The organism is Bifidobacterium asteroides (genome assembly GCF_003202755.1).
GTDB lineage: Bacteria > Actinomycetota > Actinomycetes > Actinomycetales > Bifidobacteriaceae > Bombiscardovia > Bombiscardovia asteroides_F.
The window spans coordinates 173,015-288,357 of the sequence record NZ_QGLK01000001.1 but is presented as its reverse complement, the minus strand read 5'-3'; the positions used below and the strand labels follow the sequence as shown (position 1 = coordinate 288,357).

Annotated in this window: 79 protein-coding genes, 2 tRNA genes, 2 rRNA genes and 3 pseudogenes (2 of these 86 running past the window's edge); 36 read left to right on the top strand and 50 right to left on the bottom strand. The window is 57.8% G+C overall.

Annotated features, from left to right (window positions below):
* Positions 1-82, bottom strand: the 5' portion of a protein-coding gene (locus DKK74_RS01050) for a glycosyltransferase family 2 protein (protein ID WP_258334398.1). Its footprint begins 821 nt before the window's first position; only the first 82 of its 903 coding nucleotides appear in the window; its start codon is at positions 80-82; the stop codon falls past the left edge of the window.
* A 423-nt stretch (positions 83-505) separates the two neighbouring features.
* Here DKK74_RS01050 and DKK74_RS08790 point away from each other — a divergent pair, with 423 nt between their 5' ends.
* A complete protein-coding gene (locus DKK74_RS08790; protein WP_181414849.1) occupies positions 506-1,651 on the top strand; it encodes an acyltransferase in 1,146 nt (381 codons plus the stop codon).
* A 153-nt stretch (positions 1,652-1,804) separates the two neighbouring features.
* On the opposite strand, the pseudogene DKK74_RS08750 reads toward DKK74_RS08790, so the two are convergent.
* Positions 1,805-3,193 (bottom strand): annotated as a pseudogene (locus DKK74_RS08750) (DUF6020 family protein); the annotation flags it as partial.
* Positions 3,194-3,569: 376 nt separating this feature from the next.
* Here DKK74_RS08750 and DKK74_RS01040 point away from each other — a divergent pair.
* A complete protein-coding gene (locus DKK74_RS01040; RefSeq protein WP_110412798.1) occupies positions 3,570-4,631 on the top strand; it encodes a glycosyltransferase family 2 protein in 1,062 nt (353 codons plus the stop codon).
* Here DKK74_RS01040 and DKK74_RS01035 read toward each other — a convergent pair.
* The 4 genes from DKK74_RS01035 to DKK74_RS01020 form a co-directional block, all read right to left on the bottom strand.
* Entirely contained in the window at positions 4,516-6,153 is a 1,638-nt protein-coding gene (locus DKK74_RS01035; RefSeq protein ID WP_146210520.1) for a glucosyltransferase domain-containing protein, read from the bottom strand. The genes DKK74_RS01040 and DKK74_RS01035 overlap by 116 nt on opposite strands.
* A 66-nt stretch (positions 6,154-6,219) precedes the next feature.
* Complete coding sequence (locus DKK74_RS01030; protein WP_258334396.1) at positions 6,220-7,290, bottom strand: glycosyltransferase family 2 protein; 1,071 nt, start codon at positions 7,288-7,290, stop codon at positions 6,220-6,222.
* Positions 7,291-7,346: 56 nt separating this feature from the next.
* Positions 7,347-9,785: an RICIN domain-containing protein gene (locus DKK74_RS08715; RefSeq protein WP_181414848.1), complete on the bottom strand. Its 2,439-nt coding sequence runs from the start codon at positions 9,783-9,785 to the stop codon at positions 7,347-7,349.
* Between the two features lie 405 nt (positions 9,786-10,190).
* Positions 10,191-10,919 carry a metal-dependent transcriptional regulator gene (locus DKK74_RS01020; RefSeq protein WP_110412380.1) on the bottom strand — a complete coding sequence of 243 codons (729 nt, stop codon included), beginning with the start codon at positions 10,917-10,919 and terminating at the stop codon, positions 10,191-10,193.
* Between the two features lie 194 nt (positions 10,920-11,113).
* On the opposite strand from DKK74_RS01020, the gene DKK74_RS01015 reads away from it, so the two are divergent.
* The 3 genes from DKK74_RS01015 (at position 11,114) to DKK74_RS01005 (ending at position 14,534) form a co-directional block, all read left to right on the top strand.
* Positions 11,114-12,556 carry an Nramp family divalent metal transporter gene (locus tag DKK74_RS01015; RefSeq protein ID WP_219997334.1) on the top strand — a complete coding sequence of 481 codons (1,443 nt, stop codon included), beginning with the start codon at positions 11,114-11,116 and terminating at the stop codon, positions 12,554-12,556.
* A gap of 321 nt (positions 12,557-12,877) precedes the next feature.
* The gene (locus tag DKK74_RS01010) at positions 12,878-14,320 is read left to right on the top strand and encodes a catalase (protein WP_110412379.1); all 1,443 of its coding nucleotides are present in this window, start codon (positions 12,878-12,880) and stop codon (positions 14,318-14,320) included.
* Between the two features lie 126 nt (positions 14,321-14,446).
* Positions 14,447-14,534: transfer RNA gene (locus tag DKK74_RS01005), tRNA-Ser, on the top strand.
* A gap of 1,044 nt (positions 14,535-15,578) precedes the next feature.
* Here DKK74_RS01005 and DKK74_RS01000 read toward each other — a convergent pair.
* Together DKK74_RS01000 and DKK74_RS00995 are read right to left on the bottom strand one after the other, a co-directional pair.
* On the bottom strand, positions 15,579-17,012 hold the full coding sequence (locus DKK74_RS01000; RefSeq protein ID WP_110412378.1) for an MDR family MFS transporter: 1,434 nt from the start codon (positions 17,010-17,012) through the stop codon (positions 15,579-15,581).
* A gap of 63 nt (positions 17,013-17,075) precedes the next feature.
* Positions 17,076-17,525, bottom strand: a complete 450-nt coding sequence (locus DKK74_RS00995; protein WP_110412377.1) for a MarR family winged helix-turn-helix transcriptional regulator — start codon at positions 17,523-17,525, stop codon at positions 17,076-17,078.
* A gap of 524 nt (positions 17,526-18,049) precedes the next feature.
* Here DKK74_RS00995 and DKK74_RS00990 point away from each other — a divergent pair.
* Together DKK74_RS00990 and DKK74_RS00985 are read left to right on the top strand one after the other, a co-directional pair.
* A complete protein-coding gene (locus tag DKK74_RS00990; RefSeq protein ID WP_110412376.1) occupies positions 18,050-18,487 on the top strand; it encodes a MarR family winged helix-turn-helix transcriptional regulator in 438 nt (145 codons plus the stop codon).
* The gene (locus DKK74_RS00985; protein ID WP_110412375.1) at positions 18,484-20,757 is read left to right on the top strand and encodes an ATP-binding cassette domain-containing protein; all 2,274 of its coding nucleotides are present in this window, start codon (positions 18,484-18,486) and stop codon (positions 20,755-20,757) included. Before DKK74_RS00990 ends, DKK74_RS00985 begins: the two co-directional genes overlap by 4 nt.
* Before the next feature lie 26 nt (positions 20,758-20,783).
* Here the strand turns inward: DKK74_RS00985 and DKK74_RS00980 are convergent, their stop codons facing one another.
* Positions 20,784-21,554: a GNAT family N-acetyltransferase gene (locus DKK74_RS00980; RefSeq protein ID WP_219997333.1), complete on the bottom strand. Its 771-nt coding sequence runs from the start codon at positions 21,552-21,554 to the stop codon at positions 20,784-20,786.
* 318 nt (positions 21,555-21,872) lie between these two features.
* Here DKK74_RS00980 and DKK74_RS00975 point away from each other — a divergent pair, with 318 nt between their 5' ends.
* Positions 21,873-22,493 carry an isochorismatase family protein gene (locus DKK74_RS00975; protein ID WP_110412374.1) on the top strand — a complete coding sequence of 207 codons (621 nt, stop codon included), beginning with the start codon at positions 21,873-21,875 and terminating at the stop codon, positions 22,491-22,493.
* 18 nt (positions 22,494-22,511) lie between these two features.
* Here the strand turns inward: DKK74_RS00975 and DKK74_RS00970 are convergent, their stop codons facing one another.
* Positions 22,512-23,258 (bottom strand): SDR family oxidoreductase, encoded by a 747-nt coding sequence (locus DKK74_RS00970; protein ID WP_110412373.1) that lies wholly within the window; start codon positions 23,256-23,258, stop codon positions 22,512-22,514.
* A gap of 442 nt (positions 23,259-23,700) precedes the next feature.
* On the opposite strand from DKK74_RS00970, the gene DKK74_RS00965 reads away from it, so the two are divergent.
* The 3 genes from DKK74_RS00965 to DKK74_RS00955 all read left to right on the top strand — a co-directional run bounded on the left by DKK74_RS00965 (position 23,701) and on the right by DKK74_RS00955 (position 26,639).
* Positions 23,701-25,026, top strand: a complete 1,326-nt coding sequence (locus DKK74_RS00965; protein WP_110412372.1) for an MFS transporter — start codon at positions 23,701-23,703, stop codon at positions 25,024-25,026.
* A gap of 422 nt (positions 25,027-25,448) precedes the next feature.
* On the top strand, positions 25,449-26,189 hold the full coding sequence (locus tag DKK74_RS00960; protein WP_015021283.1) for an SDR family oxidoreductase: 741 nt from the start codon (positions 25,449-25,451) through the stop codon (positions 26,187-26,189).
* Positions 26,190-26,273: 84 nt separating this feature from the next.
* Positions 26,274-26,639, top strand: a complete 366-nt coding sequence (locus DKK74_RS00955) for a TIGR02328 family protein (protein WP_110412371.1) — start codon at positions 26,274-26,276, stop codon at positions 26,637-26,639.
* A 168-nt stretch (positions 26,640-26,807) separates the two neighbouring features.
* On the opposite strand, the gene DKK74_RS00950 is transcribed toward DKK74_RS00955, so the two are convergent.
* The gene (locus tag DKK74_RS00950) at positions 26,808-28,058 is read right to left on the bottom strand and encodes an MFS transporter (RefSeq protein ID WP_110412370.1); all 1,251 of its coding nucleotides are present in this window, start codon (positions 28,056-28,058) and stop codon (positions 26,808-26,810) included.
* A 185-nt stretch (positions 28,059-28,243) separates the two neighbouring features.
* Between DKK74_RS00950 and DKK74_RS00945 the strand changes: the two genes are divergently transcribed.
* Both DKK74_RS00945 and DKK74_RS00940 read left to right on the top strand, forming a co-directional pair.
* Complete coding sequence (locus DKK74_RS00945; protein WP_181414847.1) at positions 28,244-33,520, top strand: Spy0128 family protein; 5,277 nt, start codon at positions 28,244-28,246, stop codon at positions 33,518-33,520.
* Positions 33,521-33,756: 236 nt separating this feature from the next.
* On the top strand, positions 33,757-34,173 hold the full coding sequence (locus DKK74_RS00940; protein ID WP_045934962.1) for a hypothetical protein: 417 nt from the start codon (positions 33,757-33,759) through the stop codon (positions 34,171-34,173).
* A gap of 96 nt (positions 34,174-34,269) precedes the next feature.
* Here DKK74_RS00940 and DKK74_RS00935 read toward each other — a convergent pair whose 3' ends face one another.
* Positions 34,270-35,037: a helix-turn-helix transcriptional regulator gene (locus DKK74_RS00935; RefSeq protein WP_110412368.1), complete on the bottom strand. Its 768-nt coding sequence runs from the start codon at positions 35,035-35,037 to the stop codon at positions 34,270-34,272.
* Positions 35,038-35,451: 414 nt separating this feature from the next.
* Here DKK74_RS00935 and DKK74_RS08785 point away from each other — a divergent pair.
* Positions 35,452-35,622, top strand: a pseudogene (locus DKK74_RS08785) (glycerophosphodiester phosphodiesterase); the annotation flags it as partial.
* 82 nt (positions 35,623-35,704) lie between these two features.
* Here the strand turns inward: DKK74_RS08785 and DKK74_RS00925 are convergent.
* Together DKK74_RS00925 and DKK74_RS00920 are read right to left on the bottom strand one after the other, a co-directional pair.
* Positions 35,705-36,475 (bottom strand): MIP/aquaporin family protein, encoded by a 771-nt coding sequence (locus DKK74_RS00925; RefSeq protein WP_110412366.1) that lies wholly within the window; start codon positions 36,473-36,475, stop codon positions 35,705-35,707.
* Positions 36,476-36,727: 252 nt separating this feature from the next.
* The gene (locus DKK74_RS00920) at positions 36,728-40,222 is read right to left on the bottom strand and encodes an SNF2-related protein (RefSeq protein ID WP_110412365.1); all 3,495 of its coding nucleotides are present in this window, start codon (positions 40,220-40,222) and stop codon (positions 36,728-36,730) included.
* A gap of 160 nt (positions 40,223-40,382) precedes the next feature.
* Here DKK74_RS00920 and DKK74_RS00915 point away from each other — a divergent pair, with 160 nt between their 5' ends.
* The 4 genes from DKK74_RS00915 (at position 40,383) to DKK74_RS00900 (ending at position 45,148) form a co-directional block, all read left to right on the top strand.
* Positions 40,383-41,855 (top strand): DHA2 family efflux MFS transporter permease subunit, encoded by a 1,473-nt coding sequence (locus DKK74_RS00915; RefSeq protein ID WP_110412364.1) that lies wholly within the window; start codon positions 40,383-40,385, stop codon positions 41,853-41,855.
* 101 nt (positions 41,856-41,956) lie between these two features.
* Positions 41,957-43,192, top strand: coding sequence for an FtsX-like permease family protein (locus DKK74_RS00910; protein WP_110412363.1), 1,236 nt, complete (start codon positions 41,957-41,959; stop codon positions 43,190-43,192).
* Complete coding sequence (locus tag DKK74_RS00905) at positions 43,189-44,184, top strand: ATP-binding cassette domain-containing protein (protein WP_110412362.1); 996 nt, start codon at positions 43,189-43,191, stop codon at positions 44,182-44,184. Before DKK74_RS00910 ends, DKK74_RS00905 begins: the two co-directional genes overlap by 4 nt.
* 82 nt (positions 44,185-44,266) lie before the next feature.
* Positions 44,267-45,148, top strand: a complete 882-nt coding sequence (locus DKK74_RS00900; protein ID WP_110412361.1) for a hypothetical protein — start codon at positions 44,267-44,269, stop codon at positions 45,146-45,148.
* On the opposite strand, the gene DKK74_RS00895 is transcribed toward DKK74_RS00900, so the two are convergent.
* On the bottom strand, positions 45,127-45,792 hold the full coding sequence (locus DKK74_RS00895; protein ID WP_110412360.1) for an HD domain-containing protein: 666 nt from the start codon (positions 45,790-45,792) through the stop codon (positions 45,127-45,129). The genes DKK74_RS00900 and DKK74_RS00895 overlap by 22 nt on opposite strands.
* 233 nt (positions 45,793-46,025) lie before the next feature.
* On the opposite strand from DKK74_RS00895, the gene zwf reads away from it, so the two are divergent.
* From zwf to pgl, 3 genes are all read left to right on the top strand, one after another.
* Positions 46,026-47,507 carry a glucose-6-phosphate dehydrogenase gene (zwf, locus tag DKK74_RS00890; RefSeq protein WP_258334434.1) on the top strand — a complete coding sequence of 494 codons (1,482 nt, stop codon included), beginning with the start codon at positions 46,026-46,028 and terminating at the stop codon, positions 47,505-47,507.
* The gene (locus DKK74_RS00885; protein ID WP_110412359.1) at positions 47,504-48,511 is read left to right on the top strand and encodes a glucose-6-phosphate dehydrogenase assembly protein OpcA; all 1,008 of its coding nucleotides are present in this window, start codon (positions 47,504-47,506) and stop codon (positions 48,509-48,511) included. The genes zwf and DKK74_RS00885 overlap by 4 nt, the downstream gene beginning before the upstream one ends.
* Before the next feature lie 80 nt (positions 48,512-48,591).
* Complete coding sequence (gene pgl / locus DKK74_RS00880; protein WP_110412358.1) at positions 48,592-49,383, top strand: 6-phosphogluconolactonase; 792 nt, start codon at positions 48,592-48,594, stop codon at positions 49,381-49,383.
* A gap of 29 nt (positions 49,384-49,412) precedes the next feature.
* Here the strand turns inward: pgl and DKK74_RS00875 are convergent, their stop codons facing one another.
* A complete protein-coding gene (locus tag DKK74_RS00875; RefSeq protein ID WP_219997332.1) occupies positions 49,413-50,195 on the bottom strand; it encodes a FadR/GntR family transcriptional regulator in 783 nt (260 codons plus the stop codon).
* 231 nt (positions 50,196-50,426) lie between these two features.
* Between DKK74_RS00875 and DKK74_RS00870 the strand changes: the two genes are divergently transcribed.
* The 3 genes from DKK74_RS00870 (at position 50,427) to gnd (ending at position 52,535) form a co-directional block, all read left to right on the top strand.
* Positions 50,427-50,780 carry a GntT/GntP/DsdX family permease gene (locus DKK74_RS00870; protein ID WP_110412357.1) on the top strand — a complete coding sequence of 118 codons (354 nt, stop codon included), beginning with the start codon at positions 50,427-50,429 and terminating at the stop codon, positions 50,778-50,780.
* A gap of 111 nt (positions 50,781-50,891) precedes the next feature.
* On the top strand, positions 50,892-51,569 hold the full coding sequence (locus tag DKK74_RS00865; RefSeq protein WP_110412356.1) for a gluconokinase: 678 nt from the start codon (positions 50,892-50,894) through the stop codon (positions 51,567-51,569).
* A gap of 87 nt (positions 51,570-51,656) precedes the next feature.
* The gene (gnd, locus tag DKK74_RS00860; protein WP_110412355.1) at positions 51,657-52,535 is read left to right on the top strand and encodes a phosphogluconate dehydrogenase (NAD(+)-dependent, decarboxylating); all 879 of its coding nucleotides are present in this window, start codon (positions 51,657-51,659) and stop codon (positions 52,533-52,535) included.
* On the opposite strand, the gene DKK74_RS00855 is transcribed toward gnd, so the two are convergent.
* The 4 genes from DKK74_RS00855 to DKK74_RS00840 all read right to left on the bottom strand — a co-directional run bounded on the left by DKK74_RS00855 (position 52,525) and on the right by DKK74_RS00840 (position 56,585).
* Positions 52,525-53,415, bottom strand: a complete 891-nt coding sequence (locus DKK74_RS00855; protein WP_258334395.1) for a family 43 glycosylhydrolase — start codon at positions 53,413-53,415, stop codon at positions 52,525-52,527. The genes gnd and DKK74_RS00855 overlap by 11 nt on opposite strands.
* Before the next feature lie 122 nt (positions 53,416-53,537).
* Entirely contained in the window at positions 53,538-54,395 is an 858-nt protein-coding gene (locus DKK74_RS00850) for a carbohydrate ABC transporter permease (RefSeq protein ID WP_110412354.1), read from the bottom strand.
* Positions 54,392-55,321 (bottom strand): carbohydrate ABC transporter permease, encoded by a 930-nt coding sequence (locus DKK74_RS00845; RefSeq protein WP_181414846.1) that lies wholly within the window; start codon positions 55,319-55,321, stop codon positions 54,392-54,394. Before DKK74_RS00845 ends, DKK74_RS00850 begins: the two co-directional genes overlap by 4 nt.
* A gap of 13 nt (positions 55,322-55,334) precedes the next feature.
* Positions 55,335-56,585, bottom strand: a complete 1,251-nt coding sequence (locus tag DKK74_RS00840) for an ABC transporter substrate-binding protein (RefSeq protein WP_110412353.1) — start codon at positions 56,583-56,585, stop codon at positions 55,335-55,337.
* A gap of 185 nt (positions 56,586-56,770) precedes the next feature.
* Here DKK74_RS00840 and DKK74_RS00835 point away from each other — a divergent pair, with 185 nt between their 5' ends.
* The gene (locus DKK74_RS00835; protein WP_181414845.1) at positions 56,771-57,805 is read left to right on the top strand and encodes a LacI family DNA-binding transcriptional regulator; all 1,035 of its coding nucleotides are present in this window, start codon (positions 56,771-56,773) and stop codon (positions 57,803-57,805) included.
* Positions 57,806-57,874: 69 nt separating this feature from the next.
* Here the strand turns inward: DKK74_RS00835 and gndA are convergent, their stop codons facing one another.
* The 3 genes from gndA to DKK74_RS00820 all read right to left on the bottom strand — a co-directional run bounded on the left by gndA (position 57,875) and on the right by DKK74_RS00820 (position 62,907).
* Complete coding sequence (gene gndA / locus DKK74_RS00830) at positions 57,875-59,341, bottom strand: NADP-dependent phosphogluconate dehydrogenase (protein ID WP_110412351.1); 1,467 nt, start codon at positions 59,339-59,341, stop codon at positions 57,875-57,877.
* 112 nt (positions 59,342-59,453) lie between these two features.
* A complete protein-coding gene (locus tag DKK74_RS00825; protein ID WP_110412791.1) occupies positions 59,454-61,775 on the bottom strand; it encodes a KUP/HAK/KT family potassium transporter in 2,322 nt (773 codons plus the stop codon).
* A gap of 175 nt (positions 61,776-61,950) precedes the next feature.
* Positions 61,951-62,907: a TatD family hydrolase gene (locus DKK74_RS00820; RefSeq protein ID WP_110412350.1), complete on the bottom strand. Its 957-nt coding sequence runs from the start codon at positions 62,905-62,907 to the stop codon at positions 61,951-61,953.
* 176 nt (positions 62,908-63,083) lie between these two features.
* Between DKK74_RS00820 and DKK74_RS00815 the strand changes: the two genes are divergently transcribed.
* Entirely contained in the window at positions 63,084-64,148 is a 1,065-nt protein-coding gene (locus DKK74_RS00815) for a glycoside hydrolase family 43 protein (RefSeq protein ID WP_110412349.1), read from the top strand.
* 89 nt (positions 64,149-64,237) lie between these two features.
* On the opposite strand, the gene DKK74_RS00810 is transcribed toward DKK74_RS00815, so the two are convergent.
* The 7 genes from DKK74_RS00810 to metG form a co-directional block, all read right to left on the bottom strand.
* Positions 64,238-65,602 carry an ABC transporter substrate-binding protein gene (locus tag DKK74_RS00810; protein ID WP_181414897.1) on the bottom strand — a complete coding sequence of 455 codons (1,365 nt, stop codon included), beginning with the start codon at positions 65,600-65,602 and terminating at the stop codon, positions 64,238-64,240.
* Between the two features lie 83 nt (positions 65,603-65,685).
* The gene (locus tag DKK74_RS00805; protein ID WP_110412348.1) at positions 65,686-66,525 is read right to left on the bottom strand and encodes a carbohydrate ABC transporter permease; all 840 of its coding nucleotides are present in this window, start codon (positions 66,523-66,525) and stop codon (positions 65,686-65,688) included.
* Positions 66,522-67,376 carry a carbohydrate ABC transporter permease gene (locus DKK74_RS00800; protein ID WP_110412347.1) on the bottom strand — a complete coding sequence of 285 codons (855 nt, stop codon included), beginning with the start codon at positions 67,374-67,376 and terminating at the stop codon, positions 66,522-66,524. The genes DKK74_RS00805 and DKK74_RS00800 overlap by 4 nt, the downstream gene beginning before the upstream one ends.
* 88 nt (positions 67,377-67,464) lie before the next feature.
* Positions 67,465-69,537, bottom strand: coding sequence for a glycoside hydrolase family 31 protein (locus tag DKK74_RS00795; protein WP_110412346.1), 2,073 nt, complete (start codon positions 69,535-69,537; stop codon positions 67,465-67,467).
* A gap of 234 nt (positions 69,538-69,771) precedes the next feature.
* Positions 69,772-70,773, bottom strand: a complete 1,002-nt coding sequence (locus DKK74_RS00790; protein WP_110412345.1) for a LacI family DNA-binding transcriptional regulator — start codon at positions 70,771-70,773, stop codon at positions 69,772-69,774.
* A 512-nt stretch (positions 70,774-71,285) separates the two neighbouring features.
* Entirely contained in the window at positions 71,286-74,306 is a 3,021-nt protein-coding gene (locus DKK74_RS00785) for an HAD-IA family hydrolase (protein ID WP_110412344.1), read from the bottom strand.
* A 240-nt stretch (positions 74,307-74,546) separates the two neighbouring features.
* The gene (gene metG / locus DKK74_RS00780) at positions 74,547-76,418 is read right to left on the bottom strand and encodes a methionine--tRNA ligase (RefSeq protein WP_110412343.1); all 1,872 of its coding nucleotides are present in this window, start codon (positions 76,416-76,418) and stop codon (positions 74,547-74,549) included.
* A gap of 138 nt (positions 76,419-76,556) precedes the next feature.
* Here metG and DKK74_RS00775 point away from each other — a divergent pair, with 138 nt between their 5' ends.
* Positions 76,557-77,324: a hypothetical protein gene (locus DKK74_RS00775; RefSeq protein WP_146210519.1), complete on the top strand. Its 768-nt coding sequence runs from the start codon at positions 76,557-76,559 to the stop codon at positions 77,322-77,324.
* On the top strand, positions 77,321-77,782 hold the full coding sequence (locus DKK74_RS08780) for a variant leucine-rich repeat-containing protein (protein WP_258334394.1): 462 nt from the start codon (positions 77,321-77,323) through the stop codon (positions 77,780-77,782). Before DKK74_RS00775 ends, DKK74_RS08780 begins: the two co-directional genes overlap by 4 nt.
* Here DKK74_RS08780 and rsmI read toward each other — a convergent pair.
* Complete coding sequence (rsmI, locus tag DKK74_RS00765) at positions 77,746-78,675, bottom strand: 16S rRNA (cytidine(1402)-2'-O)-methyltransferase (protein ID WP_258334433.1); 930 nt, start codon at positions 78,673-78,675, stop codon at positions 77,746-77,748. The two genes, DKK74_RS08780 and rsmI, sit on opposite strands and share 37 nt — an antisense overlap.
* A 250-nt stretch (positions 78,676-78,925) precedes the next feature.
* Here rsmI and DKK74_RS00760 point away from each other — a divergent pair, with 250 nt between their 5' ends.
* Positions 78,926-80,482, top strand: coding sequence for a dolichyl-phosphate-mannose--protein mannosyltransferase (locus DKK74_RS00760; RefSeq protein WP_110412788.1), 1,557 nt, complete (start codon positions 78,926-78,928; stop codon positions 80,480-80,482).
* 74 nt (positions 80,483-80,556) lie between these two features.
* Here the strand turns inward: DKK74_RS00760 and DKK74_RS00755 are convergent, their stop codons facing one another.
* Positions 80,557-81,951: a GH1 family beta-glucosidase gene (locus DKK74_RS00755; protein ID WP_110412340.1), complete on the bottom strand. Its 1,395-nt coding sequence runs from the start codon at positions 81,949-81,951 to the stop codon at positions 80,557-80,559.
* 212 nt (positions 81,952-82,163) lie between these two features.
* Here DKK74_RS00755 and DKK74_RS00750 point away from each other — a divergent pair, with 212 nt between their 5' ends.
* The gene (locus DKK74_RS00750) at positions 82,164-82,835 is read left to right on the top strand and encodes a VTT domain-containing protein (RefSeq protein WP_045923865.1); all 672 of its coding nucleotides are present in this window, start codon (positions 82,164-82,166) and stop codon (positions 82,833-82,835) included.
* Positions 82,836-82,913: 78 nt separating this feature from the next.
* On the opposite strand, the gene DKK74_RS00745 is transcribed toward DKK74_RS00750, so the two are convergent.
* From DKK74_RS00745 to DKK74_RS00725, 5 genes are all read right to left on the bottom strand, one after another.
* Positions 82,914-85,997, bottom strand: coding sequence for a glycoside hydrolase family 3 N-terminal domain-containing protein (locus tag DKK74_RS00745; protein WP_110412339.1), 3,084 nt, complete (start codon positions 85,995-85,997; stop codon positions 82,914-82,916).
* An 87-nt stretch (positions 85,998-86,084) separates the two neighbouring features.
* Positions 86,085-88,124 carry an alpha-xylosidase gene (gene yicI / locus DKK74_RS00740; protein WP_110412338.1) on the bottom strand — a complete coding sequence of 680 codons (2,040 nt, stop codon included), beginning with the start codon at positions 88,122-88,124 and terminating at the stop codon, positions 86,085-86,087.
* Positions 88,125-88,210: 86 nt separating this feature from the next.
* Positions 88,211-89,488 carry a glycoside hydrolase family 1 protein gene (locus DKK74_RS00735; RefSeq protein ID WP_110412337.1) on the bottom strand — a complete coding sequence of 426 codons (1,278 nt, stop codon included), beginning with the start codon at positions 89,486-89,488 and terminating at the stop codon, positions 88,211-88,213.
* Positions 89,485-92,364, bottom strand: coding sequence for an alpha-L-rhamnosidase (locus DKK74_RS00730; protein WP_110412336.1), 2,880 nt, complete (start codon positions 92,362-92,364; stop codon positions 89,485-89,487). The genes DKK74_RS00735 and DKK74_RS00730 overlap by 4 nt, the downstream gene beginning before the upstream one ends.
* 36 nt (positions 92,365-92,400) lie before the next feature.
* Positions 92,401-93,786, bottom strand: coding sequence for an MFS transporter (locus DKK74_RS00725; RefSeq protein ID WP_110412335.1), 1,386 nt, complete (start codon positions 93,784-93,786; stop codon positions 92,401-92,403).
* Positions 93,787-94,109: 323 nt separating this feature from the next.
* On the opposite strand from DKK74_RS00725, the gene DKK74_RS00720 reads away from it, so the two are divergent.
* Together DKK74_RS00720 and DKK74_RS00715 are read left to right on the top strand one after the other, a co-directional pair.
* Positions 94,110-94,922 carry an IclR family transcriptional regulator gene (locus DKK74_RS00720; RefSeq protein WP_181414843.1) on the top strand — a complete coding sequence of 271 codons (813 nt, stop codon included), beginning with the start codon at positions 94,110-94,112 and terminating at the stop codon, positions 94,920-94,922.
* 300 nt (positions 94,923-95,222) lie between these two features.
* Positions 95,223-95,295: transfer RNA gene (locus DKK74_RS00715), tRNA-Ala, on the top strand.
* A 613-nt stretch (positions 95,296-95,908) separates the two neighbouring features.
* On the opposite strand, the pseudogene DKK74_RS00710 reads toward DKK74_RS00715, so the two are convergent.
* From DKK74_RS00710 to dnaK, 5 genes and pseudogenes are all read right to left on the bottom strand, one after another.
* A pseudogene (locus DKK74_RS00710) lies at positions 95,909-97,276 on the bottom strand (DEAD/DEAH box helicase); the annotation flags it as partial.
* Between the two features lie 202 nt (positions 97,277-97,478).
* On the bottom strand, positions 97,479-98,009 hold the full coding sequence (locus DKK74_RS00705; protein WP_110412787.1) for a heat shock protein transcriptional repressor HspR: 531 nt from the start codon (positions 98,007-98,009) through the stop codon (positions 97,479-97,481).
* Between the two features lie 52 nt (positions 98,010-98,061).
* Positions 98,062-99,066 (bottom strand): DnaJ C-terminal domain-containing protein, encoded by a 1,005-nt coding sequence (locus DKK74_RS00700; protein ID WP_110412332.1) that lies wholly within the window; start codon positions 99,064-99,066, stop codon positions 98,062-98,064.
* 147 nt (positions 99,067-99,213) lie between these two features.
* A complete protein-coding gene (grpE, locus tag DKK74_RS00695) occupies positions 99,214-99,942 on the bottom strand; it encodes a nucleotide exchange factor GrpE (RefSeq protein WP_110412331.1) in 729 nt (242 codons plus the stop codon).
* Between the two features lies 1 nt (position 99,943).
* Positions 99,944-101,842, bottom strand: coding sequence for a molecular chaperone DnaK (gene dnaK, locus DKK74_RS00690; protein WP_110412330.1), 1,899 nt, complete (start codon positions 101,840-101,842; stop codon positions 99,944-99,946).
* Positions 101,843-102,219: 377 nt separating this feature from the next.
* On the opposite strand from dnaK, the gene DKK74_RS00685 reads away from it, so the two are divergent.
* Positions 102,220-103,992, top strand: a complete 1,773-nt coding sequence (locus DKK74_RS00685; RefSeq protein ID WP_110412786.1) for a glycoside hydrolase family 13 protein — start codon at positions 102,220-102,222, stop codon at positions 103,990-103,992.
* A 183-nt stretch (positions 103,993-104,175) separates the two neighbouring features.
* On the opposite strand, the gene DKK74_RS00680 is transcribed toward DKK74_RS00685, so the two are convergent.
* A complete protein-coding gene (locus DKK74_RS00680) occupies positions 104,176-104,802 on the bottom strand; it encodes a DUF624 domain-containing protein (RefSeq protein WP_110412785.1) in 627 nt (208 codons plus the stop codon).
* A 322-nt stretch (positions 104,803-105,124) separates the two neighbouring features.
* Between DKK74_RS00680 and DKK74_RS00675 the strand changes: the two genes are divergently transcribed.
* The gene (locus DKK74_RS00675) at positions 105,125-106,129 is read left to right on the top strand and encodes a LacI family DNA-binding transcriptional regulator (RefSeq protein ID WP_110412329.1); all 1,005 of its coding nucleotides are present in this window, start codon (positions 105,125-105,127) and stop codon (positions 106,127-106,129) included.
* Positions 106,130-106,374: 245 nt separating this feature from the next.
* Here the strand turns inward: DKK74_RS00675 and DKK74_RS00670 are convergent, their stop codons facing one another.
* Positions 106,375-107,076 carry a histidine phosphatase family protein gene (locus DKK74_RS00670; RefSeq protein ID WP_110412328.1) on the bottom strand — a complete coding sequence of 234 codons (702 nt, stop codon included), beginning with the start codon at positions 107,074-107,076 and terminating at the stop codon, positions 106,375-106,377.
* 266 nt (positions 107,077-107,342) lie between these two features.
* Between DKK74_RS00670 and DKK74_RS00665 the strand changes: the two genes are divergently transcribed.
* Both DKK74_RS00665 and DKK74_RS00660 read left to right on the top strand, forming a co-directional pair.
* Positions 107,343-107,708, top strand: a complete 366-nt coding sequence (locus tag DKK74_RS00665; protein ID WP_110412327.1) for a DUF4235 domain-containing protein — start codon at positions 107,343-107,345, stop codon at positions 107,706-107,708.
* A gap of 106 nt (positions 107,709-107,814) precedes the next feature.
* Positions 107,815-108,633: a nitroreductase family protein gene (locus tag DKK74_RS00660; RefSeq protein WP_110412784.1), complete on the top strand. Its 819-nt coding sequence runs from the start codon at positions 107,815-107,817 to the stop codon at positions 108,631-108,633.
* Between the two features lie 211 nt (positions 108,634-108,844).
* Here DKK74_RS00660 and DKK74_RS00655 read toward each other — a convergent pair whose 3' ends face one another.
* From DKK74_RS00655 to DKK74_RS00630, 6 genes are all read right to left on the bottom strand, one after another.
* Positions 108,845-109,096 carry a hypothetical protein gene (locus DKK74_RS00655; RefSeq protein ID WP_110412326.1) on the bottom strand — a complete coding sequence of 84 codons (252 nt, stop codon included), beginning with the start codon at positions 109,094-109,096 and terminating at the stop codon, positions 108,845-108,847.
* Positions 109,097-109,293: 197 nt separating this feature from the next.
* Positions 109,294-110,232, bottom strand: a complete 939-nt coding sequence (locus tag DKK74_RS00650) for an aldo/keto reductase (RefSeq protein WP_110412325.1) — start codon at positions 110,230-110,232, stop codon at positions 109,294-109,296.
* Positions 110,233-110,300: 68 nt separating this feature from the next.
* A complete protein-coding gene (locus tag DKK74_RS00645; protein ID WP_181414842.1) occupies positions 110,301-111,053 on the bottom strand; it encodes a tyrosine-protein phosphatase in 753 nt (250 codons plus the stop codon).
* Positions 111,054-111,241: 188 nt separating this feature from the next.
* Positions 111,242-111,907, bottom strand: coding sequence for an NAD(P)H-binding protein (locus DKK74_RS00640; RefSeq protein WP_110412323.1), 666 nt, complete (start codon positions 111,905-111,907; stop codon positions 111,242-111,244).
* Positions 111,908-112,209: 302 nt separating this feature from the next.
* Positions 112,210-112,326, bottom strand: a 5S ribosomal RNA gene (gene rrf, locus DKK74_RS00635).
* 169 nt (positions 112,327-112,495) lie between these two features.
* A 23S ribosomal RNA gene (locus tag DKK74_RS00630) occupies positions 112,496-115,343 on the bottom strand; it runs 223 nt beyond the window's last position.

The following is a 115,343-nucleotide window of genomic DNA, read 5'->3' as shown; positions in this document are numbered from 1 at the left end:
CAGGCATCAGAGCCCGGCCGCATCGGGTACCCAGACGCCTCAGTCTGTTGCGCTTCTCCCTCAAAGACAGGCCCGCAGACATAAACTCCACCTCACCTTCGGTAACTATAAAGATAAACGCTCCTGGACCGCCAAGAACTTGAATTCCTTGCAGTCAGCATGCCACAAAGTCTAGTTTTACCAGGCTGGACTCGAATTCCTTACCGGTAGGCAACAACTCTCATCAGTTCTCCAACAGCTCGATAGCAGAGCCCCGGAGGAACGCACTGGAAATCGTACCGATTGTTTTAAGCTTAGACAGACCATGACGGGAATAGGCAAACATCACCCAATAACCATGTGGGCCACAGTTTCAAGGGGAGTAAAATCGGTACGACTGGTTGAGGTGATTGGTTGTAGCTTCTGCTGACATTTCAGAATCGACTGTGGAATAGAGGTTGGAGCCAGTTCTCGCCGGCGGATGCGCATGATTAAATATGGGGGTTTCACACGAAAGAGGCTGCAGATGAACGACCAGCGAAGAGCTGCTCCTCCTGAACATGCAGCGAGACACAGAGTCCATAAGGATCGGATCGCTGGCCTGGATCTGGCGAAATCACTGGCAATATTTCTTGTTATTTTTATACATTACATTTTTTACACCGGTTTTGTCGACGACACCGCACTGAACAACCTTGCCTCAACTTTCTCAGTCGTCGGAGTGCCCTTGTTCTTTGCTGTCAATGGATATCTTCTGATGAACTCGCGATTTTCGGCGGACAAGCATCTTCATAAAATCCTTAGGATGGTATTCATCCTGCTGGCATGGAAGATCATCAGCTTGCCAATACTCAGTGCCCTAATGCACAAAAGCATAGATTGGAAATCGGTTCCCCAGTATCTTCTGGGCGGCTCTTACGACGTGGTTCCTCTGGGATACTTCTGGTTCATCAATGCGCTGCTGGCCATTTACATTGTTTTCCCCATACTGAAGACTGTCTACGATGACCCGGATGGGAAACGATATCTGGGCTACGTCACAATTGTGCTCGGCGCTCTGATATTCGCTGTAACGCTCGGAGACAATGCCAAAGACATACTGGCAAGCTACTGCGGGCATCAGGTTCCACAAGTGCTCGCCTCGCTCAGCCAATACAACATACTGGGAGGCTATGGTTACGCCCTGGTGTATTTCATTGCCGGAGGCTACGGGCACGACATGGCAGCCTGGCTGTCTCGTCACCTCTCAAGCACGAGAACGAAGAACATCTGCCTTTCTCTCATGGCCCTACTGGCCTGGGGCTTGCTTTTCACTTTGCAACGGTTCCAGGCTCGGGCAAAGGGCATATCTTTCTATGTAGACTCTGGTTACCAGAACGTTTTAACCTTGATCTTGACTATTGCCCTATTCCAATTATTCATACAGGTCAGGAAAGTCCCGTCAGGCCTGAATACAATCGTCACGGCTATTGGGTCCAATACGCTTGGCATCTATTATCTGCATCTGATGCTGATATTGGTAACCCGTGATCTGGTCCTGCATTTCCATCTATTCTACAAGGCGCCCATGCTCATCAATCTTGTGCTGGTGGCCGCTATTGTTTTGATTGCTACCTTTATAAGCTGGGTCGGCGGCAAAATCCCCTTCTTCAGACATCTTTTTATTGGCTGAATACAGAGCCCCCAGGGCCAGGGGAGCCGTCAGCACTGCATGGAACACATACCTTGTGGGATCCATCCGTCCTGGGACGGAAAACGAGATGGGATATGCGAACAGGCTCAGCACTGAAACGAAATAGGGCGCCAGCCGCATGACCAATACCACCAAGCGCTCCCTTGCACGCCTTCTCCAAGCGGCATACAGAATGAAGAAGGGTACGACCGATGACCAGATAGCCACATAGAAGCAGACATTCAACACCGGGATGGTTGTCAGCGTCTGGTATGTTTCGTCGGCCAGCCGTTGACGCCCATTGGGGTGCGGATCTTTTTGCAGCCGACCGTAAGTATCAGGATTCGTCATGGTCCATGTATACACGCGCATCACCATGGAATCTTGCCTATATGGGGGTTTCTGGGCCTTGGTGGATTGCGGTCCGACAAAACTCGTCCAGCCACCCTCTAAGCAGAAGAAGCCATTCAAATACGACAAGGGATGATGAAGTCCTAAGTTCACCCACAAACGCGCGAAACCGAGCAGGGACCCTTTAGGACCATTCGCCCCATAGCCGGTGACCGGATCGGATATATAAGGTATGTACTTTGCAGCCATTCCCTCCCAGCCAAAAGGCATCATCTCATCTACTGCTTTTTTCTGGGAATCGGCGATTGCTGTTGGATGATCATGAGCCGTCCTGGACAGCACCTGTACAGGCATGACAATTGCTGCGACCTTCTCCCCCGGCACCACATGCAGCGCAGGAAAAAGACAGGCAGGTATTAGCATGTTGACAACCAGCCAAGTCGATGCTGCCAAGCAAGCGGCCAGAACCTTCATTTTCCTTCGGAAATGACCGAAAACCAGCAGGAGCAGACTCACCACAATGATGTAAAGGCCCATCTTCTTTGTCAACGAGCTTAGAAGGGTCAGAACAATGAAAGCGCTGAGGAAACGGGGGTTCTTCAAGGGTTCCAGCCGGCCATCGACCAGCTTTACAAACAGGATGGCCCAGGGCAGGAAAAACAAGGCATGAGTCGTATCCTTGCAAATCATCATGGCCATCATGGGAACTAGAGGGAAAAGGCAGAAGAAGGCTGTGCAAAGGGCAATGATTCTTTTCCCCATCGCCCTTGTGGACATATAGGCCAGCAGCCAGGCGATGCAGAGCGCAAAAAGGATGAACTGAATTATGACATACAAGGAAAAGCCGAAATTCGGACTGCCCGTCAGGAACCGGCCAAGATCGGAAAACCAACCGTAAAGAAAAGTATCAAAAAAGGGATGGCGGTCAGATATGACGCCAGGGGCTTGGCTGAAAGCCGCAATCCCATAGTATTGGGCCAGCTGATCACCAGTGTCCCAAAAAAGCGAACCCGGGTATAGAAGTATCAGGTAAGGAAGCCAGCAGATGAGAATTCGTATGCCATCGCAGAGCACGCCTCTAGGCGATTCAATATGATTGAAGTACAGCCGTCGTATCAGGCTGTTTTTTTGCTTTCCGGTTTGGTCATCCGAAAAAGAACCGATCCCATCGAGAAAGCAGAATCGGAACATCGTAGCGAATAAGACCCAGAAGAGTAGCCCATAGAGCACAATATTCAGATACAGATGCGCCTGACCCCATTGAATGGCACCATAGGTTCCTGCATCTGAAGACAGAGAGAAAAGCACTCCCAGCAGCAAAGGAAAGAAGCACCCTTCCATTGCTCTGCCTTGCAGCAACACGTCACGGTTCTTGCCATGTGCGATGGGCCTGATTCGATTCGAATCAGTCCTGCGAAGTCCGACCATGATTCCCTTTGCATACTTTTGGATACGTCAACAAACCAAGCTTATCCTTCCGCCTACCTTGTAACACCATCAGGAAGCAGCAGAATACGACCCTGATTCATTGTTGCGCTGATTGGTAAGCTTGTGCCTTGTGGAAGCAATAAGGAAGAACGAGGAAGCACGCGTGGCCGTGCTTATTCCCTGTTACAACGAGGAGATGACTATAGGCAAGGTAATCGACGATTTCCGTGAGGCTTTGCCTACGGCCGACCTGTATGTCTTCGACAATAATTCCACGGATGCAACGGCTTCCATAGCAAGGCAACGAAACGCCATCGTCTGCCAGGAACCTCGACAGGGCAAAGGCAATGTCATCAGAGCCATGTTCGAGGAGGTTGATGCGGATGTCTATGTGCTGGTAGACGGGGACGACACCTACCCGGCCGACGCGGCGCCAGAGCTTGTCTCCAAAATCCTTCAAGGCTATGACATGGCCTCCGGTGATCGACTCAGCTCCACCTATTTCCAAGAGAACAAACGGCCCTTGCATGGTCTTGGCAATCGACTGGTCAGATCTTCAATCAACTTGCTTTTCGGAGCCCATCTGACGGATGTCATGACCGGTTTCAGAGCCGTATCCTTTGCCTTTGCTAAAACCTGCCCCGTAACCTCCTCGGGCTTCGAGGTAGAAACCGAAATGACCATTCATAGCCTGGATAACAACCTGCGCATCTGCGAAATCCCCATCCAGTACCGCGACCGCCCAAATGGATCGGTGAGCAAACTGGATACCCTCGGTGACGGGATTAAGGTCATGTCAACTATTTTTCGCATGATACGCGAGTACAGACCTCTGCCATTCTTCGGCCTTTCCGGACTGTTGATATCCATGATTGGGCTGGGGTTGACTCTGAGCGTCATGATCGACTATTGGAAAACCGGCGTGGTCCTACGCTTCCCTACGCTTATCGGATCCGTAATGCTCGTCATTGCGGGTCTGTTGCTCATCGTGGCCGGCATCATCCTGGACATCATGGCAGCCGAGGAACGCAAACGCATCATCCTGGCCCGAAACCAGTTCGCGTATCTGAGCAGACAGCGAGCCGCTAGTACAAGGCCAGATAGGCCTTGTCGCCAGAGAATACCAGCTGCTGATCCAAATCGAGCTGGTTCCAGTCCCGACCAGCAAAGTATCGGCGATAGTCCGACTGAGGCATCTTGATTTTGTTGAGGTTCGAATGACTCAGATAATTGATCATCTGATAATTTGAATAAGGAGTATTCATGATACGCCGATTCAGTTCATACCTCTGATAACGCACATTGTCGTATTTGACATGCACGCTTGCATCAGGAACTATGGCGATAGCTGTTACACGTTGGCCGGTGGAAGCCTCATGCTCTTTGATCTTCTGAGCGACACTCAGGGCATAGGCCTGATCCTGGGTATTACTGACATAGGCATCATAAGCTATATCCGCCATGCATAGGCTTGAAAAGAGGAGGAAGACACCAGAGACGGCGATAAGCACTGCAACATGCTGGGCACCGTTGCAAGAGCCAGGGAAGGCCTCAGTCCCCTCCACCGTGACTCCGACCTTTCGCTCCGGTTCCGGCACGGGCTCGATCGAGGCCCTGACCATGAACGGCTGATGCCTGGGTACAAGCAGAGAAACTGCAAAAACCGTGGTCATTGACGCAACCCAAGCCCAAAAAGCCATATTGCTGCGCGGGGTCAAGAGAATATTTTTCTCGATATAGTGAGGAGCAAAGACTGCCAGATAGGCAACCAGGGCGGCGCAAGCCAATTGCCCATAGGGCAGATTGTGCCTGGTGCGGAAGGACAGCACCAGCAGAGCAATCAGAAAGAGCATTATCAGGGTAACGCTGAATTTGGGCATGAGTCCATCGGCATTATTGAGCAGAGACAGCTGGTATTTCAATACCTGTTTGAGGTTGGAGACAATATTTGGCAAAGAAAGCCCGGCTCCACGCCCAGGATCAACTATGTACTTAATATGTATCAAATATTTTACGCAGATAACATTAAAAACAGAGCCGAATGCGGCCATGCCCAGCACCTTGGCCCAACGAAGCATCACTCGTGTAAAAGGCTCGTGTCCTTCCCTTAAAGAAGTCAGGCAACCTCCTAGCAAGGCGAGCGCTAAATACACCCCTACCAAGCTTTGGTAGCACCCCAGGGCAATCAGAAGACAAATCAACGATGCAGCCGACAGCCAAGCATTCCGTCTGCCAAGGATGAGGCTAACGGCGAAGCTGACGAATATGGAACCGACGGCCGCAGACACAGCGCTTTCGGGGAACAAGAGGAATTCAAGTACAAACACGTTGATCCATACCACCGATAAGGTCAGACACAGACAGCACTGCCCTCCAAAGGATGATATGCCGCCCAGCCTGGCGAAAGAGGCTGTAAGAACAACCAAAGAGATGGAGAATCCGACAATGCAGATTGCTATGAACAGTCGTTGCCGCAAGACCAGGTTCAGGCCGAGCCTGTCAGCCATCAGCGTCAAACGCCACCATGTGTATCGGCCATTCTCCAAATACCAGGGGGCATTCTGGTCGTCGATCAGATGATAGGAATCCACCGAGTAATGACGGCGGGCAATCAGAGGAGCAAAGGCAACAGCGTTAAGGATGAAGGCCAATAGAGCAATGCCAGCGTGACGCTTCAGCGATTCGATGGGCATCAGTGCATGCCGAGAGAGGGCAGATTTCACGTTGAATACCTCTTTTGAATTATCGCGTCGAGACCTTCCCGGTCGAAATGCGCTTTGACGTACATATCAGATTCGTTCTTCGACGATATAGCGGGGTCGATGCTTCACTTCCAAATAGATTCGGCCAACATACTCGCCCACCACTCCAATGCCTGACAGGATAAGCCCTCCAAGGATCCAGATTGAACACATCACAGACCCCCAGCCGGCCACTGTACGACCACAGAAGAAGGAGACCAGCACATAAATAAGCATCACTATGCCTACCGCAACCGAAATGAGACCGATACCGGTGATGGCTCTGAGCGGGGTGATTGAAAAAGACGTAATGCCTTCCACTGCGAATGACATCATCTTTTTCAAAGGATACTTGGACTCGCCTGCCGCTCTTGAACCGCGCTTGTAGTACACCTTGCTGTGGGGGAAACCAAGAGAAGGAACGATACCTCGCAAAAACAAATTGACTTCAGTGTAGTGCGACAGAGCCTTCAAGGTCGTACGGCTCATAAGTCGGTAATCAGCATGGTTCGGTATTGTGTCAGTTCCCAGCCATGACATCATCTTATAAAACAGATCCGCTGTTGATCGCTTAAAAACGGTGTCGGTATCCCTGTTGTCCCTGACACCGTAGACGATGTCGCTTCCTTTGGCATACTCCTTTACCATTGCATCAATGGCATCGGGATCATCCTGCAAATCCGCATCCATTGAAATGGCCGCGTCGCATCCACGATTCAGAGCCTCCATAAGCCCTGCATACAGGGCGTTCTGGTGTCCTCTATTATGAGAAAACTTAAGGCCATGTACCCTCGTAGGGTACTGGGAATGACTCGACTGGATAATTGACCATGTGGAATCATCAGATCCGTCGTCCACGAGCAGAATGTAACTGTTCTCTGTGATGAACCCACGCTTTTCCAAGTCTGAGAGCTTGGCATACAGGGCAGGCAAAGTGATAGGCAGAACATCCTGCTCGTTGTAGCAAGGAATCACCAAGGCAAGTTGCGGAGCGTCCCTATCGAAACCCTGATCGTCGGCATTCCCGCCGTGGCCGGAGGCAGATTCGGCTGCCTCGCTTTTAGGCAGATCCGATTTCAACTGCCCAGCAGTGTTCATGGTTTCTAACTTTAAACCCATGCTCCACCAAGCTTTCAGAATACCCGCAAAAGATTGTTAGAAAGACAAACTTTAAATCAATTGAGGACCGCTCCGGTCGTCTCATCAAAGTGGCGCATGGAGCCTTCGACCTGCTGCCAGCCCTTTAGCATCCACCCCATAACCGGATCGTAGTAGACCCACTTGCCACCGTTGGATCCCAAGTACTTCCAGCCATAAGTAGTGGCGCCGCTCCAATCGTTAAAGTAGTACCAATTCCCATTGATGCGGGCCTCTCCATGGAGCATTTGGCCGTTGGACGGATCGTAGTAGACCCATTTGCCGCCGTTGGACGACACATGCTTCCACCCCCGAGCCATAGCGCCGGTCACGGGATCAAAGAAATACCATTTACCGGCCTTGCTGCTTTCGCCCTTGACCATTTTTCCATCGGCAGCGTAACGTACCCATTTGCCGCCGCTTGAAATGAGATAGAGATCCCGGCTCCGGACCATATTGCCGTCATAGGCAAAGTAATACCAGGCCCCATCAATGAGCCTCTCGCCATGCGCCATTCCTAATGTTCGGGGATCGTAATACACCCTTCGCCCATCAGGCAGCGTCTTCCAGCCCTGGGCCAGCTGACCATCGTCACCTGCCCAGTACCAGAGTCCGGCGGAAGAATCATATACCTCCTTGGAACGGACTTTTGCTCCGTTCTCATACCAGTACTTTCCACCATCAGCGCTCACCAACTGACCTGATGCTGATGAGTTACCGTTGCCGTTTCCATTAACGCTGACCAGCTTGAATCTTTGATTCTGGCCTTGATTAGCCGCCCACAGTTCCAGCCTGGATCCCGGGGCATCATTTGAGGCAGTGATGTCCCAAACCTTGTTCCGGCTTCCGGCATATACCGAAGCAAAGTAGTACGAACCATCAATGCCCCGATACAGGGTCCACTGCTGATTGCGACCGCCATTTGCCGAAAACTGAATCAATGGGGTCCCGTTATCAGCCGAAGGTCCTGACGCATCCACCACTTTGCCATAACTGGTCGCAATAGTGTAATTACCGCCACCGGCCGGTTTGATATAGAACTGCTGGTTGTCCTGCCCGTTGTATGGCCAGATATCCAGAGGCACACCATTGTCAGGACTGGCTCCTGTTACGTCGACATAACGATTGTCGAAAAGACTGGCGATATAGTAACGCCCCTCAGGCACGTCCGTGACTTTGGCGGCAAATGAATTGGGGTCGGTTCCACTGAAATCAGGCTGATTGCGTATGTTGCTAAAGGCGTTCAAATCCACGTGTCCGTTGATTCCGCTGACTGAACCGCTGCTGCTGTATTGCCAACCCTTATCAGCACTCCTGAAATGAAAACCAGTACGCGGACCATAGCTAGCCACCCAATGCGTCTTGGAATGAAGGTTATCAGAATTCAAGGCTGAATAGAGATAGTTGGTGTATGAGTACAGGGACAGGCTGTTGTATCCGGCAGATGTCAACTTGCCCCACCAGGTATTGACTATTTGATCATAGGTTCCAGGATTGGTGGGATGACTATGACCTGCCCAGGTCCAATTTTCCAAGTCATAATAAACGGGATAGCTGAGATCGTAAGGGCTGACCCCGGCCTGCCTCAACAGATCGACCGCATTGTTGCCCTCGGCGGCGGCCGTATTGGAATCATAGGCGTACGAGTAGATATAGACCCCGAAGGGTATTCCCAAACGCTTGCATTCACTGATGTTTCTCTTGGCCTGCTTATCGAGGCCATTGCCCCAACCGTAGCCTAGGCGAATGATGGCGCCGTCAACTCCGGCGTTCTTTACAGCATCCCAATTTATAGTATTCTGCCACACAGAAACATCGATGACCCCCTTGGCCTGTTGCGCGAAGAGAGTTCCATCAGCCTCAAAAAATGCCTGTGAACCTTGATAAAAGCCCCAGTGAGCACCGTATGTGTTATTTTGCAAAGAAGCAAAGGACGTACGCGACCGTACGGAGGAATCAGCTGTTGCCGGTCTTGCCTCTTCACCTTGGTTGCCCTTGGTCTGTTGATCGGAATCCGTCTTGGAATCTTTTATGGCTTTTCTGACTTTATCCACATGAACGGGGATGAATGATTCTCCATCGGTCTTAGCCAAAGGATCTGCCTGACGGGTTGACGTCCCGACGATTTTCGGATCGGTAACTTTCTTGCCTGAGTCCAATTGCTTAAGCTGCTGGTCTGGCGTCAAAGCCAAATCACTCGCGACTACGGTCGCATCCTTAGGTATGGCGTTGCTGATTTTCTCTGGCAGGGGTTGATTGGGGTTGTCCGGCATGGATGCACTCTGTGACTGGTCCTGATCACCTATTGTCGAGGGGCTCGCATGCTCTTCCTCGGTCACCTTTTCCTGCGTTGCTGACTGTGGTGTATTCCATTCAGCAGCCGTGGATCCAAGAGCACTAGGCTGAAATCCCATAGGGCCGGCCATGGCAACAGTGGCAGCAATAACCAGAATATTTTTAATCACAGACCAAAGCACAGCTACGGCTCCCCTTCAATCGTCATGCAACAATGTACCCTACCAACCACACTGGTACCAGCTTAGGAGGTAAAGCCGAGTTCGTCCAATGATCGCAGAATTGGTTTCGAAACATACCAGACTAAGACTACCGAGCGATCACCTCAGCCTAAGAAAAGGCGTATCCACAAGCCTTGCTTGAAGACGATAAGCGAGAAGTCCATTCATGCGTATACCAGGCAGAGTCTGGACGTTTTGGAGGAATTTAGCTGGATCTTCCCGCAGCTGCGGGGAGCACCATGACTCCCAACAAAAAAGCGATACATAGTGAAATAATCCATGGACTCATAGCTGCTGCTGATGGACATGTTCCCTGATATACAGCGCAACCGTCACTACTGCCAGGACATCTACTTTATACAAAAGCTATTGAATTACTACCTGGATTCCTGAAGCCTGTGCATCATCCAATTCCAAAGGCTCAGCAATCCCCTTCGATTCATCCTCATCCCTATTGGGACTACTTTGCCCGGCCGATATCTTCTGAACGCGGATTTGCGCCCCCTTTGATGCGTCCACAGGCGAAACTAATTTCAGCAAGGTCCCTGGGCGCACCCTGTGCCTGCTCAAATACCTGAGCAATGCTGGATCCTGATCGCTTACTCGCCATACGCGTACGGTTTGCCCATCTTCCACCTGAGACAAAGGCTTCGTTAGAGGGACAACGGGCATGCTGCCGGATTCAGTCGGTATGGCATCCCCATGCGGATCCTGGGCTGGATGGCCCAGATAGCGATCAATCCTGTCAACCAACTTTTCAGAGACGGCGTGCTCAAGGGCATCAGCTTCCTCATGCACTTCATCCCAGGTATAGCCCAGAACTTCCACCAGAAACGTCTCCAGAAGGCGGTGGCGACGGACCATGGTAACGGCCGAGCGCCTACCTGCCGAAGTGAGACCAACCCGTCCATAAGGCTTATGTTCCACCAAGCCGGCATTGACCATACGCGAGAGCGCGCCCGAAATGGTCGATTGCTTCATGCCGGTCCGTTCAGCGATATCCGTCGGGTGGACTGGGCCATCGTCCCACTCCTCCAGATCCCAAATGACTTTGAGGTAGTCCTGGACATTGGTGGAAAGCTGAATGACGTCCATGTGCACAGTCTATAGCACAATTCCTCAGCCCCTTCCCCGATTTTTTCAGTCAAACATCAGCAGAATCCGGCATGTAGGCAATGTCACAGACATGTCATTGTCAAGGTCTCGCAATTTTCATGTGGCACCATTAGACTTCGAAGGGTCGAAGTTTTCTCCCAGACCTTTGAGCAACCAAAATCAAGGAAGGTGTCATGCCGAACAGTCAGACCAGACCCTCCTCAGGGTCCGCCAGTCCAGCCGGATCCGAAGTCAGGACTCCGCCGTCCAGTCGGCAGCGCCAATCCCATCCCATCATCGAGACGGCCAATGGGCGATCCCTGGAGGAGATCAACGCCACAGTCTCCGTGCCCAACTCGACATCCTCCTTCTGGAAGAACCTGGCTGCCTTCTCAGGCCCAGGCGCCCTGGTTGCAGTCGGTTACATGGATCCTGGCAACTGGATCACCTCCATCGGCGGCGGCGCCCAGTACGGCTATCTGCTCATGAGCGTCATCCTCATCTCCAGCCTGATCGCCATGATGCTGCAGTACATGTCGGCCAAGCTGGGGATCGTGACCGGTCTGGACCTTGCCCAGGCCACACGCCAGCACACCAGCCGCCGGCTCAGCTTCGCCCTCTGGATCTGCACGGAGCTGGCTGTGATGGCCACCGACATCGCCGAGGTGATCGGCGGAGCGATCGCCCTGAAGCTGCTCTTCGGCATTCCACTGATCCTGGGCGTGACGCTGACCGTGCTGGACGTGCTCATCCTCCTGCTGCTGACCAAGATCGGCTTCCGCCGCATCGAGGCCATCGTGGCCACCCTGATTCTGGTCATCATGGCGGTATTCCTCTACGAGGTCTTCCTGGCCAAGCCTGACATGCCCGCGGTCTTCCGTGGCTTCATCCCCGACAAGGCCATCCTGGGCAACGGCCAGCTGACCATGGCTCTGGGCATCGTGGGCGCCACGGTCATGCCTCATAACCTCTATCTGCACTCATCCATCGTCCAGACCCGCGACTTCGACCGAAGCGACGACCATCAGGTTGCCAACGCTGTCCGCTTCGCCACCTGGGATTCCAACATCCAGCTGTCCACCGCCTTCGTGGTCAACTGCCTGCTGCTGATGCTGGGTGCGGCCATGTTCTTCGGACACGGCGAAGGGCTGGATACCTTCACCGCCCTCTACAACGCCCTTGGCGACAAGACCATCGCCGGTCCGGTCGCCTCCGGTCTGCTCTCCACCCTCTTCGCCGTAGCCCTGCTGGCCTCGGGCCAGAACTCGACTATCACCGGCACCCTGACCGGGCAGATCGTCATGGAGGGCTTCATCCGCATGAGGATCCCTCTCTGGCTGCGCAGGCTGGTCACCCGTGTGATCTCCATCATTCCCGTGCTGATCTGCACCATCGCCTTCGGCGGCAAGGAGTCCGCCCTGGATAGTCTGCTGGTCTACTCCCAGGTCTTCCTGTGCGTGGCCCTGCCCATATCCATGATCCCCCTGGTCTGGTTCACCTCCTCCAAGAAGATCATGGGCAAGTATGCCAATCCCCGATGGATGGCCTTCCTGGCCTGGATTGTCGTGGCTGTCCTGACCGGGCTTAACCTCCAGCTGGTCATCCAGGATGTGGGCGAACTGATACAGATGCTCTGAGCACAGGTGCTCTGATGAGAGCCGTCGCCGTTTGCCGATTGAATGAGGCATCGTCGGCGGCTCTCTTGAAATTCCGCCCGCAACAGACACATCACTCTTCGTCGTCATGAGCATCTTGCTCGATTAGTGAGATATCTGACTCTCGCTCAGCGCGCATATCCACCAACTCCATCCCCTGTCAGATACGGTGGAGAATAGCAGGATTTTGTCAAGAGTCCTGCCATCAGCGATCGAGTGGTCAACCAGGAGCTGGGTCGCAGACCCGGCTCGCATGGGACCGTCAATCGCGAAAAACATAGAGGTCAGAGGAATCGAGCAGACATGAACGACAAACTTACTACCAACGAAGGGCAGCCCTGGGCAGACAACAACCATAGCCAGACGGCGGGCACCCGGGGGCCCATCCTCATGCAGGACTACCAGCTCCTCGAAAAGCTGGCCCACTTCAACCGCGAGCGCATACCAGAGCGCGTAGTCCACGCCAAGGGAGCCGGAGCCAAGGGAACCTTCACCTTGACCAAGGACATGAGCGCCTACACCAAGGCCGACGTATTCAACGGAGCAGGCAAGACCACGCCCATCCTGCTGCGCTTCTCCCAGGTGGCCGGCGAATCCGGCTATCCCGACACCCTGCGCGACGTCCGCGGCTTCGCCCTGCGCTTCTACACGCAGGAAGGCAACTACGACGTGGTGGGCAACAACACCCCCGTATTCTTCGTCAACGACCCCCTGAAGTTCCCCGACTTCATCCACTCGCAGAAGCGCGACCCGGCCACCCACCTGCGCAGCCAGGAGATGCAGTGGGACTTCTGGTCCCACTCCCCCGAGTCTGTGCACCAGGTCACCTACTTGATGGGCGACAGGGGCAACCCTGCAAGCTACCGGAACATGAACGGCTACGGAAGCCACACCTTCAAGTGGGTCAATGCCAAGGGCGAGCAGTTCTGGGTCAAGTACCACTTCCTGAGCGAGCAGGGCGTAAAGAACATGACTGATGAGACCGCCGCCAAGGTCGCTTCCGAGGACACGGACTTCCTCCTGCACGATCTCTATGATGCCATCGACCGGGGCGACTACCCCAAGTGGAAGGTCTGCGTGCAGATCCTGCCCTACCAGGAGGGTCTGGACTACAAAGACGATATCTTCGACGTGACCAAGGTGGTCTCCAAGAAGGACTATCCGCGCATTGAGATAGGCGAGTTCGTGCTGGACACCAACCCGACCAACTATTTCGATGATGTTGAGGAAGCGGCCTTCTCTCCCGCCAACTTCGTCCCCGGCATCGAGCCATCGCCCGACAAGCTGCTGCAGGGCCGCCTGTTCGGCTACAAGGACGCTGAGCGTTACCGTCTGGGAGCCAACTACGAACAGCTGCCCATCAACCGGCCGGTCAATGAGGTTCACAACTACGAGCGGGACGGGTTCATGTCCCAAGGGCAGGACGGATCGGTCAACTATGAGCCCAACAGCAAGGGCGGCCCCGTGGAAGACAACGATGCCCGTATGCACGGCGATGCCGTCCAAGGGCAAACCGAGTACTCCCGCCCCTATGACAAGGACTACTATTCCGCAGCCGGCCGTCTCTATAGGCTGATGAGCCCGGAAGAGAAGGACCGTCTGATCCAGACCATCAAGAACAACCTGGGATCCGTTGATGACCAGGAGATCCAGGTTCTCGAGACCAGGCAGTTCTACCAGGCCGACCCCGACTACGGCCAGCGCGTGGCTGAGGCCCTTGGCCTTTCCATGGATCAAATCAAGTGATACAAGAACAGGGCGGGAACAGTCGGCGACACGTCTGGACTGGCCTGCAATCCCCGCCCTGTGTTACTATTTCCTAGTTGCCTTGATCAGGGTCACGTAGGCTATGGCCCCGTTCATTGCAGCCTTGGAGGATTCGCCTAGTGGTCTATGGCGCACGCTTGGAAAGCGTGTTGGGTTCACGCCCTCACGAGTTCGAATCTCGTATCCTCCGCCAGCAGAGTCTTGGACAGTGGTTCAAGACTCTTTTTGTACGCACAATATCGACATTGCCATTCTTTGCACTGTCGATCCTCTTGCTTTCCCCTTTGTTTGGTCTTAGCAGGTCATTTAATATAGCGAGCTAGGCGGTCTTGTTACGATAAGGTGCCTCATCATCTAAGCACCTCGCAAGTCAGAAATGTCCGGAGGCGACAAGAGGCTGCGAGCAGAGCGGGACAGAGAAAGTTCAGAGCCATGCCTTTGCAGACTTACGACAAATGCAGGCGAAGATGTGCTCAGGCCCGTCATCAGCTACAAGTTAGCACCCATATGCTGTGCGACGGGTGATCGTACTTAAGCGAATCACCGGTCGCTTCCTCGCAGGTTCGAGACCGGGGTGGAAAAGTCACTGGCAATTCTGGTCGCCAGGCTGATAGGCGCCTCTTCTGGTCTAAGCGCCGAGTACATCCACAGTAGATTGCAGGTTATGCGATGAGAAAACGTGCTTCAAATCAGTTTGTATTTCGTACATCTATATCAGCGTCATACCTTTGCTGCAATCGGGCATTAGCACAAGGGTATGGTCGCCGGTGCATGCAATTATTCTGCTATTTTTAGGATGCATCGCCGGCAAGAGCATAACTGATTCGATTACCGAGGGCTTCCTTCGCCCCGTATTGGATAACGCTTTTCTCTTCCTTGTCGAATTCCTGGCCTTGCCCTGCACAATAGTTGTTTTCTACCTCCTCGGTGTTCCCTGCTTGACTGATTCTGGTATCTCTTCGGGCTTGAGTTATTCCGGATGGTATTGGTCTGCGCCCGAGAAGCAGTCTGGATCCGAAATGGGCTGCAGGGCACTGCAAAAGACGATGGATAAGTTGATTCTTCTATCTTCATCGTCTCTTATGCATGCGTGTCTGGGGCCTGTAATGAATCTCTTAATTCTTGTATCCACTGGCAGCAAAGGTTCACTTCGCCAATCCAGAATCCTGCTCGTTAACATTATGAGTCAATCGATGTCAGCAACGATCCCTGCTTTGAAAGCGAAAAGATACCTTTCTTACTCATTCTCAGTTTTATACCGTTTAAGGAAAAGCGAAGCGCACAGGCCTATTAGAGCTACGAATGCGAGGAAGATGAAGGCCCACTGGTAGCCCTGGTCGAGAGCCTGGGCTGTCGCGGCTCCACTGAGACTGCCGCGCAGAGCGCCGATGGTGACGATCATCATGGCTGCGGCCGTACCCAACGAACCGCCCACCTGGCGGACAGTCGAGGCAGCCGCGTTGCCATGGGCCGTGAGTTCTGCGGGCAGTGCGTTGATGCCCTCGGTGAAGGTGGTCATCATGACCAGCGCCACTCCTGCCAAGCGCAGAGCATAGCAGGAGGCGATCACGATAAGACTGGTAGTAGTGCCGAACCATATCATCGGCAAGGTTCCGGCAAGCAGCACCGTGTACCCCAAAAGGGAAATCTTCCTCGCTCCGATTCTTTGATAGATCAGACCAGAGAGGGGGTTGAATATGCCCATGACAATGGCTCCTGGCAGCATGACCAGACCAGAGGTGAGTGCGCTTGACCCGCGCGTATTCTGGAGGTATAGGGGAAGTACCAGCTCTACCCCGACCATGGCAATGTTGCTCAGGGTGCTCAGCAGACTGGTCAGGTTGAAAGTAGCGTTCGTGAAGACACGCAAATTCACCAGCGGAGACTCCAGACGCAGCTGGCGTCGGCAGAACAGGATTACGACCAGCACGCCAGCAAGCAGCAATCCCAGGTCAAGCACTGACGCACCACCCGCGTCTCCAATGGCGGACAGGGCGTACAGAATGAGCCCGAAACCCAGGCAGGAATAAACCACGGAAGGCACGTCCAGCCGGGTTCTCACCCGATGGTTGACCGTATAGACCAGGAAAAACGACGCCACCAGGATCGCGGCGCTCAAGGCAGCAAGCAGCACAAACAAGGCCCTCCAGGACCAGTGCTCCAAAACAAACCCCGAGAGCGTGGGGCCAACCGTGGGACCCAAGGCCACCACCAGGCCCACCACGCCCAGGGCCACACCGCGCCTATCCGGCGGGAAAAGCAGCAGTACCACATTCTGAATGAAAGGCATCAACGATCCAGCGGCCACGGCCTGGATGATTCTGCCCACCAATAGCAGCGGGAAATGCCCCTCGGAGAAGATACAGACCAGGGAACCAGTCAGGAAAATAGCCATCATGGCCATGAAGGTGTGCTTGGACCGGAAGTTGGAAAATACCCAAGCCGATACAGGTATCATCAGCCCCACCACCAGCAGATAGGAGGTGCTCAGCCATTGTGCGGTGGATTGGGACACATGGAATTCCGCCATAATGGTTGGCAGAGCATTGTTAAGGAAAGTCTCCGCCATCAGGGCCAGGAAGGCCCCTGCCAAAAGCGTGCCCATCATCGCAGTACGACTTCCCCTAGCCCCGCCTTTGCTGCCTTTCCCCTTGCCGCCATCCTTATTCATACCGCATCCTCCCCGTCCTTCACCGGCTCGGTCCAAAGCCTGCATGCTCTGACTAAAAACAGATCAGGATTCCATATTTCTAATGATCCGTTCCAGGTAGCCGACCAGCTGTCTGCCCTCCTGCTCATCGAACCCTTTCAAGGCAAGCTTGCCCGTGGCCTCCAATGCATGCCGGATCTCGACCTGGTGGGCGTTCAGCTCCTTGCGCGCATGTCCGGTAAGCTCAAGAACCATCTGACGTCGGTCATCAGTCTGTGGCTTTGCCGTCAGCCATCCTGCCTTGACCAGCCGTTTGACAACTCCCCGAACCGTGGGATGGCTCAAACGGAACCTGTCGCCCACCGTCTTCTGCGTAACCTCCAGGCCCTCATGCTCATACAGGTAATAGACCATGACGAATTGGGGACCAGTCAGATTGGGAAAGATGTTCCGCACACACTCATTCATGTGCTTTTCCAGCAGGGTGTTGGCTATTTTGACCAGCCCCTCTGGCCGCTTCTCCGAGAGCTCCAAAAGATACCGCCTCTCTAAAATGTAGCATGCTACATTCTTAACAAAGAAAGCCTAGCTGTCAAATCAAGGAAATACAAGAACCTATTCATCAACGTTCTTAATACAGGAGGCTCGAGCAAAAGAAGAGCCTTAGCTCAGCCTTTCCGACCGGTGGGCATGCTGGTTTACCTAGCATTTAGGCCTCAATATCGTCGTTCTGCATAGCCGATTGGCTAAGCAGTACTGATAGGATGATAAGTTGACACTCCATCCCACCGCCGCTGTCAACAAATCACGAGCCTTTAGTCCAATAGACCTCCTTTACCTTGGAGCGACCAACAGAGAAAATTGCTAAACCGCATCAAGGGATCCACCAGGCAGACACACGCCTACTCTCATGCAAGAAGCTCTTTCAACAACACAAGGCCAATATTGAACCTCCTGAGACGTGGCTTCATCAGTCAATACAGTCAGACAAGAACGAATTCAGAGAAAAGCAAGCTATCCGGGTAATAGATAGTTTCCGATATGATATAGTTTCTATAATGAAATCAAATAATCCGTCCTCCCTCTACGATGCTCTCATGTATCTGCAGTGCGAATTCGTAGCAGAGCGCAACAGGGTCAACCCGGGGAACATCACCTGGCAACAGTTCGACATCCTCACCGTTCTGCGCACAGGAGCGTCCACGCCCTCACAGATTGGTCAGCGACTCGGCATAACCCGATCCAAGGTCTCCAAGAACCTCAGCACTCTGCACGATCTCGGATACATCAGGCAGGTGCCTGACGCCCACGACCGGCGAGAGCTGGAGACCAATCTGACCCAGGATGGCCGGGACATGCTTGACATCATCGATCAACAGCATAAAACCCTTGAGGAAGACGCCAGACAGGTCTGGTCCAAAGACGAACAGGAAGAGTTCGCTACTCTTGCCAACAGGCTTATCAACAAGCTACGCCAGGAGCGAGTCGCCCAATGAGGACCGAGTGCATTCTTATTGATCGGGCCTCCACGCACAACCTCAAACAAGTCTCACTGGCCATACCCAAGAGGGCCATCACCGTGGTCACCGGCCTGTCGGGTTCAGGAAAGTCGTCTCTTGTGTTTTCCACGCTGGCAGCCGAATCACAGCGCATGATCAATCGCAGTTACAGCTCCTACATTCAGCAGCTCCTGCCCAAGTATGAGCCTGCGGAAGTCGCCCGCATCGACAACCTGCCCTTCTCCATTGTCGTAGCCCAGAAGCAGCTCTCGGGCAACGCCCGCTCAACCGTGGGCACCTACACCGATATCTACACCGCCCTGCGCCTGCTCTTCTCCCGTATGGCCCAGCCCTTCATCGGGTACTCCATGACGTATTCCTTCAACAATCCTGCGGGGATGTGCCCGATCTGCCAGGGACTCGGAACTGTGCGCACTCTGGTGCTTGATCGCCTGCTCAACATGGATCTCTCGCTGAACCAGGGAGCCATCTACTTTCCCACCTTGCAGCCAGGCGGCTGGAGGCTGACCAGGTATACGGATTCAGGTTATTTTGACAACGACCTGCCTCTACAGGAGTGGGACAGAGATGACCTCGACTTCCTGCTCTACGGCAAGAGGCAAAAACCGGCACACCCTGGCCCCAACTGGCACAAGACAGCCATGTATGAGGGATTGGTGCCCAGGATCACCAAGACCTTCATCAACCAGAGCAACGACAAGTACCAGCATGAGCTGGAGGAGGTTACGCGAATCACCCAGTGCCCCGACTGCCAGGGGGCCAGAGTCAACGCCAAGGTGCGCTCAGCCAGGATCCGCGGACTGAACATAGCTGACTGCTCCGCCATGAGCGTGGCAGACCTGCAGGACTGGCTGGGGAAGATTCATAACGATCAGGCTGAGTCCATTTTGCAGGACCTAGAGTGCAAGACAGCCAACCTGATAACAGTGGGTCTGGGCTACCTGAGTCTGGAGCGTGGCACCTCCACGCTTTCCGGAGGAGAGGGACAGCGTCTGAAAATCGCCAACTGCCTGAACAGCCCCTTGAATGATGTCCTCTACATCTTTGACGAGCCAAGCGTTGGACTACACCCCCATGACCTGACCGGGATCAAGAAAATCTTCAAAGGGCTGCGAGATAAGGGCAATACTGTGGTGGTCGTTGACCATGACCCCGAGCTCATCGCCATTGCAGACCATATCGTCGACATGGGACCAGGAGCAGGCAGGGAAGGCGGACAGATCGTTTTTGAAGGGAGCTATCAGTCTCTCCTGGAAAGTGGCACAGCCACGGGCAGAGCTCTGTCAGATCCAGGCACCGTGAACGAACCGGCAGCGCCATCGCATGGCTTCTATGCAATAGACAAGGTCACCGCCCACAATGTCAAAGAAGCCCGCGCCAAAATACCCCGGCATAAGCTGACTGTGGTGACCGGTGTGGCCGGATCAGGCAAAAGCACCCTGATCAAGGCAGGCTTCATGGCTCAGCACGATGCCATACTTCTGGATCAGAAGCCGATCAAGGCCAGCGGACGCTCCAACCTACTGACCTACTTGGACGTCTTCGACCCGCTGCGTAAGGCCTTCGCCAAGGCCACAGGCCAGTCCCCCTCACTCTTCTCATTCAACGCTGCCGGAGCCTGCCCTGTTTGCAAGGGCAAAGGAATTATCACTCTTGATATTGCCTACATGGGCGATGCCAGCACTGTCTGCGAAAGCTGCCATGGAACCAGATATTCAGCACAGGCCCTTTCTGCCAGATATCGTGGTCTCAGCATCGCCGAGGTGCTGAAACTGACCGCAAGCGAGGCCATGCACCAATATCGTGAGGTGCTTGGCCCAGCCATGAGGGCCTTGGAGGATGTCGGTCTGTCTTACCTATCCGTTGGGCAGGCTCTCGATACGCTCTCGGGCGGTGAGTTGCAACGCCTCAAACTGGCTAAGCTGCTCAAAGACGGAATTCGCGAGACCCTAATTTTGGATGAGCCTACCAGTGGCCTGCACGAATCCAATATCCTGCAGCAGATCGCGCTCTTGTGCAAACTCATCGCAGGCAAAGGACTCACTATCGTCGCCATAGAACATAACCTGCGCTTCATCGGTCAGGCAGACTGGGTGATCGATATGGGCCCCGGAGCCGGGAGCGCGGGCGGCAAGGTGTTGTTTGAAGGAGCTCCGCTTGCACTGATGCGCCGCAACGACACTCCCACAGCCCGAGCCATGAATGCCTATTTCGGCTTTAACAAGGACGCAGCAATGCAACCATAATCGGCTGCATTCAGATCAGCAATAGGTCAGCAGTCTTGCAGGCGGCGCTTCTGTCTGCCATCCTGATCAAAATTGTCATCATCCAGCCAAGTCTCCAACCGCTCTTTCACTGCCGGCCATTCACTGTCCAATATGGAAAACCAATCCGTATCCCGAGTTCGGCCCTTGTAGACCATATCGTTTCTGAACCGGCCTTCAGCCTTGAATCCTAGTCTCAATGCCGCCGCCCGGGAGGGCGCGTTGAGGCTGTCGCACTTCCACTCGTATCGGCGATAGCCCAAATTCTCGAAGACATGCCGAGCCATCAGATATTGGGCCTCGGTAGCCTGTCTGCTTCTCTGCAGATCCTTGGTATAGATAACGTGGCCCATCTCGACGCTTCCCACGTCGGACCTTATCCGCTGCAAGGCATACATGCCCAACAGATCCGACGAATCAAGAAGCTTCACATGCTCTTGTATATCCGCATCCTTCCCGCTTGCAGAATGACCGGCATCAAGTTCAGGTTCAGACTGCTTGCGGAGAATAGCAAAGAAGAAGGGATCCCGGCTTTCAATCATGGACGCGAATCCTGAGTCGAATGCTGGTCTATCAGGGTAGAGATCGTGAGTGCTGTAGGTCATGATGGATTTGTCGCATTCTGGACCGAAAATCCGCTCATAAAAGGCATCATCTTGGCTTTCACCCAAGGGCACTACCAGAACGGTCCTGCCAGTCAACTTGACAGGCTCCGGCACCCTGGCGCCCGCAAACGAAATCGCATCCCCAATAGGTTGCCCAAACTCATTGATCCTCATACCCGCATCTCCTCCCTTGGAACAATGCTCGCTGCGTCATCGGACGGAGGAGGCAGGCCCAGAAGCACCAACCATAACTCCGTACAATCCTGGCACTTATGATACCAAGCAAACGCCCCAAAAGACCGTATGGATCCGACTCACACAGCCACGGCCGATCACCCTTGCTACCTCCTTTATCATCTTGTCCACATGCACTAAAGCAGAAGGACCGACGCATCTGCGAGAATTAAACTGATACATAAGAGGAAATGACCGAGGATCTTCAACCAGTATTCCCTCTGCCTACCGTCAGCATCGACCAAGGGAGTGATCACTATGTCCAAGGCTTTGATCGTCGTGGATGTTCAACCGACCTTCTGCGAAGGAGGTGAGCTGGGAGTCGAGGGAGGCAACGCCACGGCCGACAAAATCGCCGACTATGTCCACGACCATGCCGGGGACTATACCTACATGGCCACCACCCAGGATTGGCACATCGAACCCGGGTCCCATTGGTCCGATCACCCGGACTTTGTAGACACATGGCCCCAGCACGGCGTGGCCGGCTCACCCGGGGCGGATCTTCATCCCAGTATTCGGAAGCTGGGCATCACCCATCACTTCAAAAAGGGGCAGTATTCAGCCGCCTACTCCGGATTCGAAGGCATCGAAGACAACACCGATCGAATCCAGAGCAGGGAGGAATTCGCTGCCGCCAAGTCATCTGGAGTCACCTTGGCCGACGCACTGGCGCAAGCAGGAGTCGACCAGGTGGATGTAGTCGGCATCGCCGAATCCCACTGCGTCAAGGAGACGGCCTTGGATGCCGCAAAGCTGGGTTACCAGGTCACGGTCTTCGAGGATCTGACTGTCCCGGTCAGCGAGAATCAGGGGGTTGAGGCTCGAAAGGCCATGGCCCAAGCCGGCATTCGTCTTCTTTCCTCCAGTGGCGACTAAGGGCAGCGGCGGAGGAATTCACCAGGGCTGAATGGTGGGACCCACGGTGAATTCCGATACATTGGTATCCTCAGGCTGATCAATGGCAAAGGCCACCACCTGAGCCACCCGTTCAGGATCGATCTGATAGCTGTCGTAGGTCTTGTTCATATCAGCCAGGGTCTGCTGGTCTGTGATGGTATCCAACAACTCAGTCCGAATAGCCGCCGGGTAAATGGTAGATGTGCGGATATGGGTCCCCTCCTGGGCAGACTCCATCCTGAGCACCTCCATCAGGTCACGCAGGCCCCATTTGGTTGCCCCGTAAACCGCTCCACCCGGATAGGCTTTGAGACCAGCCACCGAAGAGGTGGCGATGAACTGTCCATGTCGCTGCCCGGTGAACTCCGGCAGGGCCGCTGCAATGCCGTACAGTGCGCCTTTGAGGTTAACGTCAATGGTCCGATCCCACTCGTCCACGTGCAGAGCCGACAAGGGCGAGTTAGGCATGAGCCCGGCGTTGAGGAATACCACGTCCACTCCGCCGAACTGCTTCTTGGCGAAAGCCACGAAGTCCCCATTGGCCTGACGATCGGTCACATCCAGAGCCATGGAGGCAGCCTGGCCACCCTCCTGAACGATGTCGTCGACGATCTTATCCAGCCGATCCTTGCGGCGAGCGCCCAGCACCACCTTGGCCCCCCGCTGCGCCAACAGTCGCGCCGTGGCCTCCCCAATGCCGGACGAAGCTCCGGTGATCAGCACTGTCTTATCTGCAACAGTCATAACAGTCCCACCTTTCATTAATCCTTGGTCGGCCTGATGGTACAACCTCAAGTCGCTGGAGGTGCAAGTCTTTACTACAACCAGGTCCACATCGACAACCATGACCAAATGCGCGTGGAACAGGGCTGAATCTTCTGAGAATGACAGATCAGTCAGGACAGCACCAGCATGGGCTATGGAGAATCGACGCGGTAATCTACGGAGAAAGGCGGCCGCCAGCCAAAAGCGGGCTCGATCATCCCATCGCAAGAAGTAAAAACGACAGTGCCGCAAACCGCCTAATCTGCATTCTAACGATAGATGAGGGTCAAATATTGAACTACAATTAGTTCTTAAATTTCCCATAGTGGACATTCAGAGCAGACAAACCGCAAATCAATGGGAGCATACAAACCAAGCAGCAGTTGGCTAGCCACGATCCCATAAGAGGAAGGTCGCAGTCATGTCGACCACACCGACACAGCCGTCATCACGAAAACAGGCTGTTTATCCGTACCTGATCGTGCTGTCGGGCATTGTCTTCACGGCCATCCCCGTATCGCTGGTATGCAGTTGCGCCGGTATCTTCTTCACTCCTGTCAGCAACTACTTCCATGTTCCCAAGGCTGCATTCACCGCGTATTTCAGCATATTCAGCATCACCATGGTCATCTTCCTGCCGGTGGCCGGATGGCTGATGCACCGCTACGATCTGCGCATCGTCCTGACGGCGAGCACCATCCTTGCCGGACTCGGTTGCCTTGGCATGTCCCGATCATCCGCCATGTGGCAGTTCTATCTATGCGGAGTGGTTCTGGGAATCGGCATGCCACCCATCCTCTATTTGTCAGTCCCCACGCTCATCAACGCCTGGTTCCGCAAACGAGTCGGGTTCTTCATCGGCCTATGCATGGCCTTCACCGGCATAGGCGGCGTGATCTTCAACCAGATAGGCACCATGATCATCAGATCCGCCCCTGATGGATGGCGGCGAGGATACCTGGTCTTTGCCATTCTCATTCTGGTGGTCACTCTGCCTTTCACCATTTTCGTCATTCGCGGCACGCCCGAGCAAATGGGTCTGCATCCCTACGGCGCCGCCGACCAGGAGCCTGCTGCAGCTGAGGCTACCTCCAACAGCACAGACACCGGGAGTAAAGACAAAAAGAGCCCAGAGCCTATCGCGTCGACTGTGGGCATGACTGCTTCCCAGGCCTTGCGTTCCCCTGCCTTCTGGGCGCTGGCGCTCTTCTGCGGCCTGATCACCATGAATCAGACCATCTACCAGTTCCTGCCCTCCTATGCGGCATCCCTGCCATCCATGGCGGCCTACACAGGCCTGATCGCCTCATCCTGCATGGCCGGCCAGGCTATCGGCAAGGTCATCCTGGGCATGGTCAACGACGGCAGCATCGTGGGCGGGCTCTGCCTGGGCATCGGCGGCGGCATTCTCGGCGTCTGCCTCATGGTCGCCTTCCCCGGATTGCCCGCGCTCCTCCTGCTGGGAGCCTTCGCCTTCGGTCTGGTCTACGCATGCACTACGGTGCAGACACCCATTCTGGTTACAGCGGTCTTTGGCTCGCATGACTACACCAACATCTACGCCCGCATTCAGATGGTGGGCTCCCTGGCTTCGGCCTTCGCCGCTCTCTTCTGGGGCGCCATAGCTGACCAGCCCCACGGTTACATCATCATGTTCGGTCTGAGCATCCTGATCATGGTTGCGGCCTTGTTCCTGGGCATTATCCCACTGAAGGGTACGCGCAATTCAGCTACTCAAACCAACTGACCGAATCTTGCAACTAGCAGCCTCCGCAAAATTCCACCTTGCGTCATGGGCTGACAGGATACAGCAGACCGCAGCTACTACTACCTGTGCCACGTCACCGCTATAGGGCCATCGTATGCCGGGGAGAAAGCAGGGCCGGACGGCAATGACCGGATGCCCGTCACCATCACGAACCTCGATCTTGACCGACCTATGGATCACGAGCTCTACCGCCATCTGCTCAACATCCGAACATATCCAGTCAGCAGAACAGGCTTACTGTTTCAGCGGGGAATTTACCGTAACCCCTGCAGAACTTTTGGCCCCTCATGGACAACTTCAAAGAAATAACGGCACCAAGATAATCGGTACGTCGGTTACCACCGTGGGCATGCCATCCCATAGGATGGAATATGACAGCACATCTCTATAAAGGAGTGGATATGACTGATCGACTACAAGGTAAGGTAGCCATCATCACCGGAGGAACCGGTGGCATGGGCGTAGGCATCGCCGAATGCTTCGTCCGCGAGGGAGCCAAGGTGGCCCTTACTGACATCAAGGAGAGCGATGCTTCCCGCAGCTTCATGCAGGAGCACCCCGGGCAGGTCGTCTTCCACACCCTGGACGTGACAGATGAGGACCAGTGGGTCTCCACCATCGACACCGTTGAAAAGGAGTTGGGTCAGCTGACCACCGTGGTCAACAATGCCGGCATAGGCGGCAGCGGGGCCACTATGGACCAGGAGAGCTACGAGGACTGGAAAAAGGTCATCGCCATCAATCTGAACGGAACCTTCCTTGGCACCAAGCACGGCATGCGGGTCATGAAGGGCCGCGGCGGATCCGTTATTAACATCTCCTCCATCGAGGGCTTCGTGGGCCTGAGCGGAGCCGGAGCCTACAACGCCAGCAAGGGCGGCACCAGGTTGCTGACCAAGTCCGCGGCCCTGGATTCCGCCAACAACAACTACGGTGTTCGCATCAACTCGGTTCATCCCGGATTCATCAAGACCCCTCTGATCAGCCAGAGCCTTGAGGACAGGATGAGCAAGCTGACCCCCCTGGGCCACATCGGCGAGCCCCAGGACATCGGCGAGATCTGCGTCTATCTGGCCAGTGACGAATCCAAGTTCGCCTTGGGTGCCGAGTTCGTTGTGGACGGTGGATTCATCGCCCAGTAAGCAGTTCCAGTAAGGAATTACCGGGACCCCTTCTTCTGCCAGGCTGAAGGAGGGGTTCACTTATGGGCTGAAGGAGGGGGCGTCATGCGACTGTGGCATCAGGATCTGATTCGACTGCTCCCCAGACAGCAGCTGTTGGGTCAGCATCGGGAGATCACCGCGCTGCGGGGCCTGGGCTGGGGTAGACGGCACGCCACTGTTGACTATGTCTTCCACTACTCCCCATACAAGCTCTTTCAATTTCATCTGCTGGTCATGGCAACAATGCGCGAGCGCGGCTACCATCCTGATCCTGCCTGGTACGATCCGCTCTATCGCGGCAGACATTGCCCGCCCTACGAGGACCTGTCTGCAGTGCCATTGACGGACCCCATCTATCCTGAGCATGATGCAGCCTACCTGCAGGAGTGCTTGGAGAACCTGGCGGGGAAGGGCATCCATCTGTCCTAAGGCCGATCCTCAGGGCCGGTGCCGACTGACTGCTGTGGCCATAAAATTCGCTGAGGTGTACGGCAATATTTACGGCAATATTGAGGAAGGGCTGTTTGAATCCGAGTATCTTCCAAAGACTGTACTTCGCCCAACAACCGGTTAACGGGGTTTGCCAATCGAAAAGCATCATTCCCGAGTGAGTCTGGACACCCTGGGCACTAGGAGGGTGACCGCCGCCAGCAAGAGTGCCAAGGGGAGCAACGCCGGCCTGACGCCTGTATGGTCGGCCAAAAATCCGATAGCCGGAGGAATGATCCAAGAGACCCCGTAGTAAGCAGTGGAGATGACCGAAGCCCGCTGAGCCGCCATGGCTGGATCCTTGGTTGCCAGAGTAGTGACGATGGGTACGCCCAGAGCTGCTCCGACACCCCAAATTCCAGTACCCACGAGGCTGAGCACGAAAGAGGGGGAAAGAGCATAGACCAGGATACCCAGAGCCGAAACCAGCAGGGTAAGGACCAGCGAGCGCATATTCCCCAGCCACTCAATCAGATGCGTACCCAGCAGCCTTGAGACGATCATGGCTGCAGCGAAGATCGTGGGAGCGAGACCGGCTTGAGACTCGGGGACACCGAAGGAATCGACCAGACCGATCCCGCTCCAGTCGTTGACAGCACCCTCGCTGGCCTCCAGAGCCACGTTGATCAGGGCCAGGATGAGCACCAAGGCATCACCCCAAGCCGCTAACTGCCTGCTGAAGGCGGATGATCGTCCTGAATCAGCATGACGATCCGAACGTTTGCCGTCAGCACTGCCCTTGTAGTCCCCTAGAGGCTGAGCCGGGCAGAGCAGAACACAGGCGGCCACCAGGACCAGGCTGGTCAGTGCATTGACCGCCAAATGCGCGCCTATGGGCACGCCCAGATGAGACAGAAGCGAGCCCAGCCCCAGCGCAAGAAACATGCCCAGACTATATGAGGCATGGAAGCGCGGCATTATGGACCGGGAGGAGAATCGCTCCACTGCGCCGGCCTCAACGGTGTTGACCGTTCCCCAGAGGCTGATCCCCGCCGAATTGAAGAGCAGCCCCAAGATCACCCCCGGCACTGATCGCAAAGTGACGGCCCGGGCCGCGATTACCATGCCCAGGCACCAGGTCGAGGCTGCAAGCAGCATGGCCCGGCGCACGCCCAGCTGATCAGTCAACACTCCCGAGACCAGCATACCGACCAGAGCGCCGCATCCGCCCAGGATGGTCATCAGAGCCAAGCCCGAAGGTTGCAGACCGAGACTGGCCTTGACCGTGGGCAGTCGAGAAATCCAGGCCGATGTACCAATACCCATGATGATGAAGAACCCGTAAACGGCCAAGCGCTCGCGCATTCCGTGACCTGGAGGACAGGCCGCTGAGGGTTCACTATGATTCCGTTCAATCATGTGACCCTCCTCCTTGTTCTGTCCACGGTCGACCCTTTTCTCCGGAGGCTCACATTAGTAGGGAATCTTAACCAATAGCTCTGTATACTGGCTTATCAACGGACCTAAGAACATCGTACATAGTCGACCGGATGACCTGGACGGGGACGCCCCCCAGATGGCTGTCGGTACACAAAAGGAGAAATGTGGCAAAGGGTAATTTGAGCGGTAGATTCCTCGCCGGCCTGATGGCCATGGCCATGCTGGTGCCCACTATGGCTATAGCAGATGGCGGGCAGACAGCGGATACCCAGGCCACTACCTCCACATCGACATCGGCTACAACGCACGAACAGCATGTCAGAAATAACAGAAAGACTTCAGACCAGAGCAATCGAGTCCAGTCTACGGCAGCCATTCAAACTCCGGCACCACAGTCAGACACAACCAAATCCAACACAGCCCGATCCACTTCTCCTAACCAGGTTGCACCCATACAACCAGGCACAACGAGCGGCAGATCGACCCTCAACAACATGTTGGATACCGACAATGCCAGAGTCACCTCAATAAAACAGACCTCCCGCAGTACCGGCACCGCCCCTTTTGACAAAGACAACGACCCCGGCGATGACCGCGATGCGGACAATGGCATCGTGCGCTCTTTCGATACGGTGATATATGACTTTACCTTCTCTGTGAACTCACTGGACGACACGACCTCCCGACAGGCTCGGGTAGGCTTTCAATTCACGCTGAACCAACCTAAGGACCTGATCGCTTTTGATCAGGACTCCATGCCATGGATAGACAATACGCCCGGCTATGAGCCCAAGCTGGAACAAAAAAGCATCAACGGTCAAACCACTCAGGTGCTTACCGTTTACAGACTGCTCACCGCGACATCGAACTCGGCTATCGTCATTCCAAGCACATCGAGCGTCTCCTTGGTCCTCCAGGTTCGAAACATGGCCAATGGCAGCAGTTTCGCCCCCCAGGTCCAGGCGTGGTGTGCCCCCGATCCCACGACCAGGACCGAACCGGCTTCAGCTGCATCAGATTCGGTGACCGTGTCAGCCAAGCCCAACCTCAACCTGAGAATCACTGGCGGAACCAATGAGGGCTCCGGCAATCAAACCTTTGACTTCGACACCACAGAGGCCCATAACTACATCAATCATGAGTTGGGCAAAAGCAAGGGGATCATCAGCAAATTCAACTGGGCAGTCGACATGCGCTGGCCTGATCGATCCAAGGGCCTCAAGGGCCTGGAAGTGCCCACCGGCCCCATAACCTTTTCCATCTCTTTGAGCAACCTCTGGCAGACCAGCGGCGGAAAGGTATTTCCCAAGATCAAGGACCTTCAGCCTTACTTCTGGGACATCGGCACCATTGACGGCGACTTCAACAACAGTGGACGCAACACCATCAACCAGGGCTGGAGCCCCTCTTTCAACAACTATGACTACGCCCGCTCTACGGGAGGTCAGGCCGGGAAAGACCGCGTCCAAGGCAATGGTAAATATACTGTAGCAGAACACCGCAGCGATCAGGGTCTCGTGCTGAATTTCACCGTAGAAGACTACCGGACGAATGATCCCTTCCCCAAATTTGGACATACCTATGCCACAGATAGATGCACGACAATCTTAGCCTCAACCGATTGCTCACAGGTGGAAGTGGCCGAGATCTCCACTGGCTACCTCTACGTTTTCAACCCTTCTACCGTCCAAGGCAAGGACGTGGCCAATTACTATGGCCAGTCCGGCCTCAGTCTGCAGAGCCAAGTCAATGACGGTCGGCTGGGGGCGACTTCTATCTCTGGTCAGCAGCTGCCTGCGGTTTCTGACCCCAAGGATGTGTCAAACCAGGCCGACCAATCCGATGATGAGTGGCACAATGTCATCTTCGCACAGGGCTCCGAAACCTGGCAGCCAGGCATCAGCAACATCATTCAATACAGTTGCATGTCTTTGCCCAACTACTTTGACGACGGCGTAGATTGCGGTTGGTGGAACGCTCCCGACAACAAGCAAGGGACCGACTCAGCACTAGCAGGAACCCAGGTGCGGATTATGGCTGGCTTCAACGCCAAAACCAGCAAGGCCGATCTGCCCCTGCTGGCAATGTCTTTGGTAAAAATCGATCCAAACGTGCTCGAGCTGCCGAGCCCCAACCAAGAACCCCCTAAACCGGACCAGTCGGGCCAATGTAGCACTATTGCAGACCCTGTCCCCGAAGACCATGACCACTACCACAATGAACTGGGACTGCCTTGGAAGGGCAACGGTGACTGGCAGAATGGCCAGGACAACGCCTTCGGCAATCCTTGCCAGAATCTGACCATGGTCTTGTACGCAACCAAACGTGGCGGCGGAACCTGGAACAACGACCAGGAGCAAGCCAACGCCGACATGAAAGATCTGAACTTCTACAAAACCCCAGATGAAGCGAGAAAGCACGGCCCCATTGTGGGCATACTGCTGGGTGCCCGCACCGCTGCCTCCAGCAGCTTCATCTACGACGAGAACAACAGCAACAAGAACCCTCGGTACGGCTTCGGCGGATTTGTGATCAACGTGCGCGCCGATGCCAAAGAAGGCTCGGTGGCCCAACTGACATCAGTTTCACGTGCTTTCACACGTAGCCAACTGGCAGACCTAGCCGGTTTAGACCCCGTAAACTCCAGCGACCAGGACTGGGAAGATTGGGCAGAGAAGCAGAATCCATACGAGATGTCCCAAAATCGCAGTCCCGTTTTCGCAACATCCACTGGAGGCTATACAAAGGCTCGCTATGATCAAACCAAAGGTTATCTAGGCGGTGACACCGGTGGCAACGAACACGGTGACAGCCTCTATGTAGCCGGCGAAGCCAGCACCATCTCCAATACTGTGGCACAGATGGGCACGAATTCCGACCCCAAAGGATCCTTCGACATAGACCGTGATCAGCGATATGTCGACTGGCGGCTGACCATCAACACTGGCACTTCGGCCTCCCAGGCCGACAAGCCTGCTAAAACCGATCTTTACGTCACTGATGTGCTGCCTGCCAAACTTCACTACATCCCCGGCAGCGCCAGACTGGGAGGCACCTATACCGAGGGCACACCTGAAATGGGACATATTGAGGGCGGAACAGTCTGCGAACCATCGGTGAGCACCACCGAAACCCCCGGTGAGACCAAGCTAAGCTGGACACTGCCCGACATACCTGTAGATGGTAGCAACCACGTCATCTACTTCTCAGCCTCCATCGGAGACCAGACCGACCCAAGCAAAGACGTCGCCAGCCCCTACGAGAATCTGAAGACCCATGCCGAAGTTCAATCAAAGCATAACATGTCCAAACCCAGCTCGTTCATGGACACTGTCAGCACATCGACCATTCGCGCCGTGCGTAATAACGCAACCAGCCTGTCCACCTTGCCCCAGCAAGCCATCAACGAGACTGGCGACCATATCGGTTTCACCAACATGCTGAGCAATACTGCCGATAGTGGCAAGAAGTATCACTATGCCGTCGACATCATGCCCTACTCTCATGCGAGTGGCAATCCTGGCAAACCTGACTTCCAAGGTAGTCCAACTCTCGCCGATATGAGTGTGAAGCTCACAGGGGTCGATCTGAAAAATGTCCACATATACTACACGACAGAATCTAAATGGCAGGTAAACGACACCGCTTCCATAACACCTAGTGAATTCCAAGACTGGCCCGAGGCTGAATTGGACCCAGCTACAGGCAAAGTGAGCATGTCTCCAGACGTGACCGCCTGGGCTTTCATGGTCGATGGACAACCTGGACAGTTCCGTTGCGACGTCACTTTCCACATAAACCCCGGAAACAGCTCCCCTGGCAATCTTTATCGGAACCGCTGGGGCAATGCGCAGAACCAAATGTCCACCCAGGTTGTAGTGGCTCAGCGTTCCGTCAGCGGCATAGCCTGGTACGACCTCAATGGCGATGGGATCCGCGGCTCCGACGATCCCTTGCTAAACAGCGTCAAGGTGACCCTGCTTGACAACCAGAATAATCCTGTCAGATCGGTTGTAGCCCCCCATGATGAGCTGACCACGGAAACCAATGCCCAGGGCAGGTACAACCTGACCAATATACCTGCCGGACAATTCCATCTCAGGTTTGATCCGGCTGAGGGCACTGACTGGAGCCATCTAAACACCACCACTCCGCAAGCTGCCGGAGCCACGGAGAGCGAGAACTCTTCTGCCCACGATCTTACGGAGGACGGGATCTTGAAAGCAGCCGTCATCAAGCTGGACGATTTCAAGCAGGCTGCGGAAATGGACACAGCCAGCCAATCCCAGGACTTCAACAACTGCGGCCTGAAGGGTCTGATGCGCACCGATGAAGTGAAAGCTGACGTCGAAGTACAGCTTCAAGGCCGAGACTGGCTCAACAGTGACTCCTTCACACTAAATGTCGAGCCCGTGAATGGAGCGCCGGCTACGGCCCTGCCCGAACATATCAATATAACAGCCGATCATAAAGAACTCCAAGTGCCTGTCAAGATGGAAGCCTTCCCCAGTGACGGCACCTACCAATACCGTGTGAGCCAGGCAATCGGCAACCTACCTGGTCTGACCTATGACAAAGGCAACGCGAAACTGACCATCACGCTGAAAACCAATGCAGGTCAGTTGTACCGAACCTCTACTGCAACGTGGGCTGACGACAAGGGCCAGGCGATAAGCAAGGCCGTCTTCATCAACACCTACAAGACCCATTCGGCCACAGTGAAGATCACCGCCTTCAAGCGCCTGGACGGTCGGAACCTGGAGGACGATGAGTTCAGCTTCCGCCTGTCCAGGGGCGGCAAGCAGCTGGCCCAAGTATCCAACAAGGCCGACGGGACCGTCGAATTCCCCAACCAGACCCTGGACCAGCCCGGCGACTACACCTACTACGTGAACGAGGTCCAGGGCAGCCTCCCCGGCATCACCTACGACCAGTCCACCCCCAAGATCACCGTCCACGCCACCGACGACCACCAAGGCCAGCTCCAGGTCACTATCACCGGCAACAACCCCACCTTCACCAACACCTACAAGGCCCAGGCTGATAACCCTGGCAACCCTGGCAACCCTGGCAAGCCCGACAAGCCCGACAAGCCCGACAACTCTGGCAACCCCGACAACCCTGGTAACTCTGACAAGCCCGACAAGCCCGACAACTCAGGCGGAAATGACAAGCCGAATCCGCCGGTAGAACCAAACAAGTCGAGCGAATCCGATCATGCATCCAGCGAACTGGGCCAAACCAGCAATAGCCAAAAACCATTGCCAGGAAGCCAATCTTCTGATGACCAAGCGAAGTCCTCGACGGATTCCTCATCCCTAGCCGACTCCGGCTCAGACATTGTCATGCCTGCAGCACTGACTATCGGCACTGCCGTCCTCGGCCTGGCACTGATGTGCTTGCTTCGGCATCGCAGGGATCGAGAGACCGACCTGGGCTGATGGTTCCCTGCATGAAAACATAGCTGGACACGTTTCTCACTACTGACAGCCACCTATGGCGAACCTCACGGTTCCCTGCCCCTATCTGCAGACGAAATTTGGTATTCTTGCAAGTGGAAGGAATCTTGCATCCAGGGGTCACCGTCGACGATGGACGGCGACCCAAATGGTCATGGCCCTGCACGGTCATGATGTCGATTGTCACACGTGCAGGCCGTCACACAGAAAGGTCAGTCATGGCAGACGATACAGTCATTGTTGTTGATACTTCCATGTTCGGAAAAGATGCCGCAGCGAAGACGGCCAAGGCCAACGAGGTCGCCCGCAAGTACGGCATCAGCGACGAGGCCCTTAAGAAGGTCGAGGATTACAAGAATCAGTTGAGCTACCACCAGGCATGGGACCTGCCTTTCCTGGGCTACGTGGACGAAGACGGTTATGGATATGCCTACGTACCCAACAAGGCTGTCGCAGCCGATGGCTGGGATGCCCATAAGGCTTTCCTAGACCTGCCCGATGATGCCCAGACGGCATTCGCCATCCGCATGCTCTTCACCCATCGCGACGTCGACCGCCACGGTGCAGAGATGTTCCTCCACCACGGCCGCGGACTGACAGTCCGCTTCCAGGAGCCCACCTCAGCCAGCTACTGAGCTCGAGCTACCCAACTAACTCGACCCCCGGCCCTGTCGTAATAACCCCCTGACAGAGCCAGGGGCTTTTCCATGCTGACGATCAAGGCGCAATATTCAAGTACGATGGATTCGATGCAAATACCGATAAATAGAGGAATCAGCCAATCCGAGCTGCCCGGCAATCGCAGAAATCGCTCCTTTAAGCTGAAAATAACCGCTCTTATCAAGCTCACGGATAATGCCGAAACGCTCAGAAGCATTGAAACGATCTGGCTGCCGCCCAGTCTTGGCTACCATAGCCCAAATGACCTGCTTTCCCATACTCTCGACTGAGGCAGACAAATTCTCCCGGTCTGGCTGGCCATCCCCGTCGCTACTATTGCCTTGAGAGTAGGAATATGCCTGCCCTAGAGAAGCCGCAGGCTGCGTAAGAGGGAAGTACCCCTGCAGGGCCTGAGTCGCAGCACGAAAATCCTCTAGGGCCGACTGGTCGGTATTAATGCACAACATCCCAATAATCCTGCCTTCCCTCCGTATAAAATACGCTGATGAAATCAGGTCCCGGTCGTTTTTGGTCGAATGCGTTGCATACCCAACAACATAATCGCGCCTCTCCTTCAAACCCTGATGCAGAATTTCCGGCATGGAATCAGTAGCCGCTACCCCGACCCGACGACCACTGACGTCCCCATTGGCTATAGCGATGATAGGATTGCCAGGTGCGACTGTATTATGAAGAGCAACTTCAGTCATCGGTCCACAGACACTTCCTAAAAACTCAACCAATGGCTTGAAAGATTCTACAAATCGCTCATCTTTACCCCACTGGTCACCAGTTCCAAGACGCTCCCCCCGGTCATCCCCACCAATACGACTACCCATATCAGCCTTCCCCTGTTCATGAGGCACATGCTAAGAACCGGCCAATTCATGAACTAATCACCATTGATGTTCCCCCTTCAGGAACATAGTCAGTTGACTAGCATGATGTCCAGGATCGCCCTGCCCACAACCTACATACAAATCGTACTCAGTTCACCGAACTCTTTACCGATCGCGTTAGCATCAGGGCACTTCAAATTATTGCGAAAGAGAGACAGAATATTCTGCTGAGCCAGAAACGTGTTCAGACAAGCCTTTTACATAAGACAGTATCCTCACAAAGGACTCACTGCTATAGAGGTCTTTATCATCACGTTGGCATGTTTTTAAAGAGTCCGCACCTGGGGGGCTGTAGCTGCACATGACTAACCAGAGGAGCCCGAAGAGGAAAACTAACTACAAAATACTCATGGCTGGGATGCCCATAAGGCTTTCCTGGACCTGCCCGATGATGCCCAGACGGCATTCGCCATCCGCATGCTCTTCACCCATCGCGACGTCGACCGCCACGGTGCAGAGATGTTCCTCCACCACGGCCGCGGACTGACAGTCCGCTTCCAGGAGCCCACCTCAGCCAGCTACTGAGCTCGAGCTACCCAACTAACTCGACCCCCGGCCCTGTCGTAATAACCCCCTGACAGAGCCAGGGGCTTTTCCATGCCGACGATCAAGGCAAAAGCCCCATCCAGGCAGGGGCTAGAACGCCGATGCAAGCTCCGACGATCGGCCCGACAAAGGGTATCCATGCGTAGCTCCAGTCCGCGTTCTTCCTGCCAGACATGGGCAGAAGGCAGTATGCCAATCGAGCGGAAAAGTCACGTGCAGGATTCATAGCCGCACCAGAAACCCCACCCAGGGCCATGACCAGAACCGTGATGACCAGAGCCACGCCCAGGGGCCCGACCTGGGTAGGAGTCCCTCCATTGAGAAAAACCCAGGTAACCAGGATGCCCGTGCCGATGGCCTCCGATGTCAAATTCCAGAAATTCGAACGTATGGCCGGCTTGGTGCAGAAAACCATAAGTTTGGTATCTGTGTCGGTCGGAAGTTCGAAATGCTTGCGAGTGCCCAAGTAGCCCAGACAGGTGCCAAAGAAAGCCCCAAGGAACTGGGCGGAAATGAAGATTACCACATTCGCTAAGGTGACCGGAATGCCGCCCTTGCCCATGGCCAGACCGTTCAAGGTCGCCTGCGGATCGATCCAGTGACCGACCACCCTGGCCAGGGTCACGGCCGGATTGAGATGGCCGCCCGTTCTCCACCCCACATATACGCCCACATAGACAGCAAGGCCCCAACCCAGTGAAGCGTTGATCCAGTCGGCTCGATAAGCCCCTGTCTTGGGGAGCGATCTGCTGGCTGCGACCATGAAAGCAATGGCCATCATAAGGGCCGTGCCCAGGAACTCTGAGCAGAACATTTGCATGCCGCTGATCATGCTCTCTCCTCCAGCTTCCTGTAATCAAAGGAGCTGAAAATGGCCAGGCTCCCATAACCCGAATAATCGAACGCTGTCAAACCGACAAGCCCGCAGTGGAACAACCGTCAATCTGCTCATGCATATAGTCTTTCGATTTGACTACCGCATCAAGAATAACCGGAACCGTGGCCCAAAGACCTCGCCATCGATGATGCCACCGCATTCGAGACCACTGACTATTAGGTTCGAATAGATTCGCGTCATACGGGATCAGCCCAGCAGGGCCAGGAGGTCTTTTCTGCTTAGTCTGGCCACGCTGGCAGCACCGGTGGAGGCGGCCGAATCAACAAAGCGCGATGCCAGGTCGCTCTTGCTGTGCTGCAGGTTGAGGATGCGTTCCTCGATGGTGTCCTTGGCTACGATCTGGTAAACGTTGACATCCTGGGTCTGGCCGATCCGGTGGGCGCGGTCGTTGGCCTGCTCCTGGGCTGCGGCGTTCCACCAAGGATCCGCATGGACCACCACACAGGCTCCGGTCAGGTTGAGCCCGGTATTGCCGGCCTTCAGGGAGATCAGAAAGACCGGCGTGGCATCTCTATTGAACTGTTCCACCAGCTCCAGTCGCCGCTTCTTGGATGTAGCGCCGGTGATCAGATCGTAGGACACGTCCAGCCGACGGAGCCGTTGAGCTATTAGGTCCAGGTAGGAGGTGAACTGGGAGAAGATCAGCATCTTGCGCCCGGCATCCTGACAGGAGACCACCAGATCCTCGATGGCATCCAGTTTGGCCGATTCACCGCGCCGGTCCCGGCCTTGATCCTGGTAGACCAGACGCGGATCGCAACAGACCTCCCGCAGCCTGGTCAGCTGGGCCAGGACCTGGATTTTACCGACCTCGTACTCCTGATCCCTTTCCTTGTTGAGGGTAGCCCTCAGCTCCTGCTCCAGGGCCGCATAGAGCTTGCGCTGACGACCCTGCAGGGGCACGCTGATCACGTTTTCGATCTTCTCGGGCAGATCCGTCAGCACCTGTGACTTGAGCCGGCGCAGAATGAAGGGTCCCACCAGGGCCTGGAGCCGAGACTGGGCATCCTGATCGCCGCTGAGTATGGGCATTTCGAAGCGGTCCCGGAATCGGGAGTAGGGCCCCAGCATCCCGGGCATCAGGAAGTCGAAGATGCTCCAAAGCTCAGACAGACGATTTTCGATGGGTGTACCGGTCAGAGCGAACCGGTGCAGACTGTCCAAAGCACGTACGGCCCGAGCGGCCTTAGTGGCATGGTTCTTGATGTACTGGGCCTCATCCAAGACCAAGGCATACCAGGGCAGGCTCCGATACCGGTCCAGGTCCCGCCTGAGCAGGTCATATGAAGTAATCAGCAGGTCGTAGGACCTGGCCTGATCCAGCAGTGCCTGACGCTGGCTGCGCCCCTCGGCCAGGACCGCCACCCGCAAATCCGGCGTAAAACGACGGCACTCGGCCTCCCAGTTGTAGACCAAGGATGCCGGACAGACGATCAGCGAAGGTCCCCGATCCCTGGCCTGATCCTTACGGGAGAGCAGGTAGGTCAACATCTGTATGGTCTTGCCCAGGCCCATCTCATCGGCCAGGATGCCGCCGAATCCGCGGTCACTCAAGGTGCACAGCCAACGCAGCCCTTCTACCTGATAGGGTCTGAGTTGCCCGCGCAGCCCATCGGGGACCCTGAACCCCTGAGGGTCAGGCTTGCGCTCCTTCATATAGTCGCTGAAGCTGGAATCACGGTCCTGCTCGGGCACCAACGCATCCAGGTAGCCGAGCTGAAATTCAGGCACACGGACCGGCCCCTTGGCCAGATCAGCCGGGTCGATACCCAGATCTTCGGCCAGGGTGTCCACAGCCTCGGTATTCAGATCAGCCAACTCGACGAAGGCCCCGTTGCGCAGGCGATGGAAGCGCCGACGACGGCGATGATCGGCCAGAATGGCAGCGGCCTCCTCGGGCCGTACCTCATCGGCGATGGGCGAAATCTCGACCAATCCGGAGCGCACCCGCACACCCACACGAATCTGCGGATGGGAGATGACGCTCAGTCCGTCGAAGGCCGGGGTGGAAAAGACCCGTCCCAAACCCTTAAGTACCGGCAGACCCCGGGTCAGCAGGGTGTGGATAGCATCCTCGTTTTCTTCGGGGATGCGGGCCAATCCCTCCTCCATCAGGGGGAAATAGCGGCGAACCGTCTGCCGGGCCAGAGACTCGCTTTCCCGATCCCTGCCAGGTTCATTCTCGGAGCCGGGATCAGCGCCGACGGACACAAGACGATCTCCATAGCGAGCCTTGAGATCACAGCTGACCCCCTGCTGATCCCTGTCCAGGTAAAGCTCGATCCTGCAGGGCGGCCGTCGGCGGGCATCCAGCTCTTCAGGCAGTGTTGCGGAGAGCCCGGGTCCTTCCTGGGCACCCTGATTCAGGTCGGGCAGGACGGTACGTGCGAACAGATCCAGGTCGTCGGCATCCAGATGCAGATCCCGATCCTCGCCAGGGCGGCAGAGGGTCTCCAACAGATCCCGATGACGCATGAAACGCGCGCTGCAACGGTGGATGACTGGTCCTAATTCCAGCCCTAAGCCGGGCTGAGAGGGGCGTACGATAACGAAGGAATGGGCCTGGCCTACGATGAAGCGCTCCACAGCCAAGGCATGGGTGATCCGATAACCTTCCGCCTCCTTGGTGACTGCGATGCCAGGGTCCGGGTCTCCGTTAACTACCGGGGCAGGCATGGTCTGCAGGAAGGAATCCTCGGGAGGTGTGTAGTCCAGGGTGAGCCCGGAGTCCACAAACAGGTCGAGGATCTGCGTCACCTCGTCGTCGCTAAGCCGGATTCCCGCCAGTCCTGCACGTGTAAGACGGCGACGCACGCCCCCCTCCTGTTCGACCAGGCTGCGACGGATGGCACCGGCCCTTTCCAGAATGGTCAGCAGAGCCTGGGCTCGATCATCAAAGGTGTCACGAGAATGGATGAAGGCCAGACGGCGTCCATAAGACATGAATTCGCCCTGGTCCACGGCGCGCAGCAAGGCCGGCAGGTCCTTGACCAGGTAGGCAACCCCGTGGGAGGACAGGGTGATATGCAGACGGACCAGCCAGCCTCCGCGCTCGCTGGTCAAGTCGGGGATCAGTCCCACCGAACCGATGGGCAGGTGACGGCCTCCAACTGGTCCGTTCTCCTGCTTGAGCAAGCTCAGCTGGCGGTCACGAAAGGCCTGGCGCCGCCGACCCTCCTGCCGGCGCATGTAGGCTGCCAAGGGTCCCGAGGTCGACCGGGCGGACCGGGGTCGACCCTCGTCGCCGGTCCAGTCATCCGATCCTGTAAACGCCTGGCTGGACTCGTTATAGGCCATGATCAGCGCGACTACATGCTTGCATGCGGGACCCTGGCGCCCAAAGGCTCGGCAGGTGCAGGAGGAGTCAATGACCCGATGAGCCTGCTCATCCAGCCGAGCCTGAACCATGCAGTCACCATCCGGCTGATAGGTGGCGGGCACACGTCCTTTGAGAACAGTCAAAGCCCCCAGGTGTCGCAGACGCAGGTCTGTAAAGCGGCGGTCATCCAGCAGTTGATGGGCACGAAAGTAGGACTTGCCGCCCAATCTACGCAGAGCAGCGTCAGAGATGGCGTCCGGATCACCGAAGGTCCGCCCCTCCTCCTCGTCGCCCGGATCATAGAAGCCATGTCCTCCTGAATCAACGGCTCTTGACCCGTAGACCGCTGCATGCCAATCCACACGCACCCTCCTTATGATCTCTGACGACCATTCCCGAGCATAACCTTTTCCATCTCGACGCGGCACGCCTTCGGCGAAGCGAGTAGACATGCCGACTTACGAAAAAATTGCCGCCTCCCTAAGATGGCGTGCTGTTTGTCTGAAGAAGGAGATCATTATCGTGCAAAACACGTCCACCTCTGCCTCCGTTCACCGGTCACGACCGGCCGTCCCCCACCCCTGGCCGGCCATCGCCGCGCTGATGATCGGGGCCTTCGTGGGCATGCTGAGCGAAACCTCGCTCAATATCGCCCTGCCCAACCTGATGGAGAGCTTCCAAATCCCAGCTGCCACTGTGCAGTGGCTGGTGACAGGGTACATGCTGGTCATCGGCATCGTCTTGCCCTTCTCCAGCCTGATCTCCAAGTGGTTCACCACCAGGCAGACCGTGATCTTCGGTCTGGTCGCCTTCCTGGCGGGCTCGATTATCTCGGCCATGGCACCCACCTTCCCTGTCCTGTTGACTGGACGGCTGATCCAGGGCATCGGTACGGGCCTGATCCTGCCGCTCATGTTCACCGTGGCCATGCTGATCTTCCCGCCTGCCCGTCTGGGAACGGTGATGGGTATGTGCGCTCTGGTCATCATGTTCGCTCCCGCCATCGGCCCGACCTTGACCGGGATCATCCTAGGCAAGCTGACCTGGCACTGGATCTTCTGGTTCTTCACCCCCTTCCTGGTGGTGGCTCTGATCTTCGCCGTCTGCTTCCTGAAGAACGTGGGAACCATCACCCACCAGCGGCCCGACCTGGCCTCCATACTGGAATCCATTGTCGGCTTCGGCGGGCTGGTAGCAGGTGTCAGCCTGGCCAGCCGGTACGGATGGCTCTCTCCGGTCACCCTGATCATCCTGGTCGTGGCCCTGGTTGCGCTGGTCCTCTATATTCGTCGTCAGCTTGGCTTAGAGCACCCGGTGCTCAACCTACGCATCTTCTCTATCCCAGCCTTCCGCTATGGTGCTACTCTGGTCATGCTGGACTTCGCAGTCATCCTCTCCTCCATGTATCTGCTGCCCCAGTTCCTGCAGCGTGGGCTGCTCCTGCCCGTGGCCATGACCGGCATCCTCATGCTGCCCGGCGGCGCCATCAACGCCCTGGTCTCAGCCTTCGCCGGCCGGCTCTATGACGGCTTTGGAGCCCGAATTCCCGTCCGCTGCGGATTCCTCGTCGCCCTGCTTGGCACGGTCATCCTCCTGTTCACCGGCCCGCACACCCCTGTGGCCCTGGTGGTGGCTGCACACATCATCCTCATGATCGGCTGCCCCTTGGCCATGTCGCCAGCCCAGACCTACGCGCTCAACTCTCTGAGCGGCCCGCAGTCCGGCGACGGGAGCACTATCATCAACACCATGCAGCAGATCGTAGGAGCCGTGGCCACAGCCATCACCACCTCCCTGCTGGCCATGGGTGAGGGGCAGGCAGCCGGAGTTGATAAAGCCCAGGCGTTCACCAAGGGCACCCACTACGGATTGATCTTCACCCTGGTGCTGATTTTGGCTGCTCTGGCCGTGTCTCTGAAGGTGCGCAACTTTTCCCACGCTGACCAGCAGGAGGCCGATCGAGGCATTCAGCAAGCTCCAAGTTCGCACCGCTAGCTTGGGAACGTCCTTGGCTAGACTGGAGGACGGCGACCGGACTTAAGGCCCGCCATCGCGGGCCGCTCGGTCATCCCTGGAACGCTATCAGGAAGGGTGTCATGTTCGTTCTCAAGAACGCCTGGTTCACCATCAGGCGGCATGCGGCGCGGAGCCTGGTCATGGTTCTGGTCTGCCTGGTCGTGGCGGCGCTGGCCACGACAGCGGCCACCGTGCTCCAGGCTGACACCAAGGCACGTACCACAGACTACGAATCCCAACAGGTGGATGCCGTCATCAGCCCGCGCAAGGGAACCAAGGTCTCCCCCCTGGGCTGGAATGAGTATTCCAAGTACGCCCAACGCCTGCAGATGGATGGCATGCAGTACAAGGCGTATTTCCATGAGACCGCCGACATCAACCCGGAGGGACTGACCCAGTCAGGCACTTACTCCCTGGTGGGCGTCTCCGACAAACAGGCTGAGCCTACCCTGCCTCATGGCCCCTTCGTGCTGGACCAGGGCAAGGGACTGGACTACGCCTCACAGAATGCCTCCGGCACCCAGACCGTACTGATTTCCAAGCAGATGGCCCAGGCCAACAAGCTCAAGGTGGGTGACACCCTGACCATCAAGGATCCCCGCCAGCAGGATCAGCAGGTCAAGCTGACAGTCTCGGGCATCTATCACTACCGCAAAGCCGCCGACCAGGCAGCCAACCGGGCCATCTACACGGCCTATCCCACCTTTGCCATGCTGGGACTGGATACGGCAAGCAAACCCGGTGACCCTGGCCATGAGCTGCTGGTGGCCTTCGTCCTGGATTCGCCGAGCACCTACCAAAAGTTCATCAAGGAGCTACGCAAGGACGGGCTCAAGGCCTCGCAGTACGACATAGACTCTCCCAGCCTGAAGGACTATCAGCGGCGGATGGAGCCGGTCCACCAGGCTGCCGACCAGGCGCGAACTGTCATCATCCTGGTCTGCCTGCTGGGTGGGCTGATTCTGCTGGGTTGCCTATTTCTCATGCTGCACGGCCGCGCCAACGAAATCGGCATGGCCATCACCATCGGTGTCCACAAGGCCCGGCTGGGCTGGCAGTTCGCCTTGGAGACGCTCTTGCTCACCCTGCCCGGACTGGCCCTGGGCCTGGCGCTGGGCACCGCGATCAGTCGGCCGCTGGGGCGGTCGCTCTTCCATCTGGGGAGCCTGGCCAGCATGCCTCATGCTGGTCTGATCTGGAAGATAATCCTGATTGGCCTGGCCGTCTGCCTGGTCCTCGCTCTAGCAGCAGCCGCCAGAGTAGCGGCCTTCAGAACCGCCCAGCTATATACCAACGACCTGGAGGACGAGGCATGAGCGAAAAGACATCGGACCAGCAGCCAGATGAAGAGTCCCAGGCAACTACTGATCAGAAACAGACCGATCAGAAGCAAGCCGCTCAGACAAGGGCCGAAGCTGAGCAAACAGCCGACGAGAGCACCAACGCCGAACCCATGTCCGAACCCGAGGAAGAAGCAACCACTCAGACGGACAAAAAGACCGAGGAGGATGATTCTTCGGAAGAAGATGCCGCGCTGGCTGCCTTCAAAGTGGTCATCGAGCATGAAGATACCGAAGATTCCGATGACGATCAGGAAGAGAACCCGCTGTTGGATACCGATGACCAACGGGTGCTGGTTCCTGGAGGTTACCCGGTGCTTTCCCTGAAGCACGTGGATTACACGCGCAAGATCCAGGGTCGCCCCGAACAGATCCTGGACGATGTCGATCTGGAATTCCAGCGTCGCCGCATCTACTCGGTGGAGACCACCTCCCCTTCCGTACGGGCCGCCATGATGGCCTTGATGACCGGCTTGCGCGCCCCCACCCAGGGCAGTGTGCTCTTCCGGGGCACAGATCTGCGCCAGTTGCTGGCCTCCGACTATCGCGGCCACCAAATTGGGGCCATCTTTGGCACCGATGCCCTGAGGCACGATCTGACCGCTGTGCAGAATCTTGTCTACACCATGGATGCCAGCGGGCGCACTTTCCTGGGCCCCAAGGACAATCTGGCCCGTCAACTGCTGGACGAGGTCGGCTTCCCGGAGCGTCTGCAGGACAAGCTGACCGCTGATCTGGGCCACCTGGACTTCCGCCTGGCCTCCGTGGCCCGAGCCCTGTGCTGCGAGTGCGATGTGCTCATCGCCGACGAACCCACCGAAGGGCTGGAGCCGGGCGATTGGGATACCCTGCTGGCCACCCTGAAGCGGGTCTCCCGCCGTCATGACTGCACCGTGATCATCCTGACCTCGGGCGGTTCGGACACTGTAGACGAGGGCACCTACGACGACCGATTCATCGTCGATTGAGCCTCAGCCTTCCGGACCGAAGACGGATGGCACTGCACTGATTTGTTCGGTCATCACCCATGAGGAGTGGATACCCCGGGTCATGGCCGAACAAATCGATTTGTGCAACAAGGACCCACATCGGCAACGGGGAATCATCCTGCACCATCACCATGGATTCGGACCCGTTCGGGATGTCGGCGTCAGGGAAGCGATATGGATCACCCCAGGGCTGCTGATTGCCCAGAACGCCTGGCTGGTATCCCGCGGCCGTCCCTCATGGGCCCTGTCAGCCCCACCGACCATGTGGCTGGATGATCTGGACCAGTCCCTGACCGGACGCAGAATTCTGACTGTGACGGCCGAAACCATTCTGACCTGGCGCCGTCTGCCATCGGGCTTGGGGCAGCGCCCCTGGTCGCAGCTGGCTGCCGGTCGGGTATCGGGCCTGTCTGCAGCCCGGCGAAACCTTGAAGATCTGCAGAGCAAGCTGCGGACGGCCCCTGCGCAATCGCTGATTCGCATCCAGACCCACTTGCCCGATATCCAGGAGGAGTGGCGGGTCATCATCAACAGGGGACGGATTGCAGCATCCAGCGGATACTGCCTGCATGAAGGTGAGGGCTCTAGGGCCATCACGACAATCTTTGACGGTGCCGTTTTCGATCCCAGACATCGAGCGAGCGCTGAGGACTGCGCCCTCCAGGCAGCCAAGGGTCGATCTTCTGCCCCGATCAGCGTGGATCTGGCCTTCCTCCGTGGGTCGGATCGGCCGCTGATTTTGGAGGGAAACCCGGTCTGGTGCGCTGCTCCCTATGCTTACGGGCCACAGGGCATGGCCTCTTTCCTGAAAGCCGTTGCGGACTGCCGGACCGATCCAGTCGACCCCTATCAACCAGACCCGTGGATGGTGCGCGAATTCGCTGGTCGTTTCCGCAGTTCCTGGGGTCCGGTCCGGCAGGATCAGACGATGGTCATGCCGTAGTACTTAGCCAGGGGCTGCAGGTCCGGCACCCCGTATCGGGCCACCAGTTGCCTCCAACGGGCCAGATTGTCGGGACCATATTTGGCCGTGCGCTTGGCGGCAGTGGGCTCGGAGACGAATATAGGCGGCTGGTGCTTGCTGTGGAACTTGTCCGCATACATGACCACCTCCTGCTCAGGATTGACCGGCAGGTAGTCGTCCGGCGGCAGGTTCAGATGCTCCTCCTCCACCTGGCGACGGGTCAGCCCCACCCCGGTATGGTTGCGGGCGAACTGGGCCACCGACTCGTCCACGCCAGCGTCCAGCAGCAGACGATAGCCCTCCAGCCCGTGCTCGATGTACCGCTCACCCTGGAAGGTCAGGGGCCGGCCCTGGGAACCGTCATCCTTGAGGATACGATAGGTGCCGATGTCGTGCAGCAGGGCACCCGTGCGGACCAGGTCACGATCCAGCGGCCGCTCGGGCAGGACCCCGTCAGGATCATCATCATGCAGCAGGCGTTCGTTGACCTGGTCGGCCATACGCACCGCGAGCGCGGCAATGATCTGGCAGTGGGTGTGTATCAATTCATAGGCGGCTTGGGAGGGCGCATACTGACGATGCAGGGCCTCGGCCATGGGAACATTGGGAATCATACCGACCATTCTAGGGATCCTTGCCGCAAATGTGACCTTTGCGACGCTTATGCACGCTTCAGCGGATAATCAGCCCTGCCCTTCTGCTGCCGACAGTACACTGGGAGCCACAGTATTTCACGAGGAGCACTATGGACACTTCACCACTTGTGCGCTCCGCCGACCAGCCCGCTCCCCCCGACGAGGACGGCGGCCGACAGGCGCCCTGGCACAACCCCCTGCTGGACCCGCGCGATCTGCGCATGCCGCGCATCGCAGGACCCAGCTCATTGGTCATTTTCGGCGTCACCGGCGATCTGGCCAAGAAAAAGCTCTTGCCGGCCGTCTATGACCTGGCCAACCGGGGACTGTTGCCAGCCAGCTTCGGGCTGATCGGTTTCGGACGGCGCGACTGGAGCGACCAGCAATTCGTCGCCTTTGCGGAAGAGAACGTCCGCGCCCACTGCCGCACCCCCTTCAACGAATCCACCTGGCGACATCTGAGCCAGGGCATGCGCTTCGTCAAGGGCAGCTTCGATGATGCCGAGGCCTTCCGCCACCTGTCGGCCACCGTCTCTGAGCTGGACCGGGTCCGTGGCACCCGTGGCAACCATGCCTTCTACATGTCGGTGCCGCCCAAGGCCTTCCCCCAGGTGGCCCGTCAGTTGGCCGAGTCGGGGCTCTCCCACTCCACCCAAGGGGCCTGGCGCCGCGTCATCATCGAGAAGCCCTTCGGTCACGACCTGGCCTCGGCCAAGGAGCTGGACCGAGTGGTCTCCGAGGTCTTCGAGCCGGATTCGGTCTTCCGCATCGACCACTATCTGGGCAAGGAGACCGTGCAGAACATCCTGGCCTTGCGCTTTGCCAACATGATGTTCGAGCCGGTCTGGAACTCCAACTACGTTTCCCATGTGCAGATCACCATGGCCGAGGACATGGGCATCGGCGGCAGGGCCGGCTACTACGACGGAATCGGAGCAGCCCGGGATGTCATTCAGAACCACCTCCTGCAGCTGATGGCCCTGACGGCCATGGAGGAGCCGGTCTCCTTCTCTGCATCAGATCTGACGGCCGAAAAGACCAAGATCCTCTCAGCTGTCCGCCTTCCCAAGGACTTGGCGGCCCACACCGCCCGAGGCCAGTACACAGCCGGCTGGCAGGGCTCCCAGCACGTGGTCGGCTACCTGGACGAGGACGGGATCGATCCCTCCTCCACCACCGAAACTTACGCGGCCATCAGGTTGGACGTGGACCCCCGCCGCTGGGCCGGCGTCCCCTTCTACCTGCGCACGGGCAAGCGCCTGGGCAAGCGGGTCAGCGAAATCGCCATCGTCTTCAAGCGTGCCCCCCACCTGCCCTTCGAAGCCACGGCCACCCGGGAACTGGGCGCCAATGCAGTGGTCATCCGCGTGCAGCCCGACGAGGGTGTGACCCTGCGTTTCGGGGCCAAGACCCCTGGATCGGCCATGGAGGTGCGTGACGTCAACATGGACTTCTCCTACGGGCGTTCCTTCACCGAGGCCTCCCCGGAGGCCTACGAGCGGCTGATCCTGGACGTGCTCCTGGGAGACCCGCCCCTCTTCCCCACCACCGAGGAGGTCAATCTCTCCTGGAAGATCCTGGACCCCATTGAGGAGTTCTGGGCCGGACAGGGCCAACCCCAGCCCTACCGCGCCGGCACATGGGGTCCGCGGGAGGCAGATCTGATGCTGGCCCGCGACGGATACCACTGGAGGATGCCATGATCGTCAGACTGAACAACACCACCACCTCCGCCATCGCCCGGGAGATTGACGAGCTCCACGTGGAGCGGGGAGAGGCGGCCCAGGGACGGGTGCTGACCCTGGTCATCGTCACCGAGCAGGCCCATCTGGAGACGGCCCTGGAAACCGTAAACGCCGCAAGCCGTGAACACCCCTGCCGAGTTATCGCCATGGTGACCGACGCCGAAGACCATCAGGCCGAGCAGGAAGCGGATCAGAAGTTCGCTGCAGCACAGTCCTCTGAAGACTGCGTCTCCTACAAGAACACCGACCATGACGGCGACCGCACACTGGATGCCGAGATCCGCTTCGGCTCGGATGCCGGTGCCGGCGAGGTAGTGGTCCTGCGACCAGTGGGGGCTCTGCTGAACCATTCAGATGCTCTGGTCATCCCACTCCTGGTGCCGGATGCCCCTCTGGTGGTTTGGTGGCCTACAAATCCGCCACTGGATCCCTCGCAGGATTCTATCGGGACCATGGCCGCAAGCAGAATCACTGATGCTATGGAGGCCGACGATCGCCAGGCTGCCTTCGCCCAGTTGCTAGCCCATTCACGCGCTCAGGACGTGGACCTGTCCTGGACCAGGATCACCATCTGGCGGGCACAGCTGACCTCAATGGTGCAGCAGCCACCCCACCTGCCCATCCGTTCGGTCAGGGTGACCGGCCAGGCCCACTACCTACCGTTGGAACTCTTGGCCTCCTGGCTGGCACTGAAACTTAAGGTGCCGGTCACCGTTGAGCGTGACCCTCAAGCCCAGGCCGTCACCGGTGTCTACTTCGAACGCCCTGACGGGATCATGAGCATGGAGCGCCACCATGATGACCAGGCCCGAATCAACCAGCCTGGCCAAGCCCCACAGACCATCTCCATGCCCCTGCGCACTGCTGTGGACTGCATGAGCGAGGAACTGGGTCGGTTGGATCCCGACGAGGTCTATCAGGAGGTCATCCACACCGGCTGGAAAATGGTTGACCACCAGTAGACCCAGGCAGCAACTCAATTCATATGCAAACGCCCGGGTGTAGGCTGAGGCCAGCATCACCTGCATGCAAGGAGGATCAGATGACCGATCGTCGTACCGTGACCTATGCCACAACCAAGCTGCTCAATCAGGCCACTGCAGCCCGCATTCTGCTGGAGCTGGGAGACCTCCTGGCCCGTCAGGACCGGGCTGATCTGGCGCTGACCGGCGGACGGGACGCGGCGGATGTCTATGCCCTGATGGGCGCTGATCCCTTGAGCCAAAGTGTGGACTGGAGCCGAGTCCATCTCTGGTGGAGCGATGAGCGGTTCGTGGGCCTGGAAGATCCGGACCGCAACGACGAACAGGCACGGCGGGCCTGGTATGGCTCGCTGATCGACCAAGGGCTGCTGCCGCAGGCCAACGTGCATTCCATGCCCGTGGACACCCGCAGCCCAGCTCAGGTAGAAGCCGCCGATCAGGAGGAGAACGAACGGGTCCTGGCCCAGGCGGCAGCCATGTATCAGCAGGAGATCATCGACCAGCTGGGCCCCGAGGGCCGGATGGATCTGGCCGTCTTTGGCGTGGGCCCCGACGGCCACTATGCCTCCCTCTTCCCCGACCGCCCTGAGGTCAGGCTGCAGGGCGACGATCTGCTGGTGACGGGTGTCAGCAACTCCCCCAAGCTGCCCCCGCTCAGGGTCACCATGACCACGCCATTCATCCACAGAACCCCCAAGGTATGGCTCTTCACCTCCACTGCCGAAAAGGCCTCGGCCGTGGCTGCTGCCCTGGGAACCACAGACGATCCCCATGTCCCCTCCTCTTATGCCAGGGGCACCCTGGAGACCCTATGGCTCTTGGATTCAGACGCTGCCTCGAAACTGAACTGAGCTTTCTGTACCAAGAGCCTCTACATATCTCAGGACTCCGAAGATTCCTTATCCGCAGCAGGAGCGGAGTTGGAGTTTTCAGAGTCCTTTCTGGTCATTTGCTCGACAGCCCGATCGGATTCGTCGACGATCCAATCCATGGCGTGCCGTGCTCCATCTGCATCGCCCCGACGTATCAGGGCAGCTACGTCGCCATGTAGCCGCAGAGCCTTCTCATCGGCCTTCCTGGGCATAAGCTCATGCCGGGTCCGCCCAGACAGCACTGAGGCAATCACATCGCCCAGCGCCGCGAACATGGTGTTGCCCGATGCCTCAAGCAGGGTTCGATGGAAGGTTTCGTCAGCCCGAAGATAGTCCGGCCCGTCGGCCCGGTCAGCGTTGGCCACCATATCAATAGCGGCCCTCGTCAGCTTCGCCCACTGATCCTGATCAGCGTGGCCGGCCGCCAGCTGGGCAGCCATGGGCTCCACGCATGCCCTGAGCTCAGACAGCTCATGCAGGGTCCGTCCCCGGTCAGGTCCGCGCAGTCTCCACTCGATCACCTGGGGATCAAAGATGTTCCAAAGCTGGTATGGGTTGACCGTGGCACCGACCTTGCGTTTTACAGTGACCAGACCCATGGCCTCAAGAACCCTGGTGACCTCGCGGGTGACCGTGCGCGAAGGCCTCTGGCTATCCAGGTCAGGGATTGGCAGTCGGTCGCCCGGAGCGATGGCACCGCCTACGATGGCCGCGCCCCACTGGTCCAGCAGCCGGTCATGCAGGGTTCCTTCTGCAGCCTTTTCGTCATCAGGTATCCTTGCGCTTTCCACAAAGTCCACTCTAGCAACCGGTTCATTCGCAAGCAGACCAAGGGGATTTACAAGCAAAATCGAGGCTCGATCCTGCTCTTAGCATCCAGGCTTCCAATCCGTCCTAAGGTCGTGTAAGATATGTTTCGTTAAGGCATACTTAATATCGTATTGCTGATATTACGTAATGCAAAAATATGAGCCGAGAAGCTGTTGGGCCGAACGGTTCACACCCTCAGAGAAGAGACAGCCATGCTTTTAGCGTCGCAGAAGCCAGCAGACGGGTACCTAACCCTGGCGACGAGTCAGGCTGTATCCCTGAACACCACCCAGTTGGACATCAGTCTGGTGATCAGCCTGGCGGCGCTCATCTTCCTGGTCACTGTCGTCAAACTTCATCCCTTTGTCTCCCTGCTGGATGCCGCCTTGGTGGTCGGCATCCTTAATAATGCCATGACCATGATGCATGCAGGTTCCATGGCCACCACACTTTTGGTCATTGTCATCATCGTCGGCTCAATCTTCCTCTCTCATCTCAACGACGCGGGCTTCCTGCTGATCAAGAAGCACTTCGGCCTGAGTGTTGGAGAGACCATGAAGACCTGATCGGTTCTGAAATGCCTGCTGTCGGTAATGGTTCCGGTCATGATCGTCAGCCTCTTTGAACCCATCACCGCCTGAACGTCATTGTCAGATTACTTTTCAGAAAGGTTACACATGGTCGACACATCATTGAAAAATTCAGACGCGCTGAGTGCAGAAAGTCACCCGGAGCCCAGGGTTCCCACGGCAGTGGACAACACGGTTCCACCGGACTATTTCCACGGCCGCACACCCATCCTGGTCATCATGGGAGTCTCCGGCTGCGGCAAGACAACCATGAACGAACACCTCGGCAACAAGCTGGGTTGGGACATGGCCGAGGCCGACGACTTCCACCCTCAGGCCAACATCGACAAGATGGCCCGCGGCATTCCCCTGAACGACCAGGACCGATGGCCTTGGCTGGACAGCATCCATGATTGGATCGAGGACCACATGCGGCGAGGAGTGCCAGGAACCGTCACCTGCTCCGCCCTGAAGCGGGTCTATCGTGACCGGCTTCGAATGCCTGGGGTGGTCTTCATCCATCTCAGCGGGGACTACGACTCCATCATGGAACGGCTCTCCAAGCGGAAGGGCCACTTCATGAAGCCACAGATGCTGCGCTCCCAGTTCGACACCTTGGAGCCCCTAGGGCCGGACGAGGTCCATCTGACCATCGACGTGGGTATGCACATGTCTCCTGAAATCGAGGCAGAAGAGGTCATCGACACCCTGGGCCTGCAGTGCGACGTCAAGGCACACACCGCCCAGGTTCAGGCCGAGCGCGCCCGGCAGGCATCCCGCCAATAGCATCGACAAATCGGCTCGACCGCGGCCGATAACCAACCATCGCGGTCAGCTTCACACTGTTGCAGTTAAGGGAGAGGAACTGACATTATGAAGATCGGCATGATTGGCCTGGGACGCATGGGCAAGAACATGGCGGACCGCCTGCGCACCGGTGGCCACCAAGTAGTCGGCTACGACATCGCGCCGGACTCGGGCAGGGATGTGGACAGCCTGCAAGCCCTGGTCCAGGCCCTCGAGGCACCACGAGTGATTTGGGTCATGGTCCCGGCCGGCAAGCCCATCGAGTCCACACTCGATCAGCTGGGCGAGCTGATGGAGCGCGGCGACCTGGTTGTGGACGGGGGCAACACCCGCTTCACCCAGGACCAAGAGCACGCTCAAGCCCTGGCTGCCAGGGGCATAGGCCTGGTGGATGTGGGCACCTCCAACGGCATCTGGGGCAAGGAGAAAGGCTATGCCCTGATGGTCGGCGGATCGGACCAGGATGTGGCCCGAATCCAGCCCATTCTGGACACCCTGAAGCCTGAGGGCGACTTTGGTCTGGTCCATGCCGGGGGAACGGGCGCGGGCCACTATGCCAAGATGGTCCACAATGGCATCGAGTACGGGATGATGCAGGCCCTGGCCGAGGGGTACGCAGTTCTGGAGGCCTCCGACCTGATCAAGGAGCCGGGCGAAGTGGTGGAGTCCTGGCGCAAGGGTTCGGTCATCCAATCCTGGCTGCTGGACCTACTGGCCCAAGCCCTGAAGGAAGATCCGCACCTGAGCGGAATCGCAGGCAAGGCTGATGAGACCGGCGAGACCAAGTGGATGATCGCAGACGCCCTGGAGCTGGGGGTGCCCACACCGGCCATCACCTCGGCCCTCTACGCCCGCCAGTCCTCCAAGATCGAGGACCCCATGACCATGAAGGTGGTCTCCGCCCTGCGCAGCGCCTTCGGCGGCCACCCCATCGTCAGGGAGTAACCGGGTCCCGGGCCGGGTACCAGTAGGATCCCACCTGCGGACGGACCTGGACCATGGCGCTGTCATCAGCGAACTCCAAGGGAGCGAAGACGATTTCGCGATGGCAGCCGTCGCCCCGGCCGTCCCTGGCGAACCTGTGATAGGCCACGATCCAGTCGTCCCGGCCCGGCACACGTGTGATGCAGTGGTGCCCCGTGGCCAGGATCCCTTTGGCGTAATCAGCCTTGATCAGGATCTGGGGCGCGGTCCAGGGCCCGTCCAGCGATGGCGCGCTGGACCAGCGGATCCGGTAGCTCGGGTCCCTGGTGTCGTTCTCCGACCAGGAGGCATAGTAGATGTCTCCCCGTCGGCAAACAGTGATGGCTTCGCGGAAGTTGTCGGGCACAGCGGAGCACACCGAACCCTCTTCCAGACGCAGGCCGTCCGGGCTCAGCCGCCCTATGTAGGCACGGCCATTGCCCCAGAGCAGATAGGGCACATCGTCGTCATTCACAAAGACCGAGGGATCGATGGGCAGGCAGTCATAGTCCCCTCGGGCGATGAATGGCTCCTGGGCCGCCCGGAAGGGGCCGGTTGGACCGGGAGCGACAGCTTGGCCGATTTGTCCGTCGGCCACAAAATACAGGATGCAGCGTCCCCGGCGCACCAGCAGGCAGGGAGCCCAGGCACCCTGTCCCCCATGCCACCAGGGGACCTGGTCCAGGTCCAGGATTTTTCTGCGGGTCCAGTGGCACAGGTCCCTAGATTCATAGACGTAGAAAGCGTGCGAGGACCAATCAGGTAGCCCGTCCTCGGTGCAATACAGGTACCAGCAGTCCCCGATCATGACCAGATCCGGGTCCGCGCAGTAGCGATGCAAGGGGCTGCTGGCCAATCCCATTCCCGTCGACCCTTGATGTGCGCTTGCAAATTCCTCCATGGACTGTGACTCCGATCCTTCATGAGTGCGGCGGCCGGAACCTCCGACCGCCGCCATTGACTACGACCTTCCAACTGGCCGCCTTACCCCTTGACCGCTCCTGCAACCAGTCCGGAGACGATCCACTTCTGACAGAAGATGAAGAAGACGAATACCGGAATCAGGGCCAGGACCGTAATGGTCATGAAGCTGGGCCAATCGGTGGTGAACTGGCCGACTGCGTTGTAAACCTGCAGAACGATCGTGCGCAGGTTGGAGCTGCTGATGAAGACGTTGGCCGTCATGAAGTCGTTCCAGGTCGACATGGTCTGGAAGACCACCACCGTGGTCAGGATGGGCCTGATCAGGGGCAGCACGATGCTCCAGAAGATCCTTAGGGGGCCGGCACCGTCAATCCTGGCGGCCTCGATGACCTCGAAGGGTAGGGACTGCATGTAGCCCACGATCAGGAAGTAGCAGAAGACCGCCCCGCCCAGATACATGATGATCAGGCCCAGAAGCGTGTTGACAAGCCCCACGCTGGACTCCAACCGGTAGAGGGGAATCAGGGTGGACTGGGTGGGAATCACGAAGGCGATCATGAGGATCACCCCGATCACCGAGGTGAAGATCGATTTGCGCAGGATCATTCCGTAAGCAGCCAAGGCTCCGATCAACACCTGGAAGAGGACGCCGAAGAAGGTGACGATCAGGGTGTTGACCAGGCTGCGGACGATGGGCACCGTAGCGAAGGCCCGGGTGTAGTTGCGCAGCGTCCACTGCTTGGGCAGGCCCAGCGGATTGGTGGCCATGTCCGGGACGGTCTTGAAGGTGTTGATCAGGATATACCAGAGGGGCACAGCGCAGATCAGGGCGATGATCAGCACCACCACGCTTCTGACCACCGAACGCCGCCGTTCCCGCTGACTCAGGGTCAAGGTCGAGCTCTTGCTGCTGCTCATTGGAACCTCCTGGAAATCAGGCTGGCGGCGCCCATCTGAGCGAAGACCACCAGAGCCGTGGCCACGGTGAACAGGACCGCCAGGGCCGAGCCCAGCCCATACTGGGACTGGCCGATGCCCTGCTGAATGATGGACTGGGTCACCGTATAGGTGGAGTATCCTGGGCCGCCCTTGGTCATGGTGTAGGGCAGGTCGTAGACCTTTAGGCCTCCTGACATGAGCAGGAAGCTGGAGGTGACGATGCCTGGAATCAGCTGGGGCAGGGTGATGTGGACGAACTGCTGGCGGCTGGTGGCCCCGTCCACCGTGGCCTGCTCATAGAGGTCTCCGGGAATGGACTGCAGGAAGGCCAGGTAGAGGGTGGCGTGCCAGCCGATCTGCGCCCAGACTGCGATGAAGATGACACAGCACCGGGCCAGGGTCGAGTTGGACAGCCAAGGCACAGGTCCCAGGCCGAAGACGCCCAGGATGGTGTTGAAGACGCCTGACTTCATGGGCGAGAAGATGTACTTCCAGACCATGCCCATGATGGCTAGCGAAGGTACGCTGAAGAAGAAGAACAGGGAGCGGGCGAAGTTGCGGCCCCAGAACTTCCGGTTCAGGGTGACTGCCAGGGGGATGGCGAAAATGGTCACCAGAACCGTTTGGGCCACGGCGTACAGGATGGTGAACACCAGGCCCTGCATGGTCGAGGAATCAGTGAACACGCTGTGGTAGTTCTTCCAGCCCACATAATGCATGTTCAGGCTGTAGCCGTTGAAGTCGGTCACCGAGTAGATGATGGTCTGCACCAGTGGCACCGCGAAGAGGATGACGAAGACGGCCAGGATAGGCAGGAGGAACCAGAAGGAGGTCAGATCCTGCCGCAGGCCGACCATGCGCCTTCGATGGGCGTTGGCACGCTCTGCCGCAGATTGGGAAGCCATATTCCAGCCCTTCCTACTTGACCGAGGCCATCTTGTCGTCGATGGCCTTGGCCCACTGATCCAGATTGATGGACCCCTGGACCAGCTGCTGGGTCTCGGACTGGCGGACGGTGGTCAGCACATCAGGCTTGGCATAGAAGTTCATGAGCAGGAAGTAGTGGCCTGGCTGCACGTTGGCCCGATAGACCTGCTCGTACTCGGGCTTGACCTTGGCCTTGAACCCCTGGACGGTGATGGCATCCCCGTTGTCGGCCGAACGCTGCAGGGCCCAGTGGCTGTCCATGAAGGTCAGGAACTTCCGGGCGGCCTTGAGCTTGTCGCCCTTGAGATGGGAGTAGATGGCGTAGGCGGGCGATGGCGATCCCTGGGCGTAGTTGACCATGCCCTTCTCCATGAGCGGCATGGGGGCCATGCCATACTTGAGCCCGGCCTGGCCGATGGATGGCAGGTCCCAGGGGCCGGTGCAGATCATGGCCACCTGGCCATTGATGAACTGGGTCTTCATGTCGTCGCCGCTGATGCCGACCGTGTCCCGGGTGACCAGGCCCTGGTCATAGAGCTTCATCCAGGCCGCAGCCGCCTCGCGTTGGTCACTGCCCGGCTTTTGGGGGCGGCGGTCGATCAGACCGGTCACATCGACCTTGTCTCTGTCGAACTGCGAGCCCATGAAGGCATCGGGAATCCTGCTGGGGCCATCGGCGATGGTCTCCAGGAAGGGCGTGACCCCGGCGGCCTTGAGCCTCTTGCACAGCTGCAGGAACCCGTCCCAGGTCTCCGGAACCTCCTTGGCGCCCGCCTTGGCCAGTAGGTCCTTGTTGTAGACAATGCCGGAGGCCCAGGAGGACACGGACATGCCGTAGACCTTGCCCTGATGGCTGACGAAGTCCTTGTTGGCCTGAGAGATGTTGCGCATGAATGGCTCGTTGGTCAGGTCGCGCACGTAGCCGTTCTTAATCAGGTCAGCCTTGTTCTCGGAGGTGATGATGAACACATCTGGGGCCTGATTGCCGACCAGCCGGGTCTGCAGGGTCTGGATGTACTCGGGGGTCGGCGGCGAGTAGCTGAAGTCCACCTTGATCCCTGGGTTCTGTTGCTCGAATTGGTCGATGTACGGCCTCATCACCTGTTCGTTGTTCCATGACAGGAAGGTCAGCGTGGTCTTGGACCCGTCAGCGCCACCAGCCCCGCAGGCACCCATGGCCGACACCAACATGCCGACCCCCAGCGCCGCAGCTATGCCCTTCCATGCTCGCTTCAGCTTCATGACTCCTCCTTGCAATCAATCCTCTGAACATCCGTCCGGGCTGTTCAACGTCGAGACCCGGGAATTGACACGATTCAACTACTGTCAAGATATGGTATAGCACGTCGATTGAATCGTGTCAATTATATATTGATAAGGCCACCCACATGCCTAAGATAATGGCTGAACCCCGGGAAAGGTGCGAGATGGTGACGATGAGCGACGTGGCCAAGGAGGCGCAGGTCTCTCGGGCCACTGCCTCCTATGCCCTTCGAGGCGATACACGCATAGCGGATGACACCAGGCGCAGGGTCCTGCTTGCCGCACGTAAGCTCCGCTACTCGGCCAACCTGTCGGCCAGAAGCCTGCGCTCAGGCAAGAGCGGCATCATCGGCGTGGCCATCTTCGAGCTGGACAAACCCTACCCCGCGCAGATGAGCGCGGCCATCTCCCGGCAGATCAACGCCCACGGCATGCAGGCCATCATCCAGCAGACCTCCAACTCCAAACAGGACGAGGTCTCCATCCTCCGGCATGTGACCAGCCAGCTCTGCGACGGCACCATCTTCAGTCCAGGCAGCATCACCAATGAGGAGATGGAGGAGCTGGCCGACGGCAAGCCTTTGGTCCTGCTGGACGACCCCTCAGCCGAGCCGGTCTTCGACTCGGTCATGACGGCCGGATTCGAGGGAGCTGCCATGGCTGTGCAGCATCTGCTGGATTGCGGATGCCGACGAATAGGCGTGGTGGGTGCCGACATGACGGCCAGCACCGATCCGGTCCAACGGCACTCGGTCCGCGGCCGCAGGGTGGCCGGCTGCCTCAAGGCCCTGACAGCCGCCGGAATCGCGGCCCGGCCTAAAGACTTCCTGCCCTTGGACCGCTGGGACGGGGAAATGGCCCGCGACCTGGGCCATCATCTGGCGGACACGTCCGGCCTGCCCTTCGACGGCATCTTCTGCATGACCGACTCCCTGGCCCTGGGCCTGATCCGAGGACTGCACGAATGCGGCGTGGAGGTTCCCCGGGACTTAGCCGTTGTGGGATTCGACGGCATCCAGGAGGGAGAGTCCTATATCCCTTCGCTGACCACCATCAGCACCGACAAGGAGGACCTGGCCCGCAAGGCGGTGGATGCCCTCCTGGCCCGTCTGCAGGGCGAGGACGATGATCGTCCTCCCACTCGGACGACTGCCGCATGCCGGCTGGTGGTCCGGGAATCCACAGCCAAGATCCGCTGACAGGAAGACTAAAGGGTCCGCGCTGCCGTCCTAGCGACTGTGCGGACCCTTGCGGTTCCGGCGAGAAGCTCAGTCCTGCTTGATCTCGGACTTGTCCTCGGCCCAGAGGGTGTGGAAAGCGCCTGGCTGATCTACGCGCCCATAGGTGTGGGCGCCGAAGAGGTCACGCTGGCCCTGGATCAGTGCGGCGGGGAGCCTATCGGAACGCAGTCCGTCGTAGTAGGACAGAGAGCTGGCGAAGACGGGGATGGGGATACCGGCCTGGGTGGCGCGGGCCACGACACGCCGCCAGGAGTCCTGGGCCTGCTCGACCGCTTGCTTGAAGAAGGGATCGAAGAGCAGGGAGCCCGGCTCACGGCCAGAGGCGTAAGCATCGGAGATCCGGTTCAGGAACTTGGCCCGGATGATGCAACCGCCGCGCCAGATGCGGGCGATGGCACCCATGTCCAGCTTCCAGCCATAGACACGGGCTCCCTCCTGCATCTCGTTGAATCCCTGGGCGTAGGCCACGATCTTGGAAGCATAGAGGGCCTGGCGAATGTCCTCGATGAAGGACTTGCGGGCCTCGGGGTCGGCGGCCAGATCAGCCATGACAGCCTTGGGCTGCGGACCCTTCAGGCCCTCCTGGGCAGCCTGGCTGCGCAGCTCGGGCGAAGAAGAAAGTCCGCGAGCGAAGACCGCCTCGCCGATGCCGGTCACGGGCACGGCAAGATCCAGCGCGGTCTGCACGGTCCAGGTGCCGGTACCCTTCATGCCGGCCTGGTCGGTGACGATGTCGATGAAGGGCTTGCCAGTCGTGGCGTCGGTGTGATGGAGCACCTCGGCAGTGATCTGCACCAGGTAGGAGTTAAGATCCCCCTGGTTCCACTCCTCGAAGACCTGGGCGATAGCCTCGGGTTCCATGCCCAGACCGCGACGCATCAGGTCATAGGACTCGGCGATCACCTGCATATCGGCGTATTCGATGCCATTGTGGACCATCTTGACGAAGTGGCCCGCGCCGTCAGTGCCGATGTGGGTGACGCAGGGTTCGCCATCGACCTTGGCGGCAATGGACTCCAGAATGGGTCCCAGGGTCTTCCAGGACTCATCGGTCCCGCCAGGCATCATGGAGGGCCCCAAGAGGGCGCCCTGCTCGCCGCCGGAGACGCCGCAGCCTACGAAGTGCAGCCCACGGGCCCGGATGGCCTTCTCCCGGCGGATGGTGTCTTTGAAGTAGGCATTGCCGGCATCGACGATGATGTCTCCCGGCTCCATCAGGTCGGCCAGGTCATTGATCATCTGGTCGGTGGGGTCCCCGGCCTTGACCATGATGATGGCCGTACGGGGCTTGGTCAGCGAGGCCACGAACTCCTGCAGGGTCTTGGCCGGGACGAAGCGGCCTTCCTGGCCATGATCGCGGATCAGGGTCTCGGTACGCGAATAGTGGCGGTTGTAGACCGCTACGGTATTGCCGTGCCGTGCCAGGTTCCTGGACAGGCTGGCACCCATGGCGGCCAGACCCACGACTCCGATATTGGCTTCAGCTTGTGTCATCACATCACCTTTCGACGGTAGCCCGGAAAGGCCGGGCACCAGGTTCCATGCCGTCAATTCTATGGCCCGGACCCGATTTGGGCCAAGCTCCATAGGGTGAGATTCCACTCACTCAGCCCTTGTGGCGCTTGCCGCCCTTGATCTTGCGGGAGGGCAGGACCACGCGCGTCAGCTTGGGAACCGCCCGGGTGGAGACGAACAGGGGCTGCACTTCCACGATGGGGTTGTAGGGAGCCAGGCCGAACCACTTGATCGGCGAGCCCGCCACCTTACGGATGGCGTACTTGACCTTCAGCGAGAAGGCACCCCGGGAATCTATCTTGGACTCAGGCATCAGGGCCTTGTGGACCAGTACGTAGGTGACTGTGCCGATCTGCGGATCCTCGTCCACCTTGGGGTAGATGGAGGGCTGCTTGGGCAGTTCGCCGCTGTCGATCAGCTCGTGCATGATCTGGTGCAGGTAGGTGGCCACATTCTGGTCCACCTTGAAGCCCAGCCTCATGCGCACGCGGAAGAGGTAATTGGTGCCGAAGTTCTCCACTGAGTACTTGCGGGTGTAGGGGGCGTCCGTGGTCTGGACCGAGACCGCCCACCAGGCCCGGGCCCGCTTGGGTCGGTTGGCGAAGATGGAGAAGAAGATGTCGGTGTCCAGCCGCCGCATCTCCGCGTCCGAGGTCAGATAGACCAGGTTGTCTGCATAGTAGGGGACGCGGAAGTCGTTGTGGAGCATCTCCAGGGCGGGCAGGCACTCCTTGGCCGTCATATGCCGCCGCTGCGAGCGCTCCACCTTGGTGCCCACGTCCCAGGTGTACATGATGTAGAGGATGGCCGCGGTCAGCAGCATGGTGAACCAGCCACCGTGCATGAACTTGGCCATGGAGGCCATGAAGAAGAGGATCTGGATGGCCAGGAAGACCAGGGCGAAGAGTAGGGAGAGCGCCCTCTTGCCGTCGTGCCAGATGTAGTCGGCCAGCAGGACGGTTGTGGTGATCATGGTCACCGTCAGAGCCAATCCGTAGGCGGCCGAGATGTGCTCGGAATCCTTGAAGATGGCCAGCACAGTCAGGGTGGCCGCGCACAGGACCCAGTTGATAGTGGGGATGTAAAGCTGGCCGCGGGTACGCGCCGGGTAGCGCACCTGCAGGTGGGGCATCCAGTTGAGACCGGTGGCCTCCGAGACCATAGTGAAGGCGCCCGTGATGAGGGCCTGCGAGGCGATGACGCCGGCCGTCACGGACAGGAGGACCGCCACGTAACGCACGGTGGTGGGCATCATCTGGAAGAAGGGGTTGAGCCCGTCCACACCTTGCAGGGCCTTATTGTCGCTGTTGCGCAGGATCCAGGCCCCCTGGCCGAAGTAATTGAAGACCAGAGCGACGTTGATGAAGGGCCAGGTGGCATAGATGTTGCCGCGACCCACGTGGCCCATATCAGAATAAAGAGCCTCGGCTCCCGTGGTCGACAGGAAGACCGTGCCCATGATGGTCAGACCCACCGGATTCTGCGGGCTAAAGAGGAAGCGGATCCCGTAGACCGGATTCAGGGCCTCGAAGATGGACCAGTCGTTGCCGATGCAGTAGATGCCGATCAGGGCCAGGAAGGCGAACCAGACCATGACCACGCTGCCGAAGACCTTGCCGATCCGCTCGGTTCCACGCGACTGGACCGCAAACAGGATCAGGATGATCACGAAGGTGATGACCATGGTCAGGTTTCCGTTTTCACGGAAAATCGGAGTCAGGACGGGGATGGTCTTGAGGCCTTCGACTGCCGAGGATATGGAGACCGCCGGGGTCAGCACCGAGTCAGCCAGGAAAGCTGCGCCGCCGACCATGGCAGGGATGGCCAGCCATTTGCCGTAGTGCCGGACCAGAGTGTACAGGGCGAAGATGCCACCCTCGCCCTTGTTGTCGATGCGCATGGCCACCAGGACGTATTTGACCGTGGTAATCAGCGTGATGGACCAGAAGACCAGGGAGAGCATGCCCAGCACAGCCGCCCTGTCCACACGGGCCATACCGCCTTGCCCGGCCACGAAGGCCTGCATGGTGTACAAGGGCGAGGTGCCGATGTCGCCGTAGACCACGCCCAGGGCCACGATGCACATGCCCAGACTGATCCTGTCTGGCGAGGCTTGTACCCGTCGCCACCAGCGGCCCAGAGGACCCTTTGGCGGGGTGCGGCGACGCTGGGCCGCCCGCTGGGCCTCGCGCCGGACCCGCTTGAGCTCGTTCTCCTCCTCGCGCGTGCGGGATTTGGCCGAGATCTTTGGGGCCTTGGTAAAGCTCTCCGGGGGAAGTATCGATTCTTTGGCCAACCGACCCTTACGAGAGGCCGTCGTCGGCTTCGCCGCTTTTTCGCCGGATAACCGGGGTGGTTCGTCAGCGCCCCTGCCATCATCCTGAGCCGCCAACTCATGCCGCTCATCCGCCATAGAGCCCTCCATCGGCCAATGCCTTCACTCATCTACTTCCGGGTGCCGTATGTTGCTGTTCGCGCACACGTGCGACGACAACCGTAGCACTCTCCCCCCACACTCGGCAGGGGCGATTCAGACCGCGACACACCATTAGTTTAATCCCGGTCTGGCACCATCCGTCGGACCTCCTTTACAAGCCGTAAACCCGGCGCGTGGTGGCTGCCGTCGCTTTGGCCACCTGGGCCAGGGGGCAATCCAAGGCATCGGCCATGGCCCGGAGGGTATAAGGAATCATGTAGGGGGAGTTAGTGCGTCCCCTGTAGGGCATAGGACTCAGGTATGGTGCATCGGTCTCCACCATGATGTGGTCCATGCCGACCACGGACAGGGCCTGGCGGATTCCCTCGTTGCCCTTGTAGGAGACCGTCCCTGAGAAACTTAGATACCAGCCGTGCTCGGCGACAACCTGAGCCATCTGCGCATCCCCCGAATAGGAGTGGAAGATCGTGCGCTCGGGAGCGCCATCCTCCAGCAGGGTCTCAATGACCTGCCGGTGGGCGTCGCGGTCGTGGATCTGCATGGGCAGATCCAGCTCCTTAGCCAGGGCGATGTGATCGCGGAAGGCCTGCCGTTGAATCTCTTCGGCTCCCTGTCCAGTTCGGAAGAGGTCCATGCCCGTCTCCCCGATGGCCACCACCTGGTCGGGATACGCGTGAACCAGGCGGGCAACCTCTTCAAGCGCCTGCTCGAAAGAAACTTCATGCCAGGGCTGATATTTCAGAGGCAGTCCGTCCGGTCCCGGCACCCCTCGGTGGCCGTGCAGGACGGCTTCATTGGGATGGATGGCCAGGGCCGCGTGGACCACCCCGGGATGGGCTAGGGCCAGGTCCACCGCCGTCTGCAGATTGGGCAGTTCACAGCCCACGTCGATAGCACCGACCACGCCTACTGCCCGGGCCCTTTCCAGCTGCTGGTCGACCGAGCGGACGGGTACCGGATCCTGCCCGCGCTCCCTGGCCTGCCGATCCATCTCCTGGGCAAAGGGGACCACAGAAGCCATGTGGGTGTGATCGTCGATAACTCCAATGCCTTCGGGCAGCGGCTCGGGGTCGGGAGCCCAGCTGCGGTCACGGTGATGTCTGCTCATGATCCACAGTCTAAGGTCCAGTGCGACCCAAACTGCGACCCGCCCGGACGGACGGTGCCGACAAATGGAACGCCGGCCGCTAGAATCGCCCATGACGGCCCTGGAACGGCCGGAACGGAAGGGCAAAGAAGCGCCCGCCGCCACGGTACCTTTGCCGTAAGCAGGAAAGGTGGAACATGTCTACGGATTGGCAACCCTCGTTCGAGGCGACCAACGCCTACCTCTTCGTCCACTTCACCGGACATGAACAGGCCGAGACGGACGAGCAGCTCTACTTCGCCCTCAGCCGCGATGGCCTGCACTGGCATGACCTGCGGGCCCAAGGAGACCCGGTGCTGACCTGGAGCGAAGGCGAAGGTGGCGTGCGCGACCCCTATGTCGTGCGAGGACCTGACGGTCTCTTCCATATCATCGCCACCGACCTGTCCGTCTACCACAGGAGCGGCTGGCAGGAAGGCCGGGCCACCGTGGACGGATCCACCGGCCTGGTCATCTGGGATTCGCCTGACCTGGCCCACTGGGGCAGACCGCGCCTGGTGGATGTGGCCTCGGCCATTCCCAAGGCCGGCATGGCCTGGGCGCCGGAGGCCTGCTGGGATGCCGACAGGAAGCAATGGATAGTCTTCTGGGCCACGGCTGCCGCCAACAGCGCCGAGGATCCGGCCGCATCCGACCTGGCCAACGAGCTGGGCGACGGCATCAACATGTACTACGCCACCAGCGCTGACCTGATCACCTTCTCCCGCCCGGTGAAGTGGATCGACCGCAGCAACGGGATCATCGACACAACCATGCTCAAGGCGCCCGACGGCTGGTGGTACCGGGCCTCCAAGGATGACCAGATCACCCTGGAACGCACCCGGAACCCCTATGCGGTCACCCATGAGTTGGTGCGCACGGACGATGACCAAGCCTGGTCCTACCTGTCCAATCTGACCGACATCTTCGGCCAGGGACGCTACTCCTCGCGTTATCTGGAGGGCCCCGAACTCTTTCTCTACAACGATGCTGACGCCACAGGATCCGACGGCCGGGCCATGCCTTTCGGCCTGATCTGTGACCAGTTCGCCGAGGGCCGGGGCTACCTGCCCTTCCGTTCGGCTGATCTGTCTTCTAGAGAGCAGCAGGACTGGGCCCTAGTCACGGACATGAACTTCGGCCGGCTGACCAAGCGGCACGGATCCATCATGCCCATTACCGAGAGCGAGTATCGGATTCTGAAGCGGACCCTGACCCGCTAAGCGGCTTCTTGGCGGGTTCGAGCACATGTAGGTCCATCTGGGGCGGAGACGGCAAAATACCGCCCCCCCCCCGTTTACCAACCAGAGAGTCAGTTCTTGGAAGCCTGGATTTCGGCGGCCCATCCGTCTACGAAACGATGGACAACCGTATTCCAGTCACCTGTCCCCTGCGCGTACTCCAGCATGGCATCATATATATTGTTTTGATAGGTAGCAGAAGGTTGCATAGTGTGAACCCAAGGAATCTTCTCGGTTTTCGACTTAGTATCCTTCTGGGATATTTCAACCAGAGGATTGTCAGTCTTAACATCAGCAAAGCTCTTGAAAGGTGTGGTGAATCCCATATCTTCGCTCATGGCTTTCTTACCCTCGTCGGAAGTAACGACCCATTTCAGGAAGTCTTCAGTGGCTTGCCGGTCCTGCTTGGATGCCTTCTTGTTGATGCACCAGTAGTTCATGGTTCCGGTGGTCAGCCCTTGTTTCTCCTCGCCCTTAATGCCGATGTACATAGGGATCATTCCCACATTTTCCGGCTTAAAGCCTGCATCGCGCAGGTCGGTCCATGCCCAGGTACCGTTCTGGTATAAGGCTGCGCTGCCGGTAGCAAACTCAGAGTTGGCATCATCCAGAGTCATGGAACCGAGCTTGGATGGTTCGACGGTGGAATCTTTGAGATAGAGGTCCCAAATCTGTTTGAATTCCGGTAGGTATGTGCCCTTAATACTCGCGGGCTGCTTTTGGACTGTATTTTCATCCTTGAATTCATAATAGAGAGGCACAGCGGCAAGCTGCTGGCCGAAACGCCAATTGGAAGAGGAATCCATGCCTGCCGAAGTGAAAGCCCCCTTGATCCCAAGCTCATCCTTATGCTTCTGCAGACCGTCGGCAACGGCTTTGAGTTTCTGGAAGGATTTGATTTCACGCGGGGACTTGACTGCGGCATCAGACAACTTGCAGTACTTATCCAGAATTTCCTTGTTATAGATGATACCGATAGACTCGGTTACAAATGGAACAGCCACTACGTGGCCGGCATCATCTTTGAGAGCCGTTGACTTGTCTTCGAGTTGCTTGTATGGTTCAGTCCCCGAAATATCAGAGACGTAGTCCTTCCAAGTCCTTAAGCCCACGGGCCCGGTGACCTGAAAGAGGGTGGGGGCCTCCGTCTTGGACATCTCGGATTTCAATGCCTGATCGTAGGTCCCGGAAGCGGCCGTTTGCACATGAACCTGGACTCCGGTCTCGTCGGTGTATTGCTTAGCAAGATCCTCCCACTGCGTAGCCACCTCCGGCTTGAAGTTCATATAGTAGACCTTGCCCCCTGAGGCCTTGCTCTCGTTTTTGCTGCCCTGGCCGCCGCACCCAGCCAGACCAGCAATCCCCATGGCCAGAGTCACACCGACCACTGTCAGTTTCCGTATGCTTCTTTGCATAATGGTTCCTTTCGTTTTTATTAATTTGCAAATTTTGCACCAGCGAACGCCGAATCTTCTTCCATTGCCTTCTTGAGAGAAAAGGACACGGCCGCTTCGGGAGATCATCCCTTCACCGCTCCAGCCGTCACACCGGCGATGATGTATTTCTGGCAAAAGATATAGAAGATAATGATAGGAATAATGGTCAGCACTAGGCAGCCCATCATGGCCCCCATATCCACAGCCCCGTATCCGCCTTTGAGATATTGGATAGCAATGCTGGCAGTCTTGTATTTTCTCATATCAAGCGTCAAGTAGGGCAGAAGAAAGTCATTCCATATCCACATGGTCTCCAAAATGGCCACCGACACCAAACTAGGCCTCATGATTGGGACCAATATCGTGAAGAAGGTCCGAGGCACACTGGCCCCGTCGATCATGGCAGCCTCTTCGATATCCATTGGCAGAGACTTGATGACACCTGTAAACATGAAAACGCACATACCGCAGCCGAATCCCAGGTAGAGCACCCAGAGCCCCCATGGCGTGTTCAGCCCCAACATGTCAGCTATCTTCGAGAGCGGGAACATGACCATCTGGAACGGGACGATCATACTGAAAAGAAAAAGCAGGTAAATGACTTTAGAAGGAATGTTATTGACCCGAACTATCCACCAGGCACACATGGATGTACATAGCAACATCAGGCCTACCGCCCCCACGGTCACAACCACGGTCCAGCCGAAGCTGGCAATGAGATTGGTTCGTCGTATTCCACGGGCATAGTTTTGTAAACCTACGAATGTCTTTGAGGTCGGCAGCGAGAAAGTGCTTTGCGAGATGTAAATCTTGTTCTTGAAAGAGTTGACTACCACCAAGGCAATGGGAAAGACCCAGAAAATGGAAAGTAATGCGAAGACAACTGTCCAGACCCATCCATGTTTAAGATCAGTCCTTTTCATGCCGTCACCTCCTTCCGAGTCGTCAGTCTGTTCTGGATCAGGGCCACGATGGCAACGATGATGAAGAAGATCACGGCTTTGGCCTGACCGACGCCCTCATAGCCAGTACGTCCATAAAAAGTCCGGTAGATGTTCAAGGCCAGCATTTCTGAAGTGTTGGAAGGTGCCCCATTCGTCAAAGCCAGGTTCTGGTCGAAAAGCTTGAAACCATTGGTTACAGTCAAGAAGGTGCATACGGTAATGCTGGGCATCATCAAGGGGATTGTAACCTTGAAAAGAATCTGTCTGGACGATGCTCCATCGACAGCGGCAGCCTCCATCACGTCATCGGGTAGGGCCTGCATTCCAGCTATGTAGATGACCATCATGTATCCGATCTGTTGCCAGCACATGAGAATGACCAAGCCCCAGAATCCATAGGTCCCCGAATAGGTCAGTGATCGGCCCCAGTGTCCGAAGACCGCATTCAGAAGCAACTGCCAAACATAGCCCAGAATGATCCCACCTATCAGGTTGGGCATGAAGAACACAGCACGGAAAAGGTTCGCCCCTTTCATCGCCTTGGTGAACATGTAGGCCACGAAGAATCCGGCAACATTGACCACTAGGGTAGTAACTAGAGTAAATAGAACTGTAAAGACCAAGGCGTGCTGAAATTCCTTGTCAGAAAACACCCCTCGGTAGTTGTCCAATCCCACCCAGCGTGAATCGCTGACGGTGGTGAACCTGGTAAAGCTCAAGTAAACCCCCATGATGAATGGGACCAGAAACCCTATCAGAAACGCCACAATGGTTGGCAGGAGAAAGACGATCCACCATCGGCGTATGGTTTTACCAATCATTGATGTCATAATTGGCCTTCTTTCTTATATTGAACCGGTTCAACACCGAAGTGGCGAAAAGTGTCCGTCCAATTCGGCGTTGGGTATAGCCTCAGAGCTAGATCAGACCACGCAGACCATGGTCCTTACCATCCCTGGCGAAGAGAGGCACTACGTCCAGTGGGGCCTGAGCATCGACGGTGGACCCGCCTCTGTAATCCTCACCGGTTGACAAGCAAGTCCATCTCACTTTTTCATCCCCGGGAAGATAGACCCGCCGGCTATTGACACCGGCATCAGTAACCGGAGCAACCAAAAGGTCGGGACCGAACATGTATTCATCGGCGATATCGGAACAGTTCGCATCGTCTTGAAACTCATAAAAAAGCCCGCGCACGATTGGATCGCCATCCTCATGGGCGATTTTGAAAAGTTCGCGCAGATATGGACGCATGGCCTCTCTAATAGTGATATACTTGCGAAAGACTGCCTCTACTTGCTCCCCGTAACTCCAAGGCTCATTGTCGGCGCCGGAAGGCAGACGGGGGGTGCCGTCTGATGCGTAGATCAGTTCCTTGGAATGGCCGTCCTCACCAATACGGCTGCGGTTGCCATGGTTTCGCATGACGGGCAGGAAGCAGGAGAAGGCACACCAGCGCATCAGGAGCTCTTTGAACTGGGGGTCTTCGATGTCCCCATCGTGAAAGCCGCCCATGTCGGTGGTGAACCAGGGGATACCGGCCATGCCCATATGGATAGCGCAGGTGATCTGTGCCTTCAGATCCTGGAAGGAGGATCCCACATCCCCCGACCAGACCAGAGCCCCATACCGCTGCGAACCAGCCCAGGCGCAACGAGTCAGATTCACGATCTGACCCTCCCGGCCCGCCTCCATCTGGCCCTCATAGAAGCCCTTGTTGTACTCCAGGGGATAGATGTTCCCCACCTCCACATTAGGCCCGGCATAATACCGGTAATTGGCGAAATCATACGTCCCGTACTCAGGCTCAGCCTCATCCAGCCAGAACGCATCCACTCCCTTGTCAACATAGTTGCGCTTGCAAAGATCCCAAACAAACCTGCGAGCCTCAGGATTAGTCGCGTCATAAAACTGGTTGGGCTCTACGAACATCATGCCAACATCAATTCCCTGCTCTGCATTAACCAGGAGGTTGTTGGCATGCATATAGGCGTAATTTTCGCTGGATAATGCTACTTGGGGCCAGATGGAGACCATGACCTTGACGCCTTGGGCATGCAGACGCTCGCACATGCCCTTAGGATCAGGCCAGAATTCATCCTCGAACCGGTAATCGCCCATATGTGGCCAATGGAAGAAGTCCACCACCACAACATCCAGCGGGATCCCACGACGGCGGAACCCCTCCACCACATCCTCCACCTGGCGCTGATTCCAATAACGCAGCTTGCACTGCCAAAAACCCAACCCCCACTCCGGCATCACCGGTGCATGCCCCGTCACATCCGCATACCGACGCACCACAGTCCGCGGCGACGAGCCCGCCGTCACCCAATAATCAATCTGCTGCGTCGAATTCGCGCGCCACCTGGTCCCATTTGACGCAAACGACACCCGACCAACCGCCGGATTATTCCACAAAAACCCATACCCAGCACTCGACACCACAAACGGCACCGACGCCTGGGAATTCCGATGTGCCAGCTCAAACGAACACCCCTTCAAATCCAACCTATCCTGCTGATACTCACCCATCCCATACAAACACTCATCATTAGGAGCCAGGAATGAGGCCGCCGCCGATAGAGCACCGCCGCCGACTGGCTCGTACTGGCGGGCTTTCAGATTCAAGGAACCGCCCGAGGGCATTTCGCGGAAAAGGGTCTTTCCAGCATCATCCAAGAAGGTCAACGAGCATCGACTCTGGATACCGCCAGCACCTGCGTTGAATGCCTCCTCGATGGTCAACCTGACAGTCAAAGCACCATTAACCAACTCGGCAACCGAGCCGTCCTGGCTAACGGTCACTTTGGGTCGGCCAATGCACGTTAATTGGTTCTTGGGCAGGAGAGCCCAGTCGGTGTCAAAGATCTTGTGTTGCTTAGATGCTCTGACGCGAACACTATCGTCGCCCCAAGGCTCGACCTGCAAGCACTCTCCATCACCCATCCATCTGATGATTTCGCCCCTGACTGTAAATGATGAGAACATGCTCTCGTCCTTCCCTTCCTGCGCAAACTTCCTTGTCTTCAACCCCCTGCAACATCACAGGCGGAATCATTCGTGATCGCTTCACTCACCAAAGCACCGACTACGCAAGACTCGACATCAGCTTCTGCGACTGGATTCTTGAGGAATCCTAGTTGGTACCGATTTAGTGAACCGGTTCAACTAAATAGTATACTAGAGCTTTCCTATTAACTTCGCAACTTTTGGTGACTCGGTTCAAAGACTGAGTATCGAACCTTCCTCATGCCAGGTGGTATCTACTAAGGTGGTACGTGGCTCACTTCCTGGGTGCTCGATCCGCCAGAGCAAAGTATCCACCACAGCCGATGCGATGGCCCTGGTATTGATGGTTACCGTGGAGACCGGCATTCTCATCTTTTCATAAACTACATCGGCCAGGAGAACGGCGATCGAAATGCCGCCGGGTACCGCCACATCTTCCTGCGTCAACTCCATGCGAGCACCAACGGCCATCTCCTGATCTTCAATGATCACACCCGTAACGCCAGGATGTCGCTGTATGGCCTGCCGTAGAGACCACCCAGACTGACCACCGAACCACTCTCGCTCGATTCGTAGACCGTTGCGCTCAGCTTCCATGTCGGCAGACCGGGCAAAACGGAGAGAATAGTTCAAAGGGTTCGGATCGCTTGCGTCAAAGTTAGAGATCAAAAGAATACGCCGATGTCCATTGCACGCAAAATGAGCCACCAGGTCAGTTGCTGCCTGTTCAAAATTCGTATCAACCACATCCATACCGCCAGTCTGCTCGGGCATTCCGAAGAGAACGGTGGGAATACCAGCTGCGAGCGCAGTCGCCACCCGGGTATCGTAGCTGTTCACATCCATGAGAATAAGCCCGTCAATCTTCCGTGCCAGAGCCGCATCTTCAATTTCCTTGCGACCATCCTCATCAACCATCAGAAGGAGGTCATACCCAAGTTTCCTGGCATGGTTTGAAAGCCCAGTGAAATAGATTCCCTTTAGAAGGGGAGATGAGACAACGTCTTCAATATCAGAGGTAGCCACGCCCAGAGTCATAGTGCGGGAGGTAGAGAGAGCACGGGCGGAGTGGTTAACGGTATACCCGAGCTTTCGCATGGCTTTGCGGACCTTGGTGGTCGTTTTCCTGCTAATTTTCGGGTTGCCCGATATAACGTAAGAGACGGTAGTCTTCGACACGCCAGCCTCTCGGGCAACATCAAGTATATTAACCATACGCACTCCCAAAATCCATGCCCTAGAAGACGGACCGAGAAGTCCTAGGCCTCGGTTCAACAGTATAGGGGTCAGAACGACGTGTGCAGCTTCTCACATGATCCGCTTACAATGACATCCAGATCAAATCGACCTATTTTTCAGAGTCACTCATATGACCCATTCAGTCTGAACTGTGATCTCTAAAGTGCCTTTACAACTTGCCACGATCAGACGAATATAATCGCCTATCCGCCTGAGACTGTTGAGAAATCCATCTGCATGGGCGGCATCCACGCTAATCAGACTTTTCCATGCCCAAGGCAATCCTGCACCCATCAACTCATAAAGCTATCAATACAACACATATGCGTTAGCCAAGAGTTCCTCTTCGGTTACGACACACCAATCAAAAAGCCCGTCATATGTCATATATAGGTCTCAACGCCTTATTCATTATGATCGTTTGTTTAGGCATTCTGCCATTCCCAATTCGACACTAAGCAACTTCATGCACGACTTTCGCTCGAGACTCAAACCTCCCGGGGATGCCCCTGGACTTTGATCTGTATCTGAGGCCCGGAAAGCCGCTCAAGTCTTACTCCATCCTTAGTCACCTTCACCTGAAAGCGAGTATCCCTGACCTGCAGCTGGTAGGAGAGAGACTTCCACTCTTTAGGTAGGCGGGGGTCGATGCTCAGCCCGGTTCCACCGGTGTCCCGCAAGCCGCCGAAGCCGCAGACCAGGCTGGACCAGACACCTCCGCAGGCAGCTAGGTGGATGCCGTCGGTCGTGTTGGCATGCAGATCGTCCACGTCCGTAAACAAGGAGCGACGGAAGTACTGCATGGCTAACCGATCATGCCCCACCTCGGCAGCAAGGATGGACTGGGAGGCTGCCGACAGAGTCGAATCCCCGGTGGTCAGCGGATCGTAGTAGTCGAAGTCAGCCCGCTTCTGCTCCGGGGTAAACCAGGAGCTGAGCAGGTAGAGAGCCATAACCACGTCGGTCTGCTTGAGCACCTTGTGCCGGTAAATGACCAAGGGATGGTAGTGCAGCAGCAGGGGCCTGGCCGTGAACCGGTCGAAGTGCCAGCGGGGGCGTTGCATGAACTGGGCATCCTGGGCATGGACCCCCTCCTGATCATCAAAGGGGACAAACATGGCCTCAGCCGCACTGGACCATTTACTGGCCTCCTCATCGTCGAAGTACAGCCTTTCACGTATGGCGCCGATCAGGTCGGGGTGCTTCTCGCGTAAGTGCTGGTAAGCCTTGTAAGCAGCCAAGAGGTTGAACCGAGCCATCTGGTTGGTATAGAGGTTGTCGTCAACCAAGACCGTGTACTCGTCCGGCCCGGTCACGCAGTGGATGTGGAAGCGGCCATCCTCCTTGTAGCGCCCCAGGCTCATCCAAAGACGGGCCGTCTCCACCAGGATGTCTATACCCTCAGCCTGCAGGAAGTCTTCATCGCCGGTGACCTGCACATACTGGGCCACCGCGTAGGCGATGTCGGCATCGATGTGGTACTGGGCTGTTCCCGTGGGGAAGTAGGCGGAGGCTTCCTCGCCGTCAATGGTCCTCCAGGGGAAGAGGGCGCCATTCAGGTTGAGCGTGCAGGCCCTGCGCCTGGCGGCAGGCAGCATCATGTAGCGGTAGTGAAGGACAGCCCTAGCCCGGGCAGGCGCTGAATAAATCAGGAAGGGAAGAATGTAGATCTCGGTGTCCCAGAAGTAGTGACCGCTGTAGCCGGACCCACTCAGACCCTTGGCACCCACGCCGTTCTCGATCTGGGCCGTGGACTGGGCCAGCTGGAAGAGCTCCCAGCGCACCATCTGCTGGGTACGACCGCCATCGTCGGCCTGGATGCGGATATCCTGACGCTCCCAGAACCGGTCCAGCCACTCCCGCTGACGCTGCTCTAGCTCATCCAAAGAAAGAGTGCTGACCTCCTCCAACCTATCGCGGCAGTCCTCGACCAGATTCCTGGTCCCCTCGCCCCGCGTCTGCACGACCAGACCATTGCCGCTGGTGCCGGCCGGAAGGATGGGGTGGCTGCGGTAGACCGCATAACGGACCAGACGAGTGGAACCGCCCTTGGGCACGTCCATACGCCAGCCGGAGCCTTCAACAGGCCGACCGTCCCTGAACTGCCGAACACCCAGGGCCAGGCTGAGCCGTGAATTATTGCAACGAAAGACCCTGCAATCCGAACTCAGCTCTCCATAAACAGCATTGTCCAACACCTCGTGGATTCCGCAGCCGTCCACAAAGGTCGACTTGCGGGGATCACTGGAGTTGACATGGCGGGGGTTGTCCGCGTTGACCGGACCCTCGACCACCACAGCCATATCCCGGTCGGGCGACTCAACGGTCAGCGTGCAGACGCTCAGGCTGCGGTCATACAGGCAGACCATACGGGTGAGCACGGTCTTCAGGTGGATGCCGTGGCCCAGATCGTACAGATTGGTGGTGGTCGCGATTCCGGTTCGGAAGTCCAGACGCTGAGTGGTCTTCTCCGGCCGGCCCAGAGGCAGCCCCTCCACCTTAAGGGTGAAGTCCGAAGCATCAGGCACTCCTTGGATCAGCTGACCCACTCGGGCGTATCCGTAGGCGCTTTCAGGGTGGGCTATGCGGAAAGTGTCATGGAAGCCACTTAGGAAGGTGCCGTTGCCCAGGCAGCGTTCCCCGCCTCCTTCGCCTCTGACACCGACGGATCCATTGGTGACCGAAAAGACTGTGGCACTGACCGCGTCGGGCCGTCCGACCTCGCTCAGACCCCAGTCCTCCACAGGGAAGCGTTCCGCATCCAGATCCGGATCCTCCGCCAGCGCACGCTCGCCGGCATCGTCGTCGATCAGCTCAATCAACTGGTCCACCACCAGGTCCGCACCCGCCTTGAGCAGCTGCTCGCGGCCGGCGCCCCTGTTCACGCCCACAACCAGGCCGAACCTACCCGCGTGACCGGCGGCTACACCAGAGAGGGCATCCTCGACCACAACAGCATCCTCGTTGCGCAGACCCAGCACCTTGGCCGCATAGGCGTAGGTGTCTGGGGCCGGCTTGCCCTGAAGGCCCATCTCGTCCTTGAGGTTGCCATCCACCACTGTGTCGAAGTATCCGGCAATTCCAGCGGCTTGGAGGACTTCAGCCGTGTTGCGCGAACTGGACACCACAGCCAGACGCTTCTTGTCAGTGCGCAGGTGCCTGAGCAGATCCACCGTGTCCGGGTAAGGATCAATGCCCTTCTGCTTCAGCATCCGCTCAAATGTCATGTTCTTGCGATTGCCGTATCCGCAGACGGTGTCCAGCTGCGGATCGTCATCGGGGCTGCCCCAGTCAAGCTCAATGCCTCTGCTGCGCAGCAGGGCATCGACACCGTCATAGCGGGGCCGACCATCCACATAGGCGTAGTAGTCCTGCTCCGTATAGGCCGGGACGTTCGCGGGCAGGACCTGATCGAACAACGCCTTCCAGGCGGCCTTGTGCAGGATGGTCGTGGGCACCAACACCCCATCCAGATCGAAGAGCACACAGGCGAATTGGGCAACCTTCATGGTTACTCATCCTATGGGTCTTCCATGACGAAAGAACCCGGCGGTTCGAAGAACCGCCGGGCGAGAAGAGAGAGAAGAAGGGGTTCAGTTATCGGGGCCGCACGACCCCCATCGGCCAGTACCTCAACCGACAGAACTAATATAACCAGCGCTACCTTGGAGGAAGTACCCGAAAACCTCAAAGTTCTCTGTGAATCATAAACTGTGGTCTGAGTATGCGTCGTTCGGGCGAGTCGACCGTCACTTGCCCTGGCCTTCCAGTTTGGCTTGCTCGGCCTCGAAACGGGCACGCTCCTTGGCCTTGCGGCGATCCAGCTGCTCCTGGAAGCGGTCCAGCTCCTCCTGCACGGCTTCCTTGGGAATGCGGGGGAAGATGGGCGTGGGCCGATCGATTGGCGTGCCGTCCCTGAGAGGCTCGCGCGCCCAGGGATGAACAGTCTCCCCCAACCGGTAGTCGCCGGTGATGATGGGATAGTGGAAGTCGGACCGATCCAGATCGTCAACCTCCTCGACACGAGGCAGGGGCGAGAAGGTGCCCTTGCCGCCCATGGCCTCCCAGACCCGCTGAGAGGCATGTGGCAGGAAGGGGGCCAGCATGGTGTTGGCGTCCAGCACGGCCTGAGCGGCGGTATGCAGGACGGCGGCCAGACGGTTTTGGTCCTCCTTAATTTTCCAAGGTTCCTGAGCGGAGATGTACTTGTTGATGTCGCCCACCAGGGCCATGGCCTCGACCAGAGCAGCCTTCTGGCGATGGTGCTCGATCAAGGACCCCACAGTATCAAAGGCCTGCAGGCTGCGATCCAACAGGGCGCGGTCCTCCTCGGTCAGCCAGGATTGCTCTACGGCGGGGATGCTGCCGAAGTCCTTGTTGAGCAGGTTGGCCACGCGGTTGACCAGGTTGCCCCAGGATGCAGCCAGCTCTTCGTTGTTGTGCCGGACGAACTCTGCCCAAGTAAAGTCCGAATCCGAGGTCTCCGGCCCGGCGATGGAAATGTAGTAGCGGACTGCATCAACCGGATAACGTGCCAGAATGTCCTTGACGTAGATGACGATGCCTCGGGAGGAGCTGAACTTCTTGCCCTCCATGGTCATGAATTCGCTGGCTACCACCTGCTCAGGCAGGTTGAGCTCGCCGTAGGATCCCGGCTGTCCGCCCTTGGATCCCTGCCCGTTGTAGGCCAGAATCTCCGAGGGCCAGATCTGTGAGTGGAAGGTGATGTTGTCCTTGCCCATGAAGTAGTAGCCCAGGGCCTTGGGGTCATTCCACCACTTGCGCCATGCTTCGGGGTCGCCCTGACGGCGGGCCCATTCGATGGATGCCGACAGGTAGCCGATGACGGCGTCGAACCAGACGTAGAGCTTCTTGTTGGGGTCGTCGACCCACCCGTCCACCGGCACTGGAATGCCCCAGTCAATGTCGCGCGTGATGGCCCGTGGCTTGACCTCCTTGAAGAGTCCCAGGGAGAAGTTGAGCACGTTGCTGCGCCAGCCCTTGCGGGTCTTCAACCAGGCCAGGTTGGCCTCGGCCAGGGCGGGAAGATCCAGGAAGAAGTGCTTGGACTCCTCAAACCGAGGCGTCTCCCCATTGATTTTGGACACAGGGTTGATCAGCTCGTCCGGATCCAGCTCGTTGCCACAGTTGTCACATTGGTCGCCGCGAGCGCCATCGGCACCGCAGATGGGGCAAGTCCCCTCAATATAGCGGTCTGGGAGAGTCCGACCGGTGGAAGGCGAGATAGCCACCTTCTGTTGACCCTCATAGATGTAGCCATTGGCCCGGCACTGACGGAAAAGCTCCTGCACCACCTTCTCGTGATTGCCGGTCGTGGTCCTGGTGAAGAGGTCATAGCTGAGTCCCAGATCGCACAGGTCCTTGACGATGACCCGATTATAACGATCAGCGATCTCCTGGGGACCTACTCCTTCGGCGTCAGCCTCCACCAGGATGGGAGTGCCGTGCTCGTCGGTCCCCGAAACCATAAGGACATCATTGCCCTTCATGCGTTCGTAGCGTGCATAGACATCCGAAGGGACGCCGAACCCAGCGACGTGGCCGATGTGACGGGGCCCATTTGCGTAGGGCCAGGCGACGGAAACAAGGATATGACTCATACCAGCAAGATTATCGGCTTCGGCCTACAATCCCCCTGCTCGTCCACAAGCCCGCAGGCTGGCGAGCAGATTATCCACAAGTTCACAAATTTAGGCCTCCTTCAGGTAAGCCCGGACACGACCTTTTACAGTCGAACCATGAATCGAGAACACGTGCTCGGGGGAGCGACGTGGGCGCCTGTCACTACCCTTGGCGCCAGCCGCACCCTTAGAGCTACAACCAAGCCGCCAGGCCGGACTCCCCTCACCGACACCGCTCAGCAGTACTTCGGGCCACGATACGAAACAGGCCCAACGCGCACCCGTGGCCGTCCGTCTACAACCGAATTCGGAACCCTGGTCCCTGAGCCCAAACCGCTGCCCAGTCTGATTCAGATCGGGGATCTGCCCGGTCCGCTCAGCCTCAGCCTGCTGGTGAATGAGGGAATCGTGACCTGCCTGGACCGATCCTGTTGCTACCTGAACGAACAGGCGGAGGGACTCTACGGTCGCGCATCCATCGTCATGCCCATGGTCCCTTACGGTGCAGCAGCAAGCGGCGGACTGGCGCTCTGGGTGTGGATCAACGGCCATTTCCCCGATGCCCTGGATATTATCTCCAACTCCCATTTCCGCACGCCGGTTTACGGCAGGCCCCTACGCCCCCATCAGCGACAGCTGGATGCCCGTTATCTGATGAAGCTTGGGCGACTCTGGGTGACTTCGCCACTCTGGACAGCCTGTGATTTGGCCTGCGATCCCACGGGCCAATGCAACGGGGAGGACATCATGGCGGTTCTCCATGAGCTTATGGAGCGATATCATGTCAGCTGCGGATCCTGCGAAGCGCTTCTGTCCTCCAACCCCCGTTGGCCTGGCCACGCTCGAGGACTGGATACCATAAAACGACTCAAGACGATCCTATGAATCAGGCTATGAGGGACGGCCGACGTGGTCATGGCCATCATCGGCACCAGGATCGGATCCGACATCGTCGTGAATCCTCCGCCACTGAACGTATGACCCGGTTTATGACTGTCATCAGCAGCCGGTCGCACCCCTCAATTGAAGACGATTGGAGTCAAGACGAATCCAACAACCTCGAACCAACGGCCGAAGGGCGGGCCCCACCGCCAGAGCCTCCCTTGGTGCCAACGGCACTGATGGCCACAGACCCCGAGACCGACCCGAGCATCCTCTGGACAATCGCCCGAGAAGAGCCCCGGCTGCGCCGGTGGCTGGTGGCCAATCCCGCCGCTTCGCCGGCACTGCTGGAAACCGTCTCACAGCTGGGTGGGCCCGGTGTGCGCAGAGCACTCGAGGTGCTGCTGGATGAAGGGGACGGGAATCAGTCCTCCTTATCCTCTTCAACGGCCAAGGCATAGATCCGCTTGCGATTAGGCAGGCTGCCATCGGCCAAGGGATGCTCGGCAGCCACCCGGGCGATAGCCTCCTTGAGCCGCAGATCCTCGGATCTGGCCAGTTCGCGTGCCAGGTCTGCCAACTGCCGATCATCCATGGCCTCAGGGTCGTTGCGCCTGGCCTCCAAAGCAGAAGCACCAGCCATGACCAGGACCATCTCCCCCCTGGGGGGATCCTCCTGGAGGGAGTGCACAATGTCGCCGACGGTACCCCGCCGGATCTGCTCATGCTCCTTGGTCAGCTCCCTGCAGAGGGCCATGAGCCGGTCGGAGCCGAAGACCTCCTGAAGGTCCTGCATAGCCTGATCAATGCGGTGGGGCGTCTCGTAGAAGACCATGGTCCGCTCCTCGCTGCGCAGAGTGCGCAGATGCCGCAACCGCTCCTGATGTCGGCGGGGAAGAAACCCTTCGTAACAGAAGCGGTCAGTCGGCAGACCGGAGAGAGCCAGAGCGTCCAGCACAGCACTGGGGCCGGGAGCGCAGGTGACCGGTATGCCTCGTTCAATGGCCCGCTTTACGATGGCCATGCCCGGATCGTTGATGGTGGGCATACCCGCATCCGAGACCACCAGCACGCAGGCTCCGTCACGAACCTGATCCAAAATGGGATCGGCCATCCGTCGCTCATTATGATCGTGATAGGCCATAACCCTGCCGCTTACACGCACGCCCAATCGGTTGGCTAAGTCGTAGAGCCGCCGCGTGTCTTCCGCAGCAACCAGGTCCGCCGACTGCAGGAGCTCCACCAAACGTTTCGAGGCATCGGCGACATTGCCAATAGGCGTGGCCGCCAACACTACCGTTCCACGTGAAACACTAGGTGGAATCGGCTTCTCATGACTTTCTCTGCCCTGCATATGTCCATCGCTCCGGCCATTCGTGCTGCTCATGCCTTTAGTATGGCCTAATCTAGGGGTGATGACATCTTTGGCAGGGCTTTCTTCGCAGCATCGCTCCTCCAGACACGGCAGGCACGCCGCCCACCGGTCCGGTCGCCCTGTCATGCTATCTATCTTCAGCTCGCCCATGGGTCAGCACACCAAGGGTCGGGTCAACCGGATCCACAGGCCCTCCCATCGGCAGAGCGGCTGGTTGGCCTGCATACTCATGGCTCTTTTAGGCGGGCTCTTGCGGTTTGTGCGGCTGGGCAGCCCCCGGGCCATCGTCTTCGACGAGACATATTACGTCAAAGACGCCTGGACCATGCTGATGACCGGCGAGCCACGCAATTGGCCCAAAAAAGCCGGCCCACTGAACCTACCCATTGACCAGATCTTCGCCCAGGGGCAGACAAGCGACTGGCTGCCCCAGGCCGAATACGTGGTTCACCCGCCAGTAGGCAAGTGGTGCATCGCCCTGGGTCTCAAACTGTTCGGCGGAGCAGGTAATCCCTTCGCCTGGCGAGTGGCCACCGCTCTGGCCGGCACCATCGCCATCCTGCTGCTCTGCCGTGTAGCTCTGCGCCTCTTCCACAACCTGCCCATCGCCCTGACGGCCGGCTTCCTCATGGCCGTAGACGGTCTGGGCATCGTCATGAGCCGCACCGGCCTGCTGGACAACTTCGTCATGATCTTCGTTCTGGGAGCCTGGCTGTGTCTGATGGGCCATCGGGACTGGGCCAGGGCCAGGCTACGACAATCCTGGGCCAAGGACCAGGCTGATTTCCGCCTGCACTACCGGGTTAAGGTCATTCAGTCACAGGGACAGCAAGGGCAGAAAAGCCGTGTCGAGCTGCCCGTGGCCACCACCGGCCCTTTCATCGCATGGTCCTGGTGGCGGACCGGAGCCGCCCTGCTGCTGGGCCTAGCCACCGGGACCAAGTGGTCGGGCGCCTACTTCTTCGCCGTCTTCGCCCTGATCTCGGTGCTCTGGGATGGCTGGGAGCGTCATCAAGCAGGGTATGGATCCTGGCTGCAGAGCGCCGTTTTCAGGGATGGGCTGCCAGCGGCCTTGCTTATGATCCCCATCTGGGCGGGCACCTATTTGGCCTCCTGGACGGGATGGTTCCTGCACGACGATTCCTTCATGCACAATTGGGCGGCCCAGCACCCTGGCCAAGGCCTGACCTGGCTGCCGGAAGGGCTGCGGTCCCTGGCTGAATACCACCGGCAGATGTGGCGCTTCCACACCACCCTGCATGCCCGCCACCCATACATGGCCAACCCCCTGACATGGCCCCTGCAGATCAGGCCCACCAGCTTCTACTGGCAGAAAATCACGGGCTTCCCCGGCCTGTGCGGACTGGCCAAGGACTCCCCCTGCGTAGCGGCAGTCACGTCCTTGGGCAATCCTCTGACCTGGTGGCTGGGCAGTATCTGCATGATCCTAGCCATCGTCATCGCCGTCGTGGTCAAGCACGGAGATTGGCGGATCTGGGGGGTTCTGGCAGGCATGCTGGCCGGCTGGCTGCCCTGGATCCAATACATGAACCGGACCACTTTCACTTTCTATTCCATCGTCATCCTGCCCTGGATGATTCTGGCCATCTGCTACGTGGTCAACTGGCTGCGGCAGAACTCGGACATCATCCTCTACCGACAGACCATGATCATGGGTCTGACCCTGCTGGGCCTGACCTCGGTCTTCTTCTACCCGCTGTGGACCGCCATGCCCATCCCCTATGACTTCTGGCGCATGCACATGTGGCTGTCCAGCTGGATCTGAGACAAAGGAGGCGGTCGGACAGCGATGCCCAACCGCCTTGCAGCAACCTTCATATGCCTTGTATGCCGTCTTGCTCAGACTGCGCGATCATGGATGATCTGCGCGTACCGCAGACCGGAATCCTTCCAGAGCCGCTCCTGGGTGTCATAGTCGACCCTGATCAGACCGAAGCGCTTGGTGTAACCCAGGGCCCACTCAAAGTTGTCCAATAGGGACCAGGCAAAGTAGCCAGTCACCCGGGCTCCTTCATGGATAGTCCGAGCCACAGCACGCAGGTGCTCCTCAAGATAGGCCACCCGTTGGGGATCGTGCACCCCTTTGCCGCCAGGGAAAGATGGATCCGGGCTGACCTGGTCTTCCCAGGCAGAGCCGTTCTCTGTGATCATAAGATCCAGCTCAGGGAAGCGCTCGGAGACCTCCATGAGCAGGTCGGTCAGCCCCTGAGGCTCCTGGTTCCAGTCCATGGCGGTCAGCGGCCCCTGGGGAGGCAGAGTTTCGACGATATCCTGGGCGGGCATGGGATTGCGCTCGGAACCAGCGCCGCTTCGACCCCGCACATGGTTGGTTGAATAGTAGTTAATGCCCAGCACATCCAAAGGCTGGTGGATTTGCTCCAGATCGCCGTCACGAACGAAGCTCCAGTCAGTGATACCCTCAGCGGCATCATGGATGCGCTGGTCATAGGTGCCGGCCAGCATGGGACCCAGCCAGACCTCGTTGGCGAAGAGGTCAGCCCGGGTCTTGGCCGCCAGATCCTCCGGATCGTCGCTATCGGCCCGGTTGACCTGCAGGTTCAGAGTCACCGATATACGTACCCTGTCGCCCAGCTCGGCACGGATGGCCTGGGCTCCCAGACCGTGGGCAAGATTCAGATGATGGACCGCTGCAAGAGCCTTCCCATAGTCGCAGATGCCGGGGGCATGGCCGCCATTGCCGTAGCCCAGATAGGCCGAGCACCAGGGTTCGTTCAGGGTCGTCCAGGTCTGCACCCGATCACCCAGAGCCTTGGCCAGGACGGCCGCATAGTCGGCATATCGCTGGGCGGTGTCGCGATTGGCCCAGCCTCCAGCCTCCTGCAGGTACTGGGGCAGATCCCAGTGGTAGAGGGTGACCACAGGCTTGATACCGTTTTCCAACAGCATGTCCAGCAACCGCCGGTAATGGTCCAGACCAGCCTGGTTGATGTCACCACCTGCCTGGGGCATAATACGGGGCCAGGCCACAGACAGCCGGTAGGCACCCACCCCCATCTGTTTCATCAGAGCAATATCCTCGGGATAACGGTGGTACTGATCACAGGCGACATCGCCATTGGACCCATCCACTATCCTCCCCGGCTGCCGACAGAAAACGTCCCAGATGGAGTCTCCTCTGCCGTCCTCATGCGCCGCCCCCTCCACCTGGAAGGATGCCGTAGCCGTGCCCCAGGTAAAGTCTTCAGGGAAGGCGAGCCGTTCGTCATTGACCATATGTCCACTCCTCAATTGTGTGACCATTCCTGCCCATCTTCGCACAGGAGGACCGACTACAGGACCGTAGCCGACAGCCCATAAGTCCAGCAACGACGGGTTGTGTTGTCCTCGCAAGGAATCAGACCGGGGAGTACTAGGTGCCAAGGCCGGCTTGTTAAAGTGTGTCTCGGTTCTGGAAAAGCACACATCGATGGAATGGAATGCGATTCATGGGGTTCGTCAACTGGCTGATACACCTGCTCAAGGATCCGCGCAGCGCTATCGCGAGCTGGATCGCCATGGGGCTGGTACCGACCTACGGGTTCATCTTCCTGATCATCTTCATCGAGACCGGCGTGGTTTTCATGCCTTTCCTGCCAGGAGACTCCCTGCTCTTCGCCGCCGGCGTCTTCGCCCATGACCCATCCAGCGGCATGGCTCTGGACGTGCTCCTTCCCGTCGTTTGGTTGGCCCCAATCCTGGGCGACCAGAGCAACTACTTCATCGGACACTTCTTCGGCCGGGCCATCGTCCGTTCGGGGCGCGTGAAGTCACTGACCCCCGAACGAATAGCCAAGACCGAAGGCCTGATTGACAAGTGGGGCCCACTAGCCGTAGTCCTGGGACGTTTTCTCCCCTTCATCAGGACATTCATGCCGTTCATATCGGGCATCTCCGGAATGCGCTGGCGGCGCTTCACCCCGTTCAGCATCCTGGGCGGTCTGATATGGTCCACCCTCTTCACCCTCCTGGGCTACTTCTTCGGGGGCATCCCCGCAGTCCAACAGCATTTCGAGCTGGTCATCATCCTGATCCTGGTCATTTCGGTCCTGCCCACGGTCATCGGCCTGCTCAAGGCTAAATTCGGCCAAAAGCGCGGGAACACGTCGAAGTCGGAATGAGCCTACTCGCTAGACAATCTTGTTTAGTGTACATGTCGATGTCTGCTCTCCTCCGAGCGATATAAGCCGATGCGATTTTTACCTCTTGCTTCGACCATCAAGGCGACACTTTTGCAGAAATCCGCCAAACAGCAGGACACCCTCCGCCAGGACGGCCACCACATCTGCCGCAAGCAGCCCAATTTTCCATGGACTCGGCGATACGCTAAGTCGTGACCGTGGGGGAACACCGTTCATGGCATTGGAATTGACCGTCATATAGAGTATCCGATGGATGGCTTGACGCATGACACCCCTTGCTGTCGGACTGTCATAATCCTCGGCATTGAATCCTGGGGTCTGGATCATGTACATGTCGCTACCGGCACGCAGGGCCAGGTCGCGCTCCGCATGGGACTTGGATAGAAAGAGGTCAGTGATGACCGCCCCGTGGAAGTTCCATTCGCCGCGCAAAATATCCGTGAGCATGCCACGGTGACCAAAGCCAATGACCCCTCCGATCAGGTTCTGCGCAGACATGATCCCGGTCGCTGCCCGCATGATCTTCCTATGTCGGCCTCCCTTGGCGTCCAGGTAGGGCACGGCAGTGACGGCCTCCCGACAGACGATCTGGAAGGGCTTGAGGTATATCTCCCGGATCGCCTGTTCGTTGGCCCATGTGGCCAGTCCCTCTGAGCGGAAGCTCTCCTGGTCATTGAGCACCATGTGCTTGAGGTAGCTAAACACGCCCTTATCCCCAGCTCCCTGGATGCAGGCAGCTGCCAGCTTGCCAGACAACAGACCATCCTCGGAATAGAATTCGTAGACGCGCCCGGCAAAGGGAGAACGGTGTATGTTGACACCAGGCGCGTACCATCCATTGAGCCCGGAGTGCAGCGCCTCCTCACCCAGGCAGGAGCCCATCCGCCGAAGAAGATCCGTGTTCCAAGTGGCCCCCATAACGTTGGCTCCAGCCCAGGAGGATGCTCCCTTGATACTCCAACCCATGGCCCCATCCTTGTCAACGGTCATAGGCTTGCCCAGGGAGAGTAGATCCTTGGTCTGGTAGGCGGCCATAAACAGCAGCTGCTGGATGTCGCTCCTGTCCTTTTTCCAGTCAATCTGATCCAGAAGCTGCTGCCAGCCCGGGTCGGTGTAAGGCTTGGCTCGCAGATCGATCAGCGACAAACGGTTTTTAGCGCCGCTGACCGGCTCCTGGTCGCAATGGACCTGGCTGGTCTTCCCATTGCCCATCGTCGGATCGCGGTGCGGATCGAATCGTTCATAGCGTTTGAACTCATCCAGGGCCGACTGAGGGGCAGCCTTGGTTCGAGCAGGAATAGGTCGCGGCTGACTTCCCCTCCAATCGCTCCGAGTCAGTTGCACCACCGAGGGATCATCCATGTAGGCATTCAGACTTTCGAAATGGTTGCTGACCGGCCTCCATATGCCCGATTCCGGCTTGCCCGTAGGCCTGCCCTCATCATCAAGCGAAGACTGCGCCAGACGGTCGCCCTCCGGAAGATGCTGCCCTTGGAAAACCTGGGTGCGATCGACTGTTACCGTGGCTAAATCAATCAGATCGTGGGCATTGGCCTTCAGCTGGACGGTATAATCGCCCGCCTCAAGCACATAGGCGCCAATGGTGCCATCCTCATTGACATGATGATAGTCATATGAAGCCATGTCATCACGCAGAAAGGCGAGAACAACCTCTTGGCTGGCTCCGGGTTCAAGAATCCTGGTCTTGGCAAAGGCAACCAGAACAGTGGCGGATTTCTCAATATGCTCCGCTCTGTCATGCACGGTATAAGGAGCCGAATAGTATAGCTCCACCACGTCCTTGCCCGGACGCGAACCAATGTTGGTTACACTCACCCTCGCTTCGATGAAACCGTCATCGCGCAAAAACACCCGTCCAAGCGTCTGTCTGAAGGTGGTATAGCTCAGGCCGTAGCCGAAAGGATATGCCACGGCGCCCGGCGACTCCACTGCTCCCTTGCCGTCCAGCTGTCCGTATCTGAATCCCGAGTCTTCAAGGGCTGCTGTCTCGTAATACCGGTATCCCAGGTAGATGCCTTCCCGATATTCGACAAAAGGCCGATCAATGGTTCCGAAGCCGCCATGGGGCACCAAATCACCGATAAGGGTCCGATCGGTGACAGAGGCGTTGTTGTAATGGAACTCACCGAAGTTAGCAAAAGTAGGGTCTGCAGTGAAATCGGTGGGATAGGTATCGGTTGTCCTTCCCGAGGGGTTGACCGTGCCGGCCAGAATGTCGCTGAAGGAGTCAAATCCTCGTGATCCTGCCGTTCCAATCCACAGGATCGCGTCGACTTCATGAGTGCCGCCCATCAGCGGACCGAGCTCTATTGGGTTGGCCGTGTTGAGGGCCACCACTACTGCACCGCAGAGCCGCTTAGCCGCGTCGATGGTACCCAGCTCAGCCTTGGTCAGGGCCAGATAGTGGCGGGTCCCATCCTTATAAGGCTCTGTCCGCTTGTCAATGCCTTCAGACCCGTCCCTCCTTATCATCACCAGCCCCACTGTTCCGGTGACCTGCCCCTCCAAGTGCCTATATATGGCTGGATCATATTCCGGGATCTGGGCTGATCGGCCCTTGTCCATGACTGCCTGAAGGGAATTCTTGTCAGCGTCCAAGGGTCTGGTGCCCGCAGCTGCCTTCGGATAGGAAGTCTTGGCCGATTGCATGGCGCTACAGGCGCTCTCGTCAATGGAAAAATGCCGGGAAAGGGCCTGGGCCGGGGTCACTCGGTCACGATCGGTCGTCGCCGCAGCACCGGTGCCGGCATAGGCCGGGTCCAGAAAGGCCCTGCCGAAAGGCGTAATACAGGTACCATCCTGCAAGGGCAGGAGATCCTTGTTCTTCAGAAGCACGATGCCTTCGTTGACCATCTCCTGTGAAACCTGGTCACTGACAGCCTTGGCCTCCTGAAGCGAATCTGTAGAAGGCTGATAGTACCTTGCGTCCCAGCCATGGGTCCCCGAAGCCCTGTCAATTCTTAATTTTCCTGGACCAAGGTAACTATCCAAAACATTAGCGAAGAGTTTTCCAGCGACGTTCCCAGCTCCCATGACCAAAGGCAAGGCCACTGCCAGAACCGACCGGACCCTTCCTACAGAACCAGACCGATGCAGCCTGCGATCAATCCTTCTATTCATGGGACCCTCCCTTGTTTAATGACATAAATAAATGCTGGTCCCGTCGATCCCCCGCAGTGAAAGCGAGAAACCGACGGGCGACTGAACTCAGACAGCCAATGGATCCGTGCCGGGTCGAACCAGAACCGGCAGCGTGTGGTAGTCGTAGGTCTCCTCATACCAACGGCCTGGGTCATAGCTCTTGTGCGTAAGAAGATTGGTCCAAGGCTTTCCTGACTGGTCACCGCCGGCATCCGGCACATAGAAGCGAGCGCTGCCATCCTCAGAAAATATAGGAGCCACCAGGATGTCATCACCCAGCATATATTGAGTGTCGATGTCCTCGCAGGTGGGATCGTTCTGGAATTCAAGAACCATGGCCCGCATCATGGGCAATCCAGTCTCATGGGTCTCCATGGCCATCTTTTTGAGGTAAGGAACCAACTTGAGCTTGAGCTTGGTGAATTCTCGGGCCACGTCCACAGCCTCATCACCGTAAAGCCAAGGCACCTTGTACTCCCGGGATCCATGATAACGAGAGTGGGAAGAAAGAAGACCGAACTGGGTCCAACGCTTATACAGGTCAGGGGTGGGCTTGTCCTCGAATCCTGCGATGTCATGACTCCAGTAACCGAAACCGGACATGCCGAAGGACAGGCCAGCCCGGAGGGATTCAGCCATGGACGGGTAGTTGGACCAGCAATCGCCGCCCCAGTGCACAGGGAACTGCTGGCACCCCACCGTGGCCGAGCGAGCAAAGAGGATGGCCTGGTCGGCGCCCTTGACCTGGGCAACCAGATCGTAGACGGCCTTGTTGTAAAGGTAGCTGTAATAGTTGTGCATGATATGCGGATCTGAGCCGTCGTGGAAAACGACGCCTTCAGTGGGAATTCGCTCACCGAAATCAGTCTTGAAGCAGTCCACGCCCTGGTCCATAAGGTGCCTGAGCTTGCCCTGATACCAGGCGGTGGCCTCAGGATTGGTGAAATCCACAATGGCCATGCCCGCCTGCCACTTGTCCCACTGCCAGACCTGGCCATCGGTTTTCTTGATGAAGTAGCCTTTGGCAGCACCTTCGTCGAAGAGCGGCGACTTCTGGCCTATGTAAGGGTTAATCCAAACACAGACCTTCAACCCGCGGTCGTGAAGCTTGGCCAGCATACCCTCAGGATCAGGGAACTTGTCCGAGTCCCAGATGAAGTTGCTCCACTCAAGTTCCTTCATCCACCGGCAATCAAAATGGAAGACGCTCAACGGGATGTCTCGCTGGGCCATACCATCCACGAACTCCATCACGGTCTTCTCATCGTAATCAGTGGTAAAGGAGGTCGACAGCCACAAGCCGAAGCTCCAATCGGGGACCAGGGGCGGCTTTCCAGTCAAATCAGTGTAGGTGTTCAGCACTGATTTAAGATCCGTGCCGCCGATGACACTATAGGCCAGCTCCTGACCCGGCACAGAGAACTGGACCCTGGTGACGCGTTCCGATCCGACCTCGAACGAGACCTCGTCAGGACTGTCGACGAAGAGCCCATAATTCTTATTGCTCAAATAGAAGGGGATGTTTTTATAGGCCTGATCGGTATCGGTGCCTCCGTCGGCATTCCAGATATCGACACTCTGGCCGTTCCTGACGAAGCTGGTGAAACGCTCGCCCAGGCCATATATCTTCTCGCCGACCGCCAGATCCATCTGATCGGACATGAAGACCTGACCTTGGGGATCGGTCACCATGCCCTTGGAGCGAAAACCAGTACTGGTTATAAACTTGCCGTTGAAAAAATACTTGAATGAGGGGAAGTCGCCCTTGTCAACTTTCAGGGTCAGTCGTCCGGAAGTGAAGGTCCAGCCCTGATCATCTTCATCGATGGCGACATCCGGGTCGGTCGTGTTCAGGTGGAAGGCCGGGCAATGGCTTCGATCCCTCCGGTAATTGATCAGACGCGTGGTGATGATGTCGGGCCTGGGGCTGGTTATCTCGATGGTCATTATGCCGCCATCGACCGTTTGCCCGGCCTCATGAATGGGCCAGCCGTACGGGCAATACAGGGTCAGCTTCTTAGGCTCGATCTTGGCCTGGTACACATTGGCCGCATAACGGACGTCAAAGCCTTTTTTGACCATCCACATGCCATCTAGAAACTTCATGGTTGCTCCTTTGCTTGCTTCATTGCTTTATTGTCGAATTGCTGCATATGCTCAGATGAAGATGCCAGAACCAGACTACAGGCTGTTCAAATCACCGTCTCAGCCACTAGCTTTCGGTAGGTCTGAGCGCTGCCCTTGGGGGTCCGATCATAGGTGCCGCCTGACCTGTCCACAGAGCACAGGCCGTAGTGCATGTCATATCCGCTGATCCATTCAAAGTTATCCAGCAGGGACCAGTGGAAGTACCCCAGGAGCGGGAAGCCGTCGCGCGCCAGGTCCACCAGTGGAGGCAGAGAACTGCTGATGAAGCGGGAACGGACCTGGTCATCGGCGGTACAGACGCCATGCTCGGTCACTAGAACGGGCAGACCGGTCAGCTCCCGTATGTAGACCACGGCATTGACCAAGGAGTCAGCGCAGACCGGCGCACCGGATTCGCTGGTATCGACCCCTTCCGGAGCCGCCAGGGGACCTTGATCGCCCATGGTTTCCCTTTCATAGTTTTGCACCCCAATGAAGTCATTACCTTGAACGGCCTGGATCCAGGGCCGATAACAGGCATCCCTCCGGGCCTGAGCCAGGGCCTTGCCCTTCTCACTGACATAGCTTTCGTCAATAACCGCCAGAGACAGGCCAACCGGCAGATTTGGGCACTGGGAACGTATTGCTTCCACAGCACAGGCATGCGCTCTTCGGAAGCCCAGTTCCAGTTGTTCGACTTCCTCGGGAATCACCACATTGCCAACACGATAGCGCTCTACACCCGCCTTACGGCTGGCCGCTTCCAGGCATTGACGCTGGGCCTCAACAGCTTGGGTCGGCAGAGCGCCAGTGCTGAGGATCCTGGGCAGATTGGGCTCGTTAAAGGTTACAGCCATGGCCACTCGATCGCCCAGGACCTTCAGCACCCTTAGGCACTCATCGGCGAACAAGGAGGGAGCGTCTGGATTGAACCAGCCTGCCTTGGCCCCGAACCATTGCGGGCAGACGAAGTGGCTGAGAGTAATCAATGGTGTAATGCCACGGTCCAGACACCCGTCGACCATGCGGTCGTAATGGTCCAGGGCGGACTGGTCCACGACCTTTTCCTCGGGTTCTATACGCGCCCATTCCACCGAGAACCTGTAAGCATTAAGGCCCATGCCCGAAACCAGGTCCAAGTCATCCTGCCAGCGCTCCCAGCTCTTGCAAGCCGACCCTGCCCGTTGCTTGAAAACAGTCGGCTGCACGTGCTCCAGAAAGCTGATATCGGATGTGGTGTCGCCTCCGTCCACCTGGTGCCCAGCAGTGGAAGCTCCCCAAAGAAAGTGATCAGGAAACACTCTTGCCACGGTATGCCCCTCCTCTTGCTTCAAATCAATCATTGATCAAAATCCTGGTTCTTAGCCTGTCCTGCTGGAGCAAGCCCATGCCTTTGCAGAAATCCGACTACAGCACTCTCGATGGCTCCAGTATCCGGGAGGAAACCCTGCTGTGAAGCCACCTGAGGAAGCTCGCCGACAGGAGCATCAAGCCAAGGTTTTGCGGCGGCGCAAAAGCTGAGATCGGCCTGACTGCCTCTGTAGGAAGGAGAGTCAATGGCCAACAAGGCCCGAATCAGATCAGCCAGCAGATCAGGGACATCAATCAGATCGCGTATGGTGCGAATCTGGGTTTGCCTCGTCGGTTTGGCATTGGGATCCGGCAGGATCCAGGAATAATCGCCATGGTCGCATCGACCGCTGACGCCCCCTGGTAGTACCAGATTCGCGCTGACACCGACCGGCAGAGACAAATACATGCTGACAGTGGCACTGGAATCCTGGCGCCGCCAGGAGAAATTCACCGGTCCGTACGGGGTTACCAGACGGAGCTCAGCAAATGAAAGCTGCGGGATTATCAGTGGAGCTACAGTCACCTTCCGCCAACCGGCTGCATCCATGCGCAGACCAATCAGCCCCTGAATCAGCCAGGAGACCACAGAGCCCAGAGCGTAATGGTTGAAGGAAGTCATGCCATTAGGGTTGATTGACCCGTCAGGCAACATGGAATCCCACCGTTCCCAGACCGTGGTAGCACCCATATCCACTTGGTAAAGCCAGCTAGGGCAATGGTCCTGAAGAACCAGCCGGACAGCCAAGTCGGCGTGCCCGCTGATGGTCAGCGCTTGGCATATGAACGGCGTGCCCAAGAACCCGGTGGAAATACGGAATCCGCTGGCTCTTACCAGATCCGCCAGGCGTTCGCCCGCCCCCTGACGTTGTCTGTCGGTCTCCAACAGATTCCAATCCAGGGCAAAAGAGTAGACCGAGGGGCAATCCGAAAGAATACGCCCGTTGGGGCTGACATATTCGTCGCGAAAACCCTGGGCCATGCCATCAGCCAAGGATCGGTAATGTTGCTCCTGATCCTTTTGGCCTAAGCAGGCATGGGCCTGGGCGACAAGAGCGGCCGAATGGGCCGCGAAAGCAGTGGCCACCACGTCGGGATCGGCTTTGGACTTCATGGGCTGGTCCGCTGGCGCATCAGGATCCAGCCAATCACCGAATTGAAAGCCTCCCTGCCACAGGCCCCGACAAGTCAAAGCCTGGACTCCGTCGACGAACCGGTCCATCATGGGCAGGAAGCGACGAAGGACAGCCTCATCGCCAGTCGCCCTGTATAGGGCCCAGGGCACGAGCACCGCCGCATCACCCCAGCCGCAGGTCAGACGAGGTCCGTCCAGAACATCAGGGACCACCAGTGGAATGCCCCCATCTGCTGCCTGGCTATTGGCCACGTCAGTCAGCCATGAAGAGAGGAAGGCATCGGCATCGAAAAGCTCCAGTGCAGATGGCGCGAACATGGCGATGTCTCCAGTCCATCCCAGACGCTCATCCCTTTGTGGGCAGTCGGTGGGCACCGTGATGAAGTTATCCATGGTGGACCAACGAACGTTTTCGAACAAACGGTTGAGCCGATCGTCCGAACAAATAAAGGATGCCGTGGGCTCCATGACGGCCGAGACAAGGCAGGCCTGAAAATCACCTGCCTTCACATCGACATCGGGATCCAGGCCCTCCACCTGCACATAGCGGAACCCATGTTGGGTGAACATGGGCTCGACCACCTCGTTGGCAGTGCCGGAGAGAATGTACTCGTCAGTGGCCTTTGCCTGACGCAGAGGTTTCAGAGCCAGTTCCCCATGATCCAGGACCTCGGCATGACGCAGTTGCAGGCGGCCCCCAGGCCGGCCCCCTCTGACCACCATACGGACCCAGCCGGCTACGTTCTGCCCAAAGTCCACGACGGTTCGGCCTGATGGGGTGGTGATGATTTTCTGACCCGGCACACAACGGATGATCCGTGCCGGAGGGGCCTCCTGGGGTCTGATGCTCGTATGAGGCATGGGTAGCAGTTGTACGGGGCGTACTACCCCTCTGGCCTCAAGCAGGGGAATTCTCATATCCCTGCATTCGCCGTCGTAGAGGTCATTCGAGCTTACGGGCGATGGATGCCAGGTCCATTGATCATCACCGCTCAGGACCTGCTCCCCCCGGCTGTCGAACCACTCCAGCTGGGCCATGAGCCACAGACGATCACCGTAGAAATCAGTGAGGCGCTGCCAACCTAAGTGCCCCCTGTACCAGCCGTTGCCCAGCAGGACATCCAGCCGGTGACTGCCTGGCGTCAGAGCATCGGTCAAATCGTAGGTCAGAGCATTGATTCGGTGCCGGTAATCGGTCCAGCCCGGACATAGCTGATCCTGACCGATACGCTGACCGTCCAAATAGGCAACGAAGAGACCGCCTGCCGTCAAATGAATCCGGGCCTTGGCACAGGTCCCTTCCACAGTGAACCTTCTGGAGAGCACCGGTGCCGGGTCCTCTCTTCCGACTGGATCACTTGGCGACACCGGGCAACCCGACCAGTCCTGGTTGGAGAGGAGACCGCATTCAACCCGTGCCGTGACCGACCAAGGGGACCAGATGCCATCTTGGCCAGCAACCCTGACCCTTACAGCAGCGGATTCTCGGGACTCCAATGGCTCACCAGGCCAGGACAGACAGATCTGATCCGCCACATGCAGGCGATGTACGCTCACACGACCATGATGATCAGTGATCTCAACTTCAGCTTCTTCCTGCTTCCAGCCCTCAGGTGCTTTCAACAAGCGCCAGGACAAGGACGGGCAAGGTTGGTCGTAGCCCAATGCGCAGCCGGCCCAAGGTCGGTGCCCGAACCGAACCGGCGACACCTCCAGCCCTGCCGAATCAACCATTATTGTTGCCTTTCCTTGCTGACTTTCAATTGATTACTACTTCACGCCCTTGATGAGCGGAATGGCAAGCACACTACAGAGGCTCAGAGCCGCCGCGATGAACCAAAGCAATCCGTAGTTGTGTCCCCCTGCGGTGTTGATGATCAGAGGAGCCGCAGCAAGAACGACCACACTGGACAGGTTGATTGCCAGTCCGAAAACGCTCATGTCCTTGCCGGTGTCCTCGCTGTTAGGCAGGACGGCTGCACACAGCGCCAGATCAACGGTCAGATACATGGCCTGACCCACAGCGAACAGTAACCATGCTATAAGGAACTGTGTGAAATTATGAGAAGTCGCACCAAGACAAAGGGCTGCCGCCATAAGGATGGAAGCCAAGATCACAAAGGGCTTCTTGCGCCCCAAATGATCTGTCAGGAAACCGGACCCTGTGAAGAAGATGATGGAAATGGGTGCCGAGCACAAGGTCAGAAGACCAGCCTTGCTGCCTACCTGATTCAGAGGGATATGCAGTCCGGAAATCAGATAGTAGATGAAATAGGACTGCATAGCGGCCATGGCCAAACCGACCAGGAACCGAGATAGCCAGGTCCAGCCGAAATTCGGGTACTTCCGTGGGTTGACAAAGAAGGTGCCAATGAATTTCTGGACGTTCATAGGCGGCACCTCGCTCTTGGTCTTGGCAGGATCCTTGTAAAGGAGCAGCAGGGGAAGAGATGCGACCAGGCCCAACAGCACCGGAACCGTCATCAGCAACAGACCATTGCCTACCAGAGCACCGGTAATATAAGTGCCGGCCGAGAAAGCAAGAGCTCCGCACAGACCCATCAAACCCATGACCGTGCCGCGACGGTTGTCGGGCAGCCCTTCGACAGCGATCACCGAATAGGCATTGAAGGCCGACTGCATGCCCATGGCCGACAGGATGAAGAAGACTCCCATCACCCAGACGTTGCTGGATAGACCGACCACGGCCCCGCAGACGATGGAAAAGAGCAGTCCGCCCAGAATCCAGGGCCTACGACGGCCAAAGCGGCTGATCGTCCGATCTGACAGAGCGCCGGCCAGTGGCATCATGAAGAGCATAAGGAATGTACTCACCGAGGTTATATGGCTGTAGACCGAATCCTTTCTGTCCGGCATGATTGCTGCGATATGCAGCGACAGCGCCGTGCCCAGGCTCATGTTCATAATGTAGAGGCCAATGGCAGCGATGAGCACCAGCACAATCGTCTTGCGAGGATTAGGAAATTCAGGTGGAAGATATCCAGGATCGTGACTGGGCTGTGCTGCCTTATCAGTATCTTCAATATTGGCATATGCCTGCTCTGGCGACCCAGCCGTATCCACCGAAGCAACAGGATCTCCGGCCTTGGGCCCATTCGGAGACTGATCCCTGTCTCGCTCAACTGTATTGCTCATCGCAAGCCCTCCTTTGGACTTCTTACCATCGGCCGACGTGACGTGCTCGACCTTGAAATGTTAACCTCCCGCCCAAGTCCCGTCGACGTACTGACCTACCTATAAATCTGGGACTTTGGACAGACGCAGGTGACAGTATCGCCGACAGGACTTGAACTTTGTCCGCACCGACTCATGCGATCCATCATGTCTGCCTCCTGTAGGTTGATTTTGTTGTATCGGTTTTTCATCGCAGATTTGAAACTGACTTCCACTGAGTGGAAATTCCGTCGTTCTTACCCTCCCCAAAGCCGTAGCTTGTAAGCAAGATGACCGAGTACACAATGACGTATCAGCAGGAATCAGAGGGCCGGCCGCCCAGACGCACTGGCGTCCTGGATCGTGCCTTCGCGATCCTCGACTGCTTTACCTCTGACGAACCCACACTGACCCTTACGCAACTCACCCGCCGGACAGGGTTGGCAGCCAGCACTACCAGCCGACTTCTGAAGAGCCTGTGTAAGCACGGAGCCCTGATACGCGAGAGAAGCGGAGCATACTCCATCGGACCAAGGCTCATGGAGATCGCTCAATTTGCCCGCCCAATGCTTTCCATCAGGGAGGCGGCCTCGCCGATTCTCGATGATCTGAACAGAACTACAGACCAGCACATCCAGTTGGGCACGCTGGATGGGGCGGAAATGGTCATCCTCGACCGCAGGGAGGGCAAGCATCCCATACCGGTCTACTACCATATAGGCGATCGACTGCCCCTGGCCCCTACTGCAGCGGGACGGACACTACTCGCCTACGCCGGACCGGGCATCATCGGGCAAATAGTGAACACTGGAACTTTCACCTGGCCTACCTGGCAGATCCCCCGCCCCTCCTCAGATGAGTTGATGGCCTCGCTGGCTCTGATTCGTCAACGCCGTGTCGCTGTACTCCAAACGCCCGGCGCCTCGGTTCATTCGGTTGCTGCCCCTATTTTCGGGAGGACCAACGCTGTCATCGCGGCTGTCAGCATCGTTCTATCGGCTGGAAGCACGAGTCTGGAACGTTATGTGCCACTTATCAAAGCCGGGGCCACTGCCATATCAAGAAGAGTGACCGGACCAAAAACATCCCGGATATTGCCGCCTTGGGACCAGGCATAAAATGCCATATTGGTATAAATCCATATCAAGGACGACACTGATATGGCGGTCTGCTGCAAGGGGCGCAACAGCGCACCTGACCTAGAGAAAACTGCACTACAATTCACAACCCCGAACAATCCGTGAAGCCATGCCCGATATCCGCAATGGGAGAGAAGGTGCTAGGAGAAAAGCGGCAACTTTATAGTTGAATCTAATGTCATTTCGAATTGTACTTTGCCGGCAACCCGGGAAATTGCGTTTGACCGGGGCACGCGCTAGAGTGAACTTTTGTTGTTCGGCTACGGTCGGGCAACGCATGGGGCTGTAGCTCAGTTGGTAGAGCGCTTCGTTCGCATCGAAGAGGTCGGGGTTTCGACTACCCTCAGCTCCACAGTGTCGAGATGATTCTATTCCTGCTTTCGTCATCCTGCCGTGCATTGATAAGCTAAGCAATGCTCCAGGTCGTTCTTATGGCCGACAACAGATTCGATACAATCAGACATATCAAAATATCACAGCTACTCTTGCCCTGGCGGGTCGATCGGTTGGACACACAGCATCATTAAGCAGTCTCATAATCAAGAACCCTGGCACGGAGCCAGGGTCAATCCACGCAACAATTCTGGAATCGGTAAAGTCGTGGTTTCTCAGCGAACGCTCAAAATTATTTGAGCAAATACAGCGTAGATCCGATCAGCATCAACACGCCCATCGATGAATCAACGCCTGGAGGCAGAACGGAAGGGGTTGTCATCGCGGCGATGGCGGCGATGACCACGACGGAATCCATGACGGTCGGCATCAAAACGAGAGCCAGCGCGACCGCTACCATGACCGTGGCCATGACGGTCGGTCCGCTCGCTGCCGCTGGTACGACGGTTACCTCTGGTCCGGCCGTCCAAGGGGCCATCCTCGCGATCGAATGCCAGTCGGTCCTCTGAGGACCGCTGGAAACGGGAAGGTCGACGACCCCGATCTTGGCCTGCAACCCGACCATGGCCACCACGATCAAAGCGCCTGTCTGCGCGGGAACGACCCCGATGTCCACTGCGGCCGCCACGTCCGCTACGAGCAGGCCGACCCTTGGAAGCCTGCGGCTGCTCGACCTGCAAGGACCAGCCGTGTACAGGTTTGGCCAACGGCCCCACGAGCTCAATAACCTCGGGCGAATCGGCAGTCACCTGAACCGGCTTGGCATCGATATGGGCCATGCGCAGCATCCGTCTGGTGTCACGCCACTGGTCGGGAAGAACCAAGGTGACCACATCGCCGGGACGACCGGCCCGGGCTGTGCGGCCCGACCGGTGCAAGAAGGACTTGGGATCGGCTGGTGGATCCACTTGGACCACAAGGTCTACGTCACTGATATCCACGCCTCGGGCGGCCACATCGGTAGCCACCAGGACTTTCACCTCACCCCGGGAGAAAGCCCCTAGGTTGCGATCGCGCTGGTTTTGGGAAAGGTTGCCATGCAGCTGCGCAGCCGGGATGCCGTTGTCAATCAGGTTCTTGGCAAGCTTCTTGGCCTGGAACTTGGTCCGGGTGAAGAGAATACGCCGTCCTGTGCCCGAGGCCAGCTTACGTACGAGATCGTGCTTGGTTGCCTGAGTGGTGCGGAAGATGTGGTGGGTCATCAGGTCCACATGCTGGGTGGCGGAATCCACCTCGTGAATCTTGGGATCCTTGAGGAAGCGCTTGACCACGGCATCCACACCGTGATCGAGGGTGGCCGAGAAGAGCATGCGCTGACCGCCCGGACGAACCTGGGCCAGAATCCGCTCCACAGCAGGCAGGAAGCCCATGTCGGCCATCTCGTCGGCCTCGTCCAGCACGGCAATCTCCACGTCCTCCAGGCTGAGCTTGTGCTGGCGGAGCAAATCCTCCAAGCGACCGGGGCAGGCCACCACAATCATGGCCCCGCGCCGAAGGGCATCGACCTGACGACCCTGGCCTACCCCGCCGTAAACAGTGCAGGTCCGCATGCCGTAGGCCTGAGCCAGGGGGTTGAGAACCTCGTCGATCTGATTGGCCAGCTCGCGTGTAGGAGCCAGGACAAGACCGCGCGGGCGGGGCAGACTGCCTGATCCGGCGGCAATCCTGCGGCCATGGCGATCCCGTCCTCCCTGGTCGGCAGCCAGTCGAGCCACCAGAGGGATGCTGAAGGCCAGGGTCTTGCCGGAACCTGTCCGGCCCCGTCCCAAAATGTCACGGCCAGCCAGGGCATCAGGCAGGGTATCCCGTTGGATAGGGAATGCGCTGGTCTTGTCGTCCTTGCGTAGGACACGGACCAAGGGTTCAGGCACCCCTAGCTGGTCAAAAGTCATAGGTTCTACGGCAGGTTGGTCGGAATTAGACGAATTGGAATCGGGCATGGATGAAGCAGTCACAATGACCTTTCACAACAGGGAAGAAAACGACACTGTCGGTCGACAGTTCGCAGGCCGCGTGCAAAGCAGAGAATGACGAATTTCGCGCAAGCGGTTTCCCCGTACTCAAAGCTGTCAGGCGACGATCAGCCGCCGCTCATGGGCGAGCGGCCAACCTGTACACCATAGCACAGGCCACTCACCTATTTCAGGAGCGTACGCTCCAAACGATCAGCGATTTGGAGTCGGTCGGGTCTGCCTCGTCATGCGTCGTGTCCTGCCGCCAAAGTCGGGCCCTGCTGGACCGCCTGACTTCGACAACCCGGCCATCGGCGGCGGCTGCGAACATACTGGACCCCTGTGACTGGTGGGAGCGACGCAGCTGACGCCGCAACTGGCGATTCTCCTCTGCCAGGGCCAGGATCCTGGTCACGCCAGCCAGGTTGATGGACTCGTCCTGGCTCAGATGCTGGGCCTGACCCAGCCGGTCCAAATCCCGCAGGGAGTATCGGCGCGCACCCCCCTCGGTCCGTTCCGGCACAATCAGACCCAGCCGGTCGTATTGGCGCAGGGTCTGCGGATGGATGTTGGCCAACTGTCCGACCTGGCCGACGCTGAAGACCGGCAGCTCGATGTCCAAACCGGCATCATCGGCAGCATCCAGGCTGATGTGCCCGGCCACCAGACCGCGAGCGCAGGCCAAATAAATCCGCCTGGTCTCGGGATCCACCCTGACCATGATCATCACTCCTTTCCGCTGTTCGTTCCGACTTAATCCGGCATCCGAATCGTCATATCTTCATGCGCTCCCCGGCGATCTGCTCGTCGAAGTCGCCACTGGACTTGGCGAAGTCGCGCATGGCCTTCTTCTGTGCCATGCCCAGCCGACCGGGCATGCGGATCTCAAGCCGCCCCACCAGATCGCCCTTACCGCGACGGTCCTGAACCCCCTTGCCGGCGATGCGGATCTCGTCGCCGCTGGAGGAGCCAGCCGGGATCTTGAAGGTGACAATCTGGTCATCGATATCCCGGGCTTGGACCTTGGCCCCCAGGGCAGCCTCAGAGACGGTCACCGGCAGGTTCATAACCAGGTCCCTGTCCTTCATAGTGAACCGCTGACTGGGCTGAACGCTGATCTGCAGGTAGAGGTCGCCATTGGCGCCCCCGTCCCTGCCGGGCCGACCCTTGCCAGCCAACCTGATCCGCTGGCCGTTGCGGACTCCGGCGGGGATATGCGTCTTGAAGCGCTTGCCGCCCACGCTCAAGGAGACCGTGGCACCCTTGACCGCCTGACGGAAGGACAACCCGATTTTCGAATTGCGATCCTCACCCTTGACGGGTCTGGGCCTGCTCTCCTGGTAGGCGGTCCGACCGCCACCGCCGGCACCTCCGCCGAAGGAGGAGAAGATGTCAGCAAAGTCCGGCTGCCCGGAACCATCGCCGAAACGGATACGGGTGCCTCCCGGCGCCCCGGCACCACCGAACATGGAGCCGAAGATGTCCGAGAATGCATCGGTGTTGAAGCCACCCTGGCCGGAACCTCCGGCAAACCGGGCTCCCCCCATGCCGAATTGGCGGATGGCATCGTACTTTTGACGCTGCTCCTTGTTGCTGAGCACGTCGTAGGCCTCGGAGATGTCCTTGAACTTCTCCTCGGCCTCCTTGGTCTTATTGAGATCGGGATGGTATTTGCGGGCAAGCTTGCGGTAGGCCTTGGTGATCTCCGCTTCGCTGGCGTCCTTGGAGACACCAAGGACCTTGTAATAGTCCTTGCTCAGCCATTCATTCTCAGCCATCCATGTCTCCTTTCCTCATAAGCTACGAATATATCGAATTGGAATCCGCCTTTTCGCGTGCGGCGGCGGGCGGGACCATAACCCACCCAGCCGCCGCATGCGAAGGCGTCGATTCAGCCTGCGGAAGGTCCGCAATCACCGTCCCTGCTACTGACCGGGCGAAGTCACCACTACCCTTGCGGCCCGGATCACCCGGTCGCCGATCCGATAGCCTGCCTCGACCACCGTGTCAACCGTCTCTTTCTTGGCCTCGGGGTCGGGCTTGTGCAGGATGGCCTCATGCTTGGTGGGGTCGAAGTCCTCGCCTTTTTCACCGAACTTCTCGACACCGAACTTCTCAAAGGTCTTGTCGATCTTCTTGGCCACGGCCTGGAAGGAGTCGTCCATCTGCCCGTGCTCCTTGATCCGGTCAATGTCATCAAGGGCCGGAAGAAGGGCGGTCAGCACATCTACAATGCCGTGCTGGCGGAAGATGTCCTGCTCCTTCTTGGCACGGTTCCGGAAGTTGACGAACTCGGCCCGCTCACGCTGGAGGGCCTCCAGATAATCGGCGGCCTCCTTCTTGGCCTGGCCCAGAGGAGTCAGCCCCCCTGATTCCTTGTCGGCACCTTCCTCCTTGGCCGAGTCAGCATCAGTCTTGTCATCAGCCTGAGCATCCGATGACGACCCGTCCTTGGCGGAGGAATCCGACGAGGACTGGCTGGCCGCCTGGCTCTCGTCTGCAGCGGTCTTGTCGGCGTGATGTCCGCGAGCCGCTTCCTGGTCGGGCGACGAGGCGGCGTCAGAGGCCTTGGCCTCGTTTCCGTCCGGTCCGCCGCCGGCGGCGGCCGGGTCGCCCTTCAGCGGCCCGGCATCATCCTTGTCGAAGGCTGACATGTCACTCGCCGTCCTTCTTCTTGTCGTCGTCGTCCACGACCTCGGCATCCACCACGTCGTCATCAGCGGACGAGGAGGAGCCCGCACCCGAGGGAGCACCGGCGGCACCTGCAGCGCCCTGAGCGCCTGCACCGTCAGCGGAGCCCTGCTGGGCGTAAAGGGCCTGGCCGATCTTCTGGGCAGAGGTCATCAGCTCGCTCTGGGCGTTCTTGATCTTGTCCATGTCCTCGCCCTTCAGAGCCTCTTTCAGAGCGTTGACCTTGTCGGTGACCTCCTTGGCCACCTCGTCGGAGATCTTGTCCTTGTTGTCGTTGACCAGCTTTTCGGTCTGGTAGGCGGCGGACTCAGCGGCATTACGGGTGTCGGCATCCTCACGACGCTGCTTGTCCTCGGCCTCGTGAGCCTCGGCCTCCTTGACCATGCGGTCGATCTCGTCCTTGGGCAGGGCGGAACCGCCGGTGATGGTCATGGACTGCTCCTTGCCGGTGCCCTTGTCTTTGGCGGAGACGTGCACGATGCCGTTGGCGTCGATGTCGAAGGTGACTTCGATCTGAGGAACACCACGCGGAGCCGGAGCGATGCCGGTCAGCTCGAAGGTCCCCAGAGGCTTGTTGTCACGTGCGAACTCACGCTCGCCCTGGTAGACCTGGATCAGCACGGAAGGCTGGTTGTCCTCGGCGGTCGAGAAGACCTCGGACCTCTTGGTGGGGATGGCGGTGTTGCGGTCGATCAGCTTGGTCATGATGCCGCCCTTGGTCTCGATGCCCAGGGAAAGCGGGGTCACGTCGATCAGCAGCACGTCCTTGCGGTCGCCCTTGATGACGCCGGACTGCACGGCAGCGCCGACAGCCACGACCTCATCGGGGTTGACGGTCTGGTTGGCTTCCTTGCCGCCGGTCAGTTCCTTGACCAGGTCCTTGACGGCGGGCATACGAGTGGAACCGCCGACCAGCACGACATGGTCGATGTCCTGAACCGAAATGCCGGCATCGTGCAGCACGTTGTTGAAAGGCGTGCGGCAGCGGCCCAGCAGGTCAGAGGTCATCTCTTCGAAGTGCGCGCGGGTCAGGGTCTCGTCCAGGTGGACTGGAGTCCCGTCGGGGGTCATGGCCAGGTACTGCATGGAAATGCTGGTGGACGAGGAGGAGCTCAGCTCCTTCTTGGCCTGCTCAGCAGCCTCCTTGAGCCGCTGCAGGGCGATCTTATCCTTGGACAGATCCACGTTGTACTTGTTCTTGACCTCGCTGACCAGCCAGTCGATGATCTTCTGATCCCAGTCGTCACCGCCCAGCTTGTTGTCGCCATTGGTGGCCTGGACCTGGATGGTGGAGAAGCCGTCGTCATCCTTGCCGATCTCCAGCAGGGAGACATCGAAGGTGCCGCCGCCCAGATCGAAGACCAGGATGCGCTCGTCCTCCTTGCCCTTCTCCAGACCGTAGGCCAGAGCTGCAGCGGTGGGCTCGTTGATGATGCGCAGGACGTTCAGACCGGCGATCTTGCCGGCATCCTTGGTGGCCTGGCGCTGAGCGTCGTTGAAGTATGCAGGGCAGGTGATGACCGCGTCAGTGACTGGTTCGCCCAGGTAGGACTCGGCATCCCTCTTGAGCTTCATAAGAATCTGGGCCGAAATCTCCTGCGGGGTCCACTTCTTGCCGTCGATTTCGACGGACCAGTCGGTGCCCATGTGGCGCTTGACCGAGCTGATGGTCCGGTCCACGTTGGTGACCGCCTGGCGCTTGGCAACCTCGCCGACCAGAATCTCGCCGGACTTGCTGAATGCCACTACCGATGGCGTGGTCCGCGCGCCCTCAGCGTTTACAATTACGGTGGGCTCGCCGCCCTCCAGGGTTGCAATGCAGGAATTGGTGGTTCCCAGATCAATGCCAACTGCACGTGCCATACTCATTTACCTCCTGATGAAATCGGGCGTAGGGCCTGACCCTGCACCTCATCGTTCACGTTCTCCGCTCGCGCTTCGTTCGTGGTCCCGATGGCCGACTCCCGTCAGCCCGGGCAAGCAGCCATCATGACCACTCCGAAACTTGAGCCTACATCACTCAACTTCTTATGGCAAATATTATTCCCGGTTCTTCGAAATTGTCGAGCACAACAATGGTCAATGCGATGAAAACGTATGCAATTATTTGTCTTCACGACCTGGACTCAATGTATGTGATTCTAGAATAGAATGGAGGGACACGGTTGACCAATGGTATTGCTATCGTTGTCATACAACTGCTGATCAATAAGACGGCCTGTTTCAAGGAGGAGATACGTATGACCGATAACAACGTGAACGACGATTGGTGGAAACAGGCGGTTGTATATCAGATATATCCACGCAGTTTCAAGGATGTCAACGGAGACGGCATTGGCGACATCCGAGGCGTTACCGAAAAAATGGAATATCTTCGAGATCTGGGCGTAGATGCCATCTGGCTGTCGCCCTTCTACCCATCGGAATTGGCCGACGGCGGTTATGATGTCATGGATTACCGGAACGTCGACCCGCGTCTGGGAAGCATGGATGATTTCGACGAAATGGCCGGAAAGGCCCACGAAATGGGTCTCAAGGTCATCGTGGACATCGTGCCCAACCACACGTCAAACAAGCACCAGTGGTTCCAGGATGCCCTGCGGTCGGCCCCTGGCTCCCCAGAGCGAGACAAATACATCTTCCGACGGGGCAGAGGCTCGAACGGCGAACTACCGCCAAATGGCTGGATGTCCTTGTTCGGAGGGCCGGCCTGGGAACAGGTTGACGATGGCGAATGGTACTTGCATATATTCGCCAAAGAGCAGCCTGATTTGAACTGGAAGAACGAGCAGGTTCACGAAGCCTTTAAGGACATATTCCGCTTCTGGTCCAATCACGGCACAGACGGCTTCCGCATCGACGTGGCCCATGGTCTGGCCAAGGATCTGGACAGCCGTCCCCTGTCCGAGCTGGACAAATGGCCCGTTCAGGAACAGTCCGCATACCACAGCAGCGAGCATCCACTATGGGACAGACCTGAAGTACATGATATTTATAAGGAATGGCGAAAGGTCTTCAACGAATTTGAACCTCATCGCTTCGCAGTCGGAGAAGCCTGGGTCGTACCTGAGCACCAGCATCTATACGCATCCGAGAACGAACTAGGACAGGTCTTCAACTTCGAGTTCGCCAAGGCTAATTGGGACTGCCAGGCCTTGTACACCGCCATTGCCGAAGGTCTGCAATCCGCCGAGGATTCCGGGTCGACCACAACATGGGTGATGAGCAACCACGATGTGGTCAGACAGGCCACCAGATACGCCCTGCCTCAGGTGGACAGCTCCTCTTATCATCAACTCGACAAGGACTGGCTTCTTCGAGATGGGCAGACGTATTTCGAGGACCGGGCCAAGGGCACGCGCAGGGCACGCGCTGGATTCGCCCTGGAAACCGCCCTGCCCGGCTCCGTGTACATCTATCAGGGTGAGGAGCTTGGCCTGTTCGAGGTTCCTAATATTCCCTGGGACCGTCTGGAGGATCCGACTGCGCATCGAACCCGCGGCAAATACACTGAAAAAGGCCGCGATGGATGCCGGGTCCCCCTGCCCTGGGTCGCCGGAGACACCCCTGCCCCCGCAAAATGGAATCCCGCCTTTGGAGAAGGGGCATCCTTCGGATTCTCCCCCTCGCACGCCAAGGATGGAGGTCCAGCAAGAGACCCTCACCTGCCACAGCCCCTTTGGTTCAAGGACTTTGCCGTAGATAAGGAGGAAAGCGACGAGACCTCGATGCTCTCCCTTTATCGGAAAGCCCTCAGTCTACGGGCCACACTGCTGACCCCCACAGGCAACGTGAAAGTCACAGCCCTGACTGCCACAGAGGGTCGGATTTCCTACACACGCGAGGCACTTGTGGATTCCAAGCCCGCGAAGCTGACCTGTCTGACCAATTTTTCACAGACACCGGCCTCCCTTCCACAGGGTCGGACCATACTCGTATCAGACAGTCTTACCGACGATGGCCTGCTTCCCCAAGACACAACCGCCTGGGTTGTTGACGCAATGGAGGAATAACTGCTGAAGGACGCTGAATCCAAGGCAAGCAACAGGGTCCTGCGGCAATATGTGGATTGCTGCAGGACCCTGTTGAAGAATCTGGCATGCGTCAGAGCATCTGTTACCCTCCGAAATACCCGCGGCTCCAGCAGCATCCCGAGAAGCAACCATGACCACTCATCACAATATTGCCAGGCCACCTCAGTGAGTGGTCTGCGACATTGAGGCATTTGCAACAAAATGCTTGAAGGCGCCATTAAGCAGGGGCGTATGCACCATAATCAGAGTCCCGTAGCCGAAAAGCAGCAGCAAAAAAAGGCCTTGGGGCATATAGAACCACGATAGGACCAGTAAAGCAAGATATAGTGCGTCAAAAAACACCATGATCAAAGTTCGCCCGAGGTTGGCCAAGGCAAATACCCATGCGTTGAACAGGGTGTGGCCAATGGTGTTTTCAAAACGCGACTGCAAGGCCCAAACCCACTCGAACCCCAACACCCACAAAATACTGAAACCAAACTTGACGATCAGCAGCGGCGTGATTTGGAGAACCACCCAAGCGTAAACCAACAGCAGGAGCAAGGGCCCGAAAACAAGCCATAGCATAGTTGCCTTGACGAAGTTTGAACGGAAAGCACGAAAATAGTTCGATGTCACATGCCCTTGCCCCTCTAGACTCCTCCTGGCGGCATCATGGCCAGCGGTCAGAGCAGCCCCGATGGATATCAGGGGAATTGACGTGACCACCATGAGGATGTTGATCCATATCGCGTCAATGAGATCTGCGAGGCCTTTCATAAAACCTGAATCAGGAGAAAGATAATTCAATGGAACCCCCAAGCCGGGAAAGGGCAGGAAACCAGCAACGACACTCGTTTCATACCGTGTTGCCGTTTTCCATGATAACCCACTGCAAACTGCCGTAGATTCTGTCATCCGCTGATGATGTCTTTCTGGCTGATCAGACAGAAGACCAGAGCGTTGACTACCCCTATGTCGTTTCCAGCGTGTTGCTGGCTCTTGCGGCTGCTGAAGCATATGCTGGGCTGACCGTATTTTAATCAAGCGCGCTATCATCAGATATCTGAGTACCGTTGCGGCATCCTATTGCAGGCGCTGGTCTTGGCTCAGCATTGACGAGGAGTTATCCATGGAACCCACAATCCAAGACGTGGCCAGACAAGCGAATGTTTCCGTGTCCACCGTTTCCCGATCGTTCACCCGACCAGAACTGGTTTCCGAGCGCACACGTTCCAGGGTCCTGTCAATTGCGCAAAAATTGAATTTTTCGATTTCGCGCTCCGCGACAGCTCTCAAGTCAGGCCAGTCCCTACGTGTGGCGGTTCTCATCAGCGGCCACTTGAACACTTGGTTCAACTCGACCATCCTGGAAGGATTCAACGAGGTCTTTTCACGCAACGGCTACGACATCTCCATCTGCCAGATCACCAGCGGCCAGGCACGAAGAGAATTCTTCGAAGCATTGCCGGTGAAGCGCAACGTCGATGCAGTCATCGTCACATCCTTCGACATTGAGGCCTCCGAGGTCTCCCGCCTTACGAGTATCAACGTGCCGATCCTCAGCCTTAACGTTACCGAGGAGAACGGCTTCATGGCTTCGGTGCGCAATGACGATTTCACTGGCGGCATGGTTTCGGCCAATCATCTGATAGCTCTTGGGCACAAAGGTATTGCATACATTCGTTCAACTCCTGTTGCTTCCCTTCGCTTCAGCGTTCAAGCCAGATTGGAGGGATTTTTGAGTGCCTGCAAGGCAGTCGGTATCAAACCAATGGTTCTGGCAGCTCCGGCAACCGAAAACCCCACCAGTGCCGTACTGGCAAAACTGGAAAGCATGAAGACCAGGCCCACCGCAATCGCCTGTCAGGAGGATGCTCTGGCAATACCGCTGATTTTCCAGCTGCAACGGTTCGGTATCGCCGTTCCCTCGGACATGTCCGTGATCGGATACGACGACAGCAGATTCGCAGAGGACATCGGGCTGACCACCATTCGGCAGAAACCCTATGATATGGCAGTTTCACTTGCCAAGAAGACCCTGCAGCTTATTGAGGGAAACACGCCGGAAAACCGGCATGAGCTTATTGCTCCCACATTGATCCTCAGATCGTCCACCGGTACGCTCAAGCGTTGAAACATCCATGCGGCGAGTCAGCGCCTGTTGACCTGATGCCCCCTCCCCCCAAGGGATAAAAGCTCACCTCAATGCAGAGTTCGTCTTAGTATTTCTGCATCCCATCGATAACAGCCCTGAGATTGGCAAAGAAGTTGATACCCTTAATGGTTTTGATGTACTTGTCCTGCATATTCTTGCTGTAAATCAAGCCGTACCTGAATACCGCAACGATCACCCATCAGCAGAATTCGCCTGGCACCGATTCAGCAATTCCACTGCTTCAAGACCCGATCACCTTTATAGAAACCAAGGACTCCGAAGTGTGCCGTATACATGCGCAGCAATCTCGCATCTATGGGATCAAGCCCAAGCCATCGCATAGCCAGGATCCGCAGCACATGTGCATGGGCTATGAGAATCACATCCTTGCCATCAAGAACTTGCGGCGCTATAGCCGCGATCGCCTTATCGACACGCTCAGCGACCTCCTGAAGGGATTCTCCAGAGGTGACATGTACCTGCACATGGTCACCGCCTGGAAGCACTTCATCCCGATCAGCCTTTGGCAGGTTCATCACGGCAGCAGGCCCGTCAGACCATACATCCCAGTCACGGCCTAGCTCCTTACTGAGGTCCTGACGAATCTGGCCCTCGGCGTGACCATAATCCCACTCCATTATTTCAGGCATAGGGAGTGGCTGATCGAAGCCAGCCTGCTGTGCAGTCTGCAAGGCGCGCTTAAGCGGACTCACATATACACAATCCTTTTCGAATCCATGTGGGAAGGATTGCCTAAGACGGACACCAGCCTGTCGAGCCTGGATCATTCCCTGTTCAGTCAGCGGTATGTTCGTCCTACCCGTGTACTGACCTGATACGCTCCAAGCTGTTTGACCATGGCGCAGCAAAACCACTGAACCCGGCTCTGAGGCATCCTTGCCCACATTCTCGTCTGCGTTAAGCATGACTTGACCTTATCACTGCAGAGGCCCAACCCTCTTTAAGGCCCTATCCCTGGCCAGGAGGGAACCAGCTCAGGGCGAATGCGCCTCCACAGAGCAGCCGCTGACCCATGAACCAACTTTGCTGATTAGTGAATTAGGCGAGGTGTCGCCACGATTGCATAAGCCCGATAGCGCCGGAGAAATCGCAGCAGCAGGATCGGGCAGTTGTCAACGTCTATCCCCAATGCGAGCGACTGATGACCCCTTGCGTGTGGGATAATGGACCTATGACGGACTCAGGACGGGAACCTGGCAGGATGGCCGACCAAGTGGTCGGCATGCTTCATCAGGTGGATGACAAGGTGAATGACATGCGCAACTCGATTGAATCGGACCCAGAATCGTTGGCAGACAAGCTGGTCAAGTTTGCGCTTCCCAGCATCGCCGCACTCCTGGCGGGCAAGCTCTTCCAGTCTTTCTGGAGCGGACTGGTCCGCAAGCGCAACGGAGGCGTTGACAACCCCGAAGAGGATCAGGAGAGCGCTACCGTCGGTCTCCTCTTCGGCGTTCTGTCGGCAGCCGTCACCGCCCTGGTCTCCGGCCTGTCCGAGCGTGGTTCCCAGGCTCTGATTGATCGCCGCCACCAGCGCTGAAAGCATAGGATGCTAACTGGCAACCAGGCAGTGCTCAATAACGCTGATTGCGTGATTTTAACGACAAGGTCTTGCATTGGCAGGCATTGACGGCAAGAATGTCAAAATGACCTTAACAAATTCACAGAAAAACCCGGCCACGAATCCGGCCGATAATCCCACCATACGGACTCTGCTTGAGCGACGCTCCATCCGTGGATTCACAGACGAACCGGTTGACGACCAGACCATCGCCCTGCTAGAGCAGGCGGCCCAGCATGCAGCGACCAGCCGGTACTTCCATGAATGGTCGGCCATCAGGGTAACGAATCATGATGAGGCACTTGCCATCGCCGACATGGCCCATCAGCGCTATGTCGCCGAAGCCCCGTTGCTCTACATCTTCCTGGCGGACCAGCGCCGCAATGCCGATCTGGTCCGACGATTCGCCGATGATCTGGATCCGGATACCACCCTGCTCAACTCCGGCTATGTCTTCCTGCAGTCACAGAACGATGCGGTCCTGGCCCTGCACGCCATGGAGACCGCAGCCAACGCGCTGGGCCTGGGAGCAGTCATTCTGGGCAGCGTCATCAATGACACAAACAGATTGATTGATTTGCTCAAGCTGCCCAAACTGGTCTATCCGGTGCTGGGTCTTGCCATCGGCCATCCAGCCCAGAATCCAGATCCCAAGCCTAGGATGCCTCGTCAGGCGCAAATTTTCACCAACACCTATCAGAGGGCCGACGACGATGCGAATATGAAGGATGCCCTGGCTGACTTCGACCAGACGGTCACCCGCTACTATCGCGACATCCGGCACATGGACGCTCCCCACCGCTCATTCAGTGCCATTATGGCTGACAAGGTTCGCAATCCCGCCTCCGGTCATGAGCCAATGCTGGATTCGATCCGCCGACAGGGCTTCGACCCAGCCTGCTAGGGCATCGAAATCCCTGCCAGCCAGTGAACCATAATGGCCACCAGACAAGTTCACCTGCGTAGTTCACCAGCCTTAGGTGAATAGACAAAATCCAATCGGCCCCAACAGCGAGATCAGTGGAATCCAATTTTGCTGCTTGGGGTCTTTGGAATCAATCAGAATCAACTTGGCAATCACCAAGAATGCATGAGCTGCAGAGGCAATGACTGCCTCACCTGCGACGAGGCTTGTACCCACGTTTGCGGCTGTGTGGTTTCGAAGCTCGTGAGACCGCCCTCATACGCTGGTAGGAGCCCGGCTCGTGGCTGGTCAGATGCCAGCTTCCGCAGTAATCACAGCGGTAGACCCACAGAAGAAGGTTGCGTTCGACCATGCTGCGGTCGGCGGCCTGCTGGGCTTTGGCCCGATCGTGATACATGATCTTGGACGTAGCAGCGCAACGTCGTGGGGTGAAATAATGCATGACAGTGTACGACTACCTCGGAACCGGTCTCATTATCCTTCTGCGCATCTTTTTGCACTAATGGCACCCAATGCCCGATAAGACAGGTCCTGCCAGATGGCGCAAACCGATGATGCAAGATCAGACTGGCAGGGCGCAATCCTTCATAGTTCGAAGCGTTAAAAACCGGACGGACGTGAGTGACCCTACGGCATGGATCAGGGCAGGTCGTGACCGGCGCTCAGGTAGAGGTCGTACCATTCCTGGGCGGTCAGATCTACATCCGCGCCAGCGGCCATCTGGGTGATGCGCTCAGGGTTCATGGATCCCAGGAGCACCTGTATGCCAGCGGGATGCCGCAGAATCCAAGCCACTGCGATTGCACTCTTGGTCACTCCATGCTGCTTGGCCAGCTTGTCCAGCTCGGCATTGAGTTCGGGATAGCGGGGATTGTCCAGAAAGACACCATCAAAGTATCCGGTCTGGAAGGGGCTCCAGGCCTGAATGGTCATGGACTTCAGCCGCGAATAGGCCAGAAGACCGCCATCATGGTCCAAGCTGGGATCATCGCCCATATTGACATGGATCTCCTGGTCGACCATGCCGGTGTGTCCCAGGCCGAACTGCAGCTGGTTGACCTCCAGCCGCTGGCTTACAGCGCTCTGCAACAGCTCCACCTGCATGGGGTTGACGTTGCTGACGCCGAAGTGCCGAACCTTCCCGCTGGACTGCAATTCATTGAAGGCCTCAGCCAGATCGTCCAAGTCGACCAAGGTGTCGGGACGATGCAGCAGCACGAAGTCGACATGGTCGGTCTGCAGGTTGACCAGCTCCTGATCCAATGCCTTCAGCAGGTGATCCTTGGAGAAGTCATAGCGAGTGATCTGGTCGCTGTCCGGGTTGCGGAAAATGCCGAACTTGGTCTGGATGCCCACGCTGTCACGGTCTACACTCAGATCCTTCAGAGCCTGTCCCAGGGCTCGGCTGCTAGCCCCGGCATGATAGCAGTCCGCTGTGTCGAAGAAGTCCACGCCCGCATTCATGGCCGTCTCCACAATGGTCCGCGCCTCCTCGCGGCTCTTCTGATCGATCCGCATGACCCCCAGGGCCACACGGGAGGTCCGGAATCCTGACCGTCCTAAATTCATGTATCGCACAATGTCCTCCTCTTGATTGACGTCTAGGCTCGAGTCTACCCGTACCAGCTACCTCCAGCCTTGTACGGTTACTCCAGCAGGTTGCTGCGCAGGGTCTCCACCTGGTCCGGCCCGAACCCCAAAGCCTGACGCGCATAGGCGAAGACATCCCCGTAGGCCTCGACCATGGTTTCTTGGGCATGCGCCAGGTATTCCTTCTTGACGCAGAGCGCAATCTGCAGGGCGTCCAGTGAATCCTGGTCGAAGCCTCTGGCACGGAATTGGTCCAGCAGTTGATTGTTGGCCGCAACCCTCTCTTGGTTGGTCTTCAGATAGTCCGCGAATATCTGGGCGTCGTCCACCTCCAGCAGCCAGAGCACCAGCGCCGCGGCGAACCCAGTCCGGTCTTTGCCGGCAAAGCAGTGGAAGAGAGTGGCCCCCTGGGTGTTGTCCACGACGATGCGTAAGAACCTCCCATACCCCTGCTGGGCTGCAGGACTCATAACCAGGTCATGGTAGACATTCAGCATGTGCCCGTTGACCTGATTCGCCAAACCCAGCGAGGCAAAATCGTCCAGGCTGGCGCTGTTGGTGCCGCTTTGCTCCAGCAGATCAATGTTGGTAAAGGTCACACCTTCAAGCCGATCGTCTGGACTCTCCTGTATCTCGAAAGGCCGACGGAAGTCCACGACCTGAGTCACCTGGTAGCGGTCGACCAGTTCCCTCTTAGTTTCTTCGTCCAGACCCACTAATTGCCCGGAGCGGATGAACTTATGAGGACGTACCAGACGGCCATGAATGGTCCCTATACCTCCCAGATCCCGAAAATTGGTAATGTTCATCGATGACCTCCCTAAGATCCGCCCTGTCTCCAAGCCATCCCCGTCTCTATGAAAATCACAGAAACCCAGCATGCCAGCGCACAATCAACGGCAACAAGCATTGCACCCAAGGTACCATTACCGTTGCTATGCAGACACGCCATGGTTGGTATCAAAAGCTGCTGTTGAGGAATTGGGTGGGTTTCGGGTCACCGCTTTGCGGTCAAGGCCTCCCTGATAGGCGTGCTGCCTCCGATGATGTTGTAGATCCTACCTTTGGTCTGTGGCAGGTCGACGCAACCGGCCAGGCATTGTGCCACATCGGGGATTGGTATGGGTCCGGGCCCGTCTGGCTCTACCTGGATGGCTCCTGTGCCGTCCTGCTCGGTCAGGCTGCCTGGCTCAATAATGGTGTAGTCCAGTCCGGAATTGATCAGATACTGATCGGCCATGTTCTTGGTCACGTAGTAATCGGCGAGGGAGTCAATGGCAGGCTTGACCTGAGGCTGTTCCCAGCGCAGCCAGTCGGCTGCATACATGGCCCCCAGCATGACGTATCTGGTGATGCCGACTGCTTTAGCGGCCTCTATGGTCTTCATGGCTCCCAAAGCGTCAATCTGGTTGATGTCTTTACCTCGCGAGCCCGCAGTGAAAACAACAGCGTCCGCATGCATCTTAAGGAATGCGTCGGTTATCTGGGAGAGCGGGTCATGCAGGTCCAGGGTCATAGTCTCCACCTGCTGGCTGGCGGGAATCTTCGAGACTCCTCGTGCGCAGGCCACCACCTCATGGTCGGCTTTGACCAGATCCTCGAGAGTCAGTGCACCCACTCTGCCGGTAGCTCCTACAAGAATGATTCTTTTACCCATACTCATCCGCTTTCTTTCACATATGTGTTTACGCGCCTGATTCGGCTATTTTTATTTTAGGTGTCCTGGGCCACAAACAACAGGCGGTAAGTATGAGACAGTTTCGGCAACAATGCTCTCGAAGATCAAATCACAGACTGCCCAAGTAAAAGGCAACCTTCTATATTCCGATTAACCGTATTCCATTGCTTGGCATGTATCTTTGTGCATTGAAGCTGGAATCCTCAAGACTGGGTCTGAGTCTGGTATAAGAAAGGAGGTATCTTCAGGAACATTTTCCTGAAGATACCTCCAATATTTATGTGTTGTGGCGGCGGTGTGCTACTCTCCCACACTCTTCCGGGTGCAGTACCATTGCCGTGCTGGGTCTTAGCTTCCGGGTTCGGAATGGGACCGGGCGTCTCCCCCAGGCCATGACCGCCGCGAATCTTCAATTCTTCCGATCCCGTGGGGGGTCGGGGTTTCCTGGCGGTTTGGGGACCGGATGGTGGACGCGTGTTCCGTGTGCTTCGATCGCCTGTGGCCGTCCGTGCATATTGCCGCAGGTCGTATCCGCAGTAAGGGTTGATGCCGCCACCCCTCCAGGGGGTGGGTGTTGTGTTGTCTTCGACCATTAGTGCCGGTCGGCTCCGCCCCTTGCGGGGTGTCCACGTCCGGTCTATCGACCATGTGTTCTGCATGGGGTCTTCAGAAGCCCTGAGGCTTCATGGAATCCTTATCTTGGAGGGGGCTTCCCGCTTAGATGCTTTCAGCGGTTATCCCATCCGAACGTAGCCAACCGGCCGTGCCGCTGGCGCGACAACCGGCATACCAGAGGTTCGTCCACCCAGGTCCTCTCGTACTATGGGCAGGGCTCCTCAAGATTCCAACGAGCGCAGAGGATAGAGACCAAACTGTCTCACGACGTTCTGAACCCAGCTCGCGTGCCGCTTTAATCGGCGAACGGCCGAACCCTTGGGACCTGCTCCAGCCCCAGGATGCGACGAGCCGACATCGAGGTGCCAAACCATCCCGTCGATATGGACTCTTGGGGATGATCAGCCTGTTATCCCCGGGGTACCTTTTATCCGTTGAGCGATGCCGCGTCCGTACGCCGGCACCGGATCACTATCTCCGACTTTCGTCCCTGCTCGACCCGTCGGTCTCGCAGTCAAGCTCCCTTGTGCGATTGCACTCAACACCCGATTGCCAACCGGGCTGAGGGAACCCTTGGGCGCCTCCGTTACTCTTTGGGAGGCAACCGCCCCAGTTAAACTACCCGCCAGGCACTGTCCCTGGCCGGGATGACCGGCCGAGGTTAGAGGCCAGATGAGGACAGAGCGGTATTTCACATTACGGCTCCACGGATGCTGGCGCACCCGCTTCGAAGCCTCCCGCCTATGCTACACAGTCCGCACCTAACGCCAATACCAAGGTATAGTAAAGGTCCCGGGGTCTTTTCGTCCTTCTGCGCTTAACGAGCATCTTTACTCGTACTGCAATTTCGCCGAGCTCCTGGTCGAGACAGTGGGGAAGTCGTTACGCCATTCGTGCAGGTCGGAACTTACCCGACAAGGAATTTCGCTACCTTAGGATGGTTATAGTTACCACCGCCGTTTACCGGGGCTTGAATTCACCGCTGCCCCCTCCGAAGAGGGATGACGGATCCTCTTAACCTTCCGGCACCGGGCAGGCGTCAGTGCATATACAGCGACTTACGTCTTCGCATGCACCTGTGTTTTTGGTAAACAGTCGCTACCCCCTGGTCTGTGCCGCCCCCGCCGGCTCCGCGCGTGAAGCGCCTCACCGGCAGGGGCCTCCCTTATACCGAAGGCACGGGAGTGATTTGCCGAGTTCCTTGACCAGGATTCGCTCGATCGCTTTGGTATACTCTACCTGACCACCAGTGTCGGTTTAGGGTACGGGCGGCGCCACTCCTCACGCCGAAGCTTTTCTCGACGGAACGGCACACCGGATTCGGGGCACAAGACCCCCCATCATCACACCTCGCGCTCATGCCGGGCGGATTTGCCTGCCCGACGCGCCGCATGCTTGACCACGGATAACCACCACCGCGGCCCGGCTCCCGTTCCGTGTCACTCCCGCGCTACCCGCCACGCATCCACACGCCGGTCCCATGCCATCGGACGGTCCGAAGACCACCACCCGACACAGGTAAGGGCACGCTTCCACGTCTTGGATTGGACGGCTTGACGCCGGTAGGAGAATATCGACTCCTTCATCCATTCGACTACGCCTGTCGGCCTCGCCTTAGGACCCGACTCACCCGGGGACGACGAACGTGGCCCCGGAACCCTTGGTCATCCAGCGGGCGGGATTCTCACCCGCCTCTCGCTACTCATGTCTGCATTCTCACTTCCACGCGGTCCACGGCCGGCTCACGCCGCCGCTTCACCCCACGCGGAACGCTCTCCTACCCAGCACAGCAAACTGCGCTGCCGCGTCTTCGGTGGCGTGCTTGAGCCCCGCTACATTATCGGCGCGGAACCACTAGACCAGTGAGCTGTTACGCACTCTTTCAAGGATGGCTGCTTCTGAGCCAACCTCCTGGCTGTCTATGCGACTCCACATCCTTTCCCACTTAGCACGCGCTTAGGGACCTTAGACGACGATCTGGGCTGTCTCCCTCTCGACGACGGAGCTTATCCCCCGCCGACTCACTGCCGCGATACACCTCACACGTATTCGGAGTTTGGCTGCTGTCGGTACCCGATACGGGCCCTCAAGCATCCAGTAGCTCTACCCCATGGAGGCACTCACGCGACGCTGCACCGAAATGCATTTCGGAGAGAACCAGCTATCACGGAATTTGATTGGCCTTTCACCCCTAGCCCCAGGTCATCGGCCCGGTTTTCAACCCAGGTCCGTTCGGTCCTCCACGCGGTCTTACCCGCGCTTCAACCTGCCCAGGGCTAGATCATCCCGCTTCGGGTCCAGGACACGCGACTGGAAACGCCCTTATCGGACTCGCTTTCGCTACGGCTGCCCCACACGGGTTAGCCTCGCCACGCACCACTGACTCGCAGACTCATTTTTCGATAGGCACGCCGTCACCCCGAAAGGCTCCGACGGATTGTAGGCACACGGTTTCAGAAACTCTTTCACTCCCCTCCCGGGGTGCTTTTCACCTTTCCCTCACGGTACTCGTACGCTATCGGTCAGACAGGAATATTCAGGCTTACCCCACGGTCGGGGCCGATTCACACGGGATTCCACGAGTCCCGCGCTACTTGGGAACAAGAACCGGCAGGCGGCGCGCCTTCGGCTACGGGGCCATCACCCTCTACGGCCGGGAATTCAATCCCGTTCGCCTCACACGCCGCTTTATCACTGCCGCCGGGCCCGTCGGAGCCCGGACGCCAAGTCCCACAACACCCATGCCGCAACCCCCGACGGGTCTCACACGGCACCGGTTTGGCCATCATCCGCTTTCGCTCGCCAC

Bases quoted from the DNA above. Each gene is read 5' to 3' on its own strand.
- DKK74_RS00845 (WP_181414846.1), bottom strand. From the start codon at position 55,321: ATGGCTTCCCAATCTGCGGCAGAGCGTGCCAACGCCCATCGAAGGCGC.
- DKK74_RS00965 (WP_110412372.1), top strand. From the start codon at position 23,701: ATGTCGACCACACCGACACAGCCGTCATCACGAAAACAGGCTGTTTAT.
- DKK74_RS08790 (WP_181414849.1), top strand. From the start codon at position 506: ATGAACGACCAGCGAAGAGCTGCTCCTCCTGAACATGCAGCGAGACAC.
- DKK74_RS00960 (WP_015021283.1), top strand. From the start codon at position 25,449: ATGACTGATCGACTACAAGGTAAGGTAGCCATCATCACCGGAGGAACC.
- DKK74_RS00935 (WP_110412368.1), bottom strand. From the start codon at position 35,037: ATGGGTAGTCGTATTGGTGGGGATGACCGGGGGGAGCGTCTTGGAACT.
- DKK74_RS00755 (WP_110412340.1), bottom strand. From the start codon at position 81,951: ATGGTCAATGACGAACGGCTCGCCTTCCCTGAAGACTTTACCTGGGGC.
- gnd (WP_110412355.1), top strand. From the start codon at position 51,657: ATGAAGATCGGCATGATTGGCCTGGGACGCATGGGCAAGAACATGGCG.
- DKK74_RS00855 (WP_258334395.1), bottom strand. From the start codon at position 53,415: ATGGGATTGGCCAGCAGCCCCTTGCATCGCTACTGCGCGGACCCGGAT.
- DKK74_RS00820 (WP_110412350.1), bottom strand. From the start codon at position 62,907: ATGAGCAGACATCACCGTGACCGCAGCTGGGCTCCCGACCCCGAGCCG.
- DKK74_RS00895 (WP_110412360.1), bottom strand. From the start codon at position 45,792: ATGGTCGGTATGATTCCCAATGTTCCCATGGCCGAGGCCCTGCATCGT.
- DKK74_RS00675 (WP_110412329.1), top strand. From the start codon at position 105,125: ATGGAACCCACAATCCAAGACGTGGCCAGACAAGCGAATGTTTCCGTG.
- DKK74_RS00955 (WP_110412371.1), top strand. From the start codon at position 26,274: ATGCGACTGTGGCATCAGGATCTGATTCGACTGCTCCCCAGACAGCAG.
- DKK74_RS00685 (WP_110412786.1), top strand. From the start codon at position 102,220: ATGACCGATAACAACGTGAACGACGATTGGTGGAAACAGGCGGTTGTA.
- gndA (WP_110412351.1), bottom strand. From the start codon at position 59,341: ATGACACAAGCTGAAGCCAATATCGGAGTCGTGGGTCTGGCCGCCATG.
- DKK74_RS00835 (WP_181414845.1), top strand. From the start codon at position 56,771: ATGGTGACGATGAGCGACGTGGCCAAGGAGGCGCAGGTCTCTCGGGCC.
- DKK74_RS00900 (WP_110412361.1), top strand. From the start codon at position 44,267: ATGGCCGAACAAATCGATTTGTGCAACAAGGACCCACATCGGCAACGG.
- DKK74_RS00720 (WP_181414843.1), top strand. From the start codon at position 94,110: ATGACGTATCAGCAGGAATCAGAGGGCCGGCCGCCCAGACGCACTGGC.
- DKK74_RS00775 (WP_146210519.1), top strand. From the start codon at position 76,557: ATGAATCGAGAACACGTGCTCGGGGGAGCGACGTGGGCGCCTGTCACT.
- DKK74_RS00825 (WP_110412791.1), bottom strand. From the start codon at position 61,775: ATGGCGGATGAGCGGCATGAGTTGGCGGCTCAGGATGATGGCAGGGGC.
- DKK74_RS01030 (WP_258334396.1), bottom strand. From the start codon at position 7,290: ATGGGTTTAAAGTTAGAAACCATGAACACTGCTGGGCAGTTGAAATCG.
- metG (WP_110412343.1), bottom strand. From the start codon at position 76,418: ATGAGTCATATCCTTGTTTCCGTCGCCTGGCCCTACGCAAATGGGCCC.
- DKK74_RS00745 (WP_110412339.1), bottom strand. From the start codon at position 85,997: ATGAATAGAAGGATTGATCGCAGGCTGCATCGGTCTGGTTCTGTAGGA.
- DKK74_RS00840 (WP_110412353.1), bottom strand. From the start codon at position 56,585: ATGAAGCTGAAGCGAGCATGGAAGGGCATAGCTGCGGCGCTGGGGGTC.
- DKK74_RS00850 (WP_110412354.1), bottom strand. From the start codon at position 54,395: ATGAGCAGCAGCAAGAGCTCGACCTTGACCCTGAGTCAGCGGGAACGG.
- dnaK (WP_110412330.1), bottom strand. From the start codon at position 101,842: ATGGCACGTGCAGTTGGCATTGATCTGGGAACCACCAATTCCTGCATT.
- DKK74_RS00730 (WP_110412336.1), bottom strand. From the start codon at position 92,364: ATGGTTGATTCGGCAGGGCTGGAGGTGTCGCCGGTTCGGTTCGGGCAC.
- DKK74_RS00910 (WP_110412363.1), top strand. From the start codon at position 41,957: ATGTTCGTTCTCAAGAACGCCTGGTTCACCATCAGGCGGCATGCGGCG.
- DKK74_RS00805 (WP_110412348.1), bottom strand. From the start codon at position 66,525: ATGAAAAGGACTGATCTTAAACATGGATGGGTCTGGACAGTTGTCTTC.
- DKK74_RS00640 (WP_110412323.1), bottom strand. From the start codon at position 111,907: ATGAGTATGGGTAAAAGAATCATTCTTGTAGGAGCTACCGGCAGAGTG.
- DKK74_RS00940 (WP_045934962.1), top strand. From the start codon at position 33,757: ATGGCAGACGATACAGTCATTGTTGTTGATACTTCCATGTTCGGAAAA.
- DKK74_RS00870 (WP_110412357.1), top strand. From the start codon at position 50,427: ATGCTTTTAGCGTCGCAGAAGCCAGCAGACGGGTACCTAACCCTGGCG.
- DKK74_RS01015 (WP_219997334.1), top strand. From the start codon at position 11,114: ATGCCGAACAGTCAGACCAGACCCTCCTCAGGGTCCGCCAGTCCAGCC.
- DKK74_RS00790 (WP_110412345.1), bottom strand. From the start codon at position 70,773: ATGGTTAATATACTTGATGTTGCCCGAGAGGCTGGCGTGTCGAAGACT.
- DKK74_RS01010 (WP_110412379.1), top strand. From the start codon at position 12,878: ATGAACGACAAACTTACTACCAACGAAGGGCAGCCCTGGGCAGACAAC.
- DKK74_RS00700 (WP_110412332.1), bottom strand. From the start codon at position 99,066: ATGGCTGAGAATGAATGGCTGAGCAAGGACTATTACAAGGTCCTTGGT.
- DKK74_RS00815 (WP_110412349.1), top strand. From the start codon at position 63,084: ATGTCTACGGATTGGCAACCCTCGTTCGAGGCGACCAACGCCTACCTC.
- DKK74_RS00905 (WP_110412362.1), top strand. From the start codon at position 43,189: ATGAGCGAAAAGACATCGGACCAGCAGCCAGATGAAGAGTCCCAGGCA.
- DKK74_RS00665 (WP_110412327.1), top strand. From the start codon at position 107,343: ATGACGGACTCAGGACGGGAACCTGGCAGGATGGCCGACCAAGTGGTC.
- DKK74_RS00645 (WP_181414842.1), bottom strand. From the start codon at position 111,053: ATGAACATTACCAATTTTCGGGATCTGGGAGGTATAGGGACCATTCAT.
- DKK74_RS00950 (WP_110412370.1), bottom strand. From the start codon at position 28,058: ATGATTGAACGGAATCATAGTGAACCCTCAGCGGCCTGTCCTCCAGGT.
- DKK74_RS00655 (WP_110412326.1), bottom strand. From the start codon at position 109,096: ATGCATTATTTCACCCCACGACGTTGCGCTGCTACGTCCAAGATCATG.
- DKK74_RS00800 (WP_110412347.1), bottom strand. From the start codon at position 67,376: ATGACATCAATGATTGGTAAAACCATACGCCGATGGTGGATCGTCTTT.
- DKK74_RS00975 (WP_110412374.1), top strand. From the start codon at position 21,873: ATGTCCAAGGCTTTGATCGTCGTGGATGTTCAACCGACCTTCTGCGAA.
- DKK74_RS00785 (WP_110412344.1), bottom strand. From the start codon at position 74,306: ATGAAGGTTGCCCAATTCGCCTGTGTGCTCTTCGATCTGGATGGGGTG.
- DKK74_RS00750 (WP_045923865.1), top strand. From the start codon at position 82,164: ATGGGGTTCGTCAACTGGCTGATACACCTGCTCAAGGATCCGCGCAGC.
- grpE (WP_110412331.1), bottom strand. From the start codon at position 99,942: ATGTCAGCCTTCGACAAGGATGATGCCGGGCCGCTGAAGGGCGACCCG.
- pgl (WP_110412358.1), top strand. From the start codon at position 48,592: ATGACCGATCGTCGTACCGTGACCTATGCCACAACCAAGCTGCTCAAT.
- DKK74_RS01000 (WP_110412378.1), bottom strand. From the start codon at position 17,012: ATGAATAAGGATGGCGGCAAGGGGAAAGGCAGCAAAGGCGGGGCTAGG.
- DKK74_RS00925 (WP_110412366.1), bottom strand. From the start codon at position 36,475: ATGATCAGCGGCATGCAAATGTTCTGCTCAGAGTTCCTGGGCACGGCC.
- yicI (WP_110412338.1), bottom strand. From the start codon at position 88,124: ATGAAGTTTCTAGATGGCATGTGGATGGTCAAAAAAGGCTTTGACGTC.
- DKK74_RS00885 (WP_110412359.1), top strand. From the start codon at position 47,504: ATGATCGTCAGACTGAACAACACCACCACCTCCGCCATCGCCCGGGAG.
- DKK74_RS08780 (WP_258334394.1), top strand. From the start codon at position 77,321: ATGAATCAGGCTATGAGGGACGGCCGACGTGGTCATGGCCATCATCGG.
- DKK74_RS00760 (WP_110412788.1), top strand. From the start codon at position 78,926: ATGGCTCTTTTAGGCGGGCTCTTGCGGTTTGTGCGGCTGGGCAGCCCC.
- DKK74_RS00865 (WP_110412356.1), top strand. From the start codon at position 50,892: ATGGTCGACACATCATTGAAAAATTCAGACGCGCTGAGTGCAGAAAGT.
- DKK74_RS00795 (WP_110412346.1), bottom strand. From the start codon at position 69,537: ATGTTCTCATCATTTACAGTCAGGGGCGAAATCATCAGATGGATGGGT.
- DKK74_RS00660 (WP_110412784.1), top strand. From the start codon at position 107,815: ATGACCTTAACAAATTCACAGAAAAACCCGGCCACGAATCCGGCCGAT.
- DKK74_RS00735 (WP_110412337.1), bottom strand. From the start codon at position 89,488: ATGATTGATTTGAAGCAAGAGGAGGGGCATACCGTGGCAAGAGTGTTT.
- DKK74_RS00725 (WP_110412335.1), bottom strand. From the start codon at position 93,786: ATGAGCAATACAGTTGAGCGAGACAGGGATCAGTCTCCGAATGGGCCC.
- rsmI (WP_258334433.1), bottom strand. From the start codon at position 78,675: ATGCAGGGCAGAGAAAGTCATGAGAAGCCGATTCCACCTAGTGTTTCA.
- DKK74_RS00980 (WP_219997333.1), bottom strand. From the start codon at position 21,554: ATGAGGATCAATGAGTTTGGGCAACCTATTGGGGATGCGATTTCGTTT.
- zwf (WP_258334434.1), top strand. From the start codon at position 46,026: ATGCCGCGCATCGCAGGACCCAGCTCATTGGTCATTTTCGGCGTCACC.
- DKK74_RS00970 (WP_110412373.1), bottom strand. From the start codon at position 23,258: ATGACTGTTGCAGATAAGACAGTGCTGATCACCGGAGCTTCGTCCGGC.
- DKK74_RS01020 (WP_110412380.1), bottom strand. From the start codon at position 10,919: ATGGACGTCATTCAGCTTTCCACCAATGTCCAGGACTACCTCAAAGTC.
- DKK74_RS00985 (WP_110412375.1), top strand. From the start codon at position 18,484: ATGAGGACCGAGTGCATTCTTATTGATCGGGCCTCCACGCACAACCTC.
- DKK74_RS00705 (WP_110412787.1), bottom strand. From the start codon at position 98,009: ATGGTCAGGGTGGATCCCGAGACCAGGCGGATTTATTTGGCCTGCGCT.
- DKK74_RS00670 (WP_110412328.1), bottom strand. From the start codon at position 107,076: ATGCTTAACGCAGACGAGAATGTGGGCAAGGATGCCTCAGAGCCGGGT.
- DKK74_RS00990 (WP_110412376.1), top strand. From the start codon at position 18,050: ATGAAATCAAATAATCCGTCCTCCCTCTACGATGCTCTCATGTATCTG.